Below are 111087 nucleotides of genomic sequence, written 5' to 3' on the forward strand. Positions count from 1 at the left end.
GACAGTGGTTTTGGTTACGACAGAGCCTCCATCTCAATGTCGTCCCTGCGAAAGCAGGGACCCATAACCACCGCATGCAGTTGTGACGCCGCGCTGGGGCCACGGCCTCGCGCCACAACGGCGCCCTGTGGTTATGGGTCCCGGGTCGCGCGGAGCCTGTCATCGGGCGGCGCTTCGCGCCGACCCGTTGGCTTGCCCGGGACGACGGCTGTAATTGCGTCCGCTACTCCGCCGCCTCCTGCGCCACGGTCGGCTGCGTACCCGCCACCGTGGCGCGGCGCATGTCGCGGGGCTGCGACTGGTCGTAGCGGCGGACGCGGTGCACGGTCTGGCGGTTGTCCCACATCACGAGGTCATGCACCGTCCATTTGTGCACATAGACGAATTCGCCCTGCGTGGCGTGCTCGGTGAGATCGCGCAGCAACAGCCGCGCCTCCGGCATGCTCATGCCCTTGATGGCGCCGGCATGCGATGACAGGTACAGCGACTTGCGGCCGTGCACCGGATGGGTGCGCACCAGGCGCTGCAGCACCGGCTTGAACATCTCTTTTTCCTCGTCGGTGTAGTCGAGGAAGCCGAGCGAGCCGCGCGAATACATCAGCGAGTGCTCGCAGATCATGTCGTCAATCTCGGTCTTGGTCTCGTCGTCGAGCGCGTCATAGGCGGCACGCATGTCGGCGAATTCGGTGTTGCCGCCCTTCGGGTTGACTACGCGCGCCGACAGCAGCGAGAATTTTGCCGGGATCGGCCGGAATGAGCTGTCGGAATGCCACAGGCAGTTGCCGAGATTGAACAGATGGGTGCGGTGATCCTTCGGCAGCGGCTTGCCGTCCTTGCCGAGATTGCCGACATCGTTGAGCCCGGAGGAGAGGCGGTAGTCTTCCTTCTTGGTCACCGTGCCGCCACGCGCGTTCTCGCGCTCGCCGAAGTTCAGCGCGAACGCCATCTGCTGCTCGTCCGTGATGTCCTGGCCATGGAAGACGAGCACGGCGTATTTGTCCATGCCGGCCTCGATGTCGATCGCTTCCTGCTTCGTCAGCGGCTTGCGCAGATCGACGCCGGATACCTCGCCGACGAAATGCTTGTGAAGCTGCCGGATCAGGACCGTCATTGGTGTATCTCCCCGAATCTTGCGGGCGGTTGTCCCGCTTCGTTTGACGGGAAGGCTACTCCCGAGATGCGGCCTGTCAACGCACGGAACGACATGCAGGGTTGCGCAGCCGCGTGTCCCGGACGCGGTGCAGCGTCTCTTGACGCTGCGCCGCAGAGCCGGGACCCATGCTGCGTGGCCCCCGGATCGGCAGCGCATCGCTCTGTGCTGCGCCGCATCCGGGGAACGCATCAAGCGTTTCTGGCCATCAACCCGCCGTCGACCGGAATCACGGCGCCGGTCAGGAATGATGCGGCGGGCAGGCACAGGCTCAGCGTCATATGCGCGACCTCTTCCGGATCGCCGTAACGCGCGAGCGCGGTGCGGCGCTTGGCGTAAATCGTCTTGTGCTCCTCGGAGATGCGGTCGGTGATGGCGGTGCGGATCGGGCCCGGGCAGATGCAGTTCACGGTGATGCCTTCGCGCCCCAGTTCCACAGCGAGCGAGCGGGTCAGGCTGGTGACGCCGCCCTTTGCCGCGGAGTAGGGGCTGTGCAGGCCTGTTGCACCCAGAGCTTCCGTGGAGGCGATGTTGACGATGCGCGGCGATCGCGACTTGCGCAGGTATGGCAGCGCGGCGCGGATGATGCGCGGATGCGCCGTCAGCATCACAGCGATGCCCTTGGCCCAGGCGTCCTCGTAAGCAGGATCGTCGATCGCCACCCGCACCGAGATGCCGGCATTGTTGACGACGATGTCGAGACCGCCGAAATGCGCGGCGACATCATTGACGACCCGGGTGATGGCGTCGCGATCGCTGACGTCCAGCGTCCAGGCCTTTGCCGAGCCGCCGCTTGCGGAAATCTCCTTCGCCACCGCCTGCGTGCCATCTTCGGTCAAATCGGTGACCGCGACGTTGGCGCCTTCGTCGGCGAACACGCGCGCGGTGGCGCGGCCCATGCCGCTGGCTGCTCCCGTGACGAGAACGGTGAGGCCCTTCACCGAACGGCTGAGCTGCTTGTATTCGGACACGACGGACCTCCCAATTGTTTTTTGCGTTGTGAGACACGGCGACGCTGGCACCGATCGGCAGGGACGTCAAACCAGCGATCCCGTATCGCCGCACGCGCAGCGCGTTAACGCAAGTTTCTCCGTTGGCTTTTCGAAAAGGATCATGCTCAATCAAAGAAAACAGCACGGGAGAGGAACGCGATGAACGAGCTCGATTTCGGCGGCAAGCAGGTACTGGTGGTCGGCGGCTCCAGCGGCATCGGCAACGGCATCGCGCAGGCCTTCCGCGCCAAGGGCGCACGCGTTGCCGTGTACGGCACCCGCGCGCAGGCGAGCGACTATTCCGCCGAGGAAGGCTCGCATCTCGAGGGCCTTGACTATGCGCAGCTCGATGTCTCCGATCCGCAGGCGATCGAGAACCTCGCGCCGTCATTCGATCGGCTCGACGTGCTGGTGCTGGCGCAGGGCGCGGTGATTTACCGCCGCGGGGAATTCCAGATGGAAGGTTTCCGCAAGGTGCTCGAAGTCAATCTGATGAGCCTGATGGCCTGCGCCACCAAATTCCACGCGATGCTGAGCGCGAGCAAAGGCTCGCTGATCATCGTGAGCTCGACCGCGGCCTATCATTCCACGATGGGCAACCCGGCCTACAACGCCTCGAAGACCGGCGCGGTCGGGCTGACGCGTACGCTCGGCGAGGCCTGGGCGGAGAATGGCATCCGCGTCAACGGCATCGCGCCGGGCCTCGTCGACACCAAGATGACCAAGGCGACGACCGCGAATCCGAAGCGGCTCGAAGGCGCGCTGGAGCGCATTCCGCTGAAGCGCCTCGGCACGCCAGCGGACATGGCCGGCGCCGCGCTGTTCCTGGCCTCGCCGCTTGCGTCCTACGTCGTCGGCCAGACCATCATCGTTGATGGTGGGCTGATTCTCTAGCTCCAGGAACTTGCGCTCGGTTCCCCGGTTGGCTCACTGACAGTTCAGGGAGCGTCACGATGGACAAGGATCGGATTTTCGGAACGGCAAAGGAATTTGCAGGCAAGGCCGAGGGCGCCGTCGGCGACGCGACCGGCGATGCGCAGACGCAGGCCTCGGGTCGCGCACGCGAAGCGGGCGCAGTGCAGGATCTCTACGGCCAGGCCAAGGATGCGGCGCGCGATGCCGCCGACACCGCGGTCAACTACGCCAAGGATGCTTACGAACATCGCGGCGAGACGGTTCGCAGCGGTCAGAAGGCGATGGCGCAGACGGTACAGGACAATCCGCTCGGTTCGCTGTTGATCGCCGGCGGCATCGGCTTTGCGCTCGCGCTGCTGATGACGCGCCAGCCGCGCCGCCCGCCGCCGTCGCGCTGGCGGTACTACGGCTAGTCGATCGTCTCACGTCCTGTCATTCGGCGGCGCTTCGCGCCGACCGGGTGGCTCGCAATGATGTGGATGGATCCTGCGCGCTTCGTCGTTCAGTCGTTCTGAACAGTCTGGCGGAAATCTCTATTGCCAGGGATTGCCCGGTCCTGCGGCGCGCTGTCCGACGCTGCGAGGCGGACGCGGCGGCGGAGCGACCAGCGGGCGCTGCTGCGGCGCGCCGAAGCCGAAGAAGTCACGCAGCCAGGGCTGGGTCTGCGGCTGCTGCTGCGGTTGGGCCTGGGCCGGACGGAACACGCGCCGTGGCGGCTTCGGCGCGGTGATGATCGAGCCGTCAGGCGCGATCGCCGTGGTCGAAGGCGGCGGATTGGCAGGGCCGCCCGTTGCCGGTGCGGCGGGCGTGGCCGCGGCAACCGGCACGTCGCCCTTGGCCTGCTCACGCCCGATCTCGCGGCGCGGCCAGGCGAAATCATCGGCGCGTCCGGCCGGCGGCGCCAGGGCCTCTCCCTTCACCAGCGTGCGTGCGGCGAGCGCGTCGACCGCGGCGGGCCGCGAGCCGGGGCCGCCGAGCAATTGATCGGTACCGACCGTTGAGGCGACCAGCGGCAGCACGGGGCCGGCCAGCGGCCGCGGCGCGGGCTTGCCGGGCTCGGTGCTGGTCTCCGGCGTTGCCGGTTCGCTCGGCAGCGCGATCGGGCCGGAGCGCACCGCCAGCAGCCGCGTCACCTCGCGCTCGACATAGTGCGCGAGCTTGCGCGCGCCGGCCTTGGTGAAGAACACGCCGTCATCGGAGCGCAGCTTGCGCGGCTGGCCTTCGAAGTCCGGGCCCTTCTGCATGAAGCGGCCGGCCTCGTCGACAAAGCCGTCCCAGACGTCAACATAGGTGATGCCGGCCTTGCCGGCGCCGTCGCGATAGAGCGCGTCGAGGAACAGCATGTCCGACGTGCCCTTCTGGCCGCGGATCGCGGGCAGGCCGACCCACAGCACCGGCACGCCCTTGCTCTTCAGCACGTTGATCAGTTCCTCGATCTTCTTGCCGTAGAGCTCGACCCAGCGGTCGTCGCGGAATTCGTAGAGGCCGTTGGGCGAGCGCGCGGTCTTTTCCGGCGCCGCCTGCGAGTCGGTGTCGGCGTCGTCGGCCGGCGGCTCGGCGTCGGCCGGCTTGTTGTCGGCCTTGGTATCGGTCTTGCCGTCAGCCTTGCCATCAGTCTTGGCGGCGGCATCGGGCTTGTCGCCCGGCTTTGCATCCGGCTTGCCGCGCGCGTCCTTCTTCTCGTCCTTCTTGTCGACCTTCTTCTCCACGACCGGTTCGCGGATCGCTGTTCGATCGTTGAGGCCGAGCATCACGACGATGGCGTCGGGGTTCTCGGTGGCGAGAATGCCCTTGGCGGCCGCAGCCCAGTCCGCCGGGTCGCCCTTGGGCTGATAGCGGATCAGGCCGGAGACCGTCTTGTGCTTGCGGATCACGCCCATGTCGGGCTGGTCGGAATAGGCATCTTCCAGACCATAGGCGAGCCAGTCGGCCATCGCGTCGCCGATCACGAGCACGTTGCGCTCGGCGGCAGCTTCGCGCTTGGCCGGCGGCGGCGCCCGCGAGAAATCCTCGCGCGGCCGCTGCGGCTGTGATTGCGGCTGCTGTTGCTGGAACGGCGCGAAAAAATCGCCGCCGAACCAGCCGCCGCCACCGCCGTGCTGCGGCGGCGCACGGCGCTGCGGTTGCGGCGGTCCGCCACCGAAGCCGGGGAAGCCGAAGAACTGCGCCGAGGCGGGCTGGGCGATGCCGATCAACAGCGCAAGCGCCACCGCCAGCGCGACCAGCGGACCGGCTTCGGTGAATATGCGCAGGAAGGACTTTGGCTCTCGCATCGCGTTCGGTCGCAAATGATCTGGAAGTACGTGAGCATACTAGCGGAATCGGGCCGCAAGCGGGCAGCTTTTCCACCATAAATCGGGTGCCTCCGGCCGTCGTCAAGGCAAGCGGCAAATATCGGATTTCACGGTTAGTTTTGGGGGGGGGGCGGGCACCGCGAACCGGGTAGCCCGGATGGAGCGGAGCGCAATCCGGGACCAGACCAACCGCACGGTGAGAACCCCGGATTTCGCTGCGCTCCATCCGGGCTACGGGGCAGCCCTACCGCCCGCGCAGCCGCTCGAGCACCTCTGATGTGGCAAAACCGTCGGCCGGTGCACCGATCGAGACCTGGAAGCCGCGCAGCGCCTCGCGGGTCTGGCCGCCGAACTGGCCGTCCGGCGTGCCCTTGTAGAAGCCGCGCTGGGCGAGCAGCTGCTGCAGTTCCAGCCGCTCGGCGCGCGACAGCACCCGCTCCTGGCGCGGCCAGGGCTGCACGAAGGGTTGGCCGCCGCGCAGGCGGTCGGCGAAATGGCCGATGGCGAGCGCATAGGCCTCGGCCGGGTTGTACTTCATGATCACCCGGAAATTTTGCAGCATCAGGAAGCCCGGTCCTTCGGCACCGGCGGGCGCCAGCAGATAGGCCTTGTCGGACGGCCGCGGGAACGGCTGGTTGTTGGGTCGCTTGACGCCGAGTTGCTCCCATTGCGACAGCGGCATCACCTTGGCGCGGTCGGCCAGCATGTAATTGAGGCCCTGCGGCAGCACCACCTCGTAGCCCCAGCTCGCGCCGGTCTGCCAGCCGTCCTTCTTCAGATTGTTGGCGGTGGACGCGATCAGGTCGCTCGGATCGTCGACGACGTCGCGGCGGCCGTCGCCATCGCCGTCGACGGCGTAGCGCTTGAACGCCGTCGGCATGAACTGGGTCGGGCCGAACGCGCCGGCCCAGGAGCCGCGCATCTGCTCGGGCCTGAGGTCGCCGCGGTTGAGAATCTCCAGCGCCGATAGGAATTCGTCCTTGAAATAGGCCTGGCGGCGGCCGATGCAGGCGAGCGTCGCGGTCGACTGCACCACGCTGCGATCGCCCATCTGCGTCGAGTAGTTCGACTCGATGCCCCAGATCGCCGCGATGATATAGCGGTCGACGCCATAGGCCTTCTCGGTCGCGTCGAACTGCGGCTTGTATTTCGCAAGGATCTCGCGGCCCTTGGCGAGCCTGGTGTCGCTGACGAGGATGTCGAGATAGTCCCAGATCGCCTTGGTGAACTCCGGCTGCGAATCCAGCAGATCCATGATGCGCAGGTCGGGCTGCAGGCCCGCAGTGAAGCGCTCGAAATTCTGCTGCGTGATGTTGCGTCGCGCGGCGTCCGGCCACATCGCGCCGACGCAGTTCGGGAAGTCGGACGCGGCCTGACGGATCGCGGCGGCGGTCATCAGCGGGTGGCCGGAGGCGCCGTCTTCGCCGCTCCAGGGCGGCGCCGCGCCGTCCTGTCCGGTCGCGGCCTGCGGCGGCGTCGCGGCGTTCGGGGAGAAGATGCTGTCGATCAAATTGGTCAGGCCGTTGCCGGCCGACTGCGCTTGCGTGCTGCCCGGCAGCAGCAGGGCCAGCGCGATCAGGCTCGCGCTGAAGAGCCTGGTCCTTGGTATTCCCATCGCGCGCATGTGTCGTGTGCCTGTCAAAATCGTGCCGCCTCAGAAGGCCCCGTCACGGTTTCCAATAGCTTAACAAAGGGCAGCATTTGGGGCGTGGCGAAATCACGCGACGGTTTTGGCCGGGACAAATTGTCCGGCGTCGTCAACCCGCTTTTGCCTGATCCCGGAGGTCGGCCAGAACAGCCTCGGCGTTCTCGAAACAGTCGCCGCCCGGTGGCGTGGCCTCGATCCGGGCGATCACGGCCTCAAGGCCGGCCTGGGTTTCGGACAACCGGCGCTGCAGGGCTGCGACCTCGACCACCTTGGTCTTGAGTGCGGCCACCAGCGTGTCCTTGCTCCAATCTCCCTTGCCGTGCGGCGGCAGCAGGTTCCGGATCTCGTCGAGCGTAAATCCGGCCTGCTGGGCCATCACGATGATCTCGAGGACCTGCCTGGTGCCGCGCGAATACTGCCGATAGCCGTTCAAGCCGCGATCGATCGACCCGATCAGGCCCTCCCGCTCATAGAAGCGGATGCGCGACGGCGACAAACCGGACTCCCGAGCCAGTTCCCCGATCTTCACGGCGGCGTTCCGTTAGCTGCTTGACCTTAAAGTTTACTTTAAGGTTAGGGTGCACCCAGATCAACAAGGAACTTGATAAGGAACCTGGCCGATGTCGCCGTTCGATTCCCTCACTTTACCCAACGGGACCACCGTTCCCAACCGCATCGCCAAGGCGGCGATGGAGGAGAACATGGCCGATGCCGCGCATTTCCCCTCGCCCGAGCTGCTGCGCCTCTATCAGGCCTGGGCCGACGGCGGCGCCGGCCTCATCATCACCGGCAACGTCATGATCGATCGCCGCGCCATGACCGGTCCGGGTGGCGTCGTGCTGGAGGACGGCACCGAGCTTGAAGCGTTTCGAAACTGGGCGCGGATCGGCCGGGCCAAGGGTGCGCAAATCTGGATGCAGCTCAATCATCCGGGCCGCCAGATGATGAAGAATCTCGGCCAGCAAACCCTGGCGCCATCGGCGGTGCCGCTCGATCTCGGCAAGCATTCGAACCTGTTTGCGATGCCTAGGGTGATGACGGAACAGGATATCAGCGAGGTGGTCGTGCGCTTCGCCAGCGCGGCGCGGCTCGCCGAACGGGCCGGCTTCTCCGGCGTCCAGATCCATGCGGCACACGGCTATCTGCTCAGCCAGTTCCTGTCGCCCCTGACCAACCGGCGCACCGACCGTTGGGGCGGCTCGCTGCAAAACCGCGCGCGTCTGTTGATCGAAACCGTCAAGGCGGTGCGCGCCGCGGCGTCGCCCGGCTTCTCGGTTGCGGTCAAACTGAATTCGGCGGATTTCCAGCGCGGCGGCTTCGATGCGGCCGATGCGAAGACGGTCGTCGAGATGCTGAACGACATGCTGGTCGATCTGGTCGAACTGTCGGGCGGCAGCTACGAGGCGCCGGCGATGCAAGGCGAGGCACGCGACGGCCGCACGCTGGCGCGCGAGGCCTATTTCCTCGACTTCGCGCGCGACATCGCCGCGGTCGCACGGATGCCGGTCATGGTCACCGGCGGCATTCGCCGCATCGGCGTTGTGCAACAGGTGCTCGACAGCGGCGTCGCCATCGCCGGCATCGCCACCGCGCTTGCGATCAGGCCGGATTTGCCGAACGCGTGGCGCCGGGCTGAGGATCTGCGGCCAGAAGTCGCGCCCATCAGCTGGAAGAGCAAGCCGATGGCCTCGCTTGCCGCGATGGCCGTCGTGAAATTCCAGCTCCGGCGGTTGAGCCGGGGCCGCTCGGCCAACCCGAACGTTTCGCCGCTGAAGGCGTTGGTTCTCGCCCAGCTGCGGACGGCGGTGCTGACCCGCAAGTATCGCCGCTGGATCGCGTCATCTGCTGCCGCGACCGCTGCATCCGGCGGCGCGCCGGCTCCGTCGCGCGCGAATTCGCGGGCGGTCGGGATGCCGCGGTAGTCCGAACGCTTGGGTCGACGACGGTTAGGTGGAAGATACTTGGGTGGAAGAGGGCGGATGGCTGCGCATCACACATCCGCCTTTGTTCTCGGCTGCAAAACGGTTACCAAGAAGAGATTAAATCTCGCACGTTCCCACCCGTTGCAAGGCTTCCGATAATCCCATGAAGATCCGCAAAGCCGTATTTCCCGTCGCCGGTCTCGGCACCCGCGTGCTGCCCGCCACCAAGGCAATGCCGAAGGAGATGCTGACGATCGTCGACAAGCCCCTGATCCAGTACGTGGTCGATGAAGCCCGCGAAGCCGGCATCGAGCACTTCGTGTTCGTCACCGGCCGCAACAAGGGTGTCATCGAGGATCACTTCGACCGCATGTTCGAGCTCGACACCACGCTCGCGCAGCGCGGCAAGAAGACCGAGCAGGAGATCCTCGCGCAGAACCAGCCGGAAGCCGGCGCGATGAGCTTCACCCGGCAGCAATCGCCGCTCGGTCTCGGCCACGCAGTGTGGTGCGCGCGCGACATCGTCGGCAACGAGCCGTTCGCGGTGGTGCTGCCCGACGAGCTGGTGCTGAACACGCCGGGCTGCCTGAAGCAGATGATCGACGCCGCCAACAAGCTCGGCGAGAAGTCGAACGTGATCGCGGTCGAGGCCGTGCCCGACGAGCTCACCCATCAATACGGCATCTGCAGCGTCGGCAAACGCACCGGCAACATCTTCGAGGTCGACCGCATGGTCGAGAAGCCGCCGCAGGGCACCGCGCCGTCCAACCTGTCGATCACCGGCCGCTACATCCTGCAGCCGGAGATCTTCGACATCCTGGCCACCCAGGAGCGCGGCGCCGGCGGCGAGATCCAGCTCACCGACGCCATGATCGGCCTTGCGAAAACGCAGAAGTTCTACGGCGTCGAGTTCGAGGGCGAGCGCCACGATTGCGGCTCCAAGCCCGGCTTCCTCCGCGCCAACATCGCCTTCGGCCTCAAGCGCCCCGAACTGCGCGACGGATTGATTGCCGAGATGAAGAAGTATCTGGGGCAGTAGGTCGCTGCCTCATCTTGTCATTCGCCGCGAGAATGCGGACGTGTGATTCACGGGTCCTGGCTTTCGCCAGGACGATAATTGGAAGATCGCGCGCTCAACTTTATCCCCCGTCATCCTGAGGAGGCCGCAACGCGGCCGTCTCGAAGGATCGACGGCCCGACTGTGGCCGTGCATCCTTCGAGGCTCGCTTCGCTCGCACCTCAGGATGACGGGTCAAGTAGCTTTCGCTAGGACGACGGTGAGTGTGGCGCGCTTGGTACACCAAACACGGACGACATCGTCTCCGCTCCACGGCCGCGATCACGCCACCTTCCGTCGCCCCGCGCGTTTCGCTGGCTCCTTGCCGCCATCCTGCTTCGGCGCGCGCAGTTCCCGGGCGGCGAGGCTCACCACTTCGGCGATCTGCTGGAGCTGCGAGGCGAGCGGAGAGGTCTTGCGCCAGACCATGCCGATGGTGCGCGAGGGCTGCGGGTGCTTGAAGCGCGAGACGGTGACCGGCGCCGAGCGCGTCTCCACCGTCACCGCCATCTCGGGGATCAGGGTGACGCCGATGCCGGCGCCGACCATCTGCACCAGCGTCGACAGCGAGCTCGCATCCAGCACCTCGCGCGGCGGCGAGGACTGCATGTTGCAGAACGACAGCGCCTGGTCGCGGAAGCAGTGGCCCTCCTCGAGCAGCAGCAGCCGCATCTCGCGCAGCATCTCGGCGCTCGGCACCGGCGTCTTGGCATCCTCGCCCGGCCGCACCAGCAGGAAGTTCTCCGAGAACAACGCGACCTCGGTCAGCGACGGTTCCGACACCGGCAGCGCCACGATCGCGGTGTCGAGCCGGCCTTCGGCGACTTCCTTGATCAGCTTCGGCGTCAGCGTCTCGCGGACATGGATGTCGAGCTCGGGATGCAGCCGCGCCAGCGTCTCGATCACCCTCGGCAGCAGATATGGCGCAATAGTCGGGATCATCCCGACGCGCAGACGGCCGGCGAGCTTGTCGCGCGAGGCGCGGGCGAAGTCGCCGAGCTCGTCGACCGAGCGCAGGATGTCGCGCACGCGGTGCAGCAGGTCCTCGCCGAACGCCGTCAGGGTAACCTGCCGGGCATTGCGTTCGATCAGCACGCCGCCGACGGCGCGTTCCAGCTCGCGGATCTGCATCGACAGCGCCGGCTGCGACACCGCGCAGGCATCCGCGGCACGCCCGAAATGCCCGTGCTGGGCCAGCGCATCGAAATACCTCAGTTGCCGGAGTGTGACATTTATCATCAGATTATCTTATCGACGCGATCACTAAAGTCAATTTCACCTGATGGATTGGGGCGCGTAGAATCGTTCTTGGAAGAGCTCCAGCACATTCCAGAATCCACCACCTCGGAGAAGAAACATGGACGCAAAAACCGACGAAGGCGCGGGCAAATGCCCATTCACGGGCGGACCTCGCGGGCACACGAATCGTGACTGGTGGCCGGAGACGCTCGACGTTCAGGTGCTGCATCACAACTCCAGCCTGTCCGATCCGATGGGCAAGGGCTTCGACTACGCCAAGGAATTCAAGTCGCTCGATCTCAATGCCGTGATCAAGGACCTCACGGCCCTGATGACGACATCGCAGGAATGGTGGCCGGCCGACTTCGGCCATTACGGCGGCCTGATGATCCGCATGGCCTGGCACTCGGCGGGTACCTACCGCATCACCGATGGCCGTGGCGGCGCCGGTGCCGGTCAGCAGCGTTTCGCTCCGCTCAACAGCTGGCCCGACAACGCCAACCTCGACAAGGCGCGCCGGCTGCTGTGGCCGATCAAGCAGAAATACGGCCGCAAGATCTCGTGGGCCGACCTGATGGTCCTCGCCGGCAACGTCGCGCTTGAATCGATGGGCTTCAAGACGTTCGGTTTTGCGGGTGGCCGTGCCGACGTGTGGGAGCCGGAAGAACTGTACTGGGGTCCGGAAGGCACCTGGCTCGGCGACGAGCGCTACAGCGGCGAGCGCCAGCTCTCCGAGCCGCTCGGCGCGGTGCAGATGGGCCTGATCTACGTCAACCCGGAAGGCCCGAACGGCAATCCGGACCCGGTCGCCGCCGCCAAGGACATCCGCGAGACGTTCTTCCGCATGGCGATGAACGACGAGGAGACGGTTGCGCTGATCGCCGGCGGCCACACCTTCGGCAAGACCCACGGTGCGGGCGATCCGTCGCTGATCGGTCCGGAGCCGGAAGGCGGTGCGATCGAGGAACAGGGCCTCGGCTGGAAGAGCAAGTTCGGCACCGGCGTCGGCGCTGACGCGATCACCGGCGGCCCAGAGGTCACCTGGACCCAGACCCCGACCAAGTGGAGCAACCACTTCTTCGAGAACCTGTTCAAGTACGAATGGGAGCTGACGAAGAGCCCGGCGGGTGCGAAGCAGTGGAAGGCAAAGGGCGCGGCGGCCGACATTCCGGACGCGTTCGATTCGTCGAAGAAGCATGTCCCGACGATGCTGACCACCGACCTCTCGCTGCGTTTCGACCCGGCCTATGAGAAGATCTCGCGCCGGTTCTATGAGCATCCGGATCAGTTCGCGGACGCCTTCGCCCGCGCTTGGTTCAAGCTCACGCACCGCGACATGGGTCCGATCCAGCGCTACCTTGGCCCGCTGGTGCCGAAGGAAACGCTGATCTGGCAGGACCCGGTGCCGGCGCTCGATCACGCCGTGATCGACGACAAGGACATCGAGGCGCTCAAGGCGAAGATCCTCGCCTCGGGTCTGTCGGTGTCCGAACTGGTGTCGACCGCCTGGGCCTCGGCCTCGACGTTCCGCGGCTCCGACAAGCGCGGCGGCGCCAACGGCGCGCGCATCCGTCTTGCTCCGCAGAAGGATTGGGAAGTCAACGAGCCGGCCCAGCTCAAGACTGTGCTGGCCAAGCTCGAGGCCATCCAGAAGGAGTTCGGCAAGAAGGTCTCGCTCGCCGACCTGATCGTGCTCGGCGGCGCGGCTGCGATCGAGAAGGCGGCGAAGGACGGCGGCACCAATGTGAAGGTCCCCTTCACGCCGGGCCGCACCGATGCGACGCAGGACCAGACCGACGTTGAATCGTTCGCTCCGCTCGAGCCGCGGGCTGACGGCTTCCGCAACTATGTCGGCGGCAAGCATCAGTTCCTGCAGCCCGAGGAGGCGCTGGTCGATCGTGCGCAGCTCCTCAAGCTGACCGGACCGGAATTGACGGTCCTCATCGGCGGCCTGCGCGTGCTCGGCGCCAATGCCAAGAAGTCGAAGCACGGCGTCTTCACCGGCAAGCCGGGGACGCTGACCAACGACTTCTTCCTCAACCTGCTCGACATGGGCACGGTGTGGAGCGATGCCGGTCAGGGCGTCTATGAAGGCCGCGACCGCAAGACCAAGGCGGTGAAGTGGACCGGTACCCGCGTCGACCTGATCTTCGGCTCGCACTCGCAGCTGCGCGCGTTCGCCGAAGTCTACGGCTCGTCCGATGCCAAGGAGCAGTTCGTGAACGACTTCGTCGCGGCCTGGGCCAAGGTGATGAACGCCGATCGCTTCGATCTCGTGAAGTAAGCGGCCGGCAACGGCAATCCGGGACAGGGCGGCGCTCCGGCGCCGCCCTGTTTCATTTCGGGCCCGCAATTGGAAGAGATAAGGCTTTCCGCAGCTTTGCTCAGTCGTGCAGCTTCATGTCCCGGATCATCTCCTCGAACTCCGCCTGCGTCGGAACAGCCGCTCGCGATTGCACCGCGCTGCTCGTCGCGATCGGAGCGTCGCACTGAGAGGCCCCGCGGGAAGGTTCGAAGATTGCGGTCAGGCTCGCCCAGCACACCAGAAGAGCCACGATCCAGTCCAGTACATTGGATGCCGTCATTGCAGCACCGGTATCAGCATTTCCATGCGCTGATGGTGCAGTCGGCGCGACGCGTGCGCAATTCGGAAGCTACGAAACGTGACTTCGGCAAACCGAGCGGAGTGCCGAAGCCTGGACGCTATCCGGTCCGCGCTCGGCGTCCTTCGATCGGATAGGCGGGATCGTTGAAGCCCGGGGTCGAGGGATGGCCGGTGACGACGAGGCGGTCGATCAGGGCTTCGTCCTCTGCGGTGAAGCGGTAGTCGAGCGCGCGGATGTAATCGTCCCATTGCGCTTCGGTGCGTGGCCCCGCGATGACCGCACTGACGAACGACGAGTTGAGCACCCAGGCGACCGCGAACTGCCCGGCGGTGATGCCGCGGCTCTCGGCGTGGCGCTTGATCTCCTGCGCGAGTTGCAGCGATTCCGGCCGCCACTCGGTCTGCATCATGCGCTTGTCGTTGCGGCCGGCGCGGGTATCCGCAGGCGGTGCGGTGTCGGGCGCGTATTTGCCGGTCAGCACGCCGCGCGCCAGCGGGCTATAGGGCACGATGCCGAGGCCGTAATAAGCGCAGGCCGGGAAATGCTCGACCTCGGGCATCCGGTTCATCGCGTTGTAATAGGGCTGGCTCGCGACCGGACGGTCGATGCCGAGCCGGTCGCAGATGTTGCAGATCTCGGCGACGCGCCAGGCACGGTAGTTGGAGACGCCGAAATAGCGCACCTTGCCGGCGCGGATCAGGTCGCCCATCGCGCGCACCGTCTCGTCGAGCGGCGTCGCGTGGTCTTCCTTGTGCAGGTAGTAGACGTCGATGTAGTCGGTGCCGAGCCGCTTCAGGCTCTCGTCGGCAGCCTGCAACACCCAGCGCCGCGACAGCCCGCCATGGTTCGGATCGTCGCCGATCGGATTGGCGAGCTTGGTCGCGAGCACCCAGTTCGACCGGCTGTTCGAGATCGCGCGTCCCACGACCTCCTCGGACTTGCCGCCATTATAGGCGTCGGCGCTGTCGATGAAGTTGATGCCGGCCTCGCGCGCCTTCGCCACGATCCGCGACGAGGTCGCCTCGTCGGTCGGTCCGCCGAACATCATGGTGCCGAGGCAGATCGGCGAGACCTTCAGGCCGCTGCGGCCGAGCTGGCGATATTGCATCGATCGTTCCTCCGGAATGACGCGTCAGCTGTCGTTCTTCAGAATCTTGAACACGCCGTTGGCCATCGCGATGCAGCGCTTGTCGACGGCTACCTCGGCCGTGATGAAGATCAGGCTGCGGGTCGAGCGCACCACGCGCGGCCGGGTCGTCAGGATCTCGCCGATCTTGCCGGCCTCGACGAAATGGGTATCGAGCTGCACCGTCGCAAGCGTCGGCTTGCCCGAGACGAAGCGCGCGGCCATGCCGCAGGCGCGGTCGGCGAAGGTCATGATGACGCCGCCCTGCACCAGGCCGCGGCGATTGTGGTGCTTGTCTTCGGTGATCAGCGCGAGCTCGAGCGCGCCGTCCTTCAACCGTTCCCACAGCGGGCCGATCAGCGTCAGGAAACCCGTGGTGTCGGCGATCTTCCAGCCGTCGGATTTGAGTTTGTCCGCGGCCTTGGCCGTCATGAGGAGGGATCCCTTGCTTGCAGATGATTGATCGCAGGAGGCATGTCGTTCCGCTCATTTCATCAAACGCTGATGTGTTGTAGTCAAGATCAATGGCCCGCACATTTGACGATGCCACCCGGCGGAATATCGCAGAGCTCTGCTCAGCGTTCGCGCGCCTGGCGCCGGCCGATGCGGCACCGACGCTGAAGCGCGCGGCGGTCGCGATCGCGCTGACCGAAGGTGATGACAACAATAGCACGGCATTCCTGCTGACCCGCCGCAGCGCGCAGCTGCGCTCCCACGCCGCGCAATGGGCGCTGCCGGGCGGCCGCTGCGATGCCGGCGAGACCCAGACTGAGGCCGCGCTGCGCGAGCTGCACGAGGAGCTTGGGCTGGCGCTGTCCGAGCGCGACGTGCTCGGCATGCTCGATGATTATCCTACGCGCTCCGGCTATCTCATCACGCCGGTCGTGGTCTGGGCTGGTGCACGTGCGGCGATCACGCCGAACCCGGACGAGGTCGCGTCCGTCCATCGCATCGGTCTCGATGCGGTCGAGCTCGAGGGCGCATTCAGCTTCGTCACGATCCCGGAGAGCGCGCGGCGCGTGATCCGCTTCCGGCTCGGCGGCCAGCAGATCCATGCGCCGACCGCCGCGCTGATCTATCAGTTCCGCGAGGTGCTCGCCGGCCGCAACACCCGCGTCGCCGATCTGGAGCAGCCGGTGTTCGCGTGGAAGTAGACTCTTGCGGCGGCTATTTGTGACGCCGCTTGCGGGCGTTCATCTTCATTGCCTCGCCTTGCGGATCAGGCGGATGCGTCGCGGCCTCGGGTTCCGGCGGCGCGCGCGACACATTCTCGTAACAAGAGAGCCGTGAACGCGTATCCGGAAACGACCCGCAATCCGGACGTTCGGCGCGCACAGGTGCGGCAAGCGTCAACGCGCCAGAGTGCCGTCCTCATCGCAATCTCCAAGGCATTCTTGGGAAACGCATTCTTCGGAGAACGCTGCATTGTGGCGAAAATTCTGGACCTGATCGCGGCATCCGGCCGCTTGCGATCCGGACATTTCCGGGCTGACTTCGCGGCCGTGCTTGCTACAACGAGGCCATGCGCCCGCAATTGATTCGCTTCGTTCCTGGATTTGTCGCGCTCGCGCTCGCCGCCAGCGCGCCGTCCGTATCGGCCGGCGAGGCCGATGTGTTGCCGCCGTCCGTTGCCAACGCAATGGCGCAGGCCTCGCCGCAGGCGATCATGGAGTATCGCCGCAAGCTGCAGGAATATGAAGAGGCGCGCGCCGCCTTCGAGCAGGACGCCAGCGCCTATTGGAGCGCGATCGCCGACAAGCGACGCGGCCGCAACGCCAAGCGCCGCGACCGCGTGCAGATCACGCTCGACGACTACGTGCTGCAGCAGCCGCCGGTCTATGAGGGCCCGAAGCGGCCGGTCAATCCGGCGCCGGAAGAGGAGGGCGGCAAGCCGCCGCGTCCGCCCAAGACCATTCCGGTGGCATCGGATCTGGTCCGGGCGGCGGCCGAACAATTCCAGTTCACGCCGCAGCGACCGACGAGCGAGGTCGAGTTCAAGCGCGCCTATGCCCGCTACGCGCGCGCCGCGGGGCTGACGCCGGAGCAGGCGGTGCGGGTCTATTCATTCGAGACCGGCGGCACCGGCAATTACGACGTGCAGGCCGGCATCGAGCATGGCGGCAAGCGCGCCATCTCCACCGCGATGGGCTACAACCAGCTGCTCACCACCAACACCGTCGAGCTCTTGGCCGAGCAGGGCCATGAATTCGTGCGGGATCTGACCGCGCGGGTTGCAGCGACGCAAGGACCGGCGCGCAAGGCCATGGAGCACAAGCTCGCGGTGCTGAAGAAGATGGTCGCGTTCACGCGCACCGTGCCCGACGACTGGTCGGCGCATCAGCGCCTCGCCGACACGCCGCAGGGCTGGGCCTGTCACGCCATGGTGCTCGACATCGATATCGGCCCGATGCTGCAGACCCACAAGCTGCTGACCTCGGTGATCTTCGCCCGCAACAAGGGCTACACAAGGCCGCTGACCGCGGCCGAGCTCGAGATGATGAACCTGACCGGCGACGGCACCGGGCTCGACATGGTGACCATGCCGCAGGCGATGCGCGAGCAGGTACCGACCACGAATTTCTTCCAGCGCTCGGGCTATGAGCGCAATCCGGTCGCGATCCGTCACAACACCGTGGCCAGGCTGCTCGCGGTCACCAATGAGCGGATGGATTCCAACAGCAACAAGCCCGGCGCGCGGGAATTGGCCGCGGCGTTCTGAGGTCTGCCGAAAAGCGCTAGAGCATGTTCGGTTCTGATTGAATCAGAACCGAAGCTCTTCACGCGAACCGGCGTCCACTTCGCTCGAACACGCTTTAGTTCGAGCCGAACATGAACTTGCCGTCGCCCTCGAGGTAGGGCCCGGAGCGCATGTAGAGCTGGCCGTTATGGCCGATGAAGAACAGCGTCCCCTTCGGCACCTTCTTGGCGCCCTTCAGCAGCGTGTTGGCATTGCTGGTCCCCATCTTGTAGGCCCAGGTCTTGCCCTCCTTGTCATAGGCGTAGCCCATGTCGGTCTTCAGCTCCCAGGGCGCAGCCTCTTGCGCGAATGCGCATGTCGTCAGTGCAGCAAGGGTCGCGGTCGCAATAAAGGTCTTGGTCAAAAAATGCGTCATGATCCACCTCCGGCCGAAAAACGGCGTCGTCCCCACTCTTCTTGAACAAATCACGAACGGCATTCGCGCGTCAATACGACAATCGGTGCGGCCGCCCACGCACGCCAGCGACTTTGTGATTTCCCGCATCAAGCTTGGCGACTATTTTCGCGTTACCGTTTACAAACGCTTCGATTGGCGGAAACACTACCTGGGGGTGATCGCGATGAACCACGTCATGAAGATCGGTATCGGTGTCGCTCTGTCGTTCATGGCGCTGGCGTCAGTCGCGCGGGCGGACGAGTTCAAGCTCTCCAACAACCAGCGGATCTCCTGCAGCCGCGGCCTGTCGGCCGGCAAGCTCAACACTTCGACCTGCAAGTCCTACGCTTACCTGTTCAACGCCAAGACCTCTGAATATTTCCGCTGCCAGGTCTCGCTGGCGCTGACGCGGGACAACAAGGAGGTCATCAACGTGCAGGCCGACGGCGGCTGCACCAAAAAGCCGCGCATCTTCGAGACCGACGGCAATTACACGTTCGACGCCACCGAGACCGAGCCGCCGAACACCAATTCGTTCTTCGGCCCGGGCGGCTATGCAATCTGGGCCAGCGATACCAACACCCAGAAGATCCGCGGCTGCATCACCATCTCGTCCGGCCTCGGCTCCGATATTTCGAAATGCCTCGACATGACGTTTCAGTGACGGCGGCGCGGGCGGCGTGATGCGCAAGCTGCGCCCGGCCCCGCTGTGCCGCTCCTGGCTGTTTCTCGAAGGCGCCAACGAGGCGGTCCTGCAAGGCGCGGCCGCCAGCGGCGCCGATGTGTTGATCCACGAGCTGGAGGACTTCACCCCGCCGACGCTACGGGCGACGGCGCGGGCGCTGGCGGCTGAGCTCTACGCGGCCTGGCGCGACCAGGGCGTGGTGGTCGCGGTCCGCGTCAATCCGCTGGATCAGGACGGCATGGACGATCTTGCCGCGGTGATGCGCGGCCGTCCGGATATCGTCGCGCTGCCGAAGGTCGCCGAGCCGCACCATGTCGTCAGGCTCGACGAGGCGGTGACGCGGTTCGAGCGCGACTACGGCATCGCTGAGGGATCGACGGCGCTGCTCCCGAACATCGAGTTCGCGCGCGGGCTGGTGCAAACCGGCGCGATCGCGGCGGCGAGCCGGCGCACCATCGGCTGCCTGATGGCCTCCGAAGACCTCGCCGCCGATCTTGGCGCCGAGCGCGGCAGCGATGGCCTGGAACTCGCTTACGCGCGGCAGCGTTTCATCGTCGAATGCCGCGCCGCCAGTGTCGTAGCGGTCGATTGTCCCTACACCTGGAGCGACGCTGCGGGCGTCGAACGCGACACGGTCTGGGCGCGACGGCTGGGTTACACCGCAAAGAGCCTGGTCGATCCCGCGCATGCCGCCATCGTCAACGACGTCCTCACGCCGAGCGAGGATGAGCTGCACCAGGCGCGCAGGATCGTCGCTGCCTTCGAAGCGGCACGGGCACAGGGTCTTGGGCGCGTCGAGCTCGACGGCTCGCTGCTCGAAGTTCCGACCTATTCCAACGCAAAGCGCCTGATCGCGCGCGGGGAAGCGCTGCGCGCGATCGATCGCGGCGTTCAGGCCTGAGCAGAGGCCGAGCCTCAGGACGCCGGCTCTTTCTCCGAGAAGTGCATGCGCGAGCGGGCGAACTTCTTGACGCCCATCGGCTTGCCGAACAGGTAGCCCTGGACCTGATCGAAATCCATCTCGTGCGCGGCGAGGAAATCCGCGCGCGTCTCCACCCCCTGCGCGACAACCTGCGCACCGGCGTCGTGTGCGAGCTCGACGATACGCCGGCACACCGTCTGCTTCAGACGCTGATCCGCGCAACCGGTGACGTATTGATGATCGACCTTCAGCTGGACGAATGGAAAGTTCGGCAATCCCAGCAAGGACGGCCAGTTGGCGCCGACATTGTCGATCGAGATACCGATATTGTGCAGCCGAACGCGCCGGGCGACCTCGATCGCGAGGTCGAGATTGTCGACCACCTCGGCGCTGTCGATCTCGATCAGCAGGCCGGCGAAGGCGGCGTGATCGGGGATCCGGTAGCAAAGCTCGCGCACTGCATGATCGTCGGCGAGGAAGGAGATCGGCAGGTTGATCGAAAGATTGACCGGCCCGATCTGCTCCAGGAGATAACGCCAGTCCTCGATCGCGCGCTCGATCACGAACTCGGACAGCGCATGAAAATGCGGATCGCTTTCGTCGGGGATGAAGTAGGCCGGCGGCACGACGCCCCATGCGGGATGGCGCATCCGGATCAGCGCCTCGGCGCCGCTCGGAACCAACGTCCGGAGATGAATTTTCTGCTGATACCACAGCTCGAGCCAGCCGGCCTTCAGCGCTTCGGGCACATCTACCGCCGGGCTCGGCGCGGGCTCGAGCGGCATCAATGACGCGAGACTGTCACGAAGGGTTCCGGCGCTGAACGGGGTGGAGAGAGCCGGCAGCATGGCGATGCCGTACTCATCGCCGATCTGCCGGACCGCCTTGACGATGATCGAGTCCGGCTGGCCGATGACGAGGACCTTTCCGCCGTAGTCCTTTCTCACCAAAGTCTCGAGAATTTTACTGACTTCGATGCCGTCCACGGATACGCCGAGCACCAGAAGATCGGGCCGTTCCGCGTCGAGCACGGTGTCGAGTTCCAAGGCCTGGCTGCATTCACTGGTGATGAAGCCGAGGTCTTCCAGCGCCTCCGCGAGAAAGGTCCGAAGGTGTTTTTTGCTGTCCGCAATGCATGCGCGTGGGGTCAGCTTGCGATGTCCGAACCAGCCGGCTCGTGGTTGTGTGATGTGGCTGATGTGATTCATGCCCCGCCTTGTCCGTAGTTACCCCGGCTTGACTCGTACATCCTAGAGCCGCGGCAATCATGGAAATTTCTGGTTCATACATTGATTGGCTCGCTAACCTTAAAGGATTCAATTCGACTCAAATGATGCTGGAATCGCCGCGTCTTGCCGCGGTTACGCGCGCAACAAATGCGTCATCTGGCGTTCATGAGAGCAATCGTGTCCGACTTTGCACCTTGCCGGAAACGTCGCGCGCGTGTGTCATCGCGAGACGACGTTAATGACTGTGTTGTCGCGTCGTTGCTGGCGCGTAATTGCGTCATTGTCGGACATCAGGTCGAGTTGCCGTCGAGCAATGACGGCGAATCAGATCATCGGTTCTGCGATGCCAATGCAGTCGTGCGTGACGTCATCGCTGCCGATCGCAACGTCTCCGGCATCAACGCGCAGTAGCCGATCAGCCCGGCACGAGCGACGGCTGCAAGGAACAGGAAGGCTGCCGGCGAAAATCGGCTTGCGGCCGCAGACGTGCAGGCACCGGCTTCCAGCGCAGGTAAAGTGGTGCTGCCATCAGGGATTTCGGCCCTGCATGCGTCATTTGGATGGGTTGACCCGGCGGGAGCGTGCGGCCAATTTCCGGCCCGGCTCAGGGGAGAATAATACTCATGAAATCAAGGTTGATGGCTGCCGCGATCGTGGCCGCCAGTGTTTTGTCCGCGCCTGTCGCGCAGGCCGAGCAGTTCATTAACGTGCTCACCGGCGGTACTTCGGGCGTCTACTATCCGCTCGGTGTCGCGATCGGAAAGATCTACGGCGACAAGATCGCCGGCGTGAAGACCCAGGTGCAGGCGACCAAGGCCTCGGTCGAGAACCTGGTGCTGCTGCAGCAGGGCCGCGGCGAGATCGCCTTCACGCTCGGCGATTCGCTGAAGGCGGCCTGGGAAGGCGACACGGAGGCCGGCTTCAAGAACAAGCTCGACAAGCTGCGCACCATCGGCGCGATCTATCCGAACTACATCCAGATCGTCGCCACCGCCGAAAGCGGCATCAAGACGCTGGCCGATCTGAAGGGCAAGAGCCTGTCGGTCGGCGCGCCGAAGTCCGGCACCGAGCTCAACTCGCGCGCGATCCTCGCGGCCGCCGGCATGAGCTACAAGGATCTCGGCAAGGTCGAGTATCTGCCGTTCGCCGAATCGGTCGACCTGATGAAGAACCGCCAGCTCAACGCCACGCTGCAGTCCGCCGGCCTCGGCGTCGCCTCGCTGAAGGATCTCTCGACCTCGAGCGAGATCACCGTGGTCGCCGTGCCGAAGGAGACCGTCGACAAGATCGGTCCGCCCTTCGTCTCCGTGATCATCCCGGCCAACACCTATACCGGCCAGGACAAGGACGTGCCGAGCGCCGCGGTCGTGAACTACCTCGTCACCGCGAGCGCGGTGTCGGACGATCTCGTCTATCAGATGACCAAGCTGGTCTACGAATCGCTGCCGGAACTCGCCAATGCCCACGCCGCGGGCAAGGAGATCAAGCTCGAGGCCGCCGCGACCGGCAGCCCGGTGCCGCTGCACCCCGGCGCGATCCGCTATTACAAGGAAAAGGGCCTGATCAAGTAGGGCTGGGGCGTCTGTTCCTTCGTCATTGCGAGGAGCCAACGGGTCGCGCGAATGCGCGCCCGATGACAGGCTCCGCGACGAAGCAATCCACTCCTCCGCTTGCGGCGTGATGGATTGCTTCGCGGAGCCTGTCATCCGGCGGCGCTACGCGCCGACCAGGTGGCTCGCAATGACGGCGGCACGGCTTTTCCCGGTTTCGGGACACAAGCCAGGTGGATATAAGCGTCGCGGGCACGGCGGGGGACTCATTCAATGCAGCAGCAGATTGCGGGCGAACAGCCCATCAAGGTTGAATTCGACAATTTCGAGCATGGCTTTCCGGAGGGCTTCGGTCCGGGCAATTGGGGGCATCTGGCCTATGCCATCGGTCTCGCCTTCGCGGTGTTCCAGCTCTATGTCGCGGCCTTTAATTATCTGCCGAGCCAGGTGGTGCGTGGCGTCCATGTCGGCTTCCTGATCCTCTTGACCTTTGGCCTGATCGGTAACTTCACCGCCAAAACCGATTTCGGCCGCGCGGTGAGCTGGATCGTCGGCGCCGCCGGCTTCCTGTGCGGGCTCTATCAGTGGATCTTCTATGCCGACCTGATCGCCCGCGACGGCGATCCGACCAACATGGACCTTGCGGTCGGCACGCTGCTTGCGATCCTGATCTTCGAGGGCACGCGGCGGCTGATGGGGGCGGCGCTGCCGCTGATGTGCGGCGCCTGCCTGCTCTATTGGTTCTTCGGGCAGCATCTGCCGTCGCCGTTCAACCATCGCGGCTATGACTTCGACCAGATCGTCACCCATCTGTCGTTCGGCACCGAAGGCTTCTACGGCGTGCCGATCTACGTCTCGGCGACCTACATCTTCCTGTTCATCCTGTTCGGCTCGTTCCTGGAACGCGCCGGCATGATCCAGCTGTTCACCGACGTCTCGCTCGGCCTGTTCGGGCGCACCCGCGGCGGCCCGGCCAAGGTTGCGGTGTTCGCCTCGGGCATGATGGGCACGATCTCGGGCTCCGGCGTCGCCAACGTCGTCACCGTCGGCCAGTTCACGATCCCCCTGATGATCAAGTTCGGCTACCGCCGTGCGTTTGCCGCCGGCGTCGAGGCCACCGCGTCGATGGGCGGTCAGATCATGCCGCCGGTGATGGGCGCGGTCGCCTTCATCATGGCGGAGACGCTCGGCGTGCCCTATTCGGAGATCGTCAAGGCCGCCGTGATTCCGGCGATCCTCTACTTCGCCTCGGCGTTCTGGATGGTGCATCTGGAAGCCGGCAAGCATGGCCTCGTCGGCATGAAGCGCTCGGAGATCCCGAGCGCCTGGAAGGCGCTGGTGGCGCGCTGGTACCTGGTGTTGCCGCTCGCGGCGCTGGTCTACATGCTGTTCGAAGGCTTCACACCGCTCTATGCCGGCAGCATGGGGCTTGCGCTGACGGTCGCGCTGATCCTCGGCGCCAGCATCACGCTCGGCTTCTCCAACACGATCGTGCGCACCATCTTCTGGATCGGCCTTGCGCTGGTGGTTGCCGCGGTCTCGCGCCACGGGCTCGAGATCGTTCCGGTGGCCAGCGTCGTCGCCGGCCTGATGGCGATCGCGGCGGTCACGCGCGGTGGCCGCGCCACGCTCAAGGCTTGCCGCGACTCGCTCGCCGACAGCGCCAAATCGGCGCTGACCGTCGGCATGGCCTGCGCCATCGTCGGCACCATCATCGGCATGATGACGCAGACCGGCGTCGGCACCATCTTCGGCAGCTGGATCATCGGGCTCGGTGCCAAGAGCCTGTTCCTGGCGCTGATCATGACCATGCTGCTGTCGATCCTGCTCGGCACCGGCATCCCGACGATCCCGACCTACATCATCACCGCGGCGCTGGCCGCACCTGCGCTCGCCAAGCTCGGCGTACCGCTGATCGCAAGCCACATGTTCGCGTTCTACTACGGCATCATGGCCGACCTCTCGCCGCCGGTTGCGCTCGCGGCGCTCGCAGCAGCGCCGATCGCCAAGGAGAATCCGGACAAGATCGGCTGGGAGGCGATGCGGATCGCGCTCGCCGGCTACGTCATTCCCTTCATCTTCGTCTATTCGCCGGCGCTGATGCTGCAAGGCAATGATCCGATGGCCGCGCAGCTCGGCTTCTACGGCGCGGTCGCACTGGCGACCTTCAAGGCGCTGGTGGCGATCGGCCTGTTCGGCATCGTCGCGATCGGCTTCCTGTTCACGCGGCTGACCTTGATCGAGATCGCGGTGGCGTTCGGCGCCGCGCTCTGCCTGCTCGGCGATTTCCAGTTCTCGGACACGGCGGGCTTCACGCTCGCCGCCGCGGTCGTGCTGTGGCAATGGCGGCAGCGTCCACGCAACGTGGTGGCGGCGGCTTGAGCCTCTGCCTCGCGTCCGCCGGTGTCGTGAAGGCGCTGTCGATCGCAGCCTTCACGCTTAGCTGGACGCATTCGATCGAGAAGACTGCCTGGCAGGAAGACTGGCAGGTGACGCCGGCCGGGCTCACGCTGCAACAGGCACGCATCAAGGGCACCGGCGCCGGCATGGAGCCGCCGCCGGAGGCGCGACTCGTCGATGGCTGGTTTCAATGGTCGCCGCCGCCTGTGCCAAGGTCGGAGGTCGTGCTCGGCAATTCCGGCGCCGCCGGCGAATGGCATCTGTGCGAGGCGGGACGCTGCCAGACGCTATCGGAGATTTTCGGGCATCCGATCGGTGCTAATGTCACGACGATGAGTGTTTGCAAAGATCCGTAGCCCGGATGAAGCGAAGAGTAATCCGGGAACAGTGCTCCCGGATTTCGCTGGCGCTCCATCCGGGCTACGGTCCGGGTGCAAGAACAACAAACGGGAGAACAGGTGATGGATCGGCTCAAGGGCAAGGTTGCGATGGTGGTCGGTGCGGGCTCGATCGGGCCCGGCTGGGGCAATGGCAAGGCGACCGCCGTCACCTTCGCGCGCGAGGGCGCCAGCGTGTTCTGCGTCGATCGCAACGGCGCCGCGGCCGAGGAGACGGTCAAGATCATCACGGAGGAGGGCGGCAAGGCGACCGCATTCACCGCCGATGTCTCGCGTGCCAGCGAGGTCGAGGCGATGGTCGCGGCCTGCCTGAAGGCCTATGGCCGCATCGACGCGCTCGACAACAATGTCGGCATCGCCGAGGTCGGCAGCGTGGTGGAAGTGGCGGAAGCCGAGTGGGACCGCGTGTTCGCGGTCAACCTCAAGAGCGCCTATCTGTCGATGAAGCACGTCATCCCGGTCATGATCAAGCAGGGCGGCGGCTCGATCATCAACATCTCCTCGATCGCCTCGATCCGCCATGTCGGCATTTCCTATGTCAGCTACAATGCGAGCAAGGCGGCGATGAACCAGATGACGCGCTCGACCGCGGTCGAGTTCGCCTCCAGGCACGTGCGCGTCAATGCGATCCTGCCCGGGCTGATGAAGACGCCGATGGTCGCGCATTCGGCGGGCCTCGCGCAGAGCTACGCCAAGGGCGATGTCGAGGCGATGTGGCGCGCCCGCGACGCGCAGGTGCCGATGGGGCACATGGGCGATGCCTGGGACGTCGCCAACGCCGCGCTGTTCCTCGCCTCGGATGAATCGAAATATGTCACCGGCATCGAGCTCGTGGTCGACGGCGGCATCACCTCCAAATCGGGCGCGTGAAGTCGGGTGCCTGAGCAGCGAACTTCGCTTTACCTCGCCCCGCGTGCGGGGAGAGGTCGGAATGCATCGCTAGATGCGTTCCGGGTGAGGGGAAGTCTCCGCAAATGCAGCTATCGCCGCCTACGCGGAGACAGCCCCTCACCCCAACCCTCTCCCCGTAAAGAACGGGGAGAGGGAGCGCAGTGCCGTCGCGGCGGCTATTCATCCTAACCCCATCGCGCTTTACGCCTCGACGCTGAGCTCGGCGCGGTCGAGCTCTTCCTCGACCAGATGGAACGCGTCGTCGCCGATGGTCTCGGTGCGGCGCAGATTGAGCAGCGCCTGACGGCCTGCGGCGATGGCGCGGCGGCGCAGCGGATCCGACGGCAGCTCGCGTGAGGTCAGGCCGCCGTCCGAGTCATTCTCGGCGCGCATCAGCACAGCGCGGTATTCGAGCCGGAGGATCTCGGCTTCCTCGGACGGGTCCTCGTCGATCTCATCGAGCGCGGCGCGAAACACCACGCTGCGGGCATGAGCGGCCTCGCGCCCGACCGGATCGTCGTCGTCGAAATTGAGCGCCAGGATCAGCGGCCGCAACGTCAGCCCCTGGATCACGAGCGAGCCGAGCACCACGGCAAACGCGGTCAGCAGGATCAGGTCGCGGTACGGAAACCATTCAGGCAGTGCAAACGCGGCGGCGAGCGTCACGATACCGCGCATGCCGCACCACGACACGATGAAGCCGCGCTTCAGGGTCGGCACGGCATCCACGACATGGGCGGGGAGCAGGTTGCGCGACTTCAGCAGGCGCAGCAGGGCCCCATATGGCATTACCCAGAGGATACGGGCGAGGATCACGACGGCGAGGATCGCGGCGGCAAAGCTGCAATATTTCCACCGCACCTCGGCGTCGAGCTCGGACCAGATCGGGCGCAACTGTAGGCCGATCAGCATGAAGGCGAGCACGTTGAGCACGAACACGACGGTTTCCCACACCGCATAGGACGACACGCGCAGCCGTGCCGAGGTGCGGGCCGGAGCGGTGCGGGCGATGGTGATCGCATAGGCGATGATGGTGAGGATGCCGGACAGGCCGAGATGCTCGGCGACGATCCACACCATGAAGGTGCCGCCGAATTGCGTGATGATCGCGCTCGGCGCCTCGGTGATGCGGCGCGTGATCATCATCCAGACCTGCGCGAACAAATAGCCGGCGGCGAGGCTGCCGACCAGCGCGACCGTGATCGACGGCACGAACTCGCGGATCTTCATGTGCTCGGCGGCGACGAGGCCGACCGCGACACGATAGATCAGCAGCGACGTGGCATCGTTGAGCAGGCTTTCGCCTTCGAGGATCTTCTGGATCCGGTAGGGCAGGCTGACCTGGCGCAGGATCGCGGTGGCGGCAGCCGCGTCCGGTGGCGCCACGATGGCGCCGAGCGCAATCGCAACCGGCCAGGGCATGTCCGGACGCAGCCAATGCGCGACCACGGCAACCGCCGCCGTCGTGACGCCGACCGCGACCACCACCAGCGTCGAGACCGGCAGCCAGTTGTTGCGGAGATCGCGCAGCGAGGTGTCGAAGGCGGCATCGAGCAGCACCGGGGCAACGAACAGCGCCAGCGCCAGTTTTGGTTCCAGCGCCCAGGTCGGGGCCCATGGCAGCAGGGTCAGCAGCACGCCGCCGAGCGCAAGAAAGGTCGGGTAGGGCACCTTGATCCGCCGCGCCAGCGCCGACAGTGCCACCGCTGCGAGCAACAGGCCGATGATCCATTCGAACGTGAGCAAGGCGAACCCCCAAAGTGCGGCCCCAAGTGCAGCCGATCGTCGCAATTGACGTATAATCCGGCGTGTGGTTTGGCGGCAAATGGCACCGCCGGAAAATCAGGGCCGGCGGTTCGGGTGCAGGAGAAGGATGCCTTGTCGGCGATTGGAATGCGACGCAGCTCTGCACATCTGGCACGGGCATTGCTGTGCGTCTGCCTTTCGGGCGCGCTGACCGCAGGCGTTGCGCGTGCCACCGGCAGCGAACCCGGCAAGGATGTGCAGGCCGATGCCGGGCCCTGCATCGCTGCGGCTGCGGCAACGGATGACGACAAGATCATCGACGTCTGCGGCGCGTTGATCGACAATGAGAAGGCGGCGAAGCCGGATCGCGTCAAGGCCCTGATGGCGCGTGCGAGCGCGTATGACCGCATGCAGATGGTCGATCGCGCGATCGCGGATTACGACGCCGTGCTCAGGCTCGATCCATCGCTTGCAGATGCGCATAATGCGCGCGGCGAGCTGTGGCGCCGCAAGGGTGACCGGCCGAAGGCGATCATGGATTTCGGCGCCGCCGTCAAGCTCAACCCCGATCACGCCGCCGCCAAGGCCAATTACAAATCGCTGTCGCTGGAGCTGGAGCGGATCGGCGCCTTGATGGCGGTCGCCGGCAAGCCGAGCTTCGATTGCCGCAAGGCGCGCCGGCCGGTGGAGAAGGCGATCTGCGCCAATCCCGCGCTCGCCGATCTCGATCGCGAGATCGTCGCATCGACCTTCCGCACCGTGCGCGAGGCGCAGAACCCGGGCCAGGCGCGCGAGCTGCAGCGCGCGCAGGATCAGTTCATTGCCCGCAGCGACGCGGAATTCGGCAAGCCGGGCTATGATCTGGAAAAGGCGATGCGCGAGCGGCTGCAGCGGATCAACGGGGTCGACGGGTATTAGAGCGCGGTCCCGAAAGCGCTCTTGCCTCCTCCGGCCGAAGGTCGCGGTCATTTCGGCTTGAAACGGCGCCGCTTCCCGTGACAATGGTCGGCAAATGACGCGCGACCGCGCGAGGGAGAAACGCGATGAACGATCAGCAGAGCCGGTATCATGAGGTGTATGCCCGCTCGCTTCGGGACCCCGAGGGTTTTTGGGCGGAAGCGGCGCGCGAGATCGACTGGATCGAGCCGGCCAGCAAGATCTACGATCCCTCCGTGGGCGCCTACGGACGCTGGTTCGCCGGCGCCGTCGTCAACACCTGCTACAACGCGCTCGATCGCCATGTCGCCGGCGGCCGCGCCGGCCAGGTCGCGCTGATCCACGATTCCCCGCTCACCAACACCATCACCAAATTCACCTATTCAGAGCTGCTGGACGAGGTGAAGACGCTCGCCGCTGTGATGCAGGATTTCGGCGTGGCCAAGGGCGATCGCGTCATCCTCTATATGCCGATGGTGCCGGAGGCCGTGGTCGCGATGCTGGCCTGTTCGCGGATCGGCGCGGTGCACAGCGTGGTGTTCGGCGGCTTCGCGGCCAAGGAGCTCGCCACCCGCATCGACGACGCCAAGCCGAAGCTGATCTTCTCCGCGAGCTGCGGCATCGAGCCCGGGCGCATCGTGCAGTACAAGCCGCTGCTCGACGAAGCGATCCGCCTCGCCGGCGCCAAGCCCGACACCTGCATCATCCTGCAGCGGCCGCAGCAGGCTTGCGAGCTCACCGCGGGCCGCGACCATGACTGGGCGACTTTGCGCCGCGCCGCGTTCGACGCCGGCAAGGCCGCGCCCTGCGTGCCGATCGCCGCGACTGATCCGCTCTACATCCTCTACACCTCGGGCACGACCGGAATCCCGAAGGGCGTGGTGCGCGACAATGGCGGGCATCTCGTCGCGCTGAAATGGTCGATGGAAAATCTCTACGGCGTGAAGCCCGGCGAGATCTGGTGGTGCGGCTCCGATATCGGCTGGGTGGTCGGCCATTCCTATATCGTCTATGGCCCGCTGATCCACGGCGCGACCACGATCATGTATGAGGGCAAGCCGGTCGGCACGCCGGATGCCGGCGCGTTCTGGCGCGTGATCTCGGAGCACAAGGCGGTGGCCTTCTTCACCGCACCGACCGCGTTTCGTGCGATCAAGAAGGAAGACCCGGAGGGTAAGCTGCTCAGGAGCTACGATCTCTCGCGCTTCCGCACGCTGTTTCTCGCCGGCGAGCGCGCCGATCCGCCGACCGTGGAATGGGCCGAGCAGCAGCTCAAGGTGCCTGTCATCGATCACTGGTGGCAGACCGAGACCGGCTGGTGCATCGCCGGCAATCCGGTGGGCTTGGGCCAGCTCCCGGTCAAGCACGGTTCGCCGACGGTGCCGATGCCGGGCTATCAGGTCGACATCGTCGATGAGGCGGCGAAGCCGGTCGCCGCAGGCACGATGGGCTCGATCGTGATCAAGCTGCCGATGCCGCCGGGCTGCCTGCCGACGCTGTGGCAGCAGGACGATCGCTTCCGCGACGCCTATCTCTCGGAATTCCCCGGCTACTACAAGACCTCGGACGCCGGCTACAAGGACGAGGACGGCTATGTCTGGGTGATGGGCCGCACCGACGACATCATCAATGTCGCCGGCCACCGGCTCTCCACCGGCGGGATGGAAGAGATCCTGGCCTCGCATCCCGACGTCGCCGAATGCGCCGTGCTCGGCGTCAAGGATGCGATCAAGGGCGAGGTGCCCTGCGGCTTCCTGGTGCTGAAGGCCGGCGTGACCAAGGCGCCGGATCAGGTCGAGAAGGAGGTGGTGGCTCTGGTGCGCGACAAGCTCGGGCCGGTCGCCGCGTTCAAGCTCGCGATCACAGTGGCGCGGCTGCCGAAGACCCGCTCCGGCAAGATCCTGCGCGGCACCATCAAGAAGATCGCCGACGGCGAGCCCTGGACCATGCCGGCGACGATCGAGGACCCCAAGGTGCTCGACGAAATCGGCGAGGCGCTGAAGGGCAAGGCGTAGGCGTAGGTCTTCGTTGTTGGTGTGCTTCGTGCGCTTCTAGATAGACCGCCCGCCACCCCTCTCCCTAACCCTCCCCCACAAGGGGGGAGGGAACCCTTCCGCCGGTGGCTGCCTTACGTAAGCGGCGTTCAGGGCGTCAGTTGGCGCTGCATCACGTGAGGTGAGCACGCTGGCCAGGCTCCCTCCCCCCTTGCGGGGGAGGGTTGGGGAGAGGGGTGGCCCCGGGCGAGATTCAACAATGGGCGCACCATCGTCCAATCCCGCCGCGCACCCCCGAAACCCATGGGAAGCAAATCGGCCTTGATTTTGATGGATTGCCGGGTCATCCCGGCCCTCTAACGTCACAGCCACGAGATACGGACCACCGGATGCGATCCATTTCCGCACGCGCGCCTCTTGCATTGCTGCTCGCACTGCCGCTGTTGGCGGGCTGTCTCGAACGCGGGCGATCGCCGATCGCGGAGAGCATGGGCGACGACGATCAGTATTGTCAGGCTGGTGGCAAGGTCGCGGTCGGCTCGCCCGAATATGTCGCCTGCCGCAAGGATCGCGACGTCCAGCGCCAGAACGCCGAAGCCCGCACCGATCGGCGGCAGCGTGATCTCGGCGAATACATGATGAACAATCCGGACCGCCATTAGGCGCCGGGCCGAATTCCCTTAAGCTGTCGGCGCGCCGCATGCGATGATGCGCGGCCCTTTTGGATGAGACCAGATCCTGTGCTTGTGCAAGGCGAGCTTGCGTTGGAACGTGGCAGGATCGGAGAGCTCGACGGGCTGCGCGCGATCGCGGTGCTGATCGTCGTCATCTGGCACTATTTCGGCGCGCCGGACGGTCCAGAGGGCTGGCCGTGGAAACTGCTGCATGTCGGCCGCTTCGGCGTCGACCTGTTCTTCATTCTGTCCGGCTATCTGATCACGGATATTCTGCTGCGGCACCGCGCGGCCGAACGCTATTACGCGGCGTTCTACGGCAGGCGCGCCTTTCGGATCTGGCCGCTCTACTACCTGATGTGCGCCGGCGCGCTGATCGGCTGGTATTTCTCGCTAAGCCCTGATCTGTTCGACACCAGGGGCGTGCCCGGCTGGCTTTATTTGGTCGGCTTGCAGAATTTCGGCATGGCGAAGGCCCAGACCGATGGCGCTTACTGGCTCGCCGTGACCTGGTCGCTCGCGATCGAGGAGCAGTTCTATCTGCTGTTTCCGCTGCTGGTCCGGAACATCCCGCCCGAGCGGCTGTTCGCGATCCTGCTCGTGCCGATCCTGATCTGTCCGGTCGGGCGCCTGATCGATAGCGCGCTTCCGGACGCTTACGGCTGGTACGTGCTGCCGCAATTCAGGATCGATTCGCTTGCGATCGGCGCGCTGATCGCCTGGTGGCGCCTCTATCGCAAGCCGGATGCCGAGATATCCAGGCGCGTCGCCGGCATCCTCAAATGGTCGATCATCTCGCTTCCGCTGTTGTGGCTGTTCGGATGGAAGCGCTGGTCGGTGGCGTTCTCGCACACCCAGGTCGAGATCTTCTTCGGCTCCCTGCTGTTCGTCGTGCTGGAAAATCGCGGCTCGCCAAAACTCGCATTGCTGCGCAGTTCGGTCGCGAACTTCTTCGCCAGGACGTCCTACGCGGCGTATCTCACCCACCACGTCATCGTGTACCTGCTGTTCGCCGTGCTGCATGAACCGAGGACAGTCGGGAGCCTCGCCGGCGTCTCGCTAACCTTCGCCGCGCTCGCGCTGACATTCGGGCTGTGTGCCCTGAGCTATCGATATTTCGAACGACCGCTGCTCGACTTCGCCCACCGGCGCTTCTCGTTCAGCTGAGCTGAAGCCGCAGCGCCTCAGGCGCCAAACAAAAACGCGGCGGGTTGCCCGCCGCGTTTCACATTCCGGTCTTTGAGAGAAGCAGCCGGCGCTTACTCTTCGTCGTCGGGCTTCTTGCCGCCGATCGTCTTCAGCTTGGCGAACACGGCATCGACATTGAGATCGTCGTGCCGCTCGATCGGCTGATCGTCCAGCTCGTCCTTGCGCGTGGTCTCGGAGGCCGGCAGCAACGTGGCGCCGCCGTAGACGGTCGTGGTTGGCTTTTCCTTGGCGGCGCGCTGCACCTCGAAATCGAGCTCGATCTGCGAGCACAGGCCGAGCGTCACCGGGTCCATCGGGGTCAGGGTCGAGGCGTTCCAGTGGGTGCGGTCGCGCACGCTCGCGATCGTGGTCTTGGTGGTCCCGACCAGCCGCATGATCTGGGCGTCCTTCAGCTCGGGGTGGTTGCGCACCAGCCAGAGGATCGCGCTCGGCCGCTCATGGCGGCGCGACACCGGGGTGTAGCGCGGACCCTTCTTCTTGGCCGCGGTCGGCAGCACCACCTTGCTCTCCTGGAGCCTGAGACGGTAGTTCTGGTCCCGCTCGCCGCGCTCGATCTCCTCGCGGGTCAGCTGGCCGTTGGAAATCGGGTCCATGCCCTTGATGCCCTGGGCGGCGTCGCCGTCGGCGATGGCGCGCACCTCAAGGGGGTGCATTTTGGTGAAATCGGCCACCTGATCGAAGGTCAGGGCGGTATTATCGACCAACCACACGGCAGTCGCCTTCGGCATCAGCGGTGCGTTGCTCATGGCAAATCTCCTTTGTGCTTCGCCCACCTCTGTCGAGGCGAAGCTGGTAGTCATCGGCGATGACGGGAATTATAGGGCCTATATAAGCCCTCCGGGGGGAATGGCGCAATGGGCCAGCAAAATCGCCTTGACAGCGCCCGAAAGCAGTCCCAAGTCCTTACTCTAACTGGCCGTTCCCCGCCCTGCCGGCGAGGGGTGATTCGGTCCCGAAATTGCCCCCGAGACAGCTTCAAGACAGCCCATGTCAGCGAAAAAACCCGATCTTAAAATCGTGCTTTGTTCCCCCCGCGGCTTCTGCGCCGGGGTGGTCCGCGCCATCGACACGGTCGAACGTGCCCTCACCATTTATGGTGCGCCGGTCTATGTCCGGCACGAAATCGTCCATAACAAGTACGTCGTCGACAGCCTGAAGACCAAGGGCGCCATTTTCGTCGAGGAATTGTCCGAAATTCCCGACGAAACCAACGCCCCGGTGGTGTTTTCGGCCCATGGCGTTCCCAAGTCGGTTCCCGCCGAGGCCAAATCCCGCAATTTCTTCTCGCTGGACGCGACCTGCCCGTTGGTGACCAAGGTCCACCGCGAGGCGGCGATCCATTTCAAGCGCGGCCGCGAGATCCTGCTGATTGGGCATTCGCATCACCCCGAGGTGGTCGGCACGCTGGGCCAGCTGCCCGAGGGCGCCGTGACCCTGATCGAGACCGCCGAGGATGCCAAAACCTTCGTCCCGAAGGACCCCGACAACCTCGCCTTTGTGACCCAGACCACGCTGTCGATCGACGATACCGCGGAGATCGTGGCGCTGCTCAAGGAGCGCTTCCCGAACGTCAACGGTCCGCACAAGGAAGACATCTGCTACGCCACCACCAACCGCCAGCTTGCGGTCAAGAAGGTGGCGCCGGTGGTCGATGCCCTGATCGTGGTCGGCGCGCCGAACTCGTCGAACTCGCAGCGCCTGCGCGAGGTCGCCGAGCGCGAGGGCTGCCCGATTGCGATTCTGGCCCAACGGGCCAGCGACATCGATTGGGCGCGCTTCGAAGGCATCAGGAGCCTCGGCATCACGGCGGGCGCATCGGCGCCGGAAGTGATCGTCGAGGAGATCATGGGCGCCTTCGCCGAGCGCTACGAACTGCACGTGGAGACGGTCTCGGCCGCGGAAGAGAACGAATTCTTCCCGCTGCCGCGTTCGCTGCGGCCCGACGCTGCCGCGGCGGAATAGACCATATGGCGGTTTACACCGACGTTGCCGCCGAAGACCTCGCGGAATTCCTCAAGAGCTACGACATCGGCGAATTGCTCTCCTACAAGGGCATCGCCGAGGGTGTCGAGAATTCGAACTTTCTGCTGCACACCAGCCAGGGCGCCTACATCCTCACGCTCTATGAGAAGCGCGTGGCGGAAGACGATCTGCCGTATTTCCTGTCGCTGATGGCGCATCTCGCCGAGCGCGGGGTGTCGTGCCCGCAGCCTGCGCGCAACCGCAAGGGCGAGGTCACTAGCCGGCTTGCCGGCCGGCCGGCTGCAATCATCAACTTCCTCGAAGGGGTGTGGCCGCGGCGGCCGAACGTGACGCACTGCTCGGGCGTCGGCGAGGCGCTGGCCAAAATGCATCTCGCGGGTGCCGACTTTCCGCTGGTCCGCAGGAATCCGCTGTCGGTGTCCGGCTGGCGGCCGCTGTTCGATCTCGCCGCGGCGCGGGCCGACAGCGTGCAGCCGGGCCTCTCCGACTTCATCGCGCGTGAGCTCGACCATCTCGAAGCCGCGTGGCCGGTGGATCTGCCGGTCGGCGTGATCCATGCCGATCTGTTTCCCGACAACGTCTTCTTCCTCGGCGACAAGCTCTCGGGGTTGATCGACTTCCCGTTCGCCTGCAACGACATCCTGGCCTACGACGTTGCGATCTGCCTCAACGCCTGGTGCTTCGAGCCGGATCATTCCTTCAACGTCACCAAGGCCCGCGCGCTGCTCAATGCCTATGGCCGCGAGCGGCAATTGTCGGCGGCGGAGGAGGCCGCGCTGCCGCTGCTCGCGCGCGGCGCCGCGCTCCGTTTCCTGCTGACGCGGCTGGTCGATTTCCTCAACGTGCCCGAGGGCGCGCTGGTGCAGCCGAAGGACCCGCTGGAATACGTCCGCAAGCTGCGCTTCCACCAGAACGTCGCCGCCATCAACGACTACGGCATCACGCCGGCAGGATGCGCGGCGTGAGCGACAAGCCGCATGTGATTGTCTTCACCGATGGTGCCTGCTCCGGAAACCCGGGACCGGGCGGCTGGGGCGCGATCCTCAGATTCGGCGAGGTCGAGAAGGAATTGAAGGGCGGCGAGGCCCACACCACCAACAACCGCATGGAGCTGATGGCGGCGATCTCGGCGCTGGAAGCCCTGAAGAAGCCCTGCGTGGTCGACCTCACCACCGACAGCAAGTACGTCCGCCAGGGCATCACCGGATGGATCCACGGCTGGAAGCGCAATGGCTGGCGCACCGCCGACAAGAAGCCGGTCAAGAACGTCGAGCTGTGGCAGCGCCTCGACGCCGCGCTGAAGCCGCACGAGGTGCGCTGGCACTGGATCAAGGGCCATGCCGGCCACGCCGAGAACGAGCGCGCCGACGAGCTGGCGCGCGAGGGCGTGGCGATGGCGCGGTTGAAGGGGTAGGGCGCGCCGTCGCGTCCGCGATCGCGGCCACCGCCAGTCCTCAAAACCGTCATCGCCCGCGAAGGCGGGCGATCCAGTATTCCAGAGACGGCGGTAATTGAAGCGAGAGGCCGCGGCGTACTGGATCGCCCGGTCGAGCCGGGCGACGACAGTGTCCGTGGGTCGTCAGCTCAGAGCTGCCCGAGCAGCGTGTCGCCGCCGGAGACCTCGACCTTGCCCGGAGCCGGCTCCTTGTTGAGCTTCTTCACGACGCCGTCCTCGACTAGCATCGAGTAGCGGTGGGAGCGGATGCCGAGGCCGTTGCCGGAGGCGTCGAGCTCCATGCCGATCGCCTTGGTGAAGTCGGCGTTGCCGTCGGCGAGGAAGACGGCTTCGTCGCGCTGGTCGGTGTCGCGCTTCCAGGCGTTCATCACGAAGGCGTCGTTGACCGAGACGATCGCAATGGTGTCGACGCCCTTGTTCTTCATGGCATAGGCGTTGAGGAAGATGCTCGGCAGATGCATCTTGTGGCAGGTGCCGGTGTAGGCGCCGGGCACCGCGAACAGGGCGACCTTCTTGCCCTTGAAAATGTCGTCGGTGGTTTTGACCTGCGGACCCTCGGCGGTCATCACGCGAAACTTGGCTTCCGGCAGCTTGTCGCCAACATTAATCGTCATCGTCGTTCTCCCTCGGTGAAGCGGAATTGTCTTAAACCCGGCTACGACACGGCACAATACGGGCTCGCTGAAGAACGGCAATGCCCGAAACTAAAGCGTTTTCGAGCGAAGTGGATACCGGTTCGCGTGAAGAAAACGCGTCAAAACAAGAATCTAGAGCCCCGTTCCGATTCAATCGGAACGGAAACAGGCTCTCGTCACTGTTCCGTCATCAGCCGGAAAACCCGCCGGCGTCGAGAAAGGCCTGCTCTTCGGCCGTGGTCTGCCGGCCCAGCACCCGATTCCGGTGCGGGAAGCGGCCGAACCGGCGGATGATGTCGGCGTGGTCCTCGGCATATTTCAAGTTGTCGGGATGGCAGTCATATTGCCGGAACAGCGTCACGCAGCGCTGCTGGTCGCCGAGGTCCTCCGAATGCTCGAAAGGCAAATAGAGGAATTCGCGCAGCACCGGGTCGGTCCGCGCATCGACGCCGCGGTCGATGGCGCGCCTTGCCACGTCACGCGCCAGCGCGTCACTCGAAAAGGTCCTGGCGTCGTCTCGAAACAGGTTTCGCGGAAACTGGTCGAGCACGATGGTCAGCGCCAGCGCGCCCTCGTCGCTCGCCTCCCATGACGACAATTCGCCGGCAGCCGCCTTCTGCCAGGTGGCAAGGAAGCGGCTGCGGATTTCGGCATCGAAGGCGGCGTCATGCGTGTACCAGCGGTCGCGGCCGGCTTCTCGCCAGAACGCGATGACGTCGGCCGGCGTCGCAATGCGAGCGTCAGTCATGTCTGTCCAACACCCCGCATCACTTGGCTCTTGTTTGAGCATAATCTCCGCGCAAACGCGTCACGCGTTTGTCGCGAGGGAAAACCGCTTCGCACTCTTCCGGATTATGCTCTAGGCCGCAGCCTTCTTCTCGTCGCGCAGCTCGCGGCGCAGGATCTTGCCGACATTCGTCTTCGGCAGGTCGGTCCTGAACTCGATCTGCTTCGGCACCTTGTAGGCGGTGAGCTGGGTGGCGCTGAACTTGATGATGTCCTCCGCCGTGACGTTGGGGTCCTTCTTGACCACAAAGGCCTTCACCGCCTCGCCGGACTTCGCATCGGGGACGCCGATCACGGCGCATTCGAGCACGCCCGGATGGCTCGCGAGCACTTCCTCGATCTCGTTCGGATAGACGTTGAAGCCCGAGACCAGGATCATGTCCTTCTTGCGATCGACGATCTTGGTGAAGCCGCGCTCGTCCATCACGCCAATGTCGCCGGTGCGGAAATAGCCGTCCGCGGTCATCACGCGCGCGGTCTCGTCCGGCCTGTTCCAGTAGCCCGCCATCACCTGCGGACCCTTGGCGCAGATCTCGCCGGCCTGACCGATCGGCAGCTCGTTGCCGTCGTCGTCGCGGATCGACAGATGGGTCGAGGGCACCGGAATGCCGATCGAACCGGAGAACTCGTCGGCGTCAGCGGGATTGCAGGTCAGCGTTGGCGAGGTCTCCGACAGGCCGTAGCCTTCCGACAGCGCACAGCCGGTGACCTTCAGCCATTTCTCGGCGACCGGCTTCTGCGTTGCCATGCCGCCGCCGAACGAGGTCTTCAGCTTGGAGAAGTCGAGCTTGTCGAAGCCGGGTGTGTTCAAGAGGCCGTTGTAGAGCGTGTTGACCGCGGGGAAGCTGTTGACCTGGTACTTCGACAGCTCCTTGATGAAGCCCGCCATGTCGCGCGGGTTCGGGATCAGCAGATTGACGCCGCCGGCGCGCACCGCGAGCAAATAGCACGCGGTCAGCGCGAAGATGTGATAGAGCGGCAGCGCGCAGACGATGAAGAGCTGCTCGACATGCGGCGGCTTCTTCAGCGCCGGCTGCAGCCAGGCGTCATTCTGCAGCACGTTGGCGAGCACGTTCTGGTGGATCAGCGTGGCGCCCTTGGAGACGCCGGTGGTGCCGCCGGTATATTGCAGGAAGGCGACGTCCTGACGCGTCAGCACCGGCTTGTTGAGCTTCATGCCGCGTCCGGCGGACAGCGCTTCATTGAAGCCGACGGCGCCGGGGATCGACCAGGCCGGCACCATCTTCTTCACCCGGCGCACCACCAGATTGACGATCACGCCCTTGAAGCCGAGCAGGTCGCCCATGCTGCCGACGATCACGTGCTTCACCGCGGTGTTCGCGAGCACCTTCTGCACGGTGGTGGCGAAATTCTCCAGCACGATGATGGCTTCCGCGCCGGAATCCTTGAGCTGGTGCTCGAGCTCGCGCGGGGTGTAGAGCGGATTGACGTTGACCACGGCATAGCCTGCGCGCAGCACGGCGGCGGTCGCAACCGGATATTGCAGCACGTTCGGCATCATCAGCGCGACCCGTGCGCCCTTCTGCAGGCCCTTGCCCTGCAGGTAGGCGCCGAGCGCCGTCGACATCTCGTCGAGCTCGCGATAGGTGATCGCCTTGTCCATGCAGATGAACGCCTTGCGATCGGCGAACTTCTTGAAGCTCTCTTCCAGCAATTCGACCAGCGACGAATATTGCGTGACGTCGATATCGGCGGGCACGCCGGCCGGATAATGCTTGAGCCAGATGCGCTCCATAATGGTCATTCCCTCTCTCAAAATCTGGCAGATGTCCCGGATTGCTTCCGGGTTTTCCGGCCCCTGACCGTGTCTTGACCGTATCTTGGCCGGGCGATTTTGGCCGCCTTATTTCAGGCAGTATTGAGCGATGCCGCGGCCAATGGCAAGCCGCTGCGCGCTATCGACGCATTGGAGAATAGAACGAGCGGCCGCTCGGTTAGCCGGCCGGCTTGGCGTCGGCCTTCGGCTTCTCGGCTTTGGGCTTCGCAGCGGGCTTTGCCGCCGCCGCCGGCTTGCCGGCAGGCTTCGCGGCGGCCGGCTTGTCCGCGGCGGGCTTCGCAGCTGCGGCATCCGGCTTGGCGTTGGCGTGACGCACCGGCTTGGCGGCCGGCTTGTTGTCCGACTTGCTATCCGACTTGGAGGCGTTCTTGGCGTCACCCTTCGCGTCATCAGCCGCATCGGGCTTCTTGCCGGCGACACGGGTGTGCTTGCCCTTGGCGCGCTTGACCGGCTGCATCTTCTCGGTGTCGGCATCGACCGCGGCGATCAACGCGGCGCCGGTCTTGGTCGGCCCCGTATAAACCACGACCGGTTCGGATGCCGCCGCCGGCTGCGCCAGCATGTCGGCCGGCTTGGTCGGCATCGCGGCCTGCAGGCCCGAGGCGAAGAAGCTCACGCCACTGTCGCCGTTGGTGCTCGCGCCGGCGCTGGCGACGGTGTCTTCGCCGTCCTCGTCGCTGGCGGGCCGCTTGTGCTTGGCGCCGCACATCTCCTCGCGCAGGTTCGGCGGGGTGGAATCGATCGGCACCAGATTGTCGACGGTGCCGAGCGAGGGCCGCAGCCACGCCAGCCCGTTATTGGCAAAGCCCCGATCCAAGAGCTGCGCGGCGCGGATCGCGCGCATGCGGCCCGAGGAGGCGCCGAGCACCACCGCGATCAGCCGCTTGCCGTCGCGCGTCGCCGACGCCACGAGATTGTAGCCGGAGGCGCAGATGAAGCCGGTCTTGAAACCGTCGGCGCCAGGATAGCGGCCGATCAGCTTGTTGAAGTTCTGGGTGATGCGGCGGCCGAAGCGGATCGACGGGATGTGGACGAAATATTCGTATTCCGGCAGGTCGCGGATGATGGCGCGGGCGAGGATCGCCATGTCGCGCGCCGAGGTGATCTGGCCATCGGCGGGCAGGCCGTTCGGGTTGACGTAGCTCGTTTGCGTCATGCCGAGCCTCGAGGCGGTCTGGTTCATTTCGCCGGCAAAGCCGTCGATCGAGCCGCCGATGCCCTCGGCCAGCACCACGGCCATGTCGTTGGCCGACTTCACCAGCATCATCTTCAGCGCGTTGTCGACAGTGACCTGGGTGCCGGGCCGGAAGCCCATCTTCGAGGGCGACTGCGACGCTGCGTTCGGCGACACCGTGAGCAGCGTGTCGAGCGACACGCGGCCGTCCTTGACCGCCTTCAGCGTGACATAGGCGGTCATCAGCTTGCTGAGCGAAGCCGGATACCACGGCATCGTCGCATTGTCGGCCTGCAGCACCTTGCCCGTATCGGCCTCGACGACCAGCAGCGCTTCGGCCTGTGCGATCTGCGGCGTTGCGATGGCGAGCATCGCGACGGCCAGAATCCATTTCAACGACGGGCGCAGCGGGCGAGGAAAATGCACGAGTCCGGTTCCGGTCCTTTGAGACCCGCCTTCGGACGAAGGAGGTCTTGCGATGTGACGTACGGGTTTCAAGCGTGTCCGGCGCCGCTTTGCGGCGATGCAAACCCTATACCGGCTTGCCAGCAGAGAACAGAGGCCGGCCGATTATATCGTGGACGAAATCGGCTGAATTTCGGCAGCCGCCTCAATTGGAAAGGGGAGATTTATGGTGCCTCGATGCTGGCGCGCGCCTGTTCCTGGACCATGAACTGGGCCCGCGCGAGTTCGGCAAAACGCCCACCTTTCGCCACCAGTTCATCGAAAGTTCCGCTTTCGATCACCCGTCCCTGGTCGAACAGCAGGATGCGGGTGGCGTGGCGGATGGTCGAGAGACGGTGTGCGATCACGAAGGTGGTTCGGCCCTTCATCACTTCATCGAGAGCAGCATTGACCTTGGCCTCGGTGACGGCGTCGAGTGCGCTGGTTGCCTCGTCGAGGATCAGGATCGGCGGATCCTTGAGCAGCGCACGCGCGATCGACAGCCGCTGACGCTCGCCGCCGGACAGCATGCGGCCGCGCTCGCCGGCATGGGTGTCGAACTTCTTGTCGCTGCGCTCGATGAAATCCAGCGCCTGTGCGCGCGCCGCGGCGGTACGCAGCTCCTCGTCGGTTGCATCGGGCTTGCCGACGCGCAGATTGTCGGCGAGCGAGCGGTTGAACAGCAGCGCCTCCTGGAACACCACGCCGATGTTCCGCCGCAGCGCCGTCAGCTTCAGCGCGCGTATGTCCATACCGTCGATCTTGATGATGCCGGATTGCGGATCGAACGCGCGATGCAACAGCGCGATCGCGGTGGATTTGCCGGCGCCGGTCGATCCGACCAGCGCGATGGTCTGGCCCGGCAGTGCGGTGAAGCTGAGGTCCTCGATCGCCGGCCGCTTGCCGTCATAGGAGAACGAGACGTCGTTGAACTCGACCAGCCCCGACAGCCGGCCGGGATCGACCGCGCCGGGCCGGTCGCGCACCGCCGGCACCGCGTCGAGCACGTCGAAGAACTCCTGCAGCCGCGGCGCTTCCATGAACACATTGTTGATGAAGCTCACCACCTGCTCGAGCTTCTGGATCAGCATGGTGGCGAACGAGACGAACATCACGATCTCGCCGACCGTGGTGAGGCCTTCATTGTGGAGCGCGATGCCGACGGTGAAGATCGCGAGCACCGTGATCGTGGTCGAGGCGCGCGTGATCACGGTGACCAGCGCCCACCATGACAGCACCGGCATCTGCACCGCGAGCAGTTTGTCGGCGACGTAGCGCAGGCCCTGCACCTCGGAATCGATCCGCACGAAGCTCTGCACCAGCGCGACATTGCCGAGCGCGTCGGAGGCGCGCGCCGAGAGGTCGCTGTAATAGGCCTCGACCTCGCTCTGCATGCCGTAGGTCTTGCGCACCACCAGCGTGGTCAGCACGGTGAACACGACGCAGAGCACGAACAGCAGGATCGCCAGCCGCCAGTTGATGTAGAGCGCGAGCGGCAGCAGCACGATCAGCGACATGATCGCGGCGAAATGCTCGCGGAAGAAGCCGAGCCAGAGCCGCCACAGCGCATCGGTGCCGTTCAGCATCACCTTCATCAGCCGCCCGGAATGGGTGCCGGAGTGGAAGGTCAGCGGCAGCTGCAGGATGTGCTCGAAATAATCGGTCAGCACCGCCTGGCGCTGGCGATGCGCCAGCCGGTCGGCCTGCAACGCGACGATCGCGCTGCAGCCGATCGTGAACAGGCCGAACGCCGCCCAGGCCGCGAGCAGCGGCCATGCCGAGTTCGTTGCGAACAGCCCGGTGACCGGCCGCCCGGACAGCACGTCGACGATCTTGCCGAACAGCACCGGCTCGGCGAATTGCGCGCCGGCGAGCAGCATGTTGGCAGCGGCCAGGATCCAGCCGAGCCGCGCCTCCTTGCCGAGCAGTTCGAGGACGCGGGTATAGAGGCGAAGCATGGACATGCCGGCGGGACTCGTCAGCGGTGGGTGCCCGGTCAGGCGGGATGCGATTTAATCAGGGTTCGCCAGCGAGGGCCAGCGGTGACAGCGCGTCATACTGAGCGTGACGGTGATTGTGCCGAGCGGCTCCCTATGTCGTCGTCCTGGCTTTCGCCAGGACGACGCTGAACATTTGGTGCCGCTCGTCAGCCGTGCATTCACATGCCCTCAATTCACCAGCCGGCCATCGATCGGCGGCAGGAACTGGTCGTCGAAGATGTCGGCTGGGTGCGGCCGCTTCTGGAATTTGAAGTCCTCGGCGAGCTGGTCGACCGAGCGCTCGAAGCGTTCCGGCTCGATGCCGCCGAGGCCGTTGCGCTTCACCTCGCCGGTCAGGATGTTGTCGCGGATGATGGCAGCCAGCCGCTCGAGCTCCAGATCGCGCGAACCGCCATCCATCCGGCTCACCACCTCGCTCGCGGCGCGGGCCGGGTCCTTGACGGCGAGGTTGGTGCCGCCGATCACCGCGCGCACGAAGCCTTTCACCGCGTCCGGCTTCGCCGCGGCGAGGCGCGGGCTGACGATCACCGCAAAGCCATAGGCCTCGCAGCCATAGTCGGCAAAGCGCAGCACCGCGAGGTCATCGGCGGGCACGCCGCGATCGCGCAGATTGATCGCCGAGAGGTAGGAGAAGCCGGTCACGGCATCGATCTGGCCGGCAGACAGCATCGGCTCGCGCACCGCGGCGCTGATCGTGTTCTGCTTCACGCTCGCAAGCTTGATGCCGTTCTGTTTGGCGACCGCGGGCCACAGCCGGATCGAGAGATCGCCCTCCGCGACGCCGAGGTTCTTGCCCTGGATGTCGGTCAGCGCCTTGATGCCCCGGCTCTTGCGGGCGATGATCGCATAGGGCGCCTGATTGAACAGCACGAACACCGCCTTGACCGGGACAGCACCAGGCTTGTCGCGAAAGCGGATCAGCGAGTTGAAGTCGACGAGGGCGAAATCGCTCGAGCCGTCGGCGACGCGCGCGATGGCGTCTGCCGAACTGGTGGCGACGTTGGTGCCGACTGCAAGGCCCTCGGCGCCGAACAGGCCGCCGACCGACGCCATCACGAACGGGGCTGCGGCGGCATCAAGCGGGCGGTCGAGGGTGAACTGGATGGTGAGCGGCTGCGGCGCATCGCCCGCGCGCAGCGGCGTGACGGCCGGCCACACGCCGCCCGAAAGGCCGATCATGCCGGCCAGTATCCAGCGGAGAACGGTGGTCCGACTTACCTGCATCATGACATCCGGGAGGCGAGACAAAGTGCCGCGCCGGCTGCGCCTGTTTCATGACATCGAATGCGCCAAGGCAAAGGTCATTTCAAGCCGCATTTTCAAGCGCCAATTGCGTCCATTCTGCCCCTGGCAAGGTGAACGGCCGATGACTGCCTCGATTTCACGTCAGGGTTGTTCAGCTTGCATTCGGTTTGGGGAACCTAATCTAGGGAGAGTGGGTTAGCTCACCGAGGCCCGTCGGGCCGGCTTCCACAAAGGATGACTGCAATGTTTGCGCGAAAAGGTGTTTTTTCGTCTATTGGCCGCGCAGCCACATTGGCGACGGTTGCCGCCGTGGCGTTGACGGCCGTTGAGCCGACGATGGCGTTCGCAGGCTCTGCTCCGGCGGGCAAGGCCGCCGCCGTGACCACATCGCACGGCACGAGCGGCGCGACCGACATCAGCGCACGCCGTCGCTACTATGGCGGCGGTGGCGCGGCTGCCGCGGCTGCGTTCGCCGGGATCGTCGGTACGGGTCTTGCGATCGCCGCAGCCCAGAGCCGCCGCGACTATTACGACTCCTATGGCTACTACGGTGATCCGGGCTACTACGGCGGTCCCGCCTATTACGGTGGTGGCCCGGTCTATTACGGCGGCGGACCGTATTATGGTTATCACGGCTATTACGGGCGCCGCTCGGCACTGCCCTATGTGCCGTACTGACACCGCCGTCGGTTCTCGGAACTGTCACAAAACATCGAATCCACCGGCTGCGAGGCCGGTGGATTTTTCGTTGTCGGCGGGGCTGTTAACACGCTGGCGACGCGTTTGGATTAGGCTCGCAGAATGGGTGATTCGATCGAACGGCTTTACCAGGCGGTGATCGCGGCCAGGGATCTTGATCCGGCTACGTCGCGCACGGCACGGCTGTTCCAGCGCGGGCCGGCCAAGATGGCCAAGAAGCTCGCCGAGGAAGCGGTCGAGGTCGTGATCGACGCCATCAGCGGCAAGCCGGATGCGGTGGTCCGCGAGAGTGCGGACCTGCTCTACAATCTCACTGTTCTCTGGGCGTCGGCAGGCGTGAAGCCGGAGGATGTCTGGCGTGAGATGGAGCGGCGCGAGCGGCTGTTCGGGATCGCCGAGAAGCTGCCGAAGTCCCCGGTCAAGGTCCCCAAGTCGCTGCCCAAGACCGCGCCCGTTCCGGTGGTCCGGCGTCGAATTGTCGCGCTGGAGAGCCGGCTGCGCAAACGGCAGCCGTAAATCGCCTCAAATCAGCCCATTCCCGGCATGGACAAATCCGCTCCATGATGGTTCATCGCGCCCATGTTGAAACGGATTTACGACTGGTGCGTCGAGGCGGCCGACAAGCCCTACGCGCTATGGATTCTCGCGGCCGTCGCCTTCGCCGAGAGCTCCTTCTTCCCGATCCCTCCCGATATCATGCTGCTGCCGATGTCGCTGGCGCGGCCGAAGCGGGCCTGGTGGTTCGCGGCCGTGTGCACCGTCGCGTCGGTTGCCGGCGGCGTGCTCGGCTACGCGATCGGCGCGCTGCTCTACGACTCGCTCGGGCAGTGGCTGATCCATCTCTACGGCCTCTCCGACAAGGTCGACGCGTTCCGCGCTTCCTATGCCGAGTGGGGCGCGGTGATCATCCTGGTCAAGGGACTGACGCCGATCCCCTACAAGCTCGTGACGATCACGTCGGGGTTTGCCGGCTACAACATCTGGCTGTTTATTCTGTGCTCGATCGTCGCACGCGGCGGCCGCTTCTTCTTCGTCGCGGTGCTGCTCAACCGATACGGCGATTTCATTCGCGCCGAGCTCGAGAAGCGGCTCGGCCTGTGGGTCGCGATCGGCGCGATCGTGCTGGTGCTGGGCTTTGTTGTCGCATTCAAGCTGATCTGACCAAAGTTCAAGCCGTTCGCGTCTTTGCCCGCGGACGGCTTCGGACTACGCTCGCTGCGATGGCAGATGGAATCGACGATAAGTGAACCTCGCGCGACTCAATCACGGCAGGGCGCGTGTTGCGATGGCGGGCCTTGCGCTGTCGATGGCGCTGCCTGCGATCGAGGGCGGATGGGCGCAGACTGCGCCGCCCGCGCTCGGCGTGCAGTCGCCGGCGCAGCCGCCCGTTGAGGCTCAGCAGCAGATCGAGCTGCCGCCGGCGCCGGTCGAGCGCGAGAATCCCGGACTGATCAACGAAATCGGCAAGCTGTTCGAGAAATCGAAGTCGGCACTGCCAGCGCTGAAGAGCCCCAGCGAGACCTTCGACGACCTGTCGAACCTGGCGCGCCCCTCGACGATGGTCACCGGGCGCGCGGCCTGCGCGGTGGCGGCGAACGGTGCGCCCGACTGCAAGATCGGCGCCGACCGGTTGTGTCAGAGCAAAGGATTCAAGGAAGGCAGGGGCATCGATATCAACACCACGGAGAAATGCTCGCCGCTGGTCTATCTGCCAGGCCACAAGCGCGGGCCGAACGACTGCAAGACGGAAAATTTCGTGACACGGGCGGTCTGCCAGTAAGGCGGGCGAAAACCGCCTCTGGGATACCACACGCCTGCGAAAAATGCCGTGTGTGGATGAGGTTTTGTCATCCTTTTGCAGCGCCAAAACGCAATCCTTGACAGTGGAAAGATTGCCTTGTTGGTATGACGCTCAGCATTCGAGACCAACCAGCTTGAGGATCCGCCGCCTATGTCCATGCCTGCTCTGTTCAAGGGCCGCCTGTCTCTTCCCGTGATCGGGGCACCGCTGTTCATCATCTCGGTGCCTGATCTCGTCATCGCCCAGTGCAAGGCCGGTGTCGTCGGCTCGTTTCCGGCGCTGAATGCGCGGCCGCCGGAGCTGCTCGACGAATGGCTGCACCGGATCAAGGAAGAGCTCGCCGCCTACGACAAGGCGCATCCGGAGCGGCCGTCGGCGCCGTTCGCGGTGAACCAGATCGTGCACAAGTCGAACAACCGGCTCGATCACGACATGGCGCTTTGCGAGAAGCACAAGGTGCCGATGATCATCTCCTCGCTCGGCGCGCGCGAGGAGCTCAACCAGGCCGTCCACGGCTGGGGCGGCATCGTGTTCCACGACGTGATCAATCAGAAGTTCGCGCGCAAGGCGATCGAGAAGGGCGCCGACGGCCTGATCCTGGTCGCGGCCGGCGCCGGCGGTCATGCCGGCACGCTGTCGCCGTTCCCGTTCGTGTCGGAGACGCGGCAGTGGTTCGACGGGCCGATCGCGCTGTCGGGCACCATCGCCAATGGCCGCGCCATTCGCGCCGCGCGCATCATCGGCGCCGACTTCGCCTATATCGGCTCCGCCTTCATCGCGACCCAAGAGGCAAACGCGGTCGAGGGCTACAAGAGCATGATCACCAACTCGTCCGCCGAGGACATCGTCTACTCCAATCTGTTCACCGGCGTGCACGGCAACTACCTGAAGCCGTCGATCGTCGCCGCCGGCATGGATCCGGAAAACCTGCCGACCTCCGATCCCTCGAAGATGAGCTTCGGCACCGACTCATCCGGCGAGCGCGCGAAGCCGAAGGCCTGGAAGGAGATCTGGGGCTCCGGCCAGGGCGTCGGCAGCATCTCCAAGGTGGTGCCCGCAGCCGAGTTGATTGGCCGCTTCAAGAAGGAATACGACGAAGCGGTCGATCCGGCGCTTTGATGGAGCCGATCTTTCGCGTTGACGGCGACCGCGTCGTCACCAGTCCCGATGCCGCGGGTCCGTGGGACCCGCGGATGCAGCATGGCTCCGCGCCGGCCGCGCTGGTGGTGTGGGCCGCCGAAGCGATCCCGACGCCGGTGCCGATGCGGATCGCGCGGGTCACGATCGACCTGATGCGTCCGGTGCCCGTGGCACCGCTGACGATCTCGAGCGAGATCCTGCGCGACGGCCGCAAGCTCCAGCTCTGTGGCGTCAGGCTGCTCGCCGACGGCGTTCTCGTCGTCTCGGCCACCGTGCTGAAGATCAAGCATCAGGCGGCCGAGCTGCCGCCGGATGTCGCAGCCCTTCCAGTCGATCTGCCGGGCCCCGACGAAAGCATGGTCGAGCCGGGCAATCTCGCGAACAGTCCGTTCGTGAAGAACATCTCGATGCGGGCCGCGCGCGGCCGCTTCGGTGTGCTGGGCCCGGGCGCGATCTGGTTCCGCGTCGACCGGCCGCTGATCGCAGGCGCGGCCGTCTCGCAGGCGATGCGCGCGGTGGTCGCTTCGGATTTCTCCAACGGCGTTTCTCCGGCGCTCGATTTCAGCCAGTGGACCTTCATCAACGCCGATCTCACCGTGAGCCTAGCGCGCGAGCCGGTCGGCGAATGGATCCTGCTCGACAGCGAGTCCTGGATCGGGCCTGACGGTGCCGGGCTTGCGATGTCGCGGCTCGCCGACCAGCGCGGCTATTTCGGCCGTACCGTCCAGAGCCTCGTGATCGAGCGGCGCTAGCGGCTGGCCGGTTTCACCCGCCACGCTGGGGAAGGGCGGCCCGGAGCGGCCGCCTTGTGCAAAAATACCCCTGCGGGTCCGGAACGGTTGGCGGCACCAACGAGTTTTGGTCCCGTTAGGGGGTGTCATGACGCGGATCGATCTCGCCGCCGGTTTCCTGGCCAAGGCCGTCCGGCGGCCTTGCGTGTTGCGGGCGGGTGATATCGGCGCTGAGCAGTGGCTCGGAGCCACGCGATGAAGCCCGGCCCGTCCTCGGAACGCGCGGTCATCCTCGTCGCGAGCGAGCGGGACGCCGTCAGGACTGCCCACCTGATCAAGGAAGCCGGCTACTACGCCAATATCTGCGGCGACCTCGCCGAGCTCGAGGGCCAGGTCGCAAGCGGGGCGGGCCTTGCCATCATTGCGGATGAGGCGATCAGAACCGCCGACCTTGCCGGCCTGACGAACTGGCTGAACGCGCAGCCGTCATGGTCGGATTTTCCCATCGTGCTGATGAGCGAGAAGGGCGGGCCCGAGCGCAATCCCGAGGCGGCGCGGCTTGGCCGCGCGCTCGGCAATGTCACCTTCATCGAGCGTCCGTTTCACCCGACCACACTGGTGAGCCTGGTCGCCGCGGCGGTGCGTGGCCGCCGCCGCCAGTACCAGACCCGCCAGATCCTGGAAGACCTGACCGAGAGCGAAGGCCTGCTGCAGACCGCGCTCGATGCCGGCCATCTCGGCGCGCTCGAACTTCATCTGCCGGATCTCGAGCTCGAGGCATCGCCGACCTGCAAGACGTTCTTCGGGCGCAAGCCCCGCGATCCCTTCATTTATCAGGATCTGCTTGCCGCGGTGCATCCGGATGACCGCGCCCGCCGCAGCGAAATCGTCGAGCAAACGCTGCGCACCGGCGCGGATTACCGGATCGAGTATCGCAACATCTGGCCCGACGGCACCCAGCACTGGGTCGATGTCCGCGCCCGCGCGGTGCGCCGGCCGGATGGCAGCATCCGGTCGCTGGTCGGGGTCTGCTCCGACATCACCGCGCGCAAGACCGCGGAGATCGAGCGCGAGGCGCTGTTGGCGCAGCTCGCCGCGGAGCGCACCGCGCTCGCCGAGCTCACCGCGACGCTGGAGCAGCGGGTCGAGCAGCGCACCGCCGACCTTATGAAGGAGGTCGCCGCGCGCGAGCGGGCGCAGGAACAGCTCCGCCATGCGCAGAAGATGGAGGCGATCGGCCAGCTTACCGGCGGCGTCGCGCACGACTTCAACAATCTGCTGATGGCCGTGATGGGCAATCTCGACCTGCTGCGCAAGCGGATGCCGGAGGACCCGCGCCTGCGCCGGCTGGTCGACGGCGCGTTGCAGGGCGCCGAGCGCGGTGCCTCGCTGACGCAGCGGCTGCTGGCATTCGCGCGGCAGCAGGATTTGCGCGCGGTGCCGGTCGATCTTGGCGCGCTGGTGCACGACATGAGCGAATTGCTGGAGCGCTCGCTCGGGCCGCGCATCGCGCTGCGGCTCGACATCCCAGGCGGACTGCCGGCGGCTTGCGTCGATACCAACCAGCTCGAGCTTGCTGTGCTCAACCTTGCGATCAATGCACGCGATGCGATGCCGGATGGCGGCGTGATCGAAATCCGCCTCGCGGCCTTCCAGTCGAAGGGCGATCCGGCGCTGCAGCCGGGCAACTACCTGAAACTGTCTGTCATCGACAGCGGTACCGGCATGTCGCCGGATGTGCTGAAGCGGGCGATCGAGCCGTTCTTCTCGTCGAAGCCGGTGGGGAAGGGGACTGGGCTCGGCCTGTCGATGGTGCATGGGCTCGCGGAACAGCTCGGCGGCGCGCTGCAGCTGTCGAGTGCCGTCGGCAAGGGCACCACGGCCGAGCTGCTGCTGCCGGTTGCGACAACTGCGCCGGCGGTCGAGAGCCCGGTGCCTGCGGCGCAGAAGGTCAAGCGCTCGGCGGTGATCCTGCTGGTCGACGACGATCCGCTGATCGCGATGTCGACCATGGAGATGCTGGAGGACCTCGGCCATCGCGTGATCGGCGCCAGTTCCGGACCGCACGCGCTCGATATCCTCAGGAGCGATCAGGAGATCGACCTGATGATGACCGATCACGTGATGCCCGGCATGACCGGCATCGAACTCGCCGTGGCCTCGCGCGAGGTGCGGCCGCACCTCATCGTCCTGCTCGCCACCGGCTATGCCGAACTGCCCGACGGCACCCAGGTCGACCTGCCGCGGCTGGCCAAGCCGTACCACCAGGATCAGCTCCGCGAGCGGCTCGATCAGCTGCTGGGGCAGGGGGCAGGGCAGCACACGGTTGCAGCGAGCACCGACAGTCTCGCTGCGCCATCCACCTTGTCACCGTCACCCTGAGGTGCGAGCGAAACGAGCCTCGAAGGGCGACGGCCCGGCTGTCGCCACGATAGGCCGGGACGCACGCTGAAATATCCGGGCCGTGCATCCTTCGAGGCGCGTAAGAGCGCGCACCTCAGGATGACGGGACCAACAACGGTCTCGTGCGAGCGCCTCACCCCACCATGCGGTCGCGGCCGGACCAGAAGCGCGCCTTCAGCACCTTCTTGTCGACCTTGCCGACGCCGGTCATCGGCAGCTCCTTGACGAACTGAATCTGCTTCGGCGCGTGCGCCGAGCCCTTCTTCGCCTTGACGAGGCCGATCAACTCGTCGGCGTTGGGTGAAGCACCCTCGCGCGCCACCACGACGGCCGTGACCGCCTCGCCCCATTTGTCGTCGGGCACGCCGACCACCGCGACCATCGCCACATCAGCGTGCTGCGACAGCACATCTTCGACCTCGCGCGGAAAAATGTTGAAGCCGCCGGAGACGATCATGTCCTTCTTGCGATCGAGGATGAACATGTAGCCGCGCTCGTCCTTGCGGGCGATGTCGCCGGTGTGCAGCCAGCCGCTCTTCAGCGTCTCCGCCGTGATGTCGGGCCGCTTCCAGTATTCGGCCATCACATGCGTGGCGCGCACGCAGATCTCGCCGGCCTCGCCGGTCGCGACCTCCTGGTCGTCCTGATCGAGGATCTTCACCTGGCAGGCGGTGATCGGGAAACCGCAGGACAGGAACAGCTCCGGCGTCCTCGGGTCATGATCCGCCTTGCGCAGCACCGAGACCGGATAGCATTCGGTCTGGCCATAAAGCTGCGAGAACACCGGGCCGATCCGCTCGATGCCTTCGACCAGCCGGCTCGGCGACATCGCGGAGGCGCCGTACAGCAACAGCTCGAGCGAGGAGAGATCGGTCCTGGGCAGCGCCGGATGATCCAGCATCACATAGATCATGGTCGGCACGAACAGCGTGAAGTTGATCTTCTCGCGCTCGATGGTCTTGAACACGGCCTCCGGATCGAACCCCTTCAGCATGTGCACGGTGCCGCCGCGCATCAGCGTCGGCAGCACTTTTGTACCCGCGACATGGCTGATGGGGGCCACCGTGAGGTAGCGCGGCGTCTCGGGAATCTCGAAGTCGGCGAGGATCGCGGCGGCGAAGCCGCCATATTCGCGGTGATAGCGCAGCGCGCCCTTGGATTTGCCGGTCGTGCCGCCGGTGTAGTTCAGGGTCGAGATGTCGTCCTCGCGGGCGAAGTTCTTCGCGCTCGCGCTCCCGGCATCCTCGACCACCTGCAACAGGTCGGCGCCGTAATCCGCCGGGCCTAGCGTGAAGATGGTCTTCAGGCCCTGTGCCTTCGCCGCGAGCTCACCGCCGCGATCCCGAAACGTGATGCCGTCGACGACCAGCATCTCGGCCTCGGAGTCCTCGATCTGGAACAGCTGGTCGTCGAGCGAGCCGAGAGGGTGCAGCCATGTAATTGCGAGCCGCGACAGTTGCGCGGCGACGCCGGCGCACCAGCTGTCGGCGCGGTTGGCGGTGAGCATCGCGACGCGGGTACCCGGCGCTAAGCCGAGCCGCATGAACACGTTCTGCATCCGTCCGATCAGGTCGGTCGCGCCCTGATAGCTGAGCGATCCGCCCGGCCAAGCGAAGGCGGTGCGCGACGGATAGCGCGCCAGCGCCCGCAAGGTCTGCTCGCACACCGCCGGAAATGCATAGAGCGGATTGCTCATGTCGTCGTCTCCTCCCGCTTTGCCTTTGGCCTCTTGCGTGCCAATGTTGGCGATAACGCTAACACAATGATGCAGGGATGAAACGACTTGTCCGCTGATCTTCTTGCGCGCTTTCGCGATCGCCTCCGGTTGCCGCTGATTGCCGCGCCGATGTTTCTGGTGTCGGGCGTCGAACTGGTGGTAGCCGCCTGCCGCAATGGCGTGATCGGCTCGTTTCCGACGGTGAATTGCCGTGAGACGGAACAGCTCGATGCGTGGCTCGGCGACATCGCGCGCCGCCTGCAGGTGCATGTCGACGCGAGCGGAAGGGCGGCGGCGCCGATCTGTCCGAACCTGATCGTGCATCGCTCCAACACGCGGCTGCAGCAGGACCTCGCGGTGCTGTTGCGGCACAAGCCCGAGCTTGTGATTACCTCGGTCGGTTCACCTGCGCCCGTGCTTGCACCTCTGCACGATGCCGGCGCGCTGGTGTTTGCCGACGTCGCCTCGATCCGTCATGCCGAGCGTGCGGTCGCAGCCGGCGCCGACGGGCTCGTGCTGCTTACCGCGGGCGCCGGCGGGCAGACCGGCTGGCTCAATCCGTTCGTGTTCGTCCGCGCGGTGCGCGCATTCTTCGACGGCCCGATCGTGCTGGCCGGCGGCATCAGCGACGGTCACGCGCTGCGCGCCGCAGAGGCGCTCGGCTGCGATCTCGCCTATATGGGCACCAAGTTCATCGCGACGCGCGAAAGCATGGCGGACGCGAGGTACAAGCAGATGCTGGTCGAGGCGACCGCCGACGACATCCTGCTCACGACAGCCTTCACGGGTTTGCAGACCAATATGCTGCGGCCCTCGATCGAGGCCGCCGGGCTCGATCCCGACGATTTGCCGGCGCGCGGCGCGATCGACATCGGCAAGGACATCGACATCGGCGCCCGCGAGAACCGCCCGAAGCGCTGGCGCGATATCTGGAGCGGCGGTCATTCCACCTCGGGGGTGACCGGGGTGGTTGGCGTCGACGAACTCGTCGCGCAAACGGTCGCGGAGTACGAGGCGGCGAGTGAGCGGGTGCGGCTCGCCTGACCAGATCGGGATGAAGTTAGGTTAAAATGATTTGGCCGCGGATACGGTTCACCTCTCCCCGACGGGGAGAGGTCGATTTGCGCAGCAAATCGGGTGAGGGGCTGCGGTTCTAACGAGAGACCGTAATCCCTCACCCGGCGCTGCGCGCCGACCTCTCCCAAGGGAGAGGTGGGCGTCCGCCACCGCTCCGGCTCAACCCAATCCCGCCTGTTCGCTTAACGCGGCATTAACCATGCCAGTCCCAACTATGCGTCACGGGATGGTCCGCCGCGACGGCCAGCCGCCCGGCAGTTGTGGGAATGCGACATGGCTTTTGAGGCACTTTCCAAGACCCCGGCATCGCTCGACGAACTGCGGACCCGGGTGTTCTACGCCCTGCAGCGGCATCCGCTGTGCCGTCAGGTCCAATTCGACATCGTCAGCACGCCGCGCACCCGCCGCACCAACTGGACGGTCAGCATGCACTCGATCCAGCCCGGTGCCCTCTGGACCGCGCATGAGATCGTCGCCGATATCCAGGAAGCCTATGAGCTTGACGCCGCGGCCTGATTTTTCGGGCCGTTTCGGGACGATTTCACCTATTTGGCGCCGTCACGGCACGCTAACGCCGCATTTCGCGCGCAGTTTGCGGTGACACCGGCCGGCAATGGAGTAGTTTTTGACCAGAGCCATCACCCTCGCCGCGCTGACCTGCCTTCTCCTCGCCGGCGCCGCGATAACAGCCATTCTGGGCCGTGACAGCCTGCCGGCGGCGCAGGCCGACATCGGTCCGGTCGCCAATCGCGCCAGCAAGCAAGACAAGCTCGCGGTCACGACGCTTGCCGCGGCCTCCTTTGAGACGCCGCAGCCGGTGGAGCCTCCAGCCAGTCCGTCGCCGCTCCTGCTGCGGGCGCAAGCCGCGATCCCGGGCGCGACCGATACCGTGCGCCAGGCCTATGCCTCCGCCGAGCCTGCCGATATCGGTCTGCCGAAGCTCAATGACCCCGTCGATGCGGCTCAGCCGAAGGTCGCCGAGCCCGCCGCGCCGTCGCCGACCGCCCCGCCGAAGCCCAAGGCTGCCGCCAAGCCGGCGCCGCAGAAGACTTACGCCCTGCTCAGCGACGCGCAGATCGCTGGCATCAAGGACCGGCTCAAGCTGTCGTCGTCGCAGGAATATTACTGGCCGGCGGTTGAGACCGCGCTGCGTGCCGTCGCGCGCAAGATCCACGCCAAGCGCCAGGGCGATCCTGCGTCGGGCAACATGCCGATCGATCCCGACTCCGAGGAAGTCCAGCAGCTGAAGTCGGCCGCGATGCCACTGCTGTTCCAGCTCCGCGAGGATCAGAAGAACGAGGTCCGTTCGCTGGCGCGCCTGATCGGCCTCGAGCGCGTCGCCTCGATGATTTGAGCGCGGGCTTCGGTCCTGATTCAATTAGGACCGAATAGGCCCTAATGGGCTTCGAGCGGACGCAGCTTGTCCACCTTGCCCTGGGTTTCGACGAGCAGTTGCTTCATGAAGTCCTTGTTGCGCTTGAGCCAGGGCTCCAGCGTCTGTCGCACATCGCCCGGCGACTTCTTCTCGATGGCTTGCGCAAGCCGGGTCTGAAACGTCCCCCAATCCTTGAACATCTCCTTCAAGAGAGCGTCGTCGGAGATGTTGATCGTCGACTTGATGTCGCCGACGGTCTCGAGTTCGCGCATGTTGCCCTGTCGCAGGATCGAATCGAGGTTTTCCAGGCATTCGTGGTAGCGCTGCAGCAGATCGTCCCATCGCTTGGCGGTGAAGTCATCGTCCAAATTCTCGACCGCGTTGTACAGCGGCTCGAGAAACGACCATCGGAAGCGCCGCGCGAGGCGCAGCAGGATCGAGAGGAAGACGATGTCTTTCGGCATGTTCTGCGCGACCATCAGCCTTGGATCCTCGCTGAATGGCGGCATCGGCACGAAGATGATGACCACCGAGAACGGCGTGTTGTCGAGATATTCGAGCCGCGCGATGACCGGTTGGTAAAGCTTCAAATCGCGGAAGATCGGACTGAGCACCTGCTCGCGGCTTCGCCGGCTGGCAATGTCCACGTCGGAGAACGAGTGCGCGACGTAGCTCGTCAACTCGTCGAGCCAGGCGCCGCTGTCGTAGCGGTTCTGGGCGCTGAGCAGGTCCTCCCAGTCGAGCGCGGCCGTATCGGGGCCGGACAACAGCGTGGTGGTGGCGGGATCCGCCTCCAGTTTCGCATCCGTCAGGAAGCCGCGCGCGCGGTCCGAGGGCGGCAATGCCTTCAGCGCATCGGCCTTCTGCCGGAACGACAGCTCGTCGCTGAACACGATGCGGAGCCGCAGGCGAAACAGTTCTTCCGGGCGGGTGATCTGCATGAACTGCGCGTGCAGGTCCTTTGCCGCCTCGTTGAAGTCGCGCGCGTGGTTGGCATTCAGTCGTGGCCTGAGCGGAGCGATGCCGAAGGTCGGCCTCACGAACAGATCTTCGAGAAACCGCCGGACGTCGTCTTCGCCAATCCCGTAAAACTCGTTCTCCGCCAGCATCGGAAACGAGGGTGAGCTATCGACCGAGAACCACAGCACCTTTGACAAGAGCTTCAGCGCGCGCTTGTAGCCGTCGAACTGGGCGATCTCGGACGCGCACCACGTCCAATTGTGTTCGGCATTGGTGTGAATGAAGATCAGGCAGTCGGCCTTCGCCGTGTTGTCGATCATCCATTGGCGCCATTCCGTGCCGCCGGGAATTTCCTCGCACACAAAGCATTCCACCGAACGCTGGCCGTCCAGGCTGCTGAGATACTCGAGCCGCGCCTTCAACAGACGCGCGAGAAATCTGTCTTCGGCGCGATGGCTGATGAAGACCGAGAAATCATTTGGCATGGCAAAATCCGATCTGCATGAATCATATGCGACGGCTGGCCGCGTCTCATCGGCCGAATGCCGCGGCTGCACGTCCTGCCGCGGACCGGATGATAGCTCGTCTCTGAAATCTGCGATCGCCGGGCGCGAAAAAGAAAAACCGCCAACCAGTGATGTATCTCACTATACCTTAGGGTGTGCCATGTGCAAGATTCCCAGGGAACCGGCGCGCGATCCTTGTCGTGCTCCGGGATGGACTGCTAAAATTTTTCGAAACTCAGCTGATGTGTCGATTCGAACGCATCGCTTCATTTCATGCCTGGCGCCTTTCGCGCGAGGGCGCGCGACGGATTGAGCCTTCGGCCGTGATCGGTCGGCCGTATCGAGATCAGCAAACGTCATAGTCGGGGGCAGTCATGCCGAAGACCAAGCAGCAGCACCTTGATCGTGAAGCCGGACCGAAGCGGATATTGGCGCTCGATGGTGGCGGCATTCGCGGCATCCTGACGCTCGAATATCTCGCCGCGATCGAGACGCAGTTGCGCGCGCGATACAAGAACGACGACCTGTTGCTGTGCGACTATTTCGATCTGATCGGCGGTACCTCGACGGGGTCGATCATCGCCGCAGGGCTTGCCTGCGGCATGACCGTGGACGCCCTGAAGAAGCTCTATCGCTCGATCGGCACGGATATCTTCCAGGAATCGTTCTGGCGGCGGGGGCTGGTGGCGCCGAAATTCGATTCCGACGCCTTGCAGCACGCGCTCGATGCGCAGCTCGGCGCCGACACGGTGATCGGCGGCGACCGCATCCGCACCGGCCTGATGATCATGACCAAGCGCCTCGACACCGGCAGTCCATGGCCGCTGCATAACAATCCGGACGCGGTCTTTGCCAAGCAGGACGGCGCGTTGCGGCTGACGCAAGTGGTTCGCGCCAGCACTGCGGCGCCAACCTATTTCAAGCCGGAGGAGATCACGATCTCGGCACGCGACGGCCACACGGTCAGCGGTGCCTTCGTCGACGGCGGCGTCAGCCCGTTCAACGATCCGGCCCTGCAACTCCTGATGCTCGCGGCACTCCATGGCCATGGCTTTCGCTGGCATACCGGCAAGGACAAGCTCCTGCTGATCTCCGCGGGTACCGGCGTATTCAGGTCGACCTACCCGACGGAGCAGATCCTTCACATGCCGGCGGCGGAGCAGGGTGTGCGCTCGCTGCAATCGCTCATGGACGATTGCAGCCGGCACAATCACGGCATGCTGCAGTGGCTGACCAACTGCCTGACGCCGTGGCCGATCGATCGCGCGGTGACGGATATGATCGCGGACAGCCAGAACGGGCCGCAACTCGCGACCTATGCGCGCTACAACGTGCTGCTGGAAACGGCTTGGCTGAAGGAGAAGCTCCGCATCGAGCGGACGCCGGACGCGCTTGCGAAGGTCGCAGCGATGGACGACCCGAAGAACATGGATGAACTCGCCGCGATCGGACAACTCGCCGCGAAGGAGCAGGTCAGGCCGGAACATTTCCCGTCGGCCTTCGATCTCGCGTGATGGCGCGTTGAACGGTGTCACGACACTCCGATCCCGGTTTCGACAAGGAATTCGCCTTCAGTTAAGTTCGTCACCTGGACACAATGATCCAATCATGAGTCGAGGTGTCGCGATGGCCACGGAACAGGACGCCAAATCACCGAATACGGTGGTTCTCTTCAGCGGGCACATGATCGATGCGTCAGATCGAAAAACCCCACGCTTTCCGCCGGACAAGGAGGCTGTTGCGGCCGCTGCGATCGCTGATGCGCTTGCAAAGATCGGTGTCACCAAAGGCGATCTCGCCATTTGCGGCGGCGCCTGCGGCGGCGATCTGCTGTTTGCGGAAGCCGCGCTCGCGCAGAGCATGCAACTTGAAATCTATATTCCGTTCGACGAGCCGACGTTTCTTGCCGGCTCGGTTGATTTCGCCGGCGGCGATTGGCGCGCCCGCTATTTTGCAGCGAAATCGAGCGCAACGCTCCATGTCATGCCGGACCAACTGGGTCCGCTGCCGGCCGGCCAAAACGCCTACGAGCGTGACAATCAATGGATGCTCGAACGCGCCGCCCGGTTTGGCGACAAGAAGCTCGCCTTCATCTGCCTGTGGAACGGTGAAGGCGGCGATGGTCCCGGCGGCGCCAAGCACCTGATGGACGAGGCGGGACGCAAGACGACGTGGGTTTACTGGCTCGATACGAAAAAATTGTGGGACTGAAGGAAATGCAAAATGCCGTCGTGTTTCATGATCATGCCTTACGGCCGCAAGCCGACCCAGGCTGACCCCAAGTTTGGTCCAGCTGAGATTGACTTTAACGCGCTATGGGATCGGGCTTACGTTCCGGCCATCAAGGCACTGGGCTATCAACCGGTGCGCGCCGATCAAGACACCAGCGCGTTGATCGTCAGCGAAATGCTGGAGCGGATCTACTTCGCCGATCTCGTGTTGGCTGACATGACGATTCCGAACGGCAACGTCTATTACGAGGTTGGCATTCGCCACGCATCGCAAAAGACCGGGTGCGTGTTGCTTGCGGCCGACTGGTCCAAGCAATTGTTCGACGTCGTGCAGATGCGGACCGTCCGCTACCCGCTGCCCGAGGGAGAAATAACACCGGCAACCGCCGCCGCCATGCAAGCGGCGATCAAAGATCCCATCAAGGCGCTTGCCGACGGGATATCGCCGATGAATCAGTCGATCCCGGGCTATCCCGACGAGGTCGACCCGCGCAAGGCCATCACGATGCGAGGCCAACTCGCGGAGCAAGCCGCGTTTCAGACCAAGATACGCTCGGTGCGCGCGGCGGCTGAGAAAGACCGCATGAAGCGCTCCCTGGAATTGATCGCCGCTGAAGGTAATCCGCCCGCCAGCTATTCGAAGGCGCTCGCGTTGCTGTTGCTATTGCGCGACTGCGTCGATGGCAAGGATGATTGGAGCCTGATGCTCGATTACATATGCAAGCTTCCTGAGCGCTTCCTCAACGAGCCGGAAGTGCAGGAAAATCGCGCGTTTGCGCTTGCTCAAGTTGGCAATCCCATCGACGCAATTGCTGAAATTCAAACACTGATCGATTTCGCAGGGCCAACTCCGGAGCGTCTTGGCCTGATGGGCGGTCGTTATAAGCGCCTCGCCGACGATGCCACGGACGATGACGATCGCCAGCAGCGCCGCAGCCAGGCAATCGACTGCTATGAACGAGGAATGCGGCTCGATCTCAATGCCTATTACTGCTCGAGCAATCTGCCTCGACTCTATCGCGCCCGTGCCGAGAAGGGTGATGAGAGTCTTGCACAAGACGCCGTGCGATCTGCGATTGCTGCTTGTGAGCGCGCCAGAACGCTGAATCTCGCCGACGAATGGCTGCGCCCAACGCTGCTTGCTGCGGCATTCGATCTCGGTGACCCGGACAAGGCCGAGGAGTTGGCGGTGCAGGTGATTGCCGAGGGCCAAGCGAAATGGAAGGTGAGCAGTGTTCTTCGCGACCTCGGCGACAGTCTTAAGCATGTCGATGATGCCGCAAAGCGCGCGCGGCTGTCCGCAGTGATCGACAAGATCAAGGGTCCAGCATCGCGCGCCTCGCCGGCATCCGCGCTAGCCCAGCCGCATCGATAGCTCGACGTCGCCGCCGAACGGCACCGACAAGTAACCGCTCTTCGGCGAGCGCACCCGTGCGAGATAATCGGGGCTGTAATCGGCATTGTCGGCGACGACGAAGGCGCCCGGCTTCAGGCGGCTCTCCACGAGATCGAGGATGTCGGGATAGAGCGCCTTGGCGCCGTCGAGTAGCACGACGTCGATCGCATCGGGCAGGCCGGTGCGCAGCGTCGTCAGCGCATCGCCCTCGCGGATCTCGACCAGGTCGTCGAGGCCGCCGGCTGCGAGATTATCCCGGGCACGCGCCACCTTGGACGGCTCGAACTCGGATGTGATGAGCCGGCCGCCGCCATTGTCGCGCAGCGCCGCGGCGAGGTGCAGCGTCGAGATGCCGAACGAGGTCCCGAACTCGACGATGGTCCGCGCCCGTGCGCCGCGCGCCAGCATGTAGAGCAGCGCTCCGGTCTCGCGCGAGACCGCGAGCGGCACATTGTTGAAGCGGCTGTAGAGCGCGCGGTAGTCGGTCCTGCTGCGCATCAGGCCCGCCTGTTCCTCGTCGGAAAGGTCGGCCACCGCGCGCCGGGTTTCCTCCACCGCGGCGGAAGCTTGCTTGAACAGGCGGTCGAGCAGGCCCGCGAGCTCAGGTGAAACGAGGGTGATCATGGGGGTCTCCGGTCAAAAAGCAGCGCATCCTTGCGCCCCGCCAGAAATACGAATAATTATTCGCATTCGCTACTCGCATTCCCCAGGGCGTTCATGACCGAACGGCGAAGCTCTTCAATTTCCTCACGAAAACAACCGCAGCAGGCCCGGTCGGCCCAGCTCGTCGCGGCGATTCTGGATGCTGCTGTTCAGGTTTTGACGAAGGAGGGCGCGCAGCGCTTCACCACGGCGCGGGTGGCCGAGCGGGCCGGCGTCAGCATCGGCTCGCTCTACCAGTATTTTCCGAACAAGGCGTCGATCCTGTTCCGGCTGCAGAGCGATGAGTGGCGGCAGAACTCCAGCCTGCTGCGCGGCATTCTCGCAGACCGCACGCGGCCGCCATTGGCGCGGTTGCGTTCGCTGGTGCACGCCTTCATCCGGTCCGAATGCGAGGAGGCCGCAGTGCGCATCGCACTCAACGACGCCGCGCCGCTCTATCGCGACGCGCCCGAGGCCCGCGAGGTGAGGGCATCCGGCGAGCGCATCGTCGAAGTCTTCATGCGCGAGGCGTTGCCGAAGACGTCAGATGCCGTGCGTGCGACGGCCGGCGACCTCATCTCGACGACGATGAGTTCGGTCGGCAAGAATTTTTCCGAAAGCCCGCGAAGTCAGGCCGAGATCGCGAGCTATGCCGACGCGATGGCCGACATGTTCTGCGCATATCTCAGGAGTCTCGGAAGGCGCTGAAGCGCGCTGTCAGTCCGGCCGTCGTTCAAAGGTAGTGCCTGGCGACCAACAGAAATCCGAGCACGCCGCCGGTCACAGCGGAAACGGCGACGCCGTTGCAGAAACTGACGTAAGCGGCGGACCAATACGAAGCAGCCTGGGAGGCCGTCGCAACTTTTTTCGGTTTCCGAGGCAAGCCAATGATTCCTGAAAAAGGCGCCGCCGCCTGGTCAACGCAGGCGACGGCGCCCGTCTGAGGGCTTCAGGGCGAAACCCCGCTTGAGCGTAAGCTGCGATGATGAACGGTTCGTATACCGCTGAACGTCGCCGGTTCGCATATCAGCAGAAGCGTTCGTGAGTTCCCTAATGCGCCGTGAGATAAGGTTGAATCGTCATCGCGCATTAGCTGTTTGTTTGAGCATGATCTCCGCGCAAACGCTTCGCGTTTGTCGCGAGGGAAAACCGCTTCGCACTTTTCCGGATCATGCTTCAGAACGAAGCGTAAGCGTTGCGGAACGCGATGGCGCCGGCCAGCGAGCGCGGCCGCGTGCGCACGGCATGTCCGTCGTTGCCGCTCTGGACGATCCACTGGCCATTCTCGTGACCCACGATCTTGCCGACGTGGTGACGCCAGACCACGATCGCGCCGACCGAAGGGCCTCCTGCATTGCTGCCGTATCGCGCCCAGGATCGCGCCAGATTGTATTGCGGACCGGGATCGCTGCCGACCTGCGTGCGCATGAACCACCCGCACCACGCAGCGGGACGGCCGGAATGTGCATAGTGCCGATGGTGGTGATGACGGCCGCGAGCTTCAGCAGCAGATGAGGCGAAGGCCAGGAGCACGGCGACAGCCGCAAGAGTTTTACGCATTACAAAGTCCTATTGTTGTTGGCAGACCATCCTGATTGTGGGAGGGGCGCAGCGATGATCTGCGATTTGGTTGCGAAGCGACCGCATCGGTCAGGCGACGCAAAACAGAAGCGGGGACATGGCCCGCCCGCGCCTTTAAGAAACCGGCTATGGCCAAAATATGGCCGCTAAATCCCGTCTGGCGGCAGAGACATGACCGACATGTTCTGCGCGGATCTGAAGCGCCTCGCGAAGCGCTGACGCCAGCAGAATTGCTCCGAGAGCATGTTCTTGGGTGCCGCTTCGCGCGGAACTCGGACGAGCGTTGGCGTCGCGCAGCTTCCGCGCAACGCATCGATCGAAGTCGAGTTGATCGCAGTGCTGTCGCGGTAGGCGCCGGCGACGCCTTCCTCTTCCGATGCCGATTTCGCGGAGCACCTCAGCCAAAAGCAGCACGCTTACGCGTCTGTGTATTGACGGCTCCGGAGCTTCAGGACGACACTAATAGCAACAAGCAATGAGCTCGTAGGCATCTGGTCTAAGTTCCCGGAGAGGAAGCCATGTCGAAACGCAGCGACTCGCGCCGCGCAGGCGCGCTCGATCCCGGCCGCCGCAATTTCCTGAAGGGCGCTACCGTCGCCGGTGCGGCGGCGCTGGCTGCCCCTGCGGCCGCCAACACCGCGATGCCAAGCGTTTCCGACCAGCGTCCCAAAGCCGCGCCGCCCGGGCCGAGGCTTGCGGCTGCGGACGCGCTGCCGCCGCCGGCCGATCCGGTCAATCAGACTTCGAGCGGCGGCGACTTCATGGTCGACGTGCTCAAGACGCTCGATATCGATTACCTCGCGATGAACTGCGCCTCGAGCTTCCGCGGATTGCACGAGGCCATCATCAATCACGGCGGCAACAAGAAGCCCGAGATCATCACTTGCCCGCATGAAGAGATCGCGGTGCATATGGGCCAGGGCTACGCCAAGATCGAGGGCAAGCCGCTCGCCATGATCTGCCACGGCGTGGTCGGTCTGCAGCATGCATCGATGGCGATGTACAACGCCTGGTGCGACCGCGTCCCCGTCATCGTGATGGGCGGCAACATCATGGAAGCCGACAAGCGCGCGCCGGGCGCCGAATGGCCGCATTCGGCGATCGATCCCGCGGCGCTGACGCGCGACTTCGTCAAGTGGGACGACCAGCCGGCCTCGCTGCAGCATTTCGCGGAGTCCGCGCTGCGTGCCTACAAGATATCAACCACACCGCCGATGGCGCCGGTGATGCTGTCGCTCGACCAGGAGCTGCAGGAAAATCCGATCGAGAGCCGCGACCGCCTGCGCATCCCGAAATTCACCCCGGCGCTGGCGCCGCAGGGCGACGATGCGGCGCTGGCCGAGCTCGCGAGGATGCTGGTCGCGGCAGACAATCCGGTGATCCTGTGCGACCGGATGGCGCGCACGCCCGCCGGCATGCCGCGCCTGGTGGAGCTTGCGGAAGCCCTGCAATGCGCCGTGATCGATAATTACGGGCGGATGAATTTCCCCTCGCGCCATCCGCTGAACCAGTCGTTCCGCCGCTCGATCCTGTCGCAGGCCGATCTGATCCTGGCGATGGAGGTCAACGACATCTGGGGCTCGCTCAGCGATTTCCACGATCGCATCGTGCGGACGTCGGAGCCGCGCACCAAGAAGACCGCCAAGATCGTCACGCTCGGCACCCGCGGCCTTTACATGAAGGCCAATTACCAGGACCTCGGCCGCTATCAGGAGGTCGATCTCGACATCGCCGGCGACGCCGAGGCGAGCCTGCCGGCGTTGACCGAGCAGGTCAAACGCCGGATCGACGAGGGACGCAAGACGGCGTTCGACGCGCGCGGCAAGAAGCTCGCGGCCGCCAAGCTCGCCACCGTCGAGCAGGCGAAGCTTGACGCCACGATCGGCTGGGACGCGAGCCCGATCACCACGGCGCGGCTGTGCGCCGAGCTCTACAGCCAGATCAAGGATGAGGACTGGTCGCTGGTCGGCACCTCGATCGGCCTGTCATGGCCGCATCGTCTGTGGAATTTCACCAAGCCGTATCAATGGAACGGCGTCTCCGGCGGCGGCGGTGTCGGCTACACGCTGCCGGCTTCGCTCGGCGCTGCGCTCGCCAACAAGCGGCACGGACGGTTGACGGTTGCGATAGGCGGCGACGGCGACTTCATGTTCGTGCCGTCGACGCTCTGGACGGCCGCGCATCACCAGATCCCGATGCTCTACATCGTGCACAACAACCGCGCCTATCATCAGGAATACATGTATCTGCAGGCGATGGCTGCGCGCCACGGCCGCGGCATCACCAACGCCGATATCGGCACCACGATCAAGGATCCTCTCGTCGACTATGCGACCGTCGCCAGGGGGTTCGGCGTCTATGGCGAGGGACCGATCAGCGATCCCAATGCGCTGGCGCCTGCGCTGAAGCGCGCGATCGCCATGGTCAAGGGCGGCCAGCCGGCGCTGCTCGACGTCGTGATGGATCAGCGGTGAAGCGGAGATGGCGATGATGAGTGGATCTGTGAGGCGCCTTGCCGCTATCGCCGCGATCGCGGGGGCGTTCACGCTCGGCGACGTCGTCGCATCGCGCGCCGAGGATGCGCCGGCCGGCGATCCTGTCAACGGCAAGCGGCTTTATCTTGCCGACGGCTGCTTCGAATGCCACGGCCGCGCCGGGCAGGGCGGCCGTTTCAATTACCTGACGCCGGCGCTGGCGCAGATCGCGCTGCCGGTGGGGTCCTTCATCGCGTTCCTGCGCGAGGCGCCCAACGACATGCCGTCGTTCTCCGCCGACGTGCTGCCGGACAAGGATGCCGCCGACATCCACGCCTATCTCAGCTCGCTGCCGGGACCGAAGGCGGCCAAGGATATTCCGCCGATCCTGAACCAGTGAGGCAGTTCGCGCGGGCTTTGGCTTCGCCGGGCACGCTTCGACCTTGGCGGCGCCACGCGAAGCAACACAGACTCGTTGATCAGTCTCCGCGATCGATTGGGTTCAATCGCGTTCGCCTTGCGTTGACGGGGCGGTGCGTATCGGATGTTCGGCGATCGCCCGTGTCGGAGAGCGTTACGGACGTGAGCAAGGCGCCTCGTCGTTGCGCTGAACGTTCAGTAAAATGATCCACTAAACACCCGGCAGAGCCAGGTGCTGGGCATTCTCCGCTATCGGCACTTGTGCATTGCGGCAAATATCCGCCGCAGGATAGCGCGGCAGCCTTCCTTGATGCTCGCAAGAAAATCGGCTTGACGGGTTCCTGAATTTAGTAATACGTTTAGTATTACAAAAACGATAAACATCGCGCATCGAGCTGATGTGTGGGAGGAGCCTCGCCATCCGGACCCGGTTTCCGGACGCGTTCAGTCTCGTCTCCCATCATCGCTCATCAACTCGGTTTCGAAAGTCTCGGCGTCGATCCGGCGCGGATGCGCCGGGCGAGTTAGGTGCTTCAACGATAGGGAGGAATTGGATATGCGAAGATTGGGATGGTTACGCAGTACGGTGGCGTCCGCGGTCGTTGCGGCCGCCGCGCTCGGGGGTCTCGGCGGCGGGCAAGCCGCAGCGCAAGGCAAGCAGCTGACCCTGTGCTGGGCGGCATGGGATCCGGCCAACGCGCTGGTCGAGCTCGGCAAGGACTTCACCAAGCAATCCGGCATCGAGATGAAGTACGAGTTCGTCCCCTGGACGAGCTACGCCGATCGCTTCCTCAACGAGCTCAACTCGCACGGCAAGCTCTGCGACCTGATCATCGGCGACAGCCAGTGGATCGGCGGCGCCGCCGAGAACAAGTGGTACGTCAAGCTCAACGACTTCTTCGACAAGGAGAAGATCTCGATGGACGATTTCGTTCCGGCGACCGTCGTCGGCTACTCGCAATGGCCGAAGAACACGCCGAACTATTGGGCGCTGCCGGCCATGGCCGACGCGGTGGGCTGGACCTACCGCAAGGACTGGTTCTCGCGGCCCGAGATCCAATCCGCGTTCAAGGCCAAGTACGGCCGCGATCTGGCGCCGCCGAAGACCTATGACGAGCTGAAGCAGATCGCCGAGTTCTTCCAAGGCCGCGAGATCGACGGCAAGAAGGTCTATGGCGCCTACATCTTCACCGAGCGCGGCTCGGAAGGCATCACGATGGGCGTGACCAACGTGCTCTACAATTACGGCTTCGCCTACGACAATCCGAAGAAGCCGTACCAGATGCAGGGCATCGTCAACTCCGCCGACGCGGCCAAGGGGCTCGAGTTCTACAAGGAGCTCTACAAGTGCTGCACGGCGCCGGGCATGACCAACGCCTACATGCAGGAAGGTCTCGACGCCTTCAAGTCCGGCCAGGTCGCGATGCAGATGAACTGGTTCGCCTTCTTCCCCGGCCTCTACAAGGACCCGAATGTCGGCGGCGACAAGATCGGCTTCTTCGTCAATCCGGCAGGTCCCAAGGGGCATTTCACCCAGCTCGGCGGGCAGGGCATCTCGGTGGTGGCAACCTCCGACCACAAGGACGACGCGCTCGCCTATATCAAGTGGTTCGCGCAGCCTGCCGTACAGCAGAAATGGTGGCAGATCGGCGGCTACTCGGCGCTCAAGGCGGTGGTCGACGCCCCCGACTTCCCGAAGAGCGCGGCGTTCGCGCCGCAATTCCTGGAGTCGATGGGCATCGTCAAGGACTTCTGGGCCGAGCCGTCCTACGCGCAGCTGCTGCTCGACATGCAGAAGCGGGTGCATGACTACGTCGTCGCCGACAAGGGCACGTCGCAGCAGGCGCTCGATCTCCTGGTCAAGGACTGGACCAAGGTGTTCAAGGAGCAGGGCAAGGAAGTCGCCTCGCAATAGCCGGCGCCCGTACTCCACCTGAACTGGATTCCCCGAGGGCCGCCTCGGGGAATCCGAACCAGCCCAGCCCCGCCGATGGACACGATGACGACGATCCTGCAACCCGATCATGCTACGATCCCAGGCGTGAGCACGCCTGCCAAATCCCGCGCCGCCCGGCGCGTCCACGGCCTGTCGGACCGCGCCATCGCCTGGCTGTTCGTCGCGCCGACGATCGCGCTGCTGCTTGCGATCAACATCTTTCCGCTGATCTGGATGATCCGGCTGTCGTTCACCAACCTCAACCTCAGCATGTCCTATCTGCCGCTGCGGTTCGTCGGCCTCGACAATTTCAGGGACATCCTCGCCGACGAGGACGTCTGGTTCCGGCTGCAGACCACGGCGCAGTTCGTGATCTCGTCGGTGACGTTGCAGGTGGTCGTCGGCTTCGGCCTGGCGCTCCTGATCAACCGCCAGTTTCGCGGCCACAGCTTCTGGACCACGATCATCCTGCTGCCGATGATGCTGTCGCCGGCGGTGGTCGGCAATTTCTGGACGCTGCTGCTGCAGCCGCAGATCGGCCCGTTCAACCACCTGATCAGCCTGTTCACCGGCGTGCCGCCGAGCTCGTTCAGCATGACCGGGCAGGTGTCGCTGGCGCCGTGGACCATCGTGCTGGTCGATACCTGGATGTGGGCGCCCTACGTCATGCTGATCTGCCTCGCCGGGCTGCGCTCGATCCCCGATTACATCTATGAGGCCGCGGAAGTCGATCGCGCGTCGGCGTGGCGGCAGTTCTGGTCGATCACGCTGCCGATGACGGTGCCGTTCCTGATGCTCGCGGTGCTGTTCCGCGCGATCGAGAACTTCAAGATGTTCGACATGGTCAACCTCTTGACCTCGGGCGGGCCGGGCTCGACCACCGAGCTGGTGTCGATCTCGCTGAAGCGCGCGGCGTTCGAGAAGTGGCGCACCGGCTATTCCTCGGCGCTCGCCATCATCCTGTTCGTGACCGTGTTCGGCGCCGCCAACATCTACGTCAAGACGCTCAACAAGGTGAAGCAACGATGACCGCTGCCGCCACCAGATCCACCGCGCATTCGATCGTCGAAGCCTCGCCGCGCGCCAAGGCGTTCGCCGGCGGCCTCGTCATCCTCTATGCCGTGATCACCATCCTGCCGCTGCTGTGGATCGTCGCCACCGCGTTCAAGTCGCAGAGCGACGCCATCGCCTATCCGCCCAAGGTGATCTTCGAGCCGACGCTCGAGGGCTATGTGAACTTGTTCACGGTGCGGACGCGCCAGACGCCGGACTTCATCGCCAAGCTGCCGCCGCCGGAAACCTGGTACGACAAGCTGGTGCGCAAGCGGGACATGGTGATCGCCGGACCGTCCAAGGTCGTGCCGCGCTTCGTCAACTCGCTGATCATCGGCTTCGGCTCGACCTTCCTCGCGGTCTTCCTCGGCACGCTCGCGGCCTATGCGTTCTCCCGATTCCGCATTCCGCTGGCGGACGATCTGCTGTTCTTCATCCTCTCGACGCGCATGATGCCGCCGGTTGCGGTGGCGATCCCGATCTATCTGATGTACCGGCAGCTCAATCTGACCGACACGCGGCTCGGCATGATCCTGCTCTACACCGCGGTGAACGTCTCGCTCGCGGTCTGGCTGCTCAAGGGCTTCATCGACGAGATTCCGCGCGAGTATGAGGAGGCGGCGCTGGTCGACGGCTACACGCGGCTGCAGGCGCTGCGCAAGGTGGTGCTGCCGCAGGCGGTCACGGGAATTGCGGCGACCGCGATCTTCTGCCTGATCTTCTCCTGGAACGAGTACGCCTTCGCGGTGCTGCTGACCAGCGGCGAGGCGCAGACCATGCCGCCCTTCATCCCCTTCATCATCGGCGAGGGCGGGCAGGACTGGCCGGCGGTCGCCGCCGCGACCACGCTGTTCGTCGTCCCGATCGTCATGTTCACCGTGCTGTTGCGCAAGCATCTGCTGCGCGGCATCACCTTCGGAGCGGTGCGCAAATGAGCGGCTCAATGGTTGCCAAAAGTGGCGTAGCGCGCTGGTTCCGTCGCGGGCCGTGGGAGGCCGTCGCGATGACCCTGATCGGAGGCGGCATCATCATGCTGGTGCAGCCCTGGTCGATCGATCTCTACAGCTACTCCTTCGTGACGATCCTGGCCGGCACGGTCGGCTTCGTCATCGTCAGCCATTTTCCGGAATAGGGCCATGGCACAGATCCGCATCGAAAACCTGCGCAAGTCGTTCGATCAGTTCACTGCGGTGGAAGGCTCGACCTTCACGATCGACGACGGCACGTTCTTCGCGATGCTCGGGCCGTCCGGTTGCGGCAAGACCACCACCCTGCGCATGATCGCCGGCCTCGAGCTGCCGACCGAAGGCCGGATCCTGCTCGATGGCGAGGACGTCACGTTCCACCGTGCCGCCGCGCGCGATATCGCTTTCGTGTTCCAGTTGTTCGCGCTCTACCCGCACATGAATGTCGGGGAGAATATCGGTTTCCCCCTGAAATGCCAGGGCATGGCGAGGCGCGAGATCCGGGAGCGGGTGCAGGAGACCGCGCGGATGCTGCGGATCGAGCATCTGCTGTCGAGCAAGACCTCGAAACTGTCGGGCGGCGACCGCCAGCGCGTCGCGCTCGGACGCGCCATGGTGCGGCGGCCGAAGGCGTTCCTGATGGACGAGCCGCTCGGCGCGCTCGACGCCGAGTTTCGCCATCTGATGTGCGGCGAGCTGCGCGACCTGCACGACCGCATCAAGGCGACCACGGTCTATGTCACGCATGACCAGCTCGAGGCCATGTCGATGGCCGACCAGATCGCGGTCATGAACAAGGGACGCATCGAGCAGATCGGCACGCCGCAGGAGGTCTATGACCGGCCCGCGAGCATGTTCGTGGCCGACTTCATCGGCTCGCCGCCGATGAACTTCCTGCACTTCGAGGGCGGCCTGCGATCCGGCGATCGCGCGGTCAGCTTCCATGACACCAGGCTTGCGGTGCCGGAGATCCGCGAGGACCGCGCCAGCGCGCCGCTGGCGCTCGGCGTCCGTCCCGAGCATATCCGCTTCGCCGACGCGGGCGCCGTTCGCGGCGAGGTGTTCGGCGCGGAATATCTCGGCACCACCCAGATCGTCACCGTCGACACGGCCTACGGGCGGGTCGCGGCGCGGCTGCCGTCCAGCGCATCGGTGCGGATCGGGGAGACCATCGGTCTCGAATTCAATGCGGCGCGGCTGGCGCTGTTCGATATCGGTAGCGGCCGTGCGATCCGGACCGCGAGCGAGGAGGGCCCGCGCCATGGCTGACGTCACCCTGCGCAACGTCACCAAGCGCTTCGGCGCGGTCGAAGCGGTCCGCGACCTCTCGCTGACGGTGAACGACGGCGAGTTCCTGGTGCTGCTCGGACCGAGCGGCGCCGGCAAGACCACGACGCTGCGGCTGATCACCGGGCTGGAGAGCCCCGACACGGGCTCCGTCATGATCGACGGCCGCGACGTGACGCACGACCCGCCCGGCTCGCGGGATATCGCCTTCGTGTTCCAGCAATATTCGCTGTACCCGCATCTCACGGTCTACGACAATCTGGCGTTTCCGCTGCGCTCTCCGGCGCGGCGGGTTGCGGAGCCGATCATCCGCAAGCGCGTCGAGCAGACCGCGGAGCTGCTGCATATCGCGAGCAAGCTGAACAACCGCGCCACCCGGCTGTCCGGCGGCGAGATGCAGCGCGTCGCGATCGGCCGCGCTTTGGTGCGCGATCCCTCGATCTATTTGATGGACGAGCCGCTGTCCTCGCTCGACGCGAAACTCCGCGCGGAGCTGCGGCTCGAACTCAAGCGGATCCAGATCGAGCTGGGTGCGACCATCCTTTACGTCACCCACGATCAGGTCGAGGCGATGACGATGGCCTCGCGGATCGGCGTGATCAGGGACGGCCAGTTGCTTCAGCTCGGCACGCCGCGGGAGATCTACGAGAGTCCGTCCAGCAGCTATGTCGCCTCGCGGCTCGGCACGCCGCAGATCAACTTCCTGCCGGCGCGCCTGCTCGCCGATGTCGCGGTGCCGGCCGGAACCGAGACCGTCGGCATTCGCACCGAGCATCTTCAGCTCGCCATGCGCAATGGCGGGCAGATGGTCGGTCGCGTGCATCGGGTCGAGCACCTCGGCGAGCAGAATCATATTCATCTGGACTATAAGGGCGAGACGCTGGTGACACTGGCGGATCCGCATCAGCCGCTGCAGGCCGGCCAGGAGGTCGACTTGCATCTGGTGCATCCGCTGTGTTTCGACCGCGCGGGGCAGCGCATTGCCGCGGCGGTTCATTAGAGGGGCGAGAGGATCGAGGAGATGTCGGTGCAACCTGAGACATTCAAGTCGTTGGTTAAGGCGGCCGCAGAGCAGGTCATCGCCAGCGCGCCGGAGCTGACGAGCCTCGATCAGGCGATCGGCGATGGCGACCATGGGACCAACATGAAGCGTGGTTGCGAAGCCGTGCTCGGCAAGCTCGATGCGATCTCGGCGCAGCCGCTCGACGAAGCGCTGAAGATGATCGGCAAGACCCTGGTGATGACGGTCGGCGGTGCCTCCGGGCCGCTTTATGGCAGCTTCTTTCTTGCTGCGGGCGAGGCGCTGTCGCACGACAAGCACCTGCCCGACGATCTCGCCGAGGTGTTCGGCAGCGCCGTGAATGCGGTGAGCGCGCGCGGCCGCTCGCAGGTCGGCGAGAAGACGATGCTGGATGTGCTGGTTCCCGTGCTGGAGACGTTGAAGACGGCGGCCGGCCAGCCGGATCTGATTGCGCGGGTCCGCAGCACCGCGACCGAGGCGGTCGAGCGGACCGCGCCGATGCAGGCTACCAAGGGACGCGCCTCGTTCCTCGGCGCGCGCAGCGTCGGGCATGTCGATCCCGGCGCGCGGTCGAGCTGCGTGCTGGTGCAGGCGGTGTGCGCCGGCCTGGAGGCGCGCCCATGACCGATACCGTAGGGATCGTGATCGTCTCGCACTCCAGCGACATCGCCAAGGGAACCGCCGACATGGTGCGGCAGATGGTCGGCAGCGAGGTCAAGGTGGCGTTCTGCGGCGGCAATCCGGACGGCGGATTGGGCACCAGCGTGCCGCTGATCATCGACGCCATCAACGACGCCTGGTCGCCGAAGGGTGTTGCGGTGCTGGTCGATCTCGGCGGCGCCGAGACCAACAGCGAAATGGCGGTCGAGATGCTGGAGCCTGCGCGGCGCGATCTCGTTGTGGTCTGCAACGCGCCGATCGTCGAGGGCGCCGTGATGGCGGCGACCGAGGCGGCGGGCGGCAGCTCGCTGGCCCAGGTCAAGGCCGTGGCCGAGGAACTCTCTGCCGACTGAGATGTCGGCGATGCGATGAATGGATGATGAGCATGCTTGATAGAGCGGACGGACAGATCTTCACCGGCAATGTGCGGCTGGTGCATGCGGTGGGCATGCATGCGCGCCCGGCGGTCAAGCTGACCAAGCTTGCCAAGAAGTTCCAGGCGCAGATCTCGGTCCGGGTCGCCGGTGCGCCGGAATGGATCAATGCCAAGAGCGTGGCCAAGATCATGGCGATGCGCGCCGCGCACGGCAGCACGATCGAGATCAAGGCGTCGGGCAGCGATGCCGAGGCTGCCGTCGCCGCGCTGGTCGATCTGGTCGCCAGCGATTTTCCGGATGGAGCAGGCTAGCATGCAGGGCGGCGCTGCAGGACCGGCTTATCGCGGCAGGACCGCCTCGATCGGTTTTGCCCGTGGCCCGCTGGTCCGCGTCGATGCGGGCGCGGGCGGCGAGCGGGTGGCCGGCACGCTGGTCGAGGAGGCGCTCGCTCTGCGCAAGGCGATCGATCTTGCAAGCGGCCAGATCGCCGATCTTGCCGCCAGCGCCGGCGGCGAAGCCGCGCAGATCCTCGAATTCCAGGTCGCATTGCTCGAGGATGAGGATCTGATCGAGGCGATCTTCGCGTCGATCGGCGAGGGGCGTCCGGCCGACGTCGCCTGGCGTTCGACGCTCGACGAACAGATCGCGGTGTACAATGCGGCGGCGGATGAGTATTTGCAGGCGCGCTCGTCGGACCTTGCGGACCTGCGCGACCGCGTGATCCACATCCTGCGCGGCGATGCGGGCGAGCCGCTGAAGATCCCGAGCGGAGGCGTCGTCTGTGCCGACGACCTGCCGCCGTCGCGCTTCCTGGAGATCGATTGGTCCGGCGGCGGCGGCCTGGCACTGCTGCACGGCAGTCCGACCAGCCACGTCGCGATGCTGGCGCGTGCGCGCGGCATCCCGATGGTCGTGCAGCTCGGCGCCATCCCGAAGGCCGGTGCCACGGCGCTGCTCGACGGCGAGGGCGCGACGCTGGAGCTCGATCCCAGCGCCGAGCAGGTGCGCATCTTCGAGAAGCGGCGCGAGAGTCACCGCAAGAGCAGGGCCTCGGCCCGCGCGATCCTGCGGCGGCCGACGGCCTCGTGGCGCGGCGAGCACATCAAGCTCCTGATCAATATCCAGCGGGTCGACGACCTCGATCATGCCGATGCGCAATATGCCGACGGCATCGGCCTGATGCGGACCGAATTCTTGCTCGCCGGCCAAAGCCACCTGCCGGATGAGGAGACCCAATTCCAGGCCTATGATGCAGTGTTGCGCTGGGCCGGCCAGCGGCCGGTCACGATCCGCACCTTCGATGCCGGCGGCGACAAGCCGGTGCCCGGCTTCACGCTGGATGGCGAAGCCAATCCGTTCCTCGGCGTGCGCGGCTTGCGGCTCTGCCTCGCCCGGCCCGAGATCTTTGCCGTCCAGCTCCGCGCGCTGGCGCGCGCCGCGGTGCGCGGCAATCTCAAGGTCATGTTCCCGATGGTGACGTCGGCGGACGAGCTCGAAGCGGGACGTAAGCTGTTCGCCGATATCGTGCGGCGCTTGCAGGCGGACGATATTGCCGCGATGCTCCCGGAGCTCGGAATCATGGTCGAGGTTCCGGCGGCGGCGCTGGCGGTCTCGAGCTTCAAGGCGTCGTTCTTCTCGATCGGCTCGAACGACCTCGCGCAGTATGTGCTGGCCTGCGATCGTTCCAACGGAGCTCTCGCCCCCCTGATGGATCCCTTGCATCCCGCAGTGCTCGAACTGATCGCGCGGACCGCGGAGCACGGCCGCCGCGCCGGCGTCGGCGTCAGCCTGTGCGGCGACATGGCGGGTGATCCGCGCTGTCTTCCCGCGCTGCTGAATTGCGGCCTGCGCGAATTGTCCGTGAACCCGTCGGCGCTGGCGCAGATCAAGCAGACCATCGACCGGCTGAGCAGCGGAGGCAGTGTTGGCTGACACGGCGGCCGATGAAGCGCCCGAAGCCGGCGCGGTTGCGGCCTACAAGCGCATCTTCAAGGAAGTGCTGGAGAGCCGCCCGTCCGGCATGCGGCTGCGCCTCGCCCATGCCATGGGCAAGAACCGCAGCTTCGTCAGCCAGATCAGCAATCCGGCCTATCCGGTGCCGATCCCGGTGCAGCACCTCAACACGATCTTCGATGTCTGCCACTTTCCGCCGCAGGCGAAGACCGCCTTCCTGCGCGCCTATGCGCGCGCGCATCCGCGTCGCGTCGGCCGGCTGAGCGAAGGATCGCATGAGCGGACGCTGACATTGCATCTGCCGGATCTCGGCAGCGCCAAGCGCAATGCCGAGCTCGACGCGCTGCTGCAGGAATTCACGCGGCGCCTGATCGGCATCATGCGGGAAAAATAGGCGAAAACGCCAACCAAAGCGTTTTCGAGCGAAGTGGATACCGGTTCGCGTGAAGAAAACGCGTCAAAACAAGAACCTGGAGCTTCGTTCCGATTGATCGGAACGAAGCTTTGGACGAAGCGGGGAGGACACCATGAAGAAGTTCATCAATGCGGTCGATAACGTACTCTGCGAGAGCCTCGACGGCTTCGCGGCCGCGCATGCCGATCTGGTCGTGCTGGGTGCCGAGCGCAAATTCGTTCGCCGCCGCGAGCTGAACGGCAAGAAGGTCGCGCTGGTCTCGGGCGGCGGCAGCGGGCACGAGCCGCTGCATGCCGGCTTCGTCGGCTACGGCATGCTGGATGCCGCCTGTCCCGGCCAGGTCTTCACCTCGCCGACGCCGGACCAGATCGTCGAGGCCGCGCAGGCGGTCGCGGGCGATGCCGGCGTGCTGTTCATCGTCAAGAACTATGCCGGCGACCGCATGAATTTCGAGATGGCGGCCGAGATCGCCGAAGGCCGCACCGCCACCATCGTGACCGATGACGATGTCGCGGTCGAGAAATCGACCTACAGCATCGGGCGTCGCGGCGTCGCCGGCACCTTGATCGTCGAGAAGATCGTCGGCGCGGCCGCCGAGAAGGGCGCCGATCTCAAGACCTGCGTGGCGCTCGGCGAGCGCGTCAACGCGCGGACGCGCTCGATGGGCGTGGCACTGACCAGCTGCACGGTTCCGGCTGCGGGCACGCCGACCTTCGCGCTCGGCGCGGACGAGATGGAGATGGGCGTCGGTATCCACGGCGAGCCGGGCCGCCGCCGCGTCAAGCTTGCGGAAGCCGACGCGATCGCGTCGGAAATGACGACCGCCATCGCCGACGACCTCGCGGCGCCGGCAGGCTCCGAGGCGTTGCTGCTGGTCAACGGCTTCGGCGGCACGCCGACGATCGAGCTCTATCTGATGTACAACGCGGCGCGCCGCATGCTCGAGCAGCGCGGCCTGCGCATCGCGCGCTCGCTGGTCGGCAGCTACGTCACCTCGCTGGACATGGCCGGCTGCTCGCTCACCGTGAGCCTGCTCGATGCCGAGACGACCGCGCTGTGGGACGCCCCGGTGCGCACGGCCGCATTGAAATGGTGATAGCTGCCGGTGTCGGCATGGGGCTTCGTTGAGCCAGTCCGCCTTCGCCAAGGCTTCGGCGGGACAGCCTTCGCCGCTTCGCATCGATGGAATGCGCCTGGCTTGCCGAGCCGTGGCTGCGAAGCAGCGAAGGCTGGTGCCCCTGGCCGGAATCGAACCAGCACTCCTTGCGGAACTCGATTTTGAGTCGAGCGCGTCTACCAGTTCCGCCACAGGGGCATTCGCGATGGTCCGGGCCGAGACGGCCCGGGTCGCGAAGCGCGGCGGACTATAGCGGGCGGCCCGTCACGGTCAACCCGCGCGGATGTGATTGTCCCGCGCCTCGACAGCGATATTTTGGCGCGATACGACCCGGTCTGAGCATGGAGCAAGGGCCATGACCCTCCCTAACGATGCTCGCAGGAGGACTGCCGTGACGCTCGCCACCGCCCATCCGTCGGATGCTTCCGCCGCCGGCAATCCGGCGCTGACCTCGGCCCTGGCGATTGCCGTGATCGCGGCCGCGACGCTGGCCGGCGCTTGGTTCTTCCAGCTCGTGCTGGAGATCATGCCCTGTCCGCTCTGCCTCGAGCAGCGCTATGCCTATTACCTCGCCGTCCCGCTCGGCGCCGTGGTGGCGTTCGCGGCCGCCCGTGGCGCGGCGCGCCCGGTGCTGCTCGCTGGCCTTGTCATCCTCGGCCTCGCCGCGCTCGCCAATGCCGGGCTCGGTGCCTACCACGCCGGGGTCGAATGGGGATTTTGGCAGGGACCGACCGATTGCACCGGCCCGATGGTGGATTTCGGCAAGGCCGGCTCGCTGCTGGATCAGCTCGACAAGGTCAAGGTGGTCCGCTGCGACGAGGTGCAGTGGCGCTTCCTTGGCATTTCGCTCGCCGGCTACAACGTGCTGATCTCGCTGCTGATGGCCGTGATCGCCGGCTGGGGCGTGATGCGGGCTACGAAGGCCTGAGGTCCAGAGCGCTTCCTGTTGATCCGTCATCCTGAGGAGCGCGTTCCGCGCTCCTCCAGCGACAAAGGCGAAGCCTTTGCGCGGGGATGACGGTTGGTAGAGCTAATCGTCGACGTCGTCCTGCGGCCGTCCGAACAGATGGATGATGCCGGGCGTCGAGATGGTGACGAACAGGAAGCGCGACAGATGATGCGCGCCGACGAAGATCGGATCGATGTGCAAGGTCAGCGCCAGCGCCAGCATCGCGTCCATCGCGCCGGGCGCGAAGGCGACCACGACGTCGGCGAGCCGCACATGGGTGCTGAAGGCGATCACCGCGACGAACACGGCCGAGATCAGGATTGCGATCGCGAACGAGCCGAGCCCGGCATTGACGTGGCTCAGCAGGGTCGAGGTTTTCATCCGCGCAAACCGGGTGCCGATCAGCGCGCCGATGCCGACCAGCGCGATGTTGCGGAGCCAGGGCGGCAGGCCGCCGTCGACCAGGCCCGAGCCATGCAGCAGGCTGGAAGCGAGCATCGCGCCGAACATCCAGCTGGCGGGGAATTTGATCCAGCGCAGCAGCAGCGAGACGCCGATCGACCCGGCGACCAGGGCGAGGAGGCCGAACGGCGAGGCGATCGTCGTCGGTAATGGCGGCGGCGCCGCGTGTGTCACCCCGGTCAGCGCCAGCACCAGTGGCAGCGCCGCGGTCAGGATGATGACGCGCATGGTCTGCACCACGGCGATGGCCGCGACGTCGGCGCCCTTTTCCGCGGCGAGGATCGTGATCTGCGAGAGCGCGCCGGGGCTGCCGGCGAGGAAGGCCGAGGTCTGGTCCCAGCCATGGATGCGCTGCAGATAGAGGCTCGAGCCGAAGGTCGAGCAGAACGTCGCCAGCGCCAGCAGGGCGATGGTGAGCGGATAGGAGCTCATATGCTGCAGCAATTGCTGCGACATCAGCGAGCCCAGCGAGATGCCGAGCAGCAGCAGCACCGATTGCGTCAGCACCGGCGGTACCGCGAGCGGCCGTCCGGCCAACGCTGCGATCCCGACCGCGCACATCGCGCCCGAGATCAGGCCGCCCGGCAATCCCGCCCATAAAAACAGCAAGCCGCCGCCGGCGCCGATGACGAGTGTCTCGAGCCCGTTCAGAACTTTGCTGCGGTCGGGAATGGCGGTCGCCATCGAAGCGCGGATCAGGGTCACGCCGCCTTATGGCAAATTCGCAACCACGCGACAATTGCATCTCGCGATTGCAGCATTGCGCAGCAAAACGTGACGAATCCTGCTTCACCCTCCCCTGGAGGGGTCGAGACGAGCGAAGCTCGCTCTTGGGTCGCTTCGCATGAAGCAAAGCGAATGCGAGGCGGGGTAGGGTGATCTCTCAGCACGGGCAGCACCCGATGCGAGAGCCGTCACCCCACCCCGCCAAGCATCTTGCTTCGCGCGATGCTTGCCGACCCTCCCCCTCCAGGGGAGGGTGGCCTGAGCGTGCGTGTTATTTTGTCGCCGCGGGCGCCATGGCGCTGCCGCCCGCCTTCTTGCATTCGGAGCGGAATTTCTTGCGTTCCTTGCCGTGCAGGCCCTTGGCATCGGCTTGCTTCGAGCACTCCAGCGACTCGGCGGTGCGCGGCTTGGCTTCCTTCGGTGCCTTGGCCTCCGCCTTCGGAGCGGCGTCCTTGGCGGCGGGCGCAGCGGTTTGCGCGAAAGCGCCGCCCATCAGCAGCAGGGAGGCAAGGGCGGTTGCGGTCGCGAGCTTGGAAATCGTCATCATGGGGCACCTCGTGAGGAAGGGAGCCGAAACGTCGCGCGGCGATGCTGAACCGTGGATGAACGTGCGGCGGTCCCGCCGCCACAATATTTTAGCGGCCAAGGGCGTCCGCGCGTTGTCGCAAGTCGGGGTTGCGCTAGGATAATGGTCTTACGCCAATGCCCCCCAAGGGAAGCTCCAAGGGGAAACCCCACGGGAAACCAGGGATGACGGGAGACCAGGGATGACCATTCAGACCAGATTGTTGTGCGTGATTGCGGTGTCGGGCTTTGCAGCCTTTGCGGCGAGCGCGCCGGCGCAGGCCCTCACCGCGCAGGAGTGCAGCGCCAAGTACCAGGCGGCCAAGTCGGCCGGCACCTTAGGCGGCCAGAAGTGGAATGATTTCCGCAAGGCCCAGTGCGGCGCCGACGCGACCCCGGCGGCGGCACCCGCCGCTCCGCCGCCCGCTGCCGCCGCGCCTGCTCCGGCCGCGCCGAAGGAAGCAAAGCGGGAAGCCGCTCCTGCGGCGGCACCCGCCGCACCGGCAGGGCCCGCCGTCTTTCCGAACGCCATCGATCCCAAATACGCCAAGGAGACCGAAGGCAAGCAGCGCATGCACAGCTGCCTCGACCAGTACAATGCCAACAAGACCACCGGCGGCAATGGCGGCCTGAAGTGGATCCAGAAGGGCGGCGGCTATTACAGCGAATGCAACAAGCGCCTGAAGGGCGCCTGAGCCAACTAACCGGGTTTGACGAGCGGCCGGCGTTAGCCGGCCGCTTTTCTTTTGGCCGAACTGCTACTGATTTTCCGCCAGCAGCTTGTCCGCCGATTGCGCCAGCAATTGCGCGCGCTTGCGCGGGCCGCGTTCGAGAAACAACAGGCTCTGGCCGAAGATGAAGCAGTAGAACAGGAAGGCCTGGGCATCGGCCTCTTCAGTCGGCAGCCCGGTGGCGCGATAGAGCTGGCCGACATTCTTCAGCCGCGCGGCATCGACGCTCGCGGCGGCGGCCGCCGCGGCCTCGTCGGTGCGAGCCCATTGCCGGATCGCGAGCTCGACCGCCATCGCCTCGGTGTTCATGCGCTCCGAGTAGAGCGTGATGATCGCCTTCAGCCGCTCGCGCGCGCTGGCACCGTCGAGCGCGGTCTGCTTCTCGATCGCGGCGACGCGGCCGTCGCGCCAGCGCGTCAGCATGGCCTCGAGCAGCGCGGCGCGATCCCTGAAGCGGCGGTAGAAGCCGCCCTTGGTGACGCCGAGATTCTTCGCCAGCACCTCGACCCGCACGCCGTCGACGCCGGTATGCGCGAGTTCGGCAAAGCCGGCCGCGACCCAGACATCGCCCTTGCTTTCAGTCATGTGATCTCCGCGTATCCCCATGCGCGATGAGATCGTCATCGCGCACTAGTCGCTTGTTTGAGCATGACCTTTTCGGAAAACCGCTTCGCACTTTTCCGGGTCATGCCCTGATACGGTACCGTATTGCTAGCCTGCTTCGCCAGTGATACGCTACCGTATCAAGAATTCACGGAGGTAAGCATGGAGGGCGAGGCGACGTATCGCGGCACGGTCTATCCCTGGCACTGCGACCACATCGGCCACATGAACGTCATGTGGTATGTCGGCAAGTTCGACGAGGCGAGCTGGAACATGTTCGCGCGGCTCGGCCTGACGCCGAGCTATCTGCGCGAGTCCGGCCGCGGCATGGCCGCCGTGCAGCAGAATATCTCCTATCAGCGCGAGCTGCTCGCCGGCGACCTCGTCGAGGTCAAGAGCCGGCTGGTCGAGTTCCGCGACAAGTCGGTCCGCATCCTGCATGAGATGCGCAACGCGGAGACCGGCGAGATCGCCGCGACCTGCGAGATCGCGGCCGTGCATATCGATCGCAGCGCGCGCAAATCCGCGCCGTTCGCACCGGCGATCCGCTACGCCGCGATGCCGCACCTCGTGCCGTCAGAACCGGTGACTGCGTGACTGCCATGCCCCGCTTCGAACCGAAGAATCCCGACTTCCGCGCGGTTGCGACTGATACATTCGCGCGCCAGCGCGCAATGCAGACGCTAGGCATCTCGATCGCGCGCATGGAGCCGGGCGAGGTCGATCTCGCGATGCCCTATGCGCCGGAATTCTGTCAGCAGAACGGCTTCGTGCATGCCGGTATCATCACCGCGGGGCTCGACAATGCCTGCGGGATCGCCGCCTTCACGCTGATGCCCGAAGGCTCCGACATCCTCACGGTGGAGTTCAAGACCAACCTGCTGGCGCCGGCCCGCGGCGAGCGGTTCGTGTTCCGTGGCGTCGTGGTCAAGCCCGGCCGGACGCTGACGGTCTGCGACGGCCGCGCCTACGCCGTGCAGGACGGCATCGAGACGCTGGTCGCGACCATGAGCGGCACGCTGATGGCGCTGCAGCGGCGGGAGCCGCCAGTGACGAGCGGAGCTCTATCTCCGTCACCCTGAGGAGCCGCGAAGCGGCGTCTCGAAGGGTCGACGGCCCACGCTTTCGCCAGCGGAGAGGCGACACGCGGAAACATCCGGGCCGTGCATCCTTCGAGACGCGCGCAAGAGCGCGCTCCTCAGAGTCTGACTCAAAAAGCGCTGAATGTTTTTGGGCATGCCAAGCGCCTAGTTAGTAGCCTGAGGTGTGCGACGAGGATCCAGGCGGTCTCGGTTGCGGCGGACCCTTCGAAGTCTTTGGCAAGGCGGCGGCACCTACCGCACCAGGCGAAGGTGCGTTCGACCACCCAGCGCCGAGGCAAGAGCTGGAAGCCTTTGACGCCATGCGGTCGCTGGACGATCTCGATCGTCCACGGCTTGCAATGAGCCAGGGCTTTGAGAAGCTGCTCGCCGCGGTAAACACGGTCGGCAAAGACGTGGCGCAGCTTGGGGAAGCGGCGGCGTAGTCGCTCCAGCACCGGAACGGCGCCGTGGCAGTCCTGAACATTGGCAGGATGGACATGGACGGCCAGCAGCAGGCCATCGGTGTCGGTGACGATATGCCGCTTACGCCCGCAAATGCGCTTGCCGGGGTCGTAGCCCCGCGCGCCGCCAGCTTGGGTCGTTGGCGCACTCTGGCTGTCGATCACAGCTGCGGTCGGGCTGGGCTTGCGCCCAAGCTGCTGGCGGGCTCGCCGGACCAGACGTTTGACAATCTTCTGCCAGCGTCCGGTATCGCGCCAAGCATAGAAATACCCTTGAACCGTCGAATACGGCGGGAACTCCTTCGGCAAGGCCCGCCATTGGCACCCGGTCGACAGGATGTAGAGGATCGCCTGTACGACCTCGCGCAAATCGACTTCCCGCGGTCTCCCCAGCCGCCGCCGCGGCGGCATCTGTCGGGCAATCAGCGCCCACTCCCGATCGGTCAGATCGCTTGTGTAGCGCAGCCCATTGCGCTGATACTCGACGCGAGTGATTTCGGTCCACGGCATCGTGCCCTCCCTCGAATCTTCGCAAATCCGAAGGAATCACAGCCAACCGAAATCACTCACTGCTTTTTCAGTCAGGCTCTCAGGATGACGGGTTTGTTTGAGAGGCGCGAGAAGCTTGAGAGGAATGCCCAGCATTTGCGCACACGCTTGAGTCCGCTGCATTGACAAGCCCCCGCCACAACGACCTGATACGCGCATGCGTCGCGTGAGCGCCTTGTCATGATCGCCAGCCTCAGTCTGATCCTGGTTTGCCAGCTGTTCGGCGAGGTTGCCGTGCGGGCGCTGGCCGTGCCCGTCCCGGGCCCTGTGGTCGGGCTGGTGCTGCTGCTGTTGCTGCTGCTGGCGCGCGACCGGTTTCCGGCGCTCGCGCGCGGTCCGCTCGGCAATGACGGCGTCGAGAGCGCAAGCCGTGGCATGCTTGCCAATCTCTCGCTGCTGTTCATTCCGGCCGGCGTCGGCGTGGTGCAGAAGCTCGACCTGCTCGCCGAGCACGGCATCGCGATCCTGGTGATCCTCGCGGTTTCGGTCATCGTCACGCTGCTGGCGACGGTCGCGACCTTCGTCGCGGCGAGCAGTCTTCTTTCGCGCGAGGAGGACAACCCGTGAGCGACAATCCGTTCTCGCTCTGGGTCTACCTCTCGCAGTCGCCGCTGCTCTGGCTGACGGTGACGCTCGTGACCTACGCCGTGACCGATGCGGTGTCGCTGAAGACGAGGCGTCACCCGCTCGCCAATCCGGTGCTGCATTCGCTGTGGATCATCGGCGCGTTCCTGCTGCTGACCGGGACCTCCTACACCACCTATTTTGCCGGTGCGCAGTTCGTCCACTTCCTGCTCGGGCCAGCGACGGTGGCACTCGCGGTGCCGCTCTACGAGAACCGCAGGCGGGTTGCGGCTGCGGTCCTACCGATGCTGGTTGCGCTCGCGGTCGGCTCGCTCACGGCGATCGTTTCGGTGGTGCTGCTGGCGCAGGCCTTCGGGCTGCCGCGTGACATCATCCTGTCGCTGGCACCGAAATCGGTCACGGCCGGCGTTGCGATGGGCATCAGCGAATCCCTGCACGCCGATCCCTCGCTGACCGCGGTCTCCGTGATCCTCACCGGCATCATGGGGGCGATCATCGTTACGCCGTTGATGAACTTCACAGGGATCGCCGACTTTCGCGGCCGGGGCTTTGCCGCCGGCATCGCCGCGCATGGCATCGGCACCGCGCGCGCCTTCCAGGTCGACGAGGTCGCCGGCGTCTTCGCCGGGATCGCGATGAGCCTGAACGCGCTGGTCACCTCGCTGCTGGTGCCGCTGGCCGTGACCTATCTGCTACGCTGAGAATGATCCGGAAAAGTGGGGACCGGTTTTCCGAAAAGATCATGCTCAAATAGCGAGTCGCCGGGTGCAGGGCAGTTTTGTGCTATTGGTATGGCGTTGAGCAGCAAATCCTTCTAGGATTGCCGCCGCAAACGCGAGTCTGTTCCCCTTGGTCTTTTCCGCAACTCAGAGCGTGCTTGGGCTGGCATCGGGCATGCTGGTCGGCTTTTCGCTGGGCCTGGTCGGCGGCGGCGGGTCGATCCTTGCCGTGCCGCTGATGGTCTATGTGGTCGGGGTGCCGCAGCCGCATGTCGCGATCGGCACCTCGGCGATCGCGGTCGCGGCCAATGCCGCGATCAACCTGTCCAACCACGCCCGTGGCGGCACCGTGATCTGGTCCTGCGCGCTGGTGTTCGCGCTGTCAGGCATGTTCGGTGCCTTCGGCGGCTCGATCCTCGGCAAGATGCTGGACGGGCAGAAGCTGCTTGCACTGTTCTCGATCGTGATGCTTGTGATCGCGGGTTTGATGCTGAAGAGCCGCGCGCGGGTCGGGCTGACCGACGTCAAAATCTCGATGTCCAACATGCCTGCGATCATTGGCCTCGGGCTCGCCACGGGAACCATGTCCGGCTTCTTCGGCATCGGCGGCGGCTTTCTGATCGTGCCGGCCCTGATGCTGGCGACCGGTATGCCGATCATGAACGCGGTCAGTTCCTCGCTGGTGGCCGTCACCGCCTTCGGCGTGACCACGGCCTTGAGCTATGCGTGGTCCGGGCTGGTGTCGTGGAGCCTGGCGGGGCTATTCGTCGCCGGCGGCATCGCGGGCGGGCTCCTCGGCACCAGCAGCGCCCGGCACCTGTCGGAACGCCGCGGCGCGCTTAATATCGTGTTTGCGACTGTGATTATCGTCGTGGCGATCTATATGCTGCTGCGTAACATCAATGTGTCCTGAACGTAGAAGGGCGAGCAGCCCTTGCGAAAGCCAGCTATGAACCACCTGACGAAATCCCCTCTCGACAATGCCGGCGCCACCCGCCGCGACGCGCTCGGCCTCGTCGGTGCCGGCATCGCGCTGCTGGCCGCGCGAGGCGCGCGCGCCGAGGACGACAATGTTCTGACCGAGGAGCAGGTGCTGCGCGATCCCGATATTCCGGTGATTGGCAATCCCAAGGGCGATATCACGATCGTCGAATGGTTCGACTACAACTGTCCGTATTGCCGCAAGCTGGCGCCGGAACTCCGTCAGGTGGTGCAGGACGACGGCAAGGTCCGCCTCGTGCTGAAGGATTGGCCGATCCTCGGGCCGGTGTCCAAGGTCGCGGCGCGGATGGCGCTGGCGGCGAAGTACCAGGACAAGTTCGACGTCGCGCATGAGGCGATGATCTCGGTCAATTCGCGCATCACCGAGCCGCGGATCGCCGAATTGCTTTCGGGCGCCGGCCTCGACATGGACCGGCTGAAGAAGGACCTTGACGCCAACGCCAAGGCGATCGATGCGATCCTCGCCCGCAACAACGAACAGGCGATGGCGTTCGGCTTCAACGGCACGCCGTCATTCATCGTCGGCAAGTATCGCGTGCCGGGCGTGCTCAGCATGGATCAGTTCGAGCAGGTGATCGCCGACGCGCGCAAGGCCAATATGGGCCGCAAGACCGAGCAGAACTAAGGCGCGCTAAAAGCGCGATGACATCAAGAAACGTCGTCGCGCTTCAGATTCTTGGCGCTTCAGCTTCTTGTTTGCGCATGATCTCCGCGCGAATGCTATGCATTTGTCGCGAGGGAAAACCGCTTCGCACTTTTCCGGATCATGCTCTGGCGTTCACTTACGCGGAGCCCTTGCGCTTGGCATAGGCGCGCCGCGCGCGCTCGCGATTGCCGCATACTTCGCTCGAGCACCATCGGCGAGTCCGGTTCGGGCTCTCGTCGACGAAGAACCAGCCGCAGCCGTCAGCCTCGCAGCATCCGATGCGGCCCGCATCATCGGACGCCAGCAGGGCCGTCAGCGACCACAGCACCGGCCACAATGGCTCGGTCACGTCGGTCCCCGCAAACGCATGGCGATAGCCGCGATCCTGCCGCACGAGGTCGGGCTGCCGCGGAGCCGCCGACAGCATCCGATTGACGAGACGGAGATCCACGCTGCGGCCACCGCGCAGCGCGTCGGAAATGCTCCAGATGTCGCGACGCAAATCATGCGCCTTCTGCATCGCGGCCACGGCAGCGCTGCTCGCCGAATGCGCTTTCAGCTTCCTGATCGCTGCGAGCGGCAAGGTCCCGCGGCGTTCGCTCCAGGACAACAGCGCAGCGTAGTCCGGGATCAGCTCCTGCGGATCGCTCGACGTCCGCCAGTCGAGCGTGTTCGCGAAGTCGAGGCAGACCCGCCCACCGAAGAACTGTGTCGCTGCCCGCGCGGGATCCCTTGACATCACGGCCTCTTACCAAGTTTAATCTAACGGTCATGACCATTACAAGTGCCCAACCGTCTCGACGCATCCCAACGATGACGACAGCCGGATTCCGGCGGGGCCTCGTCGCGGCCTTGCCGTTCCTGCTCAGCAATGGCGCCGCTGGCCTCGTGATGGGACTGACCTACAAGGGACTTGGGCTCGCGGCGCCGGAAGCGATCCTGTTCAGCCTGCTCGTCTACTCCGCCACCGCCCAGGCGATCACGCTGAGCATGTGGGCGAGGCCGTTGCCGGTTGCCGCCATGGTCGTTGCCTGCATCGCCACCAATGCACGATACTTACTGATGGGCGCCCATCTGCGCCAGCTGTTTGGCGGATTCGCGCCCCGGAAGATCTTGCTCAGCCTGTTTCTGCTCGCGGATGCGTCGTGGCTGATGACGAGTTCGGATGCAGACCGCAACGGGCCCGACGCGGGCTATCTACTCGGATCGAGCATCCCGATGGCGATCGGCTGGGTCGGCGGCACCGCACTCGCCTATGCCGCCCCGGTCGCAACCAACGGATCGTTGAAGCTCGCCGCCGCGCTGCTACCGACGATGTTCATTGCGACCCTGCTTCCCAGCCAGTGGAAGAACGCGCGATCGCCCTGGCCGTGGCTGACCTCGGCCGTCGCAGCGCTTCTCGTCGCCCGGTTCGTGGATTCCAGTTGGTCCATGCTGATCGGAGGCGGATGCGGCACGCTCGTGAGCATGCTGGAGCGGAAGGATGGATGACCTGCAGGTGCTCGGCGTCATCTGCATCCTCGGCATCACCTGCTATGCGATGCGCGCCGGTGGATACGTCCTCGCTGCGTCGATGCGCGACGACGGTATCGCCGCGCGCTTCCTTCGGCTCGCGCCCGGCAATCTGTTCATCGCATTCATTGTTGGCGGCTGCCTGTCCGGCGGGCTGGCAGGTCTCGTCGGGACGATGGTCGCGCTGGTGACAATGGCCATCACGGCGAGGGAATGGGCCGCGTTGGGTGCCGGCTTTGGTGCGGCCTTGGCGGCGTCCTCGATCGGGCTGTGACGTCAGCGGTTACTTCGACGCGATCTTGTCCCACTGTTCGCGGGTGCGCGTCTTCAGCAGGTTCCAGTCATGGGCTGCGACATCCCAATTCACGATGGTGCGGGTATCCTGTGCCACTTCGCCGTTGGCGACGCTCGACGTCCGCATCGAATCATAGACATAGACGCCGCAAACCAGCAGCAGCGCGCCCAAAATCATGCCGAAAAACGTCCGCATTGCTTCATCCCTCCGGTGTCGGCGGGATAACGTCGTGGTGGCAGCGGTGGTTCCGGTGCTTGATCAACTGCGCGCGAACACCCGCATCACATAATCGATGAACACGCGCACGCGCGGCGAAAGCTGTCGGTTGCGCGGATAGAGCAGGGACACCGGCACCGACGGCGGCGGGCATTGCTGCAGCACCGGGATCAGCGTTCCGTTTGCCAAATCAGTCTCGGCGTGGAAACGCGGCACCTGAACGAGGCCGAGACCGAGCCTGGCGCTCGCCAGATAACTTTCGGGGCCAGTCACCGACATCGGCGCCGGCAGCGGAAACTGCTTGAGCGCGCCGTCGATCACGAACTCCATCGGGCGCAAGCGTCCGGTCGTCAGGGAGCGAATGCCGATCATGCGATGGCCGTCGAGCGCGAACGGATCGCTCGGCATGCCGAAGCGTGCAAAGTAATCCGGCGTGGCACAAGTCAGCCGCTCCAGCATCGTGACCTGCCGCGCGATCATGTCGCTGTCGGGCAGCCTGCCGAAGCGCAGCACGCAGTCGACGCCTTCGCGGATCAGATCGATGAAGCGATCGCTCTCGCTCATGTTGATCTCGATATCAGGATATTGAGCGAGGAAGCCCGGCAGGTTCGGCAGCAGGAAGTGCCGCGCCAGGGTGCCCTGCACTTCGAGCCGCAGCAGCCCCTTCGGCCGCGCGCCGCCGAACGCGCCTTCGGCGTCTTCGAGGTCGGCGATCAACGACAGGCAGCGGCGGTAATGCGCCTCGCCGTCGAGCGTCGGGCGCACCGTGCGCGTGGTGCGCTCGAGCAGCCGCACGCCGAGGCGCGCTTCCAGCCCCTTCACCGCGTCCGTCACAGTCGAGCGCGGCAAGCCGAGATCATCGGCGGCCAGCGAAAAGCTGCGCCGCTCCACTACCCGGCTGAACACGCGCATCGCGTCGAAACGGTCCATTTATTATCCGCAAATAACGAATAGTGATGCCAGAAAATGCATGATTATCCGGATAATTCCAAGGCCTAGGGTCCCTCCATCGAACGCGGCTCGGCCGCACTATCGGATGGAGACTGAAAAATGACCAACCAAGCCAACAAGGTAGCTCTGGTGACGGGGGCCTCGCGCGGAATCGGCGCGGCGGTTGCCGAACGCCTTGCCAAGGACGGCTTCACCGTCGTCATCAACTACTCCGGCGACGCCAAGGCCGCCCAGGCGGTGGCCGACAGGATCGAGGCCGCCGGCGGCCGGGCGCTGACCGCGAAGGCCGATGTCAGCGACGCCAGCGCCGTGCGTGGCATGTTCGACGCGGCGGAAGCGGCATTCGGCGGCGTCGACGTGCTCATCAACAATGCCGGCATCATGAAGCTCGGCAGGATCGCCGACAGCGACGAAGCGGCGTTCGACCAGCAGGTCGCGGTCAATCTGAAGGGCAGCTTCAACACCATGCGCGAGGCGGCACGCCGGCTGCGCAATGGCGGACGCATCGTCAACTTCTCGACCAGCGTCGTCGGCACCAGGCTCGAGAGCTACGGCATTTATGTCGCGACCAAAGCCGCGATTGAATCGCTGACCGCGATCCTGTCGAAGGAGTTGCGCGGCCGCGACATCACCGTGAATGCCGTCGCGCCCGGTCCGACCGCGACCGATCTGTTCCTCAACGGCAAGTCGGACGAGCTGATCGAGCGCTTCGCCAAGATGGTCCCGCTGGAGCGGCTCGGCACGCCTGACGACATCGCGAACGCCGTGTCGTTCCTCGCCGGTCCCGACGGCTCCTGGATCAACGGCCAGACCCTGCGCGCCAATGGCGGCCTGGTCTGACGCTCGCACACCTTCAACCCAGCACTCGGTCAACCCGATTTCAAAAGGATACGTGTCATGAAACAGGTCATCGTCATCACCGGCGCTTCGAGCGGCTTTGGCCGCCTCACCGCCAACGCGCTCGCCAGGGCCGGCCACACTGTCTACGCCTCGATGCGCCACACCACCGGCCGTAACGCCGCCGCGGTCGCCGATATCGAGGAGTTCGCTCGCGACAACAAGGTCGACCTGCGCGCGCTCGAGCTCGATGTCGGCTCGCAGGCGTCAGTCGACAAGGCGATCGCACAGATCGTCGCCGAGGCGGGCCGCCTCGACGTCGTCATGCACAATGCCGGCCACATGGTGTTCGGACCGGCGGAGGCGTTCACGCCCGAGCAGCTTGCCGAGCTCTACGACGTCAACGTGCTCTCGACCCAGCGCGTCAATCGCGCGGCGCTGCTGCAGCTGCGCAAGCAGGGCAGGGGACTTTTGGTGTGGGTGTCGAGCTCCAGCTCGGCCGGCGGCACGCCGCCTTATCTCGCGCCATATTTCGCGGCGAAGGCCGGCATGGATGCGATGGCGGTGATCTACGCCCGCGAGCTCTCGCGCTGGGGCATCGAGACCTCGATCATCGTGCCCGGTGCCTTCACCGGCGGCACCAATCACTTCGCGCATTCCGGCCGTCCCGCGGACGAAGCGCGCGTCGCCGAATATGAAGCCGGTCCCTATGCCGGCTTCGGCGACGAGATCATGAAGGCGTTCGCGGCGATCGTGCCCGAGGATGCCGACGCGTCGCTGGTTGCGGACGCGATCGTCAAAGTCGTCGACACGCCGTTCGGCAAGCGGCCGTTTCGTGTTCACATCGATCCGACGCAGGACGGTGCCGAGGTCGCATTCGGCGTGATCGACCGCGTCCGCAACGAGATGCTGCACCGGGTCGGCTCCTCCGATTTGCTCAAGCCGCGGGTGAATGGGTAGCTTGCGCTTTCGATCCACGGCAGGGATGGGATCGTGCCACGGGCCCTCCATCACCGTCATCCTGAGGTGCGAGCGGAGCGAGCCTCGAAGGATGCACGGCCCCGATGCAGCCGCGCGGCCGCAGCCGGGCCGTCGACCCTTCGAGACGCGCTTCGCGCTCCTCAGGGTGACGGGAATAGGGCTACGCAACGCAGCTAAAGCCCGGCGGCGTATCAGACGCTGTCGGCCCGCTCGCCGTTCAGCCACCGAAAAATCTCGGCATTGATCTCGCGCGGATAGGTGTGGCTGAGATCGTCGATCTCGCGATAGGTGACCCTGGCGCCGGCGGCCGACAGCAGGCCTTGGGTCTGGCGCGCGGTCTGCACCGGGAACATCCAGTCGAGCCGGCCATGGGTGATGAAGATCGGCAGGCCGCGCAGCCGCTCCGCATCGGCCATCTCGGCCATCAGCGGATGGAAGGTGGCCGCGACCGGCGCCAGATGCGTGAAGCGCGAGGCGCCGTCGAGCCCGCTCACATAGCTGAAGGTGCCGCCATCGCTCATGCCGGTCAGCAGCATGCGCGTCTCGTCGATCTTCCAGCGCGTGCACACCTGGTCGACAATGCGGTTGAGGTTCGGCGTGTCGGTGTCGTCGCCCATCAGCGCCCAGGTCTGGCCGGTCGCGGTCGGCGCCACCAGGATGGCGCCGCGGCTGCGGGCATCGCGCAGCCAGCTCCACAGGAAGCCGCGGCCATTGCCGCTGCCGCCATGCAGCGCCATCACCAGCGGCCAGGTGCGATCCGGCGTGTAGTACTCCGGCACATACATCGAGAAGCCGCCGCGGCTGCCCGGATCATTGCGCTCATGGAAAATGCCGGTGTCGGCGTTGGGCGTCGCCGCGAGCTTGGCCTGCAGCTCGGCATCCTCGCGCAAATCGGGCGCGATGAAGAAGCCGCTGACCGGCGGCAGTTCGGTCAGCGGATAGAGCGCCTCCTGCGCCCGCGGCAGATAGCGCAGCGCGCGGAATACGCTGACCAGGTCGCCTTCGCCGTTCTGCACCGCGCGCAAGCCCGCATAGCCGGCGAGCGCCGGTTCGATCGCGGCCTCCAGCGCGGTCTTGATGTGCGCGAATTTCTCCGGCCAGTCGGCGAGCCGCGGCCGCACCGCCTGCAAGGCCTCTTCCGGCTCGCCCGCGATCTGCATCACGCGGTCGAAATCCGGCGGGTTGAGATTGCGCGCGACAAAGGACAGCGATTCCAGCGTCTGCAGCAGCGGCGGCAGCACGGCCACGATGTCGTCAACCACGGCCTCGCTCATCGCCGCTGCCTCTTCCGTTTTATATTAATGCAGCTGCGGCGCCTTCAGCAGCTTCATGCGGTCGATCGAGCTCAGCGTGACGTCGAAGGTGACGCCCTCGTGATAGACGGTCAGCGGCACGTCGACGCCGGCCGCGCCGAGCGACCAGAGCTTGCGGTAGAAGCCGGTCTGGCTGGTCACCTTGTCGCCGTCGACCGCGAGGATCACGTCGCCGGTCTTCAGCTCGGCGCGCGCCGCCGGTCCCTTGCTGGCGACGCCGACCACCACGAGGCGGTTGTCGATCTCGGTCGTGTACATGCCGAGCCACGGCCGCGCCGGCCTGTCGACACGGCCGAACCTGCGCAGGTCGCTCAGCACCGGCTTGAGCAGATCGATCGGCACGATCATGTTGACATGTTCGGCGCGGCCCGAGCGTTCGCGCTCGAGCTGCAGCGAGCCGATGCCGATCAGCTCGCCGGCATTGTTGATCAGTCCGGTGCCGCCCCAGTTCGGATGCGCCGGATAGGTGAAGATCGCCTCGTCGAGCAGATACTCCCAATAGCCCGCGAACTCCTGCTTGGCCGCGATCTGGCTCGCGACCGAACGGGTGCGGCCGCCGGCGCCGCCGAGCACCACGTTGTCGCCGACCTGGGTCGCTGCCGACGAGCCGATCGGCAACGGATCGATGTCGAGCCGTCCGAGCGCCTGCACCAGGCCGAAGCCGGATTCGAAATCGAAGCCGAGTGCGTGGCCTTCGACCGCGCGGCCGTCGCCGAGATGCAGCCACACCGTCGCGGCTTCGGTGATCAGATAGCCGATCGTCAGCACCAGCCCATCGTCGATCAGGACGCCGTTGCCGGCGCGCTCGGTGCCGAGCGTCTCGGCGCTGAACGCGTCAGGCGGAATGATCGAATGCAGCCCAACCACACTCATCAACGCACGATCGAGGTCGTAGCGGTAATCTTCGGAGCGGGGCTGAAAGGCCGCTGGCACTTTCCATTCGGTGGTGGAGGGCATCCGGGATCTCCTGGCGCGCAGCGTGCTGGAACCTCATGGTAGTCCGAGGTTCTGCCGGCAGGGAAGATGGAATGATATACCCTGCGCGGCGGCCTGCACAGCTCATCTGGCGTGCAGACCAGCTCCTCGCAAGATGAAGTGAACCTATTCGCTTTTCGCCGTCGCGCGCGCGGGCATGATGCGGAAGCTGCGGTTGTCCTTGATCCACGCGGCGCGCTCGTCGCGCAGCATGGTGCGCCGGACCTTTCCGGAATCGTCGCGCGGCGCGGTGCCGACGCGCTCGAAGCTTTCCGGATGCTTGTAGCGACTGAGCCGGTCCTTCAGGAAGTCGCCCATGCCGTCAGCGATCTTCTGCGCATCGGCGCTCTCGGCGAGCTCGAGGATCGCATGCACGCGCTGGCCGAATTCCGGATCAGGCAGACCGACCACGACGCAGGAGCGCACCTCGGGATGCTCGCTCACCGCGGCCTCGACCTCGGCGGGATAGATGTTGGCGCCGCCGCGCAGCACCATGTCGGCGAGCCGGTCGCCGAGATAGAGATAGCCTTCCTCGTCGAGACGGCCGATATCGCCGAGCGATTCCCAGCCATCCGGCCGCCGTTTCGGCGTGGCGCCGAGATAGTGATAGGTCGAGCCCGCGCCGTCGTTAGGCAGGAAGTAGATCTCGCCGGTCTCGCCTGGCGCGACATCGTTGCCGTCCTCGCCGATGATGCGTAGCTTCGCGGTCTCGCCGATCTTGCCGACCGAGCCCTTGTGCGCCATCCATTCGACGCCCGAGATCACGCAGGCGCCCTGCCGCTCGGTGCCGCCATAGAGCTCCCAGACCCGCTCCGGCCCGAGCCATTCGATCCACTTCTCCTTCAGCCAGGGCGGCATCGGAGCCGCCATGTGAAACACGATCTGCAGGCTGGAGACGTCGTAGCGGTTGCGCACCTCGTCGGGCAGCGCCCAGATCCGGTGCATCATGGTCGGCACGAAGTTGACCCACTGCACGCGCTCGCGCTCGATCAGCCGCAGCGTCTCCTCGGCGTCGAACTTCACCATGCCGGTCAGCCGTCCGCCGCCGAACAGCGCCGCGTGCGACAGGATGAACGGCGCGTTGTGATAGAGCGGGCCCGGGTTGAGCAGCGACGCCTCAAAAGGAATCCCGAGCATCAGCGGCGTCGTGGTTTCGATCACGGCGGGGTTGTGATCGAGGATCACCTTCGGCCGCCCGGTCGAGCCGCCGCTGGTCATCGCCTTCCAGTAGCGCGCAACGGGCGCATCGAGCGACTCCCCGGAAAATCCCTCCGGCGCGAAATTCACCGGCAGCGAGTTCGGCGCATTCCAGTCTGCCTCGCCGCCGACCACCAGCGACGGCTTCAAGATCTCGAGCACGGCTGCGGCCTCGCCGCGCGGCAGCCGCCATGACAGCGAGGTCGGCGTCGCGCCGCATTTCCACACCGCAAACGTGGTCTCGAAGAACGCGTTGCTGTTGGGCAGCCCGATCGCGACGAAATCGCCCGGCTTGACGCCCTTGGCGGCGAAGGCGCGTGCCCGCGCATTGGCGCGGCGCTCGAGCTCAATCCAGGTCAGCGTCTCCGCGCCGTGACTGACGGCGATCGCGTCGGCGGGCTTGCGTTCGGCATACCAGCGCGGCACGTCGGCGAGGGGGATCAGCATGGGTCGTTTCCGTCAGAAGGCGGTTTGAAGCGCTCTTGTTGCAGGGATGTGGCCAAGGCCACGGCCGCACTTCACCAATAGTGCGGTCTCCGTGTCAAGCCGACAGCTGCCGAGGCAGCCGGTATCCTGCTGATGGAATTGCAGAATCCATGTTTGGTAAAAGCCGGAGCAAGATTCCGGTAAAGTTCAAGCGATCGCGCTAAGCCGGACTTTACGGGGGAACGGCATTGTGGCCGGTGCGATTGTGTGCCGGGCGCGTCGATCGACCCGCGCGGTCTTCAAGTTTTCAATGACCAATGTCTTCAAGGACGACGACGATGGCGAGCAATGGAGCACGGATCAAGGTCAGTCGCGAGCCGCGGCGCCAGCTCAACAATCGTGCCGCATGGATCACCGTCGATGACGGCGTGACCGAGAACGCCTGCGCCGTGGTCGACATCTCGCCGGGTGGTGCCAAGATCACCACCGAGGTCGAGCTCGAGGTGAAGGATCGCCTTGCCCTGACGCTGCTCGCCGACCATGCCAAGCGTTATCCCTGTGAGGTGGTCTGGCGCCGCGGCAAGACTTACGGCCTCAAATTCGTGACCGCCGAAGCTGAGCCGGATGGACCGGTTGCGGAGCCGGTTGGCGCGATCTGACGCGGCGGATCAACGGATCAGCGGTCGCTCGGCCAGGCCAACGCCGATCGCATAGGCCCGGCGTCGACGGCTACTGCAAGCATGCCGCGCCTCAGCGTCCCTGCGCGTTATTGATGTTGTTAGCGTTGCCGGCATTGCCGGTCGTGCCACCGGGAGCGGCCGGTGCCGCGCTGAAGTTGCCGCCGGACGACGGTGCATAGCGCTGGCCGGTCTGGGCCGGAAGTGCGGTCCCGCCGACGCCGTTGGACGACGCGGCGCGGTCGCCGGGCCGCGGCGGCGGCGCGGAGCCTCCGGTGGCCTGCGCGAGAAGCTGGGCCGGCGCGAGCGTCAGGCCGGCGGCGAGGATGATGGCGAACTTGCTCTTGAACATGTGCTGGTCCGGATGGTGCGGTGAGGCTGCAGCGGAGGCGACACCCCGCCAAGCCTGCACGATCATACATCAAATAACGTAGGCGGTGTTGGTTGCGTTCCCAGAGGCTGCCGCCCAATCGGAATGCAAATATCCGTGTGATGGATCCCGACGGCGATCACGGTGCCGCGTCGTCCCTGCTATCCCCGATAGCGCAGCGCATCGACCAGCAGGGCGAAAGCCGGCGAGGATTGCCGGCGGCTCGGGTAATACAGGTGATAGCCGGGAAACGGCGCGCACCAGTCGTCGAGCACCTGCACCAGCTGGCCCTTGGCGAGTTGCGCATGCACCTGATCCTCGGCGACATAGGCGAGCCCGAGCCCGGCGAGCGCCGCCCTGATCCGCAGCGCGGTGCTGTTGAACACCAATTGTCCGTCAACGCGGACCTTGATCGGGCGTCCGCGCTTCTCGAATTCCCAGGCATAGATGCCGCCATGGGTCGGCAGGCGAATGTTGATGCAGGCGTGCTGCGTCAGGTCCTGCGGCCGTTTCGGACGGTCCCGCCGCTTGAAGTACGACGGCGCGCCGACCACGACCATGCGGAAGTCAGGCGCGATCCGCACTGCGATCATGTCCTTGGCCAGCTGCTCGCCGAGGCGAACGCCGGCGTCAAAGCGCTCCGCGACGATGTTGGCGAGCCCGTTGTCGACCGTGATCTCCACCTTGATGTCGGGATAGCGCGGCAGGAACTTCTCCAGCGCCGGCCACAGGATGGTCTCGGCGGCGTGCTCGCCGGCGTTGATGCGGATGGTGCCGGCGGGCTTCTCGCGCAGCGCGTTGAGCGCGGCGAGCTCGGCCTCGATCTCCTCGAAGCGCGGTCCGATGCCGGCCAGCAGCCGCTCGCCGGCCGCAGTCGGCGCGACGCTGCGCGTGGTGCGGGTCAGCAGCCGCACGCCCAGCCGTTCCTCCAGCGCGCGCATGGTGTGGCTGAGCGCCGATTGCGACACGCCGAGCCGCGCCGCGGCGCGGGTGAAGCTGCGGTCACGCGCCACCGCGAGGAACGCGATCAGGTCACTGACGTCATGTCGTGGCATTGATGAATCCAGCTCATAAGTCCATCCCGATTTTTACGTCTAATGGCGCAGGCGTGCACGCCCTAAATCCCGCAGCGGCAGGTTCCAGTCCTTGATGCGGAGAGACTTCATGCAGAAGCGTAAACTCGGTGACAGCAATCTGGAGGTATCGGCGATCGGCCTGGGCTGCATGGGCCTCAGCTTCGCCTATGGCCCGGCGGTCGAGAAAGCCGCAGGCATCGCGCTGCTGCGGGGGGCCGTCGAGCGTGGCATCACCTTCTTCGATACTGCGGAAGTCTACGGTCCCTTCGTCAACGAGGAACTGGTCGGCGAGGCGCTGGCAGGCGTTCGCAACGACGTCGTGATCGCCACCAAGTTCGGCTTCGACATCGGCTCCATGGCCGAGCGGCACCGCTCGCTGAACAGCCGGCCCGAGCACATCAAGGCGGTCGCGGACGCTTCGCTGAAGCGGCTCAAGATCGACGTCATCGATCTGTTCTATCAGCACCGGGTCGATCCCAGCGTGCCGATTGAGGATGTCGCCGGCGCCGTGAAGGACCTGATCGCCGCTGGCAAGGTCCGCCATTTCGGCCTGTCGGAGGCCGGAGCACAGACCATCCGCCGCGCCCATGCGGTGCAGAAGGTCACGGCGTTGCAGAGCGAATATTCGTTGTGGGAGCGCGGGGTGGAGGCGGAGATCCTGCCGCTGCTCGAAGAGCTCGGCATCGGCTTCGTCGCGTACAGTCCGCTCGGCCGCGGCTTTCTCACGGGTGCGATCAGCGCGTCCACGACCTTCGCCAGCGACGACTTCCGCAACCTCGTGCCGCGCTTCACGCCGGAAGCCCGCCGTGCCAATCAGGCGCTGGTCGATCAGCTCGGCCGGATCGCCGCCGGCAAGGGCGCGACGGTCGCCCAGATCGCGCTGGCCTGGCTGCTGGCGCAGAAGCCGTGGATCGTGCCGATCCCGGGCACCACGAAGCTCAATCGGCTCGAGGAAAACATCGGCGCCGCGCTGATCGAGCTGAGCTCCGCCGATCTCGCCGCCATCGCCAAGGCCGTCACCGCCGTCGAGGTGCAGGGCGCGCGCTACCCGGAGCAATTGCTCGGGATGGTCGGTCGCTGAGGGAGGAGTACGTCAATGCGAGGTCGTGTTTTACGAGCCCCCGCAATTGTGGGTGAGGTGAGCACGCCCCTCAGGCTCCCTCTCCCCTTGCGGGAGAGGGTGGGGAGAGGGGTGGCCCCGGGCGAGATGATCGATGAGCATCGCTCTCGCAACTTGTTCGCTTGTCTCCGTGACGATACGGAGAGGGAGCGTCGTGTGGCACCCCTCTCCCTAACCCTCCCCCGCAAGGGGGGAGGGAACCCTACCGCCGTCGGCTCCCTCACGCGCGCGCGTGCCACTGCTGCGTGATCAACCTCATCGTCGTCCTGGCGAAAGCCAGGATCTATTACCCCAAATGCTCGCTGCTGCGCGACGTTGGGAGCCGATCAGCGTTCCGTCAGCTTCAGCTCGATGCGGCGGTTGCGCTTGTAGGCCTCTTCGGTCTGTGCGGTGTCGAGCGGCTGGAATTCGGCGAAGCCGGCGGCGACCAGGCGCTGCGCCGGCACGCCGAGCGAGACCAGATACTGCACCACCGAGATCGCGCGCGCCGAGGACAGTTCCCAGTTCGACTTGAACAGCGGGCTGTTGATCGGTCGCACGTCGGTGTGACCGTCGACGCGGAGCACCCAGGCGATCTCGGCCGGGATCTGCTTGTCGAGGTCGATCAGCGCGCTGGCGACCGTATCGAGCTCGGTCTTGCCTTCCGGCAGCAGCGTCGCCTGGCCGGTATCGAAGAAAACTTCGGACTGGAACACGAAGCGGTCGCCGACAATGCGGATATCGGGGCGGTTGCCGAGGATCGCGCGCAGCCGGCCGAAGAACTCCGAGCGGTACTTCGACAATTCCTGCACCCGTTGCGCCAGCGCGACGTTGAGGCGCTGGCCGAGATCGGCGATCCGGCTCTGCGAATCCTTGTCGCGCTTCTCCGAGGCGTCGAGCGCCTCTTCCAGTGCGGCGAGCTGGCGGCGCAGCGCGCTGATCTGCTGGTTCAGCACCTCGATCTGCGCCAGCGCGCGCGACGACACGGCCTTCTCGGAGTCCAGCGCCTTGTTGAGCTCGTTGGCGCGGCCCTGCGCGTCGTTGCCGGAATTGGCGAGCCCCTCATAGAGCCCCTTCATGCGATCGCGCTCGCCCTCCGCTGAGGCGAGGCCGGCGCGCAGCTGCGACACCTGGTCGTCGAGCGTCAGCTTGGAGAGCTTCTCCAGCGACAGCAGGTCGTTGAGCTGGGCGATCTTGGCGGTGAGCTGTTCCAGCGCCTTGTCCTTGCCGGTGACTTCCTGCGACAGGAAGAACTGCACGACCAGGAACACCGACAGCAGGAACACGATCGACAGCACCAGCGTCGACAATGCGTCGACAAAGCCGGGCCAGTAGTTGAAGCCGGATTCGCTGCGGCGCGAGCGGGCGAGGGCCATTCGGTTTCCCTTCTTCTAGAGCGTTTTCAAGCGAAGTGGACACCGGTTCGCATGGAGAAAACGCGTCAAAACAATATTCCAGAGCCCCGCTCCGATTTCATCGGAGCGGAAAAGGCTCTGACGGAGTCAGTCTTGCGGCGCATGACAGACGGCCTCGATGTTGTGGCCGTCGGGATCGAGGACGAAGGCGCCATAATAGTTCGCGTGATAGTGCGGCCGCAGGCCGGGCGGTCCGTTGTCCTTGCCGCCGGCCTTGATCGCGTCCGCGTAGAAGCGATCGACCGTGACACGATCTGCCGCAGTGAAGGCAACGTGCGCGCCGCTCTGCGGGGTCTCGCGCATTCCGATCCAGAAGAAGGCCTTCGGACGGACGCCATAGCCCGCGAAATCGGTGCCCTCGGCATAGAGTCTGACAATGCCGAGCGCGCGCAGCGCCTGATCGTAGAACGCCTTCGACTGCTCGATATCGCGGATGCCGATGGTCACGTGGTCCAGCACGCCGGCCTCCGTGGCTCAACTCTTCTCGGGCTGGCGGGCGAGGCGCTCGAGCAGCCGCTTGATCTCGCGGTTCTGCTCGCCCTGGCCGTCGGCCCATTCGCGGATCATCTGCTGCTCGGTGCGCATATGCGCAACCAGCCCCTGGATCGCCTCGGCAAGATTGGCCATCGCCGCCGTGGTGCTGCGGCCGCCGCCGCCGGCGCCGCCTTCCTCGAAGGTGGCGCGCAGCCGGTCGATCGCGCCCTGCAGGTCGGCGCCGCCGCTGCCGACACCCTCGCCGGAGATGCCGCGCACGGTGGTGGCGAGCCAGTCCTCGAGGTCGGTGTAGAAGCGGTTCTGGGCCTGGCTCGATTGCAGGTCGAGAAAGCCGAGGATCAGCGAGCCGGCGAGGCCGAACAGCGAGGACGAGAACGAAATGCCCATGCCGCCGAGCGGGGCGGCAAGGCCCTCCTTCAGCGTATCGAACAGCGCGCCGGCGTCGCCGCCGACCTTGAGCCCGTCGATCACCTTGCCGACCGAGCCTACCGTCTCGATCAGGCCCCAGAAGGTGCCGAGCAGGCCGAGGAACACCAACAGGCCGGTCATGTAGCGCGAGATGTCGCGGGCTTCATCGAGGCGGGTTGCGATCGAATCGAGCAGATGCCGCATGGTCTGTTGCGAGATCGACATCCGCCCGGTGCGCTCGCCGCCGAGGATTGCCGCCATCGGGGCAAGCAGCGTCGGGCGGCGCTCGATCGCAAGGCCCGGATCGGCGATGCGGAAATTGTTGACCCAGGCGACCTCGGGATAGAGCCGGATCACCTGGCGGAATGCCAGGATGATGCCGATCAGCAGCACGGCGCCGATCAGGGCGTTCAGCCCGGGATTGGCGAAGAAGGCGGTGACGATCTGCTTGTACAGCACGACCCCGACCAGGCCGCAGAGCACCAGGAAGACCAGCATCCGCACCAGGAAGATCCTGGGCGAGGACAGCTTGCTCAGTTCGATCTCCATCTCGGATCGGGAAGGGGGCATTGCCGGGTCATCCGTTCGCGAAGGCCGCATCTGCCAGCAATATGGCACAGCGGCGGAGTGAGGAAAGCCGAATCCAAGGGCGGATGGCAGAACCTTGGGTTGAGAGCGGGTCCAGTGTTGCCGCTTTGCGCAGCATTCCGGCGCTTTGGCGCATCAGCCTGTTCAGAAGGTGCCAATCCCACGCGCGGGTCGCGAGACGAACGCGGGTTGCACGCATCGCTGGGCGAGCCACGCCGCGATCGGCGATTCGCGGGCCGCGCATGACGAGCTTGCAATCTGCGACATTCCTGCGCAGGCAAAGTGCATATTCCCGCTCGCGCAGTTCTTAATGCATTCCCACAGCCTGCGATGGAACCCGCTCACAATCCGGTGAGTCGGCAAAACATGCCGCGAAATCAGTGCGATAGGTTTGTGTGACATTGAGCCGCCCGACAAACGCATTGCGTCGCAGCAAGCGAGATTTATTTTTGGAGACAGGCGCGGTGTCGGTGTGACGCCGCCATTCGTTTATTCCAACCCACAGGGGCGATCATCTCAATGTCTGGACTTCGCGCGCAATCGGCATGCATTGCTCTGATGCTGGCCGTGACGGCGCCACTGCTTGCTGGCTGCGACGAGCCGACCACCGCAACCGCCGCCGTACAAGCACCCGAGCCGGACGTCAGTGTCGTCACCGTGAAGCAGCAGGCGCGCGCAATGGTGCGTGAGCTGCCGGGCCGCATCGCGCCGACCCGCGTCTCCGAGGTGCGCCCGCGCGTCTCGGGCATCGTCGTCAACCGCATGTTCCATCAGGGCAGCGAGGTGAAGACCGGCGATCCCCTGTACCAGATCGATCCGCGCCCGTTCGAAGTCGAAGTGCAGTCCACCGAGGCGGCGCTGTCACGCGCCAAGGCGGTGCTGGAGCAGACCTCGCTGCAGGCCCGTCGTATCGCGACCCTCACCCACCAGCGCGCGACCTCCGAGGCCGAGAACGAGAAGGCGATCGCCAACCTGAAGCAGGCCGAAGCCGACGTGCAGGGCCGCGAGGCCGACGTCGCGCGTGCCAAGCTCAACCTGGATTACGCGACGATCCGCGCGCCGATCGACGGCACCATCGGTGCCGCTGTCATCAGCGAGGGCGCGCTCGTCGTGCAGAACGACTCCGCGAGCCTTGCGACCATCCAGCAGCTCGATCCGATCTACGCCGACTTCCAGCAGTCGGTGACCGAGATGAACCAGCTCCGCCGCGCCTTCGAGAGCGGCGACCTCGACCGCATCGCGCCCGACGCGATGAAGGTGCGTCTCGTGCTCGACGATGGCTCGATCTATCCGTTGCCGGGCAAGCTGCTGTTCTCCGACGCCAAGGTCGACGCCTATACCGGGCAGGTGACCCTGCGCGGCGAGTTCCCGAACCCGCATCGCATCCTGCTGCCGGGCATGTATGTCCGCGTGCAGATCGAGCAGGGCATCGACAGTGATGCGATCGCGGTGCCGCAGCAGGCGATCCAGCGCAATGGCGGCGGCGGCAGCGAGGTGTTCGTCGTCAAGGACGACAATCACGTCGCGGTGCAGCCGGTGCGCACCGGCTCGCTGCAGGGCGGCCAGTGGTTCGTGACCGAAGGCCTCAAGGCCGGCGACAAGGTGGTCGTCGAGGGGTTCCAGAAATTCGCCGCCGGCGACAAGGTTCGGCCGCTGGCCTGGCGTGAGATCGACGCTGCTGCCGCATCGGATTCGCAGCAGACCGCGCACGCGGTGCGGTGATCCGACATGCCGAGCTTCTTCATCGACAGGCCGATCTTCGCCTGGGTCGTCGCGCTGTTCATCTGTCTCGTCGGCGCGATCTCGATTCCGCTGCTCGCGGTCGCGCAGTACCCGATCATCGCGCCGCCCTCGATCTCGATCTCGACGAGCTATCCCGGCGCTTCGCCCGAGAACCTCTATAACAGCGTCACGCGGCTGATCGAGGAGGAGCTCAACGGCGCCGCCAACATCCTGAACTTCGAATCGACCTCCGACTCGCTCGGCCAAGTCGAGATCATAGCCAACTTCAAGCCCGGCACCGACACCAGCCAGGCCTCGGTCGAGGTGCAGAACCGCCTCAAGCGCGTCGAGGCGCGGCTGCCGCGCGCCGTGATCCAGCAGGGCATCCTGGTCGAGGAAGCTTCCTCCGCGGTGCTGCAGATCATCACGCTGAACTCGACCGACGGCTCGCTGGATGAAGTGGGCCTCGGCGACTTCATGATCCGCAACGTGCTGGGCGAAGTACGCCGCATCCCCGGCGTCGGCCGCGCCACGCTGTATTCGACCGAACGTTCGCTGCGCATCTGGATCGATCCGGCCAAGCTGGTCGGCTTCGGCCTGTCGGCCGACGACGTCAACCGGGCGATCACGGCGCAGAACGCCCAGGTCGCCTCCGGCAGCATCGGCGCCGAGCCGAGCACCGACACGCAGAAGATCTCCGCGCAGGTGCTCGTGAAGGGCCAGCTGTCCTCGCCGGACGAGTTCGGCGCGATCATCCTGCGCGCCAATGCCGACGGCTCGACGGTTCGTCTGCGCGACGTCGCGCGGATCGAGATCGGCGGCCTCAGCTACCAGTTCAACACGCGCCTGAACGGCAAGCCGACCGCCGGCCTCTCGGTGCTGCTGTCGCCGAAGGGCAATGCGCTGGCGACCGCGAGCGCGGTCGAAGCCAAGATGAAGGAGCTGTCGCGCTTCTTCCCGGCCAATATCTCCTACGAGATTCCTTACAACATCACGCCCGTCGTCAAGGCCTCGATCGAGAAGGTCCTGATGACGCTGGTCGAGGCGGTGGTGCTGGTGTTCATCGTGATGTTCCTGTTCCTGCAGAACATCCGCTACACCATCATTCCGACCATCGTGGTTCCGGTGGCGCTGCTCGGCGCCTGCGCCACGCTGATGGTCGCGGGCTTCTCGATCAACATGCTGACCATGTTCGGCATGGTGCTGGCGGTCGGCATCCTGGTCGACGATGCCATCGTCGTGGTCGAGAACGTCGAGCGCATCATGGCCGAAGAGGGCCTGCCGCCGAAGGAAGCCACCAAGAAGGCGATGTCGCAGATCACTGGCGCCATCATCGGCATCACGCTGGTGCTGATGGCGGTGTTCGTGCCGATGGCGTTCTTCCCCGGCTCGGTCGGCATCATCTACCGCCAGTTCTCGGTCACCATGGTGGCGGCGATCGCGTTCTCGGCGCTGCTCGCGCTGTCGCTGACGCCGGCGCTCTGCGCGACGCTGCTCAAGCCGGTCGAGAAGGGCCACGGCCATGCCCGCAAGGGCGTGTTCGGCTGGTTCAACCGCGTGCTCGACTCTGGCCGCGCCGGCTATGTCAGCACGGTGCAGGCCGGGCTGAAGCGCACCGGCCGCCTGATGCTGATCTATCTCGTGCTGTTCGCGGGCGTCGCCTACGGCTTCGTGCGGCTGCCCGGCGGCTTCCTGCCGGTCGACGACCAGGGCTTCATCACGACCGACGTGCAGACGCCGTCGGAGTCGTCCTATGCGCGCACCGAGGCCGCGGTCGAGCAGGTCGAGAAGTACCTGAAGGATCGCGCCGGTATCGAGAACGTCACGTTCCTCACCGGCTTCAGCTTCCTCGGCCAGGGCATGAACACCGCGCAGGCGTTCATCACGCTGAAGGACTGGTCGGAGCGCGGCGCGAAGGATTCGGCCGCCGCCATCGTCGCGGACATCAACCGCGACCTGTCGTCGTCGATCCGTGACGCCAGGATCTCGGCGTTGCAGCCGCCGCCGATCGACAACCTTGGCAACTCCTCGGGCTTCTCGTTCCGCCTGCAGGACCGCGGCCAGAAGGGCTATGCGGCGCTGATCGCGGCGTCCGACCGCCTGATCGCCGAGGCCAATGCCAGTCCCGTGTTGCAGAAGGTCTATGTCGAAGGCCTGCCGCCGGCGCCGCAGGTCAATCTGATGATCGACCGCGAGAAGGCGGGCGCGTTCGGCCTCACCTTCGAGGACATCAACAACACGATCTCGACCAATCTCGGCTCGAACTACATCAACGACTTCCCGAACCGCGGGCGGATGCAGCGCGTCATCGTGCAGGCCGACAAGACCAGCCGCATGAACGCGGACGACATCCTCAATTACAACGTCAAGAACAGCCGCGGCCAGCTGGTGCCGTTCTCGGCCTTCGCTACCATCGAATGGTCGAAGGGGCCGACGCAAATCGCGGGCTTCAACTACTATCCGGCGGTGCGTATCTCCGGTGAGGCGAAGCCGGGCTTCACTTCGGGCGATGCGATCGCCGAGATGGAGCGGCTCGCCGACAAGCTGCCGCGCGGCTTCGGCTATGAGTGGACCGGCCAGTCGCTGCAGGAGAAGCTGTCGGGTTCGCAGGCGCCGTTCCTGCTCGCGCTGTCGGTGCTGGTGGTGTTCCTCTTGCTCGCGGCGCTCTATGAGAGCTGGACCATTCCGCTCGCGGTGCTGCTCACCATTCCGCTCGGCATTCTCGGCGCCGTGGTGGCGGCGACGATGCGCGGCCTATCCAATGACGTCTATTTCACCGTCGGCCTGATCACCATCATCGGCCTTGCCGCCAAGGACGCGATCCTGATCATCGAGTTCGCCAAGGATTTGCGCGCGCAGGGCAAGCCGCTGGTCGAGGCGACCATCGAGGCGTGCAGCCTCCGATTCCGCCCGATCCTGATGACCGGTCTCGCCTTCGTCTGCGGCGTGCTGCCGATGGCGATCGCGACCGGCGCCGGCGGCGCCAGCCAGCAGGCGCTCGGCACGAGCGTGATGGGCGGCATGATCGCCGTCGTGATCCTCGCGCTGCTGCTGGTGCCGGTGTTCTTCGTCAGCGTGCAGCGCGTGCTGGCGGGTGACCGGGAGAAGGTCGAGAAGCCGGAAGTTTACGGCCCGCCTGCGCCGGCGAGGATCAGTCACTGATGTCCGGGATCGACGCCGATCCGATCGGAAGCTTGCTTTCGCAGGCCGGCCAATCCAGATTGCAGCCCTGGATTGAACGGGGAGCGTTTGGGTAACCCTGGGATTGAGAGCATGTGATGCGGCCGACCGATATTGCGATCTCGAATTATCGCTCCATTCGGCGGCTCTATATGCCCATTCAACCGCTGTCCGTCTTCGTCGGCGAGAACGGCGTCGGCAAATCCAATCTCTACAAGTCCCTGTCGCTGCTGCGCGACGCGGCGACGGGCCGGATCACGCGCACGATCGCCGACGAGGGTGGATTGAACTCGGTCTGCTGGTCGGGGCTTCGCAAGCGCGGCGAGGATGGACGGCTGCGGCTGGCGGTCAGGTTCGAACACGTCAATTACGCGATCGAGCTCGGACATCCCGGCCCGGTCGAGGCGGCGTTTCCCGGCGAGCCGATGATCAAGTCCGAACGTATCGAGACGATCCACGGCAAGCGCAAAGTCCTGATGATGGAGCGGACCAATTCACACGTCAGCGTCCGCGGCGAGAGCGGCGCCTGGAGCGAGCACAAGAATGCGGTGCTGCCGTCGGAAACCGCGCTCGCCGATTTCCTCGACGGCCAGACATGTCCCGAAGTCGGCCTGATCAGGAACGCGTTGCAGAGCTGGCGCTTCTATCACGATTTTCGCACCGATCCGGCGTCACCGATCCGCAAGCCTTGTCTTGCGATCACGACGCCGTCGCTGAGCGCTGATGGCAGCGATCTGGCCGCCGCTTTGGCAACGCTCAGCGCGATCAGGCAGGATGCGGCCGATCTGCAGGATGCGATCGAGGATGCATTCCCGGGTGCCGAGCTCCGGGCATGGGAAGAAAACGGGCGGTGCGAGTTCGAGCTGCAGCAGGCGGACATGCCGCGTGCGTTCAAGGCGCACGAGCTATCCGACGGCACGCTGAAATATATCTGCCTGCTCGCCGTGTTCATGGGCTATCGGCTGCCGCCGTTCATCGCGCTGAACGAACCCGAGACCAGCCTGCATCCGTCGCTGCTGGCGCCGTTGGCCCGGCTGATCGCCAAGGCGTCGCGCCGCGCCGACGTCTGGATCGTCACCCATTCGGAGCAGCTGATGGCGGCGTTGCGAACCGAGAGCTCGGTGCCGCTGCGCCGGGTGATCAAGGCGAAGGGCGCGACGGCCATCGAGGGCCTGACGCTCGGCGGTGAATTCCGTGATGGCGAGGACGACGAAGATGATGACGACGACGATTAGATCGCGCCGTCGCGCTATTGCCCGAGCGGCTTCAGGATCTTGATCAGCTCGCCGTGCACGAACTCGTTGCCGCAGACGACATGACCGGTCTGCAGCGGGTCGTCGTTGCCCTGGATGCCGGAGACGGTGCCGCCGGCTTCGCGGACCATGAGCAAGCCGGCCGCGACGTCCCAGGCCTGCAGGTTGCGCTCCCAATAGCCGTCGAGCCGGCCGGCGGCGACGAAGGCGAGATCGAGCGAGGCGGCGCCGAAGCGGCGGAAGCCCGCGACCTTGCTCTGCAGCGCGGCCATCTCCTGCAGCGCCAGTTGGTGGTTGCCGCGGCCGATATGCGGCAGGCCGCAGGCGACCACGCATTCGTTGAGCTGGCGGCGGCCGGCGACGCGCAGCCGCTGGTCGTTGAGGAACGCGCCCTTGCCGCGCTCGGCGATGTAGAGCTCGTCATTGGCGGGATTGTAGATCACGCCCGCGATCACGGTGTCCTCGCGCAAGAGTCCGATCGAGATCGCGAATTGCGGGATGCCGTGCAGGAAATTGGTGGTGCCGTCCAAGGGATCGACGATCCAGGTGTGGGTCTTGTCAGAGCCTTCGCGCTTGCCGCCTTCCTCGCCGAGGAACCCGTAACCGGGCCGGGCCTTCTCGAGGTCGGTGTAGAGCATCTCCTCGGCGCGCTTGTCGGCGAGCGAGACGAAGTTCGCCGGCCCCTTCAGCGACACCTGGAGGTGCTCGATCTCGCCGAGGTCGCGCTTGAGGCTGCGGCCGGCGCGCCGCGCGGCCTTGACCATGACATTGATGAGGGCGGAGTAGAGCATGATGAGAACTGTGACCCGAGAATGTGAAAGTCGATAAGGCGGCGCCCGCAAATCTCAGTCCGTCATCCTGAGGTGCGAGCGGAGCGAGCCTCGAAGGGTGCACGGCCCCGGACCGGGCCGTTCATCCTTCGAGACGCGCTTCGCGCTCCTCAGGATGACGGGTCAGGAGGGAACGGCATGGCCGCACCGGATTTCCGGACTGGGTGCCCTCTGGAAGGGGCGCCGTCAAGGCGTCATTTGACGTTGTTTCCGATCCATTTCCGCACGGCTGCCTCGCCCTTGGCGCGGTCTTCCGGGCTCATATCGGCGAGGATGTCGTCGAGATCGGGGTCGCCCTTGCCGGCGGTCTTGGCGACGGTGTGCCATTTCAGCGCCTCGACCTTGTCGACCGGGGCGCCGGCGCCGGTCGCCAGCACATGGGCGAGGCGGTTTTGCGCGATCGGGCTGTTCTGCCGGGCCGCCTTGCGCAGCAGCGCCACCGCCGCCGGCACGTTCCGCGGCGTGCCGGCGCCGTTATAGAGCGCGATGGCATATTCGACCTCGGCATCGACATTGTCGGCCAGCGAGGCGGCCTGCAGCAGCCGGGAGGCCTTTTCGAGGTCCTTCGGCACGCCGGTGCCTTCCTTGTAGAAGGTCGCGAGCGCGTATTGCGCCTCCGGGCTGCCGGCGTCCGCGGCCATCCGCAACAGCTCGGCGGAGCGCTTGAGGTCCTGCGGCAGGGTCTGGCCGTCGAGATAGAGCAGCGCGAGGTTATAGGCCGCCTTGGGTTCGCCGAGCTTGGCCGACGAGGCCAGCAGCTTGACCGCGCCGTCCTTGTCCACCGCGCCGCCGCGGCCCGCGATCTTCATCATCGCCAGCGCGAACATCGCCTCGCGGTCGCCGGCATCGGACGCACGCTTGTACCAGTCGTCGGCCTTGGCGTAGTCGCGCTTGACCCCGAGCCCGTTGGCATAGAGCTCGCCCAGCATCGTCATCGCCTTGGCATCGTTGTTGTTCTGCGCGCGCGCGATCGCGAGGTCGAACGCGGTCTTGTACATGCCGCGCTGATAGGCGCCGTAGACGAGATCGACATTGGGATCATCAGGCGTCGGGGTCGGCGAGGGCGTCGGAGATGCGGCAGGCTTCGGCGTCGCCGAGGCAGCGGGCTTGGGCGTCGGCTTCTTCGCGACCGGCGAATGCACCTTCGGCTTCGGCGCCTCCTTCTTCGCAGGCGGCGTCTGTGCCGGCGGCGTGATCGAGAGCTGCGCCATCGCGCCGCTCGCCAGCATCGTGCAGCCGAGCGCAACACCTATCGGACGCAGGCATTTCATTCCGGCGTCATCCCTCGGCCTTGGCCTTGCCGGCATGCGCAATCGCTTCGCCGATCTCGACGAGCGCCTGCTTAGCACCGCGCGGATCGGACCAGATGAAATCTCCGACCAGCACGAAATCCGCGCCGGCCGCGGCGAACGCCTCGGCTTCCTCGCGCGAGGTCGCAAAGCCGACGCAGGGCGGCTCGAACAATTCGTCCCACCATTCCAGCCGCTCGGCGATCGCCTCGAGCGAGGGCCGCGCTCCCTTGGCGTCGGGCTCGCCGAACAGCACATAGTCGGCGCCGGCTTCGCCCGCGGCCATCGAATCGTGGCGTGTCGCCAGGCCGCCGACGCCTGCGATGCGGTCGGGCTTCAGCGAAGGCATCGCCTCTGCCATCGCGGCGATGCCGGTCAGGTGTGCGCCGTCGGCGCCGGCGCGGGCCACGATGTCGGGATGGCCGTCGATCAGCAGCGCCGCGCCCGCGTTCTGGATCGCGGGTGCCAGCGCCTTGATGGTGGAGATCATGCTGCGCGGATCGCTCTCGCGCAGCCGCACCAGAACGGCCGCGACGTCGGCCGCGGCAAGCAGATCGGCAAGCTCGGCCGCAAGCCGCGCGGGCTCGTCGACCGGTGGAGTTGCCAGATAGAGGCGCGGCGCCGGCCGCGGCGGAACGGGCTTGGTGGCCAACTATGCCGCCTGTTTTTCGAGGCCGGCTTCCCAATTGCCGGTGCTCGCGAGCCCGTTCATCCGGGCGCGATGCGAGAAGGCGCGCTGGCCCGCGGGGACGTTGTCGGGCTTGCCGGACCATGCCTTCTGCGGCGCGGCCTGCAGCGCGCGGCCATAGGAGAAGGTCAGCCGCCAGGGCAGGTGACCGATCTTGTTCATGGCATCGAGATGCGCGGTCGCCTCCTCGTCGCTCTGTCCGCCGGAGAGGAAGGCGATGCCGGGCACCGCGGCCGGCACGCAGCTCTTGAGCAGGCGGATGGTCTTCTCGGCGACTTCCTGGACCGACGCCTGCTTCGGGCATTTCTTGCCTGATATGGCCATGTTCGGCTTCAGGATCATGCCTTCCAGCGCGACGCGCTGCACCCGCAACTCCTGGAAGGTGCGGTTCAGCACGCGCTGCGTCACCTCATAGCAGCGGTCGATGTCGTGATCGCCGTCCATCAGCACTTCCGGTTCGACGATCGGCACGATCTGCGCGGCCTGGCACAACGCGGCGTAGCGCGCCAGCGCATGGGCGTTGACGCGGACCGCGGTCTGGGTCGGGATTCGCGGCCCGATATCGATCACCGCGCGCCACTTCGCAAAGCGCGCACCGCGCTCGTAATATTTCTTCAGCCGCTCGGCGAGCTTGTCGAGGCCGACGGTGACGAGTTCGCCCGGGCAGTTCGGCAGCGCCTGGGTGCCCTCGTCGACCTTGATGCCGGGGATGCTGCCGGCCTGCTCGATCAGCTTGACCAGCGGCGTACCGTCCTTGGCATTCTGCCAGATCGTCTCGTCGTAGAGGATGACGCCGGAGATGTACTTGCTCATCGCCTCCTGCGAGCGGAACAGCATCTCGCGATAGTCGCGGCGATTGTCTTCGGTCGAATCGACCTTGATGGCGTCGAAACGCTTCTTGATCGTGCCGGAGGATTCGTCGGCGGCGAGGATGCCCTTGCCCGGGGTGACCATGGCAAGCGCAACTTTGTTGAGGTCAGCGAGGTTCATCGGGAACGTCCTCCAGGGCCATTGCCTTTGCAAACCAAAATAGGCGGTTCTCGGGCAAATGCCTAGAAAACGTTCGTCGCGGGCGGTGTTTGCCGCAGCCGGCGATCAAGCCCGCGGGACACCGTTTCCAACTGCGTCAGAACCGGTGTCCCGCCTTAATGATTCAGGCGAGAAATTGTCAGGCGATCTCTCAGGCAACCTTGGGGTCGAGCTCGCCCGCGGCGTAGCGCTTGGCCATTTCGGCCGTGGTCAGCACCTTCTTGATCTTGCTGGCCTGGCCCGCGGTGTTGAATTCCTGCAGGCGCTGTTTGCACAGCTTGGTCATCGCGTCCATTGCGGGCTTCAGGTACTTGCGCGGATCGAACTCTTCCGGATTGTCCTTCAGCACCTTGCGGATCTGACCGGTCATCGCCATCCGGTTGTCGGTGTCGATGTTGATCTTGCGCACGCCGTTCTTGATGCCGCGCTGGATCTCGGCGACCGGCACGCCCCAGGTCGGCTTCATCTTACCGCCATTGGCGTTGATGATCTCCTGCAGCTCCTGCGGCACCGACGAGGAGCCGTGCATCACGAGATGCGTGTTCGGCAGCTTGCGATGGATCTCCTCGATCACGTTCATGGCGAGGATGTCGCCGTCCGGCTTGCGGGTGAACTTGTAGGCACCGTGCGAGGTGCCCATCGCGATCGCGAGCGCGTCGACCCTGGTCTCCTTGACGAACTTTACGGCTTCATCCGGATTGGTCAGCAGCTGGTCATGCGACAGCTTGCCCTCGGCGCCATGGCCGTCTTCCTTGTCGCCCATGCCGGTCTCGAGCGAGCCGAGCACGCCGAGCTCGCCTTCCACCGAGATGCCGCCGAGATGGGCCATGCCGGTCACGGTCCTGGTGACGCCGACATTGTAGTCCCAGTCGCCGGGGGTCTTGCCGTCGGCCTTCAGCGAGCCGTCCATCATGACCGAGGTGAAGCCGGCCTGGATCGCGGTCATGCAGGTCGCGGGTTCGTTGCCGTGGTCGAGATGCACGCAGACCGGGATCTGCGGGTAGATCTCGG

109 protein-coding genes and 1 tRNA gene (1 of these 110 running past the window's edge) are annotated in these 111087 nt (G+C 65.4%); 66 read left to right on the forward strand and 44 right to left on the reverse strand.

The window, feature by feature from the left end; all coding sequences use genetic code 11:
- Positions 1-223: 223 nt before the first annotated feature.
- Positions 224-1111 (reverse strand): TauD/TfdA family dioxygenase, encoded by an 888-nt coding sequence (locus XH92_RS05250; protein ID WP_194458281.1) that lies wholly within the window; start codon positions 1109-1111, stop codon positions 224-226.
- Positions 1112-1341: 230 nt separating this feature from the next.
- Positions 1342-2121 (reverse strand): SDR family NAD(P)-dependent oxidoreductase, encoded by a 780-nt coding sequence (locus XH92_RS05255; protein ID WP_194458282.1) that lies wholly within the window; start codon positions 2119-2121, stop codon positions 1342-1344.
- A gap of 180 nt (positions 2122-2301) precedes the next feature.
- On the opposite strand from XH92_RS05255, the gene XH92_RS05260 reads away from it, so the two are divergent.
- Positions 2302-3036, forward strand: a complete 735-nt coding sequence (locus XH92_RS05260; protein WP_194458283.1) for an SDR family NAD(P)-dependent oxidoreductase — start codon at positions 2302-2304, stop codon at positions 3034-3036.
- A 59-nt stretch (positions 3037-3095) separates the two neighbouring features.
- On the forward strand, positions 3096-3470 hold the full coding sequence (locus XH92_RS05265) for a CsbD family protein (protein ID WP_194458284.1): 375 nt from the start codon (positions 3096-3098) through the stop codon (positions 3468-3470).
- Positions 3471-3590: 120 nt separating this feature from the next.
- Here the strand turns inward: XH92_RS05265 and XH92_RS05270 are convergent, their stop codons facing one another.
- The 3 genes from XH92_RS05270 to XH92_RS05280 form a co-directional block, all read right to left on the reverse strand.
- Positions 3591-5330 carry an SGNH family hydrolase gene (locus XH92_RS05270; protein WP_194458285.1) on the reverse strand — a complete coding sequence of 580 codons (1740 nt, stop codon included), beginning with the start codon at positions 5328-5330 and terminating at the stop codon, positions 3591-3593.
- A gap of 265 nt (positions 5331-5595) precedes the next feature.
- Positions 5596-6975, reverse strand: coding sequence for a lytic murein transglycosylase (locus XH92_RS05275; protein WP_194458286.1), 1380 nt, complete (start codon positions 6973-6975; stop codon positions 5596-5598).
- A 133-nt stretch (positions 6976-7108) separates the two neighbouring features.
- Positions 7109-7528 (reverse strand): MerR family transcriptional regulator, encoded by a 420-nt coding sequence (locus XH92_RS05280; protein ID WP_194458287.1) that lies wholly within the window; start codon positions 7526-7528, stop codon positions 7109-7111.
- Positions 7529-7619: 91 nt separating this feature from the next.
- On the opposite strand from XH92_RS05280, the gene XH92_RS05285 reads away from it, so the two are divergent.
- Positions 7620-8921, forward strand: coding sequence for an NADH:flavin oxidoreductase/NADH oxidase family protein (locus XH92_RS05285; RefSeq protein WP_194458288.1), 1302 nt, complete (start codon positions 7620-7622; stop codon positions 8919-8921).
- 163 nt (positions 8922-9084) lie between these two features.
- On the forward strand, positions 9085-9960 hold the full coding sequence (gene galU, locus XH92_RS05290) for a UTP--glucose-1-phosphate uridylyltransferase GalU (protein WP_194458289.1): 876 nt from the start codon (positions 9085-9087) through the stop codon (positions 9958-9960).
- 300 nt (positions 9961-10260) lie between these two features.
- Here galU and XH92_RS05295 read toward each other — a convergent pair whose 3' ends face one another.
- Positions 10261-11217, reverse strand: a complete 957-nt coding sequence (locus tag XH92_RS05295) for a hydrogen peroxide-inducible genes activator (protein WP_194458291.1) — start codon at positions 11215-11217, stop codon at positions 10261-10263.
- A 118-nt stretch (positions 11218-11335) separates the two neighbouring features.
- On the opposite strand from XH92_RS05295, the gene katG reads away from it, so the two are divergent.
- Positions 11336-13501: a catalase/peroxidase HPI gene (gene katG / locus XH92_RS05300; RefSeq protein ID WP_194458292.1), complete on the forward strand. Its 2166-nt coding sequence runs from the start codon at positions 11336-11338 to the stop codon at positions 13499-13501.
- 100 nt (positions 13502-13601) lie between these two features.
- Here katG and XH92_RS05305 read toward each other — a convergent pair whose 3' ends face one another.
- The 3 genes from XH92_RS05305 to XH92_RS05315 form a co-directional block, all read right to left on the reverse strand.
- On the reverse strand, positions 13602-13802 hold the full coding sequence (locus XH92_RS05305; RefSeq protein ID WP_194458293.1) for a hypothetical protein: 201 nt from the start codon (positions 13800-13802) through the stop codon (positions 13602-13604).
- 118 nt (positions 13803-13920) lie between these two features.
- Positions 13921-14931 (reverse strand): aldo/keto reductase, encoded by a 1011-nt coding sequence (locus XH92_RS05310; protein ID WP_194458294.1) that lies wholly within the window; start codon positions 14929-14931, stop codon positions 13921-13923.
- A 24-nt stretch (positions 14932-14955) separates the two neighbouring features.
- Positions 14956-15381: a PaaI family thioesterase gene (locus tag XH92_RS05315; protein WP_194458295.1), complete on the reverse strand. Its 426-nt coding sequence runs from the start codon at positions 15379-15381 to the stop codon at positions 14956-14958.
- A gap of 92 nt (positions 15382-15473) precedes the next feature.
- Between XH92_RS05315 and XH92_RS05320 the strand changes: the two genes are divergently transcribed.
- Complete coding sequence (locus XH92_RS05320) at positions 15474-16103, forward strand: CoA pyrophosphatase (protein ID WP_194458296.1); 630 nt, start codon at positions 15474-15476, stop codon at positions 16101-16103.
- A 368-nt stretch (positions 16104-16471) separates the two neighbouring features.
- On the forward strand, positions 16472-17668 hold the full coding sequence (locus XH92_RS05325; RefSeq protein WP_194458297.1) for a hypothetical protein: 1197 nt from the start codon (positions 16472-16474) through the stop codon (positions 17666-17668).
- A gap of 94 nt (positions 17669-17762) precedes the next feature.
- Here the strand turns inward: XH92_RS05325 and XH92_RS05330 are convergent, their stop codons facing one another.
- Complete coding sequence (locus XH92_RS05330) at positions 17763-18062, reverse strand: hypothetical protein (protein WP_194458298.1); 300 nt, start codon at positions 18060-18062, stop codon at positions 17763-17765.
- Positions 18063-18267: 205 nt separating this feature from the next.
- Here XH92_RS05330 and XH92_RS05335 point away from each other — a divergent pair, with 205 nt between their 5' ends.
- Positions 18268-18747 (forward strand): hypothetical protein, encoded by a 480-nt coding sequence (locus tag XH92_RS05335; protein WP_194458299.1) that lies wholly within the window; start codon positions 18268-18270, stop codon positions 18745-18747.
- Between the two features lie 19 nt (positions 18748-18766).
- Positions 18767-19669 carry a CoA ester lyase gene (locus XH92_RS05340; RefSeq protein ID WP_246788263.1) on the forward strand — a complete coding sequence of 301 codons (903 nt, stop codon included), beginning with the start codon at positions 18767-18769 and terminating at the stop codon, positions 19667-19669.
- 14 nt (positions 19670-19683) lie between these two features.
- Here the strand turns inward: XH92_RS05340 and XH92_RS05345 are convergent, their stop codons facing one another.
- Positions 19684-20898: an EAL domain-containing protein gene (locus tag XH92_RS05345; protein WP_194458301.1), complete on the reverse strand. Its 1215-nt coding sequence runs from the start codon at positions 20896-20898 to the stop codon at positions 19684-19686.
- Between the two features lie 198 nt (positions 20899-21096).
- On the opposite strand from XH92_RS05345, the gene XH92_RS05350 reads away from it, so the two are divergent.
- The 5 genes from XH92_RS05350 (at position 21097) to XH92_RS05370 (ending at position 26137) form a co-directional block, all read left to right on the forward strand.
- Positions 21097-21330, forward strand: a complete 234-nt coding sequence (locus tag XH92_RS05350) for a hypothetical protein (protein WP_194458302.1) — start codon at positions 21097-21099, stop codon at positions 21328-21330.
- Positions 21331-21542: 212 nt separating this feature from the next.
- Entirely contained in the window at positions 21543-22490 is a 948-nt protein-coding gene (locus tag XH92_RS05355; RefSeq protein WP_194458303.1) for a TAXI family TRAP transporter solute-binding subunit, read from the forward strand.
- Between the two features lie 252 nt (positions 22491-22742).
- Complete coding sequence (locus XH92_RS05360) at positions 22743-24851, forward strand: TRAP transporter permease (RefSeq protein ID WP_194458305.1); 2109 nt, start codon at positions 22743-22745, stop codon at positions 24849-24851.
- Entirely contained in the window at positions 24812-25225 is a 414-nt protein-coding gene (locus tag XH92_RS05365; RefSeq protein ID WP_194458306.1) for a DUF1850 domain-containing protein, read from the forward strand. The genes XH92_RS05360 and XH92_RS05365 overlap by 40 nt, the downstream gene beginning before the upstream one ends.
- Before the next feature lie 105 nt (positions 25226-25330).
- On the forward strand, positions 25331-26137 hold the full coding sequence (locus XH92_RS05370) for an SDR family NAD(P)-dependent oxidoreductase (protein WP_194458308.1): 807 nt from the start codon (positions 25331-25333) through the stop codon (positions 26135-26137).
- 222 nt (positions 26138-26359) lie between these two features.
- Here XH92_RS05370 and XH92_RS05375 read toward each other — a convergent pair whose 3' ends face one another.
- The gene (locus XH92_RS05375; protein WP_194458309.1) at positions 26360-27904 is read right to left on the reverse strand and encodes a sodium:proton antiporter; all 1545 of its coding nucleotides are present in this window, start codon (positions 27902-27904) and stop codon (positions 26360-26362) included.
- A 147-nt stretch (positions 27905-28051) separates the two neighbouring features.
- Between XH92_RS05375 and XH92_RS05380 the strand changes: the two genes are divergently transcribed.
- From XH92_RS05380 to XH92_RS05395, 4 genes are all read left to right on the forward strand, one after another.
- Positions 28052-28822: a hypothetical protein gene (locus XH92_RS05380; RefSeq protein WP_194458310.1), complete on the forward strand. Its 771-nt coding sequence runs from the start codon at positions 28052-28054 to the stop codon at positions 28820-28822.
- 125 nt (positions 28823-28947) lie between these two features.
- Positions 28948-30855, forward strand: a complete 1908-nt coding sequence (locus XH92_RS05385) for a propionyl-CoA synthetase (protein ID WP_194458311.1) — start codon at positions 28948-28950, stop codon at positions 30853-30855.
- A gap of 368 nt (positions 30856-31223) precedes the next feature.
- Positions 31224-31496 (forward strand): hypothetical protein, encoded by a 273-nt coding sequence (locus XH92_RS05390; protein ID WP_194458312.1) that lies wholly within the window; start codon positions 31224-31226, stop codon positions 31494-31496.
- 102 nt (positions 31497-31598) lie between these two features.
- Positions 31599-32675 carry an acyltransferase gene (locus tag XH92_RS05395; protein WP_194458314.1) on the forward strand — a complete coding sequence of 359 codons (1077 nt, stop codon included), beginning with the start codon at positions 31599-31601 and terminating at the stop codon, positions 32673-32675.
- A 92-nt stretch (positions 32676-32767) separates the two neighbouring features.
- Here the strand turns inward: XH92_RS05395 and XH92_RS05400 are convergent, their stop codons facing one another.
- On the reverse strand, positions 32768-33463 hold the full coding sequence (locus tag XH92_RS05400; protein WP_167529195.1) for a DUF1013 domain-containing protein: 696 nt from the start codon (positions 33461-33463) through the stop codon (positions 32768-32770).
- 241 nt (positions 33464-33704) lie between these two features.
- Here XH92_RS05400 and ispH point away from each other — a divergent pair, with 241 nt between their 5' ends.
- From ispH to rnhA, 3 genes are read left to right on the forward strand one after another with little or no spacing between them, the layout of a single operon-like run.
- Positions 33705-34679 (forward strand): 4-hydroxy-3-methylbut-2-enyl diphosphate reductase, encoded by a 975-nt coding sequence (gene ispH / locus XH92_RS05405; protein WP_050629849.1) that lies wholly within the window; start codon positions 33705-33707, stop codon positions 34677-34679.
- Between the two features lie 5 nt (positions 34680-34684).
- Complete coding sequence (locus XH92_RS05410; protein WP_194458315.1) at positions 34685-35665, forward strand: homoserine kinase; 981 nt, start codon at positions 34685-34687, stop codon at positions 35663-35665.
- Positions 35653-36114: a ribonuclease HI gene (gene rnhA / locus XH92_RS05415; protein WP_194458316.1), complete on the forward strand. Its 462-nt coding sequence runs from the start codon at positions 35653-35655 to the stop codon at positions 36112-36114. The genes XH92_RS05410 and rnhA overlap by 13 nt, the downstream gene beginning before the upstream one ends.
- A 170-nt stretch (positions 36115-36284) precedes the next feature.
- On the opposite strand, the gene XH92_RS05420 is transcribed toward rnhA, so the two are convergent.
- From XH92_RS05420 to XH92_RS05445, 6 genes are all read right to left on the reverse strand, one after another.
- Positions 36285-36770, reverse strand: coding sequence for a peroxiredoxin (locus XH92_RS05420; protein ID WP_194458317.1), 486 nt, complete (start codon positions 36768-36770; stop codon positions 36285-36287).
- A gap of 211 nt (positions 36771-36981) precedes the next feature.
- Positions 36982-37539 (reverse strand): DUF924 family protein, encoded by a 558-nt coding sequence (locus tag XH92_RS05425; RefSeq protein WP_194458318.1) that lies wholly within the window; start codon positions 37537-37539, stop codon positions 36982-36984.
- 111 nt (positions 37540-37650) lie between these two features.
- On the reverse strand, positions 37651-39333 hold the full coding sequence (locus XH92_RS05430) for a long-chain fatty acid--CoA ligase (protein ID WP_194461121.1): 1683 nt from the start codon (positions 39331-39333) through the stop codon (positions 37651-37653).
- A gap of 199 nt (positions 39334-39532) precedes the next feature.
- Entirely contained in the window at positions 39533-40975 is a 1443-nt protein-coding gene (locus tag XH92_RS05435) for a D-alanyl-D-alanine carboxypeptidase family protein (RefSeq protein ID WP_194458319.1), read from the reverse strand.
- Positions 40976-41178: 203 nt separating this feature from the next.
- On the reverse strand, positions 41179-42957 hold the full coding sequence (locus XH92_RS05440) for a glucan ABC transporter ATP-binding protein/ permease (RefSeq protein ID WP_194458321.1): 1779 nt from the start codon (positions 42955-42957) through the stop codon (positions 41179-41181).
- A 204-nt stretch (positions 42958-43161) separates the two neighbouring features.
- Positions 43162-44217, reverse strand: a complete 1056-nt coding sequence (locus tag XH92_RS05445) for an ABC transporter substrate-binding protein (protein WP_194458322.1) — start codon at positions 44215-44217, stop codon at positions 43162-43164.
- Positions 44218-44481: 264 nt separating this feature from the next.
- Here XH92_RS05445 and XH92_RS05450 point away from each other — a divergent pair, with 264 nt between their 5' ends.
- The 7 genes from XH92_RS05450 to XH92_RS05480 all read left to right on the forward strand — a co-directional run bounded on the left by XH92_RS05450 (position 44482) and on the right by XH92_RS05480 (position 50991).
- Positions 44482-44916, forward strand: a complete 435-nt coding sequence (locus XH92_RS05450) for a hypothetical protein (RefSeq protein WP_194458324.1) — start codon at positions 44482-44484, stop codon at positions 44914-44916.
- A 123-nt stretch (positions 44917-45039) separates the two neighbouring features.
- The gene (hisE, locus tag XH92_RS05455; RefSeq protein WP_194458325.1) at positions 45040-45453 is read left to right on the forward strand and encodes a phosphoribosyl-ATP diphosphatase; all 414 of its coding nucleotides are present in this window, start codon (positions 45040-45042) and stop codon (positions 45451-45453) included.
- A gap of 63 nt (positions 45454-45516) precedes the next feature.
- Complete coding sequence (locus XH92_RS05460; protein ID WP_194458326.1) at positions 45517-46098, forward strand: YqaA family protein; 582 nt, start codon at positions 45517-45519, stop codon at positions 46096-46098.
- Between the two features lie 124 nt (positions 46099-46222).
- Entirely contained in the window at positions 46223-46717 is a 495-nt protein-coding gene (locus XH92_RS05465; RefSeq protein WP_194461122.1) for a hypothetical protein, read from the forward strand.
- Positions 46718-46888: 171 nt separating this feature from the next.
- Entirely contained in the window at positions 46889-47857 is a 969-nt protein-coding gene (locus XH92_RS05470; protein ID WP_194458327.1) for a nitronate monooxygenase family protein, read from the forward strand.
- A complete protein-coding gene (locus XH92_RS05475; RefSeq protein WP_194458328.1) occupies positions 47857-48630 on the forward strand; it encodes a thioesterase family protein in 774 nt (257 codons plus the stop codon). Before XH92_RS05470 ends, XH92_RS05475 begins: the two co-directional genes overlap by 1 nt.
- 234 nt (positions 48631-48864) lie before the next feature.
- Positions 48865-50991, forward strand: a complete 2127-nt coding sequence (locus XH92_RS05480; RefSeq protein ID WP_194458329.1) for an ATP-binding protein — start codon at positions 48865-48867, stop codon at positions 50989-50991.
- Between the two features lie 154 nt (positions 50992-51145).
- Here XH92_RS05480 and XH92_RS05485 read toward each other — a convergent pair whose 3' ends face one another.
- Positions 51146-52708 carry an AMP-binding protein gene (locus XH92_RS05485; protein ID WP_194458331.1) on the reverse strand — a complete coding sequence of 521 codons (1563 nt, stop codon included), beginning with the start codon at positions 52706-52708 and terminating at the stop codon, positions 51146-51148.
- Positions 52709-52795: 87 nt separating this feature from the next.
- On the opposite strand from XH92_RS05485, the gene XH92_RS05490 reads away from it, so the two are divergent.
- From XH92_RS05490 to XH92_RS05500, 3 genes are all read left to right on the forward strand, one after another.
- Complete coding sequence (locus XH92_RS05490) at positions 52796-53773, forward strand: nitronate monooxygenase family protein (protein WP_194458332.1); 978 nt, start codon at positions 52796-52798, stop codon at positions 53771-53773.
- 306 nt (positions 53774-54079) lie between these two features.
- Positions 54080-54322, forward strand: coding sequence for a hypothetical protein (locus XH92_RS05495; RefSeq protein WP_194458333.1), 243 nt, complete (start codon positions 54080-54082; stop codon positions 54320-54322).
- A gap of 109 nt (positions 54323-54431) precedes the next feature.
- Complete coding sequence (locus tag XH92_RS05500) at positions 54432-55160, forward strand: hypothetical protein (RefSeq protein WP_194458334.1); 729 nt, start codon at positions 54432-54434, stop codon at positions 55158-55160.
- 41 nt (positions 55161-55201) lie between these two features.
- On the opposite strand, the gene XH92_RS05505 is transcribed toward XH92_RS05500, so the two are convergent.
- Positions 55202-56626, reverse strand: coding sequence for a toll/interleukin-1 receptor domain-containing protein (locus tag XH92_RS05505; RefSeq protein WP_194458335.1), 1425 nt, complete (start codon positions 56624-56626; stop codon positions 55202-55204).
- Between the two features lie 395 nt (positions 56627-57021).
- On the opposite strand from XH92_RS05505, the gene XH92_RS05510 reads away from it, so the two are divergent.
- The 3 genes from XH92_RS05510 to XH92_RS05520 all read left to right on the forward strand — a co-directional run bounded on the left by XH92_RS05510 (position 57022) and on the right by XH92_RS05520 (position 60253).
- Positions 57022-58161 (forward strand): patatin-like phospholipase family protein, encoded by a 1140-nt coding sequence (locus tag XH92_RS05510; protein ID WP_194458336.1) that lies wholly within the window; start codon positions 57022-57024, stop codon positions 58159-58161.
- A 112-nt stretch (positions 58162-58273) separates the two neighbouring features.
- Positions 58274-58858 carry a hypothetical protein gene (locus XH92_RS05515; RefSeq protein WP_210345536.1) on the forward strand — a complete coding sequence of 195 codons (585 nt, stop codon included), beginning with the start codon at positions 58274-58276 and terminating at the stop codon, positions 58856-58858.
- A gap of 12 nt (positions 58859-58870) precedes the next feature.
- Positions 58871-60253, forward strand: a complete 1383-nt coding sequence (locus XH92_RS05520; RefSeq protein ID WP_194458337.1) for a TRAFs-binding domain-containing protein — start codon at positions 58871-58873, stop codon at positions 60251-60253.
- On the opposite strand, the gene XH92_RS05525 is transcribed toward XH92_RS05520, so the two are convergent.
- The gene (locus XH92_RS05525) at positions 60233-60898 is read right to left on the reverse strand and encodes an O-methyltransferase (RefSeq protein WP_194458338.1); all 666 of its coding nucleotides are present in this window, start codon (positions 60896-60898) and stop codon (positions 60233-60235) included. The genes XH92_RS05520 and XH92_RS05525 overlap by 21 nt on opposite strands.
- 93 nt (positions 60899-60991) lie before the next feature.
- Between XH92_RS05525 and XH92_RS05530 the strand changes: the two genes are divergently transcribed.
- On the forward strand, positions 60992-61624 hold the full coding sequence (locus XH92_RS05530; protein ID WP_194458339.1) for a TetR family transcriptional regulator: 633 nt from the start codon (positions 60992-60994) through the stop codon (positions 61622-61624).
- 468 nt (positions 61625-62092) lie between these two features.
- On the opposite strand, the gene XH92_RS05535 is transcribed toward XH92_RS05530, so the two are convergent.
- Positions 62093-62344, reverse strand: coding sequence for a hypothetical protein (locus XH92_RS05535; RefSeq protein ID WP_097673702.1), 252 nt, complete (start codon positions 62342-62344; stop codon positions 62093-62095).
- 671 nt (positions 62345-63015) lie between these two features.
- On the opposite strand from XH92_RS05535, the gene XH92_RS05540 reads away from it, so the two are divergent.
- The 14 genes from XH92_RS05540 (at position 63016) to dhaK (ending at position 76154) form a co-directional block, all read left to right on the forward strand.
- Complete coding sequence (locus XH92_RS05540) at positions 63016-64971, forward strand: thiamine pyrophosphate-binding protein (protein WP_194458340.1); 1956 nt, start codon at positions 63016-63018, stop codon at positions 64969-64971.
- A gap of 16 nt (positions 64972-64987) precedes the next feature.
- On the forward strand, positions 64988-65371 hold the full coding sequence (locus XH92_RS05545; RefSeq protein WP_194458341.1) for a c-type cytochrome: 384 nt from the start codon (positions 64988-64990) through the stop codon (positions 65369-65371).
- A gap of 576 nt (positions 65372-65947) precedes the next feature.
- Complete coding sequence (locus XH92_RS05550) at positions 65948-67306, forward strand: ABC transporter substrate-binding protein (RefSeq protein ID WP_194458342.1); 1359 nt, start codon at positions 65948-65950, stop codon at positions 67304-67306.
- A 75-nt stretch (positions 67307-67381) separates the two neighbouring features.
- Positions 67382-68356 (forward strand): carbohydrate ABC transporter permease, encoded by a 975-nt coding sequence (locus XH92_RS05555; RefSeq protein WP_210345537.1) that lies wholly within the window; start codon positions 67382-67384, stop codon positions 68354-68356.
- Entirely contained in the window at positions 68353-69315 is a 963-nt protein-coding gene (locus tag XH92_RS05560; RefSeq protein ID WP_194458343.1) for a carbohydrate ABC transporter permease, read from the forward strand. The genes XH92_RS05555 and XH92_RS05560 overlap by 4 nt, the downstream gene beginning before the upstream one ends.
- A 68-nt stretch (positions 69316-69383) precedes the next feature.
- Positions 69384-69512 carry a hypothetical protein gene (locus XH92_RS43795; protein ID WP_371817950.1) on the forward strand — a complete coding sequence of 43 codons (129 nt, stop codon included), beginning with the start codon at positions 69384-69386 and terminating at the stop codon, positions 69510-69512.
- A gap of 4 nt (positions 69513-69516) precedes the next feature.
- On the forward strand, positions 69517-70614 hold the full coding sequence (locus XH92_RS05570; RefSeq protein WP_194458345.1) for an ABC transporter ATP-binding protein: 1098 nt from the start codon (positions 69517-69519) through the stop codon (positions 70612-70614).
- The gene (locus XH92_RS05575) at positions 70607-71632 is read left to right on the forward strand and encodes an ABC transporter ATP-binding protein (RefSeq protein WP_194458346.1); all 1026 of its coding nucleotides are present in this window, start codon (positions 70607-70609) and stop codon (positions 71630-71632) included. The genes XH92_RS05570 and XH92_RS05575 overlap by 8 nt, the downstream gene beginning before the upstream one ends.
- Positions 71633-71653: 21 nt before the next feature.
- The gene (dhaL, locus tag XH92_RS05580; RefSeq protein WP_194458347.1) at positions 71654-72277 is read left to right on the forward strand and encodes a dihydroxyacetone kinase subunit DhaL; all 624 of its coding nucleotides are present in this window, start codon (positions 71654-71656) and stop codon (positions 72275-72277) included.
- Positions 72274-72666, forward strand: a complete 393-nt coding sequence (gene dhaM, locus XH92_RS05585; protein ID WP_092118687.1) for a dihydroxyacetone kinase phosphoryl donor subunit DhaM — start codon at positions 72274-72276, stop codon at positions 72664-72666. Before dhaL ends, dhaM begins: the two co-directional genes overlap by 4 nt.
- A 32-nt stretch (positions 72667-72698) precedes the next feature.
- Positions 72699-73001 (forward strand): HPr family phosphocarrier protein, encoded by a 303-nt coding sequence (locus XH92_RS05590; protein WP_371817951.1) that lies wholly within the window; start codon positions 72699-72701, stop codon positions 72999-73001.
- Between the two features lies 1 nt (position 73002).
- Positions 73003-74622, forward strand: coding sequence for a phosphoenolpyruvate--protein phosphotransferase (ptsP, locus tag XH92_RS05595; RefSeq protein WP_194461125.1), 1620 nt, complete (start codon positions 73003-73005; stop codon positions 74620-74622).
- Positions 74612-75037: a hypothetical protein gene (locus XH92_RS05600; protein WP_308444385.1), complete on the forward strand. Its 426-nt coding sequence runs from the start codon at positions 74612-74614 to the stop codon at positions 75035-75037. The genes ptsP and XH92_RS05600 overlap by 11 nt, the downstream gene beginning before the upstream one ends.
- A gap of 133 nt (positions 75038-75170) precedes the next feature.
- Positions 75171-76154 (forward strand): dihydroxyacetone kinase subunit DhaK, encoded by a 984-nt coding sequence (gene dhaK, locus XH92_RS05605; RefSeq protein WP_194458349.1) that lies wholly within the window; start codon positions 75171-75173, stop codon positions 76152-76154.
- 134 nt (positions 76155-76288) lie between these two features.
- Here the strand turns inward: dhaK and XH92_RS05610 are convergent.
- A tRNA-Leu gene (locus XH92_RS05610) sits at positions 76289-76373 on the reverse strand.
- A 157-nt stretch (positions 76374-76530) separates the two neighbouring features.
- On the opposite strand from XH92_RS05610, the gene XH92_RS05615 reads away from it, so the two are divergent.
- Positions 76531-77103 carry a disulfide bond formation protein B gene (locus XH92_RS05615; RefSeq protein ID WP_246788268.1) on the forward strand — a complete coding sequence of 191 codons (573 nt, stop codon included), beginning with the start codon at positions 76531-76533 and terminating at the stop codon, positions 77101-77103.
- 102 nt (positions 77104-77205) lie between these two features.
- On the opposite strand, the gene XH92_RS05620 is transcribed toward XH92_RS05615, so the two are convergent.
- Together XH92_RS05620 and XH92_RS05625 are read right to left on the reverse strand one after the other, a co-directional pair.
- Positions 77206-78291 carry an AbrB family transcriptional regulator gene (locus XH92_RS05620; RefSeq protein WP_371817952.1) on the reverse strand — a complete coding sequence of 362 codons (1086 nt, stop codon included), beginning with the start codon at positions 78289-78291 and terminating at the stop codon, positions 77206-77208.
- Positions 78292-78583: 292 nt separating this feature from the next.
- Positions 78584-78859, reverse strand: coding sequence for a PsiF family protein (locus XH92_RS05625; protein ID WP_194458351.1), 276 nt, complete (start codon positions 78857-78859; stop codon positions 78584-78586).
- A gap of 220 nt (positions 78860-79079) precedes the next feature.
- Here XH92_RS05625 and XH92_RS05630 point away from each other — a divergent pair, with 220 nt between their 5' ends.
- On the forward strand, positions 79080-79571 hold the full coding sequence (locus tag XH92_RS05630; RefSeq protein ID WP_194458352.1) for a hypothetical protein: 492 nt from the start codon (positions 79080-79082) through the stop codon (positions 79569-79571).
- A 63-nt stretch (positions 79572-79634) separates the two neighbouring features.
- On the opposite strand, the gene XH92_RS05635 is transcribed toward XH92_RS05630, so the two are convergent.
- Complete coding sequence (locus XH92_RS05635; protein WP_194458353.1) at positions 79635-80192, reverse strand: TetR/AcrR family transcriptional regulator; 558 nt, start codon at positions 80190-80192, stop codon at positions 79635-79637.
- A gap of 180 nt (positions 80193-80372) precedes the next feature.
- Between XH92_RS05635 and XH92_RS05640 the strand changes: the two genes are divergently transcribed.
- Both XH92_RS05640 and XH92_RS05645 read left to right on the forward strand, forming a co-directional pair.
- Positions 80373-80807 carry a thioesterase family protein gene (locus tag XH92_RS05640; RefSeq protein ID WP_194458354.1) on the forward strand — a complete coding sequence of 145 codons (435 nt, stop codon included), beginning with the start codon at positions 80373-80375 and terminating at the stop codon, positions 80805-80807.
- A 5-nt stretch (positions 80808-80812) separates the two neighbouring features.
- Positions 80813-81292, forward strand: a complete 480-nt coding sequence (locus XH92_RS05645; RefSeq protein WP_194458355.1) for a PaaI family thioesterase — start codon at positions 80813-80815, stop codon at positions 81290-81292.
- Between the two features lie 128 nt (positions 81293-81420).
- Here the strand turns inward: XH92_RS05645 and XH92_RS05650 are convergent, their stop codons facing one another.
- Positions 81421-82263 (reverse strand): IS5 family transposase, encoded by an 843-nt coding sequence (locus XH92_RS05650; protein WP_194455273.1) that lies wholly within the window; start codon positions 82261-82263, stop codon positions 81421-81423.
- Between the two features lie 219 nt (positions 82264-82482).
- Here XH92_RS05650 and XH92_RS05655 point away from each other — a divergent pair, with 219 nt between their 5' ends.
- The 4 genes from XH92_RS05655 to XH92_RS05670 all read left to right on the forward strand — a co-directional run bounded on the left by XH92_RS05655 (position 82483) and on the right by XH92_RS05670 (position 85233).
- Positions 82483-82869 carry a CidA/LrgA family protein gene (locus XH92_RS05655; protein ID WP_194458356.1) on the forward strand — a complete coding sequence of 129 codons (387 nt, stop codon included), beginning with the start codon at positions 82483-82485 and terminating at the stop codon, positions 82867-82869.
- Complete coding sequence (locus tag XH92_RS05660; RefSeq protein ID WP_194458357.1) at positions 82866-83588, forward strand: LrgB family protein; 723 nt, start codon at positions 82866-82868, stop codon at positions 83586-83588. Before XH92_RS05655 ends, XH92_RS05660 begins: the two co-directional genes overlap by 4 nt.
- A 193-nt stretch (positions 83589-83781) precedes the next feature.
- Positions 83782-84519: a sulfite exporter TauE/SafE family protein gene (locus XH92_RS05665; protein WP_194458358.1), complete on the forward strand. Its 738-nt coding sequence runs from the start codon at positions 83782-83784 to the stop codon at positions 84517-84519.
- A gap of 36 nt (positions 84520-84555) precedes the next feature.
- Positions 84556-85233, forward strand: coding sequence for a DsbA family protein (locus XH92_RS05670; protein ID WP_194458359.1), 678 nt, complete (start codon positions 84556-84558; stop codon positions 85231-85233).
- A 157-nt stretch (positions 85234-85390) separates the two neighbouring features.
- Here XH92_RS05670 and XH92_RS05675 read toward each other — a convergent pair whose 3' ends face one another.
- Positions 85391-85993, reverse strand: a complete 603-nt coding sequence (locus tag XH92_RS05675) for an ABATE domain-containing protein (RefSeq protein WP_194458360.1) — start codon at positions 85991-85993, stop codon at positions 85391-85393.
- A 74-nt stretch (positions 85994-86067) separates the two neighbouring features.
- Between XH92_RS05675 and XH92_RS05680 the strand changes: the two genes are divergently transcribed.
- Both XH92_RS05680 and XH92_RS05685 read left to right on the forward strand, forming a co-directional pair.
- Complete coding sequence (locus XH92_RS05680) at positions 86068-86745, forward strand: AzlC family ABC transporter permease (RefSeq protein WP_194458361.1); 678 nt, start codon at positions 86068-86070, stop codon at positions 86743-86745.
- Positions 86738-87040, forward strand: coding sequence for an AzlD domain-containing protein (locus XH92_RS05685; protein ID WP_194458362.1), 303 nt, complete (start codon positions 86738-86740; stop codon positions 87038-87040). Before XH92_RS05680 ends, XH92_RS05685 begins: the two co-directional genes overlap by 8 nt.
- 9 nt (positions 87041-87049) lie before the next feature.
- Here XH92_RS05685 and XH92_RS05690 read toward each other — a convergent pair whose 3' ends face one another.
- Positions 87050-87256 (reverse strand): hypothetical protein, encoded by a 207-nt coding sequence (locus XH92_RS05690; RefSeq protein ID WP_176533628.1) that lies wholly within the window; start codon positions 87254-87256, stop codon positions 87050-87052.
- Positions 87257-87319: 63 nt separating this feature from the next.
- Complete coding sequence (locus XH92_RS05695; RefSeq protein ID WP_194458363.1) at positions 87320-88207, reverse strand: LysR family transcriptional regulator; 888 nt, start codon at positions 88205-88207, stop codon at positions 87320-87322.
- A 120-nt stretch (positions 88208-88327) separates the two neighbouring features.
- Here XH92_RS05695 and XH92_RS05700 point away from each other — a divergent pair, with 120 nt between their 5' ends.
- Both XH92_RS05700 and XH92_RS05705 read left to right on the forward strand, forming a co-directional pair.
- Positions 88328-89068: an SDR family oxidoreductase gene (locus XH92_RS05700; protein ID WP_194458364.1), complete on the forward strand. Its 741-nt coding sequence runs from the start codon at positions 88328-88330 to the stop codon at positions 89066-89068.
- A gap of 57 nt (positions 89069-89125) precedes the next feature.
- Positions 89126-90025, forward strand: a complete 900-nt coding sequence (locus tag XH92_RS05705; RefSeq protein WP_194458365.1) for an SDR family oxidoreductase — start codon at positions 89126-89128, stop codon at positions 90023-90025.
- A gap of 212 nt (positions 90026-90237) precedes the next feature.
- On the opposite strand, the gene XH92_RS05710 is transcribed toward XH92_RS05705, so the two are convergent.
- The 3 genes from XH92_RS05710 to XH92_RS05720 all read right to left on the reverse strand — a co-directional run bounded on the left by XH92_RS05710 (position 90238) and on the right by XH92_RS05720 (position 93978).
- Positions 90238-91320, reverse strand: a complete 1083-nt coding sequence (locus XH92_RS05710; protein WP_194458366.1) for a phospholipase — start codon at positions 91318-91320, stop codon at positions 90238-90240.
- Positions 91321-91344: 24 nt separating this feature from the next.
- Entirely contained in the window at positions 91345-92316 is a 972-nt protein-coding gene (locus tag XH92_RS05715) for a S1C family serine protease (protein ID WP_194458367.1), read from the reverse strand.
- Positions 92317-92460: 144 nt separating this feature from the next.
- Positions 92461-93978 carry an AMP-binding protein gene (locus XH92_RS05720; RefSeq protein ID WP_194458368.1) on the reverse strand — a complete coding sequence of 506 codons (1518 nt, stop codon included), beginning with the start codon at positions 93976-93978 and terminating at the stop codon, positions 92461-92463.
- Positions 93979-94295: 317 nt separating this feature from the next.
- Between XH92_RS05720 and XH92_RS05725 the strand changes: the two genes are divergently transcribed.
- Positions 94296-94616, forward strand: coding sequence for a PilZ domain-containing protein (locus tag XH92_RS05725; protein WP_194458369.1), 321 nt, complete (start codon positions 94296-94298; stop codon positions 94614-94616).
- Positions 94617-94707: 91 nt separating this feature from the next.
- Here XH92_RS05725 and XH92_RS05730 read toward each other — a convergent pair whose 3' ends face one another.
- Both XH92_RS05730 and XH92_RS05735 read right to left on the reverse strand, forming a co-directional pair.
- A complete protein-coding gene (locus XH92_RS05730; protein ID WP_194458370.1) occupies positions 94708-94986 on the reverse strand; it encodes a hypothetical protein in 279 nt (92 codons plus the stop codon).
- A gap of 179 nt (positions 94987-95165) precedes the next feature.
- A complete protein-coding gene (locus XH92_RS05735) occupies positions 95166-96059 on the reverse strand; it encodes a LysR family transcriptional regulator (protein WP_194458371.1) in 894 nt (297 codons plus the stop codon).
- A gap of 109 nt (positions 96060-96168) precedes the next feature.
- Here XH92_RS05735 and XH92_RS05740 point away from each other — a divergent pair, with 109 nt between their 5' ends.
- The gene (locus XH92_RS05740; protein WP_194458372.1) at positions 96169-97161 is read left to right on the forward strand and encodes an aldo/keto reductase; all 993 of its coding nucleotides are present in this window, start codon (positions 96169-96171) and stop codon (positions 97159-97161) included.
- Between the two features lie 365 nt (positions 97162-97526).
- Here the strand turns inward: XH92_RS05740 and XH92_RS05745 are convergent, their stop codons facing one another.
- The 3 genes from XH92_RS05745 to XH92_RS05755 all read right to left on the reverse strand — a co-directional run bounded on the left by XH92_RS05745 (position 97527) and on the right by XH92_RS05755 (position 100067).
- Positions 97527-98555 (reverse strand): peptidoglycan -binding protein, encoded by a 1029-nt coding sequence (locus XH92_RS05745; RefSeq protein ID WP_194458373.1) that lies wholly within the window; start codon positions 98553-98555, stop codon positions 97527-97529.
- 126 nt (positions 98556-98681) lie between these two features.
- Positions 98682-99053 carry a VOC family protein gene (locus tag XH92_RS05750; RefSeq protein ID WP_194458374.1) on the reverse strand — a complete coding sequence of 124 codons (372 nt, stop codon included), beginning with the start codon at positions 99051-99053 and terminating at the stop codon, positions 98682-98684.
- 15 nt (positions 99054-99068) lie between these two features.
- Positions 99069-100067, reverse strand: a complete 999-nt coding sequence (locus XH92_RS05755; protein ID WP_194458375.1) for a flagellar motor protein MotA — start codon at positions 100065-100067, stop codon at positions 99069-99071.
- Positions 100068-100604: 537 nt separating this feature from the next.
- On the opposite strand from XH92_RS05755, the gene XH92_RS05760 reads away from it, so the two are divergent.
- The 3 genes from XH92_RS05760 to XH92_RS05770 all read left to right on the forward strand — a co-directional run bounded on the left by XH92_RS05760 (position 100605) and on the right by XH92_RS05770 (position 106222).
- Positions 100605-101807: an efflux RND transporter periplasmic adaptor subunit gene (locus XH92_RS05760; RefSeq protein ID WP_194458376.1), complete on the forward strand. Its 1203-nt coding sequence runs from the start codon at positions 100605-100607 to the stop codon at positions 101805-101807.
- A gap of 6 nt (positions 101808-101813) precedes the next feature.
- The gene (locus XH92_RS05765) at positions 101814-104969 is read left to right on the forward strand and encodes a multidrug efflux RND transporter permease subunit (protein WP_194458377.1); all 3156 of its coding nucleotides are present in this window, start codon (positions 101814-101816) and stop codon (positions 104967-104969) included.
- Between the two features lie 116 nt (positions 104970-105085).
- Complete coding sequence (locus tag XH92_RS05770) at positions 105086-106222, forward strand: AAA family ATPase (protein ID WP_194458378.1); 1137 nt, start codon at positions 105086-105088, stop codon at positions 106220-106222.
- Between the two features lie 14 nt (positions 106223-106236).
- Here XH92_RS05770 and XH92_RS05775 read toward each other — a convergent pair whose 3' ends face one another.
- From XH92_RS05775 to fba, 5 genes are all read right to left on the reverse strand, one after another.
- Entirely contained in the window at positions 106237-107031 is a 795-nt protein-coding gene (locus XH92_RS05775) for an inositol monophosphatase family protein (protein WP_194458379.1), read from the reverse strand.
- A 233-nt stretch (positions 107032-107264) separates the two neighbouring features.
- Positions 107265-108341 carry a tetratricopeptide repeat protein gene (locus XH92_RS05780; RefSeq protein ID WP_194458380.1) on the reverse strand — a complete coding sequence of 359 codons (1077 nt, stop codon included), beginning with the start codon at positions 108339-108341 and terminating at the stop codon, positions 107265-107267.
- Positions 108342-108348: 7 nt separating this feature from the next.
- Positions 108349-109011: a thiamine phosphate synthase gene (locus tag XH92_RS05785; protein ID WP_194458381.1), complete on the reverse strand. Its 663-nt coding sequence runs from the start codon at positions 109009-109011 to the stop codon at positions 108349-108351.
- The gene (locus XH92_RS05790) at positions 109012-110037 is read right to left on the reverse strand and encodes a class I fructose-bisphosphate aldolase (RefSeq protein WP_194458382.1); all 1026 of its coding nucleotides are present in this window, start codon (positions 110035-110037) and stop codon (positions 109012-109014) included. It abuts the gene before it with no gap.
- Positions 110038-110227: 190 nt separating this feature from the next.
- A protein-coding gene (gene fba, locus XH92_RS05795; protein ID WP_194458383.1) for a class II fructose-bisphosphate aldolase crosses the window boundary here: on the reverse strand, positions 110228-111087 show its 3' portion. Its footprint extends 208 nt past the window's final position; only the last 860 of its 1068 coding nucleotides appear in the window; the start codon falls outside the window, past its right edge — the gene reads right to left on this strand; its stop codon occupies positions 110228-110230.

The sequence above is a fragment of the Bradyrhizobium sp. CCBAU 53421 genome, assembly GCF_015291625.1.
Lineage (GTDB): Bacteria > Pseudomonadota > Alphaproteobacteria > Rhizobiales > Xanthobacteraceae > Bradyrhizobium.

What these genes read in the sequence shown, in the direction of transcription:
- XH92_RS05250 (WP_194458281.1), bottom strand. Translation starts at nt 1,111, where the DNA reads ATGACGGTCCTGATCCGGCAGCTTCACAAGCATTTCGTCGGCGAGGTA.
- XH92_RS05260 (WP_194458283.1), top strand. Translation starts at nt 2,302, where the DNA reads ATGAACGAGCTCGATTTCGGCGGCAAGCAGGTACTGGTGGTCGGCGGC.
- XH92_RS05265 (WP_194458284.1), top strand. Translation starts at nt 3,096, where the DNA reads ATGGACAAGGATCGGATTTTCGGAACGGCAAAGGAATTTGCAGGCAAG.
- XH92_RS05270 (WP_194458285.1), bottom strand. Translation starts at nt 5,330, where the DNA reads ATGCGAGAGCCAAAGTCCTTCCTGCGCATATTCACCGAAGCCGGTCCG.
- XH92_RS05275 (WP_194458286.1), bottom strand. Translation starts at nt 6,975, where the DNA reads ATGCGCGCGATGGGAATACCAAGGACCAGGCTCTTCAGCGCGAGCCTG.
- XH92_RS05285 (WP_194458288.1), top strand. Translation starts at nt 7,620, where the DNA reads ATGTCGCCGTTCGATTCCCTCACTTTACCCAACGGGACCACCGTTCCC.
- galU (WP_194458289.1), top strand. Translation starts at nt 9,085, where the DNA reads ATGAAGATCCGCAAAGCCGTATTTCCCGTCGCCGGTCTCGGCACCCGC.
- XH92_RS05295 (WP_194458291.1), bottom strand. Translation starts at nt 11,217, where the DNA reads ATGATAAATGTCACACTCCGGCAACTGAGGTATTTCGATGCGCTGGCC.
- katG (WP_194458292.1), top strand. Translation starts at nt 11,336, where the DNA reads ATGGACGCAAAAACCGACGAAGGCGCGGGCAAATGCCCATTCACGGGC.
- XH92_RS05305 (WP_194458293.1), bottom strand. Translation starts at nt 13,802, where the DNA reads ATGACGGCATCCAATGTACTGGACTGGATCGTGGCTCTTCTGGTGTGC.
- XH92_RS05310 (WP_194458294.1), bottom strand. Translation starts at nt 14,931, where the DNA reads ATGCAATATCGCCAGCTCGGCCGCAGCGGCCTGAAGGTCTCGCCGATC.
- XH92_RS05315 (WP_194458295.1), bottom strand. Translation starts at nt 15,381, where the DNA reads ATGACGGCCAAGGCCGCGGACAAACTCAAATCCGACGGCTGGAAGATC.
- XH92_RS05320 (WP_194458296.1), top strand. Translation starts at nt 15,474, where the DNA reads ATGGCCCGCACATTTGACGATGCCACCCGGCGGAATATCGCAGAGCTC.
- XH92_RS05325 (WP_194458297.1), top strand. Translation starts at nt 16,472, where the DNA reads ATGCGCCCGCAATTGATTCGCTTCGTTCCTGGATTTGTCGCGCTCGCG.
- XH92_RS05330 (WP_194458298.1), bottom strand. Translation starts at nt 18,062, where the DNA reads ATGACGCATTTTTTGACCAAGACCTTTATTGCGACCGCGACCCTTGCT.
- XH92_RS05335 (WP_194458299.1), top strand. Translation starts at nt 18,268, where the DNA reads ATGAACCACGTCATGAAGATCGGTATCGGTGTCGCTCTGTCGTTCATG.
- XH92_RS05340 (WP_246788263.1), top strand. Translation starts at nt 18,767, where the DNA reads ATGCGCAAGCTGCGCCCGGCCCCGCTGTGCCGCTCCTGGCTGTTTCTC.
- XH92_RS05345 (WP_194458301.1), bottom strand. Translation starts at nt 20,898, where the DNA reads ATGAATCACATCAGCCACATCACACAACCACGAGCCGGCTGGTTCGGA.
- XH92_RS05355 (WP_194458303.1), top strand. Translation starts at nt 21,543, where the DNA reads ATGAAATCAAGGTTGATGGCTGCCGCGATCGTGGCCGCCAGTGTTTTG.
- XH92_RS05360 (WP_194458305.1), top strand. Translation starts at nt 22,743, where the DNA reads ATGCAGCAGCAGATTGCGGGCGAACAGCCCATCAAGGTTGAATTCGAC.
- XH92_RS05365 (WP_194458306.1), top strand. Translation starts at nt 24,812, where the DNA reads ATGGCGGCAGCGTCCACGCAACGTGGTGGCGGCGGCTTGAGCCTCTGC.
- XH92_RS05370 (WP_194458308.1), top strand. Translation starts at nt 25,331, where the DNA reads ATGGATCGGCTCAAGGGCAAGGTTGCGATGGTGGTCGGTGCGGGCTCG.
- XH92_RS05380 (WP_194458310.1), top strand. Translation starts at nt 28,052, where the DNA reads ATGCGACGCAGCTCTGCACATCTGGCACGGGCATTGCTGTGCGTCTGC.
- XH92_RS05385 (WP_194458311.1), top strand. Translation starts at nt 28,948, where the DNA reads ATGAACGATCAGCAGAGCCGGTATCATGAGGTGTATGCCCGCTCGCTT.
- XH92_RS05390 (WP_194458312.1), top strand. Translation starts at nt 31,224, where the DNA reads ATGCGATCCATTTCCGCACGCGCGCCTCTTGCATTGCTGCTCGCACTG.
- XH92_RS05400 (WP_167529195.1), bottom strand. Translation starts at nt 33,463, where the DNA reads ATGAGCAACGCACCGCTGATGCCGAAGGCGACTGCCGTGTGGTTGGTC.
- ispH (WP_050629849.1), top strand. Translation starts at nt 33,705, where the DNA reads ATGTCAGCGAAAAAACCCGATCTTAAAATCGTGCTTTGTTCCCCCCGC.
- XH92_RS05410 (WP_194458315.1), top strand. Translation starts at nt 34,685, where the DNA reads ATGGCGGTTTACACCGACGTTGCCGCCGAAGACCTCGCGGAATTCCTC.
- rnhA (WP_194458316.1), top strand. Translation starts at nt 35,653, where the DNA reads ATGCGCGGCGTGAGCGACAAGCCGCATGTGATTGTCTTCACCGATGGT.
- XH92_RS05420 (WP_194458317.1), bottom strand. Translation starts at nt 36,770, where the DNA reads ATGACGATTAATGTTGGCGACAAGCTGCCGGAAGCCAAGTTTCGCGTG.
- XH92_RS05425 (WP_194458318.1), bottom strand. Translation starts at nt 37,539, where the DNA reads ATGACTGACGCTCGCATTGCGACGCCGGCCGACGTCATCGCGTTCTGG.
- XH92_RS05430 (WP_194461121.1), bottom strand. Translation starts at nt 39,333, where the DNA reads ATGGAGCGCATCTGGCTCAAGCATTATCCGGCCGGCGTGCCCGCCGAT.
- XH92_RS05440 (WP_194458321.1), bottom strand. Translation starts at nt 42,957, where the DNA reads ATGTCCATGCTTCGCCTCTATACCCGCGTCCTCGAACTGCTCGGCAAG.
- XH92_RS05445 (WP_194458322.1), bottom strand. Translation starts at nt 44,217, where the DNA reads ATGCAGGTAAGTCGGACCACCGTTCTCCGCTGGATACTGGCCGGCATG.
- XH92_RS05450 (WP_194458324.1), top strand. Translation starts at nt 44,482, where the DNA reads ATGTTTGCGCGAAAAGGTGTTTTTTCGTCTATTGGCCGCGCAGCCACA.
- hisE (WP_194458325.1), top strand. Translation starts at nt 45,040, where the DNA reads ATGGGTGATTCGATCGAACGGCTTTACCAGGCGGTGATCGCGGCCAGG.
- XH92_RS05460 (WP_194458326.1), top strand. Translation starts at nt 45,517, where the DNA reads ATGTTGAAACGGATTTACGACTGGTGCGTCGAGGCGGCCGACAAGCCC.
- XH92_RS05465 (WP_194461122.1), top strand. Translation starts at nt 46,223, where the DNA reads ATGGCGGGCCTTGCGCTGTCGATGGCGCTGCCTGCGATCGAGGGCGGA.
- XH92_RS05470 (WP_194458327.1), top strand. Translation starts at nt 46,889, where the DNA reads ATGTCCATGCCTGCTCTGTTCAAGGGCCGCCTGTCTCTTCCCGTGATC.
- XH92_RS05475 (WP_194458328.1), top strand. Translation starts at nt 47,857, where the DNA reads ATGGAGCCGATCTTTCGCGTTGACGGCGACCGCGTCGTCACCAGTCCC.
- XH92_RS05480 (WP_194458329.1), top strand. Translation starts at nt 48,865, where the DNA reads ATGAAGCCCGGCCCGTCCTCGGAACGCGCGGTCATCCTCGTCGCGAGC.
- XH92_RS05485 (WP_194458331.1), bottom strand. Translation starts at nt 52,708, where the DNA reads ATGAGCAATCCGCTCTATGCATTTCCGGCGGTGTGCGAGCAGACCTTG.
- XH92_RS05495 (WP_194458333.1), top strand. Translation starts at nt 54,080, where the DNA reads ATGGCTTTTGAGGCACTTTCCAAGACCCCGGCATCGCTCGACGAACTG.
- XH92_RS05505 (WP_194458335.1), bottom strand. Translation starts at nt 56,626, where the DNA reads ATGCCAAATGATTTCTCGGTCTTCATCAGCCATCGCGCCGAAGACAGA.
- XH92_RS05510 (WP_194458336.1), top strand. Translation starts at nt 57,022, where the DNA reads ATGCCGAAGACCAAGCAGCAGCACCTTGATCGTGAAGCCGGACCGAAG.
- XH92_RS05515 (WP_210345536.1), top strand. Translation starts at nt 58,274, where the DNA reads ATGGCCACGGAACAGGACGCCAAATCACCGAATACGGTGGTTCTCTTC.
- XH92_RS05520 (WP_194458337.1), top strand. Translation starts at nt 58,871, where the DNA reads ATGCCGTCGTGTTTCATGATCATGCCTTACGGCCGCAAGCCGACCCAG.
- XH92_RS05525 (WP_194458338.1), bottom strand. Translation starts at nt 60,898, where the DNA reads ATGATCACCCTCGTTTCACCTGAGCTCGCGGGCCTGCTCGACCGCCTG.
- XH92_RS05530 (WP_194458339.1), top strand. Translation starts at nt 60,992, where the DNA reads ATGACCGAACGGCGAAGCTCTTCAATTTCCTCACGAAAACAACCGCAG.
- XH92_RS05535 (WP_097673702.1), bottom strand. Translation starts at nt 62,344, where the DNA reads ATGCGCACGCAGGTCGGCAGCGATCCCGGTCCGCAATACAATCTGGCG.
- XH92_RS05540 (WP_194458340.1), top strand. Translation starts at nt 63,016, where the DNA reads ATGTCGAAACGCAGCGACTCGCGCCGCGCAGGCGCGCTCGATCCCGGC.
- XH92_RS05545 (WP_194458341.1), top strand. Translation starts at nt 64,988, where the DNA reads ATGAGTGGATCTGTGAGGCGCCTTGCCGCTATCGCCGCGATCGCGGGG.
- XH92_RS05550 (WP_194458342.1), top strand. Translation starts at nt 65,948, where the DNA reads ATGCGAAGATTGGGATGGTTACGCAGTACGGTGGCGTCCGCGGTCGTT.
- XH92_RS05555 (WP_210345537.1), top strand. Translation starts at nt 67,382, where the DNA reads ATGGACACGATGACGACGATCCTGCAACCCGATCATGCTACGATCCCA.
- XH92_RS05560 (WP_194458343.1), top strand. Translation starts at nt 68,353, where the DNA reads ATGACCGCTGCCGCCACCAGATCCACCGCGCATTCGATCGTCGAAGCC.
- XH92_RS43795 (WP_371817950.1), top strand. Translation starts at nt 69,384, where the DNA reads ATGACCCTGATCGGAGGCGGCATCATCATGCTGGTGCAGCCCTGGTCG.
- XH92_RS05570 (WP_194458345.1), top strand. Translation starts at nt 69,517, where the DNA reads ATGGCACAGATCCGCATCGAAAACCTGCGCAAGTCGTTCGATCAGTTC.
- XH92_RS05575 (WP_194458346.1), top strand. Translation starts at nt 70,607, where the DNA reads ATGGCTGACGTCACCCTGCGCAACGTCACCAAGCGCTTCGGCGCGGTC.
- dhaL (WP_194458347.1), top strand. Translation starts at nt 71,654, where the DNA reads ATGTCGGTGCAACCTGAGACATTCAAGTCGTTGGTTAAGGCGGCCGCA.
- dhaM (WP_092118687.1), top strand. Translation starts at nt 72,274, where the DNA reads ATGACCGATACCGTAGGGATCGTGATCGTCTCGCACTCCAGCGACATC.
- XH92_RS05590 (WP_371817951.1), top strand. Translation starts at nt 72,699, where the DNA reads ATGCTTGATAGAGCGGACGGACAGATCTTCACCGGCAATGTGCGGCTG.
- ptsP (WP_194461125.1), top strand. Translation starts at nt 73,003, where the DNA reads ATGCAGGGCGGCGCTGCAGGACCGGCTTATCGCGGCAGGACCGCCTCG.
- dhaK (WP_194458349.1), top strand. Translation starts at nt 75,171, where the DNA reads ATGAAGAAGTTCATCAATGCGGTCGATAACGTACTCTGCGAGAGCCTC.
- XH92_RS05615 (WP_246788268.1), top strand. Translation starts at nt 76,531, where the DNA reads ATGACCCTCCCTAACGATGCTCGCAGGAGGACTGCCGTGACGCTCGCC.
- XH92_RS05625 (WP_194458351.1), bottom strand. Translation starts at nt 78,859, where the DNA reads ATGATGACGATTTCCAAGCTCGCGACCGCAACCGCCCTTGCCTCCCTG.
- XH92_RS05630 (WP_194458352.1), top strand. Translation starts at nt 79,080, where the DNA reads ATGACCATTCAGACCAGATTGTTGTGCGTGATTGCGGTGTCGGGCTTT.
- XH92_RS05635 (WP_194458353.1), bottom strand. Translation starts at nt 80,192, where the DNA reads ATGACTGAAAGCAAGGGCGATGTCTGGGTCGCGGCCGGCTTTGCCGAA.
- XH92_RS05640 (WP_194458354.1), top strand. Translation starts at nt 80,373, where the DNA reads ATGGAGGGCGAGGCGACGTATCGCGGCACGGTCTATCCCTGGCACTGC.
- XH92_RS05645 (WP_194458355.1), top strand. Translation starts at nt 80,813, where the DNA reads ATGCCCCGCTTCGAACCGAAGAATCCCGACTTCCGCGCGGTTGCGACT.
- XH92_RS05650 (WP_194455273.1), bottom strand. Translation starts at nt 82,263, where the DNA reads ATGCCGTGGACCGAAATCACTCGCGTCGAGTATCAGCGCAATGGGCTG.
- XH92_RS05655 (WP_194458356.1), top strand. Translation starts at nt 82,483, where the DNA reads ATGATCGCCAGCCTCAGTCTGATCCTGGTTTGCCAGCTGTTCGGCGAG.
- XH92_RS05665 (WP_194458358.1), top strand. Translation starts at nt 83,782, where the DNA reads ATGCTGGTCGGCTTTTCGCTGGGCCTGGTCGGCGGCGGCGGGTCGATC.
- XH92_RS05670 (WP_194458359.1), top strand. Translation starts at nt 84,556, where the DNA reads ATGAACCACCTGACGAAATCCCCTCTCGACAATGCCGGCGCCACCCGC.
- XH92_RS05675 (WP_194458360.1), bottom strand. Translation starts at nt 85,993, where the DNA reads ATGTCAAGGGATCCCGCGCGGGCAGCGACACAGTTCTTCGGTGGGCGG.
- XH92_RS05680 (WP_194458361.1), top strand. Translation starts at nt 86,068, where the DNA reads ATGACGACAGCCGGATTCCGGCGGGGCCTCGTCGCGGCCTTGCCGTTC.
- XH92_RS05685 (WP_194458362.1), top strand. Translation starts at nt 86,738, where the DNA reads ATGGATGACCTGCAGGTGCTCGGCGTCATCTGCATCCTCGGCATCACC.
- XH92_RS05690 (WP_176533628.1), bottom strand. Translation starts at nt 87,256, where the DNA reads ATGCGGACGTTTTTCGGCATGATTTTGGGCGCGCTGCTGCTGGTTTGC.
- XH92_RS05695 (WP_194458363.1), bottom strand. Translation starts at nt 88,207, where the DNA reads ATGGACCGTTTCGACGCGATGCGCGTGTTCAGCCGGGTAGTGGAGCGG.
- XH92_RS05700 (WP_194458364.1), top strand. Translation starts at nt 88,328, where the DNA reads ATGACCAACCAAGCCAACAAGGTAGCTCTGGTGACGGGGGCCTCGCGC.
- XH92_RS05705 (WP_194458365.1), top strand. Translation starts at nt 89,126, where the DNA reads ATGAAACAGGTCATCGTCATCACCGGCGCTTCGAGCGGCTTTGGCCGC.
- XH92_RS05710 (WP_194458366.1), bottom strand. Translation starts at nt 91,320, where the DNA reads ATGAGCGAGGCCGTGGTTGACGACATCGTGGCCGTGCTGCCGCCGCTG.
- XH92_RS05715 (WP_194458367.1), bottom strand. Translation starts at nt 92,316, where the DNA reads ATGCCCTCCACCACCGAATGGAAAGTGCCAGCGGCCTTTCAGCCCCGC.
- XH92_RS05720 (WP_194458368.1), bottom strand. Translation starts at nt 93,978, where the DNA reads ATGCTGATCCCCCTCGCCGACGTGCCGCGCTGGTATGCCGAACGCAAG.
- XH92_RS05725 (WP_194458369.1), top strand. Translation starts at nt 94,296, where the DNA reads ATGGCGAGCAATGGAGCACGGATCAAGGTCAGTCGCGAGCCGCGGCGC.
- XH92_RS05730 (WP_194458370.1), bottom strand. Translation starts at nt 94,986, where the DNA reads ATGTTCAAGAGCAAGTTCGCCATCATCCTCGCCGCCGGCCTGACGCTC.
- XH92_RS05735 (WP_194458371.1), bottom strand. Translation starts at nt 96,059, where the DNA reads ATGCCACGACATGACGTCAGTGACCTGATCGCGTTCCTCGCGGTGGCG.
- XH92_RS05740 (WP_194458372.1), top strand. Translation starts at nt 96,169, where the DNA reads ATGCAGAAGCGTAAACTCGGTGACAGCAATCTGGAGGTATCGGCGATC.
- XH92_RS05745 (WP_194458373.1), bottom strand. Translation starts at nt 98,555, where the DNA reads ATGGCCCTCGCCCGCTCGCGCCGCAGCGAATCCGGCTTCAACTACTGG.
- XH92_RS05755 (WP_194458375.1), bottom strand. Translation starts at nt 100,067, where the DNA reads ATGCCCCCTTCCCGATCCGAGATGGAGATCGAACTGAGCAAGCTGTCC.
- XH92_RS05760 (WP_194458376.1), top strand. Translation starts at nt 100,605, where the DNA reads ATGTCTGGACTTCGCGCGCAATCGGCATGCATTGCTCTGATGCTGGCC.
- XH92_RS05765 (WP_194458377.1), top strand. Translation starts at nt 101,814, where the DNA reads ATGCCGAGCTTCTTCATCGACAGGCCGATCTTCGCCTGGGTCGTCGCG.
- XH92_RS05770 (WP_194458378.1), top strand. Translation starts at nt 105,086, where the DNA reads ATGCGGCCGACCGATATTGCGATCTCGAATTATCGCTCCATTCGGCGG.
- XH92_RS05775 (WP_194458379.1), bottom strand. Translation starts at nt 107,031, where the DNA reads ATGCTCTACTCCGCCCTCATCAATGTCATGGTCAAGGCCGCGCGGCGC.
- XH92_RS05780 (WP_194458380.1), bottom strand. Translation starts at nt 108,341, where the DNA reads ATGAAATGCCTGCGTCCGATAGGTGTTGCGCTCGGCTGCACGATGCTG.
- XH92_RS05790 (WP_194458382.1), bottom strand. Translation starts at nt 110,037, where the DNA reads ATGAACCTCGCTGACCTCAACAAAGTTGCGCTTGCCATGGTCACCCCG.